The following is a 115,343-nucleotide window of genomic DNA, read 5'->3' on the forward strand; positions in this document are numbered from 1 at the left end:
ATGATCGCTTTCTCCTGGTTTGCGAGGTCTGCGTCATCGTAGGAAAACGAACGCAGTGTGGCGCGCAGGAAAGGATGGCGTTGCGCAGAAACGGATGATTGAATACGTCCGCCATTGCACGCTGCGCGAGCGTTGCCGTAATCCAGTAAACTGGCCGCGAACATCGCACGATTTCCCGCACGGCTTGAGCGTCGAAGAGGAATGTCATGAGCGCAGTGACTGCAGATTCGAACCAGCACGCGGGAGCCAGCATCAGCCTGCGTTCGAGCGTTGGGTTGGGCTGGCATGGCGGCGGTGCCGAACTGCTGCGTGTGAGTGCGGGGCAGCATCGCCTTCCCGCGATGACGTATCACCGCGTCGGCATCCATATCGGCACGCCGGTGCGTGCGAGATGCGCGTGCGACGGCCGCCGGCAGTCGCGTCTCCAGGCGCACGGCGACGCCGATGTGGTCCCGGCCGGGGTTGAAGGCGAATGGACGGACGATGGCGATTGCACGATTCTGCGCGTATGGTTCGACGACCGTTTCGTGAGATCGATTGCGCAGCAGATGGAGAACCCGTGGGGTGAGCGCGGGATTCGCCCGCATCTCCAGTTGCGCGATCCACGTATCAATGCGCTGGCGGGAGCGCTGCTGGCCGAGATCGAAGCGGGCACCGCTTGCGACCCGCTGTTCGCCGAGAGCATTTCCACCGCAATGGTCGTACGGCTGCTCAGTGGCGCGGATGCACCTCAAGGCCGGGCCGCCGTGCTGGCGGCACATAAAGCGGCGCGCGTGACCGATTACATCGAGAGCCATCTCGATCAGCGCCTCACGCTCGGCGAACTTGCCGCGCTAGTCGACTTGAGCGTGCCGCATTTCAAGGCGCTGTTTCGCGAGACGCTGGGCATGCCGGTGCATCAATATGTCGTGCGGCGGCGCGTGGAGCGGGCGAGGGCGCTCCTTGTCGAAGGCAAACTCAGCCTGAGCCAGGTGGCGCTCGAAGCGGGGTTTGCGCATCAAAGTCATATGGCGCACTGGATGACGCGGCTACTCGGGGTCACGCCGCGCGCGTTCGCGAAAGGGGCGTGACTGGTTGGTTCGCAAAAGCGGCGCAATCATGAAGCGTTGAATCGCCGCTGCTGCGCCTGTTAGCGCTTGACGTCGACTACGAGCCGCCCGCGCACACGCCCGGCGAGCAGTTCGCTTGCGGCCGGAATGGCTTCGGCCAGGCCGATTTCATGAGTAATCGTATCGAGCTGTTTGAGGTCGAGCGTTTCTCCCAGCGCATGCCACGCTTGCTGCCGCTCCGCGAACGGACGCGTCACGCTATTGATGCCGAGCAGGCTCACGCCGCGCAGAATGAATGGCGCGACCGTGGCCGGAAAATCCATGCCTTGTGCAAGGCCGCAAGCGGCCACTGCGCCGTCTGCGCGCAAGCTCGCGCACACGTTCGCCAGCGTGTGGCCGCCCACCGAATCGATCGCGGCAGCCCAGCGTTCTTTTTGCAGCGGGCGGCCCGGCTCCGATAGCGAGGCACGGTCGATGATTTCGACGGCGCCAAGCTGTTTCAAATACTCCGCCTCTTGCGGCCTGCCGGTCGAGGCCGCCACGCGATAGCCTCGGCGCGTGAGCATCGCAATGGCAAAGCTGCCTACGCCGCCGCTCGCGCCGGTGACGAGCACCTCACCATGCGAGGGTGTGATGCCGTGCCGTTCGAGCGCGAGAATACACAGCATGGCCGTGTATCCGGCCGTGCCGACTGCCATCGTTTGGCGCGGCGTGAACCCCGGCGGAAGCGGAATGAGCCAATCGCCCTTAACGCGCGCCTTTTGCGCGAGCCCGCCCCAGTGCTGTTCGCCAACGCCCCAGCCGTTGAGCACGACCGCGTCGCCCACCGCATAGGCAGGGTTGGCGCTGTGCGCGACCGTGCCGGCGAAATCGATGCCCGGAACCATGGGAAAGCTGCGCACGACCGGGCCTTTGCCGGTGATCGCGAGGCCATCCTTGTAGTTCAGTGTGCTGTAGCCGACATCGACGAGCACGTCGCCTTCCGGCAAACGTGCGTCGTCTAGCTCGGCGATGCGTGCCTCATACGATCCGGATTCCTTATCAATGAGAATGGCCTTGAACATGATGCATCCTGCTCCTGAAACGGTGAATGGTTGGCGTTGTCTCGGCTCACGCGCGAGGCAAGCCGGCGATGAAGCCTTTGAAGAAGGTGTCGAGGGGAGCCGCGCTGCGCACGAGTCGCGCTCTCAGCACGGCGCCTTCCCAGCCAATCCAGAAGAAAGCGGCGAGGGAAGTCAGGTCGATTCGCTTCGCGAGCACCCCTTCGCGCTGGGCCTCGCGCAGGCACGCCACGATACGCGCCTGCCAGCCCTGCAGAATGCGTTCGAGCGTTTCGCGAAAGTCGTCGGGCAGGATGTCCACCTCCACGCCGAGATTGCCGACGAGGCAGCCGCGCGTGTAGTGGTGGCGGGCCATGCCTTTGCTGGCGTCTTCGACAAAGGCGCCAAGGCGCTCCAAAGCGGGGCGCGTGTCGTCCTGCAGCCAGCGGTCGAGCTTCGCGCAGAAGTACGTATCGTACGCGCTCATCAACTCGCGCCCGAACGCTTCCTTGCTCTCGAAGTAATGGTAGAACGAGCCCTTGGGAATGTTCACGCGCTTGAGTACGGCGTCCAGCCCCGTGGCCGCGAAGCTCTGTTCGGTCAGCATTTCCATGCCCGCGCGAATGAGCGTTGCGCGTGTGTCGGCATGCGCGCGCGGGTCTTTCGGCGGCCTGCCGCGGCGCGGTTTGTCGATGGTCGGTTCCATGCCGACGATATTAGACCGATCGTCTATAAAATTCAAGCGCGGTCGTGCTGGCTCGCTAGTGGGCCAGTGCTTCGAGTTCTCCGCGCAGCACGCCCCACAACGTGCGGACGGCCAACAGGAGCAGCAGCGGCGTGACCGTTGCGAGCAAGAAGATCGCGATGCCATGCGTGACGGGACCCGGCGCATGGTCGGCGTAGCGTTCGGCGCAACTCACCGAGCCCGCAAGCGGAAAACTCACGGCCCACCACGAGAGCCGGAAAGGGCAGGTTATCGCGATGTAACGCAAGCGGCCCACGAGCACGGTGAGCAGGAACAGCGTGAGCATGTAGAGCGCGTCGGCAAAGCGATCGACTTCGCCCGTCACGGTGACATAGGCCGAGAAGCCCACGGCGAACGGCGCGAGCAGAATGAGGAGCGTCGGCTGCAGATTGTGGGGCATCGGCTCTTCGAACATCAGGCGCGAAAAGATGAGCGTGAAGAGCGGCACAGCGAAAAAGAGGCCTACCGCGAGCGCGAGCAGCAGGACGCCATTCACCCCCGTGATCTGAATGGCCGGCGTGGCGAGTGGAATGTCGATGAGCCCGACGACCGGCACGATCCACGCGGGCGTGGCGTGCGACGGCTGCTGACGCTGACTGAGCCAGCGCGTGATGACGAACCACGCAAATACGATCATGCCGATTGTGCCGGCGATCCACACCGCGCGCGCGAACGGCACGCTCAAGTCGGCAAGCGGGATGGGTAGCAGAAGCAGGCTGATGAACACGGTCCCAAAGAGATTGCCGGCAATGGGGTGGTTGAATTCGGCTTTTACGGCATGGGGGCCGGTGAGCCATTTGACGGCGTAGCCAAAGCCGATCAACAAGAACGCCAGCATCGCAAGCACGCCGAAGGCTTGGGCGACCCACAGCGGCATGCCATACACGCGGTGCGCGAGCCGCCATGCGGAAGAGAGCCCGGCGAGCCCCATGACCGAACCGAACAGCGCAACGGGCAGGTAGCCGAGTCGTCCGGTTTGCGTGCTTGCCTGCGGACTGCCAAACGAGGTCTGCGTTTCGATGCTATCGCTCATGCGTGGCTCCTGGCCGTTCCAAAAACGCACCGCGGGATGTTTCTAAATGTTTGGCATGCGAAGTATTTGTGGCTATTCCACGCCACACGCGATCATAGCGGCCTGATGTAAATGCAAGCGCCAACTGGGCGCCACTCAAAGCCGCTCGATCAGCCGCTTTTCGCTGTGCGCGCAATAGTCGTGACACGCCGCACGCGCGGCGTTCGCCGCGCCGTGCACGAATAGCGGCGCGTCGGTGCGCCGCGACATCGAGACGACGATCGAAGGCGGCGATGGCTGCAGCGGGAGTTCGACCACCTCTCCGCGCGCGATGAGATCGTCGACGAAGAGGCGCGGAATGGCGGCCACGCCGAAGCCGTCGCGCACGAGCTGCACGATCACGGAGATCGAGGGCGACCCGGTAATGCGCGTGTCGGAGATGTTCACCCCGTTCGCAAGCGCGAGCTTGCTCACGATGTCTTCGAGTGCGCGATGCGGCGCCGTTCCGCGGCCGAAGGTCAGGATTGGATGCTGCAGCACGCGCCGCGCGAGCGAGCTGCGCGAGGGAGGAAAGAGGCCCGCGCGTGCGATCCAGTGCACCGGGTAGTTGGCGAGCGCGTCGCACACCACCGAGGCCTCGTCGCTGCCTTCCACGCGAATGATGAGGTCGAGCTCGCCCGCCATGAGACGCCGCTGCAACACGACGCTCACATCCACAGCAAGCTCCACTTCGAGTTGCGGATAGTCCTGGCTAAGCCGGCGCATGTAATCGGCGAGCCAGCTATGCACCACCGTTTCGATCACGCCGAGGCGCAGCTTGCCGCGCATGGTGCCTTCGGTGGACGCTGCGGCCTGCAACTGGCGCGTCGCCTCCACCACGGCCTTCGCGTAGCCGAGCAGATGTTCGCCATTAGGCGTGAGGCGGAATTCGCGGCTCTCGCGATCGACGAGCACGGTGTGCAGTTCGTCTTCGAGCGCCTTGAGACGCTGCGAAATGGCGGCGGGCGTGGCGTGCAGCGCCGTGGCCGTGGTGCGAAAGCTGCGCAGCTTCGCGAGCGTGACGAAGGTTTCGAGGAATCGCGTATTCATGGCGCGCGTGGGCGAGAGTAACGATGAAACCTCGGGAAAACCCGCGATTCCGTTAAGAAATTCTATTCGTCCGACTGAAGAAAAACTAGTTGGCGTCAATATTTTGTCTTTTCTATGCTTCGGCCTAATCCAGTCACGCCAGTCACGCCCCGAAGCCATGACCCCCTACGAATTCCGGCTTGCTGTACGCACACGCGACTTTCGCGGCCCCACGGCCGGACATTGCGGCGAGTACGCGCAGGCCAATCTTGCGATCCTGCCCGAGCCCTACGCGCACGACTTTCTGCGCTTTTGTCATGCGAATCCGAAGGCGTGCCCGTTGCTTGGCGTGGGCGCGCCCGGCGATTTCCGTGTGCCGGTGCTCGGCCGCGATATCGATATCCGCACCGACGTGCCGGCGTACAACGTGTATCGCCATGGCGAACTGAGCGAACGCGTGGATTCGCTCGAAGCGCTCTGGCAGGACGATTTCGTCGTGTTCGCCATTGGCTGCTCGTTCTCGTTCGAGCACATGCTCGCGCTCGAAGGCATTCCTTTGCGTCACGTGGAAGAGGGCTGCAATGTGCCGATGTACCGCACGCGCCGCGCAAACCAGCGCGCGGGCGTGTTCGGCGGCGATCTCGTCGTCTCGATGCGTCCCATGCGTGGCGCCGACGCCATACGCGCGGTGCAGATCACGAGCCGCTTTCCCGGCGTGCATGGCGCGCCGGTGCATATCGGCGATGCGGCGGAGCTGGGCATTGCGGACCTCGCGCGGCCCGAGTTCGGCGACGCGGTCACGATCCGCGCGGGCGAACTGCCGGTGTACTGGGCCTGCGGCGTGACGCCGCAAACGGCGTTGATGGACGCGAAGCTGCCGCTCGCGATTGCGCACGCGCCGGGCCACATGCTCATGACCGACATCACCAACGCATCGCTAGCGGTGTTCTGAGCGAGCCGCGCCCGGAATTCATCAGCACGTCTATCAAAAGGAGCAACAGATGGACAGCAAGACACTCGCGTCGCCTGCCGCTGACTCGGCGCTATCTTCGGCGCAGGAGCGTTCCTGGTACGCGCACGCTTCGCCGCAGGCGCGTCAGGCGTTCTGGAGCTGCAAGGTCGGCTACATGCTCGACGGCATGGATACGCAAATGCTCTCGTTCGTGATTCCCACGCTGGTCGCGAGTTGGGGCATCAGCCTTGGCAATGCGGGCTTCATCGGCACGCTCACGCTGCTTTCGTCGGCGCTTGGCGGCTGGCTCGCGGGCATCCTCTCCGACCGCATTGGCCGCGTGCGCACGCTGCAACTCACGGTGCTATGGTTCGCGGTCTTCACGGGCCTGTGCGGGCTTGCGCAGAACTACGGGCAGTTGCTGGCCGCGCGTGCGTTGATGGGCTTCGGTTTTGGCGGCGAATGGACCGCGGGCGCCGTGCTGATCGGCGAGGTGATCCGCGCGAAGGATCGCGGCAAGGCCGTGGGCCTCGTGCAAGCGGGCTGGGCGCTCGGCTGGGGGCTCGCCGCGCTGCTCTACGCGGTCCTGTTCTCGGTTTTGCCGGCCGAACTGGCGTGGCGCTCGCTGTTCCTCGTGGGTCTCGTTCCGGCGCTGCTCGTGCTTGTGATTCGCCGGTATGTGAAGGAACCCGAAGTATTCCGGAGCGCCAAGGCGGCACAGGCCGAAGCGGGCGACGCGCCGCGCTTCACGGAAATCTTCGCACCGAAGCTGCGCTGGACCACCTTGCGCGCGGCACTGCTCGCAACGGGGGCGCAAGGCGGCTATTACGCCATCACCACCTGGCTGCCCACGTTTCTCAAGACCGAGCGCCATCTCACGGTGATGGGCACGGGCGGCTATCTCGCGATGATCATCGCAGGGTCATACGTGGGGTATCTTTCGAGCGCGTGGCTCACCGACCGGATCGGCCGCAAGCCGAACTTCATCCTCTTTGCGGCGGGTTCGATGGTCATTGCGTTCGCCTACACCTCGCTGCCGCTCACGAATGCCTCGATGCTCTGGCTCGGCTTTCCGCTCGGCTTCTTCGCGTCGGGCATTTTCTCGGGCATGGGCGCGTTTCTCACCGAACTCTTTCCCACGCGCGTGCGGGGCTCGGGGCAGGGCTTCTGTTACAACGTGGGCCGTGCAATCGGCGCGCTGTTTCCGTTTCTGATCGGCGCCCTTGCCAAGCAGTTCGGTCTTGGGCCGAGCATCGGCATCTTCGCGATCGCGGCCTATGGCGTGCTGATCGTGGCCGCGCTCACGCTGCCTGAAACGCGTGGGCGCGAGCTCGAATCGGCTTGACGACGCTTGCGCGCTTACGCGAGTTCGCGCGCCTTGATCGTGTCGCTCGCGCGCACGAAATTGCCGGCGCCCAGATGGTGGATCGTGTGCAGGTCCGCGTTGCTGCTGTCGAGTTCCCAGTGGCCATTGCGGAAGGCGCGCGGATCGGCTGCGGCTGAAACCACTTCGGCGAAGCACGTGTCGTAGGCGTCTTCCGTGTGCCGCTCGGGAATCAGGCGGCATTCCATCCACGCGGAGCAGCCCGTTTCGAGCAAAGGCAAGCCGAGCTTCGGGCCGGTAATGGCGGCGATCTTGAAGCGCTCGAACTTGTCGGTCTCGCGGCCGCTCACACTGCCCACGGCATAGGTCAGGTCGATGGCGGCGGCGCCCGGAATGATCACGCCGAACGTGCCGCTCGCATGGATCAGTTCGCGAGTGAACGTGCGCTTGTCGATCACGATGGCAATACGCGGCGGCGTGAATTCCACGGGCATCGACCACGCGGCGGCCATGACGTTGTGGCGCTTGCCGTCGCTGCTGGTGACGAGCACCGTGGGGCCGTGGTTGATGAGGCGGCTCGCGTGTTCGAGCGCTACCGGCGTGAAAGTGGAGTGGTTTTCCATCGTCGTTGGATTCGCTGTAAGTCGGAACCCGAGCGACTTTACCTCAGAAAGCCGAAGCTTGCGGCGCGAGGCCGTCACCGCTTTGCGCTTGAATCGCGTATTACGCCGTTGCTGGCGGTAAATTCGCCTGCAGATAAATCGACATCGGCGTTTGCAGCGGCAAGCTCGCGGCGGCGCCGCGGTTGTAGTGGGCGAGAATCACCTCGACGGCGCGTACGGCCTCGACGAACGGGCTTTGATCGAGCACGGCGTCCATCACGCCTTCGGCGAGCAGCGCACGGCTGATAGTCGTGAGTTCGTGGCCGATCAGGGTCGTTGCGTGCTCGCGCTTGAGCGCCTTGAGCGCACGCGCAATCCCTTCGTCGCCAACCGAAAGATTGTAGATGCCGCGTAATGCCGGATATTTCTTGAAGGCGTCGCGTGTGAGGCGTTCGGTCGAGGCGGCGTCTTCACGGCTTTCTACTGTGGCGACGACTTCGCAGGCCGGAAAGCGGCTGCGCAGCACCGAGCGGAAGGCGCCGTCGCGCTCCTCGTGGCCTAGATACGTGCGCAGGCCCGCGATCACCAGGACCTGGCCGCCCGTCTCGCCGAGAAAGCGGCCCATCAATTCGCCCGCCGTGCGCCCCGCGCAGCGGTTGTCGATGCCCACGTAAGCAAGGCGCCCCGTGTCGGGCAGATCGCTCGCAATGGTGACGAGCGGCATCTTGTGCGCCACACGCGAGAGCGCATCCACCACTACCGGATGCTCATAAGCCACGACGATCATCGCGTCGGCCTTCTGCGCGGCGCGCTCGATCACGCGCGCGAGCGACTTCGGTTCGAGGTCGTCGAAGAACGTGAGCTGACACATCACGCGGTAGGTTTCGAACGACTTCTGCGCAAGCTCGAAGCCGTGCCGCAAGGCGACGTAGTAGGGCGAATCGGGTTTCTGCGTGACGATGGCAACGCGCAGCCAGCGCACGGACACTTCGTCCAGCGCGCGATCCATCTTGAGCTTGCGCGCCCATTCGAGCACGCGCGCTTCCTTGTCGCGCGCCACGCCGCCGCGCCCGTTCAACACGCGCTCGACCGTGGAATAGCTCACGCCCGAGGCCGTCGCGACGTCTTCCATCGTGGGTTTGCGTCTCGTGTTCATGCGCGCTTTCCGTGCTTTCCAGTAGACGAGTGATTCTGAGGAATTATCCTCAAGAATCCGTTTGAGAGCGGAAATTCATTCAACTACATTTTAACCATCCAAACGGGCCGTCCGCGCGGACATCGACACGACACAAACTGGAGACACCCCATGAACATGACGAGATTTCGCGTGGGCCGCATGTGCGCGGCCGCGCTCGCGGCAATGGCGCTCTGTAGCGGATTCGCGGCGAATGCGGCGCATGCCGACGAGCGCTTCGTGATGGTGAGTCACGGCTCGGATTCGAATGTGTGGTGGAACACCGTGAAAAACGGCATGCGCGACGCGAGTGAAGACTTCGGCGTGCCGGTCGATTACCGCAATCCGCCCACGGGCGACACCGGCGACATGGTCCGCATTCTCGAACAGGCCTCGGCGCGCAACTACGCGGGCGTCATCACCACGGTGCCGAATCAGGAGATGATCCAGAAAGGCCTCGCGGGTGTGAAGGCGAAGCATATTCCGGTCATCACGATCAACGGCGGCCCGGAAGCGGGCATGAAGCTCGGTGCGATCCTGCACATCGGCCAGCCCGAATACGAAGCGGGCAAAGCCGCGGGCGAGCGCGCGAAAGCTGCCGGCATTCACGACTTTCTCTGTGTGAATCACGGTGCGGACATCCAGGCGCTGTGGGACCGCTGCAAGGGTTTTGCCGACGCCATCGGTGCCGACTACAAGAAGTCCACGATGGATAGCGGCGAAGACCCGACCGTCATCGAAAGCAAGGTGGCCGCGTATCTGCGCTCGCATCCGAACACTCAGGCGATTCTCGCGCTCGGTCCCGATCAGGCAATGGGCGTGCTGCGCGGCGTGACCGACGCGGGCAAGGCCGGCAAGCTCTATGTCGCAACGTTCGATCTTTCGCCGGATATCCTCAAGGCCGTTCAGGCAGGGCAGATCCAGTTCGCAATCGATCAGCAGCCCTATCTTCAGGGTTATCTCTCGGTGGCGGCGATGGCGATCGCGGTGCGCGACAAGACCACTGACCCGGCCCATATCGTCGCCGCGCTCAAGGACGACAAGAAGGTGGCGGCGCGTCTCGCGAAGTACGACCTCAAGCCGGTTTATACCGGTTCGACGGTGAGTTCCGGTCCGAGCTTCGTCACGCGCGACAACCTTGCGCCCGTGCAGAAGTACGCGGGTTCGTACCGGTGAAGGCAGGCATGAAAGAGACAACCTCTCGCGCGGAGCACGGCAAATGAACATCGACATGAATGCGTGGTACCGGGTGGAAATCGACCGCAAGCGCCTCAAGGCATTTTCCACGCGCACTGACGCGCGGGGGCTGATGCAGGTGGGCGGCTTCCTCGCGCTCGTCGTGGCGACTGGCGTGCTCGCGTGGTATTCGCTTGGCACGGCCTGGGCAATTCCCGCTTTCTTCCTGTACGGCACGGTGTTCGCGTTCAGCGAGGCCGCCGCGCACGAGCTGGGGCACGGGACCGCGTTCAAGACGCGCTGGATGAACGAGACCGCCTACTGGATCATCTGCTTCATGTCGTGGCGCGAACAGGTGTACAGCCGCTGGCTGCATGCGCGGCACCACACCTTCACGCATCTGACTGCCGAACCTTATCAGGACCCCGAACTGGCGTTCAAGCGGCCGCTCAGCTACGTGAAGCTCGTGACGGATTTCTTGCGCATTTCGCATGGCATCCAGTTTCTCGGCGCGATCGTGCTGCACAGCTTCGGCATCGTGACGAAGGGCGCGAAGGACGTTGTGCCGCCAACCGAGTACCGCAAGATGTGCGCGAATTCACGCGTGCTGCTCGCGTGCTACGTGGCCGTGTTCGCCTGGGCGCTGCTCGCGCACAGCTGGCTGCCGATCCTGTTCCTGTTCGTTTCGCGTGCCTATGGCACCTGGCTGCACGAACTGTGCGCGCTCACGCAGCACACGGGGCTCAAGGAGAATGTGCTCGATCACCGCGTGTCGAGCCGCACGGTGATGCTCAATCCCGCGGTGCGTTTTCTCTACTGGAACATGAACTATCACATCGAGCATCACATGTTTCCGAGCGTGCCGTTTCATGCGCTGCCCGGTTTTTATGCTGCGGTGGCTTCGCAAATGCCGAAGCCCTATGCGGGGCTGTGGCCCGCGTGGCGCGAGATTCTTGGGATCTTTGCGCGCCAGCAGCGCGATCCCGAGTACGTGGTCGTGCGCGAACTGCCGATGGGCAAGCGCGGCGACGCGGTGGCGTAGCGAACGACTTCCGCTCAGGAAGCCTGCGCGCCGCGCGCGTTGGCGGCACGGCGGCCGAACGCCTGGCGGACCCAGCTTTGCGCGTTCACCACCAGCAGACCCACCAGCACGAGCGCCGAGCCAAAGAGGAACGCGGGTTCCACGCGCTCGTGCAGCAGCACGACGCCGAACGCCACGCCGAACAGCGGCGTCATGAACGAGAGAATGCCGAGGCGAGCCGCCAGATAACGGCGCAGCAGCCAGAACCACACGAGATAGCTCACGAACGAGACGAGCAGCGTCTGGAAGGCGAGGGAGGCCAGGGCGAGCGGCGTGCCCCGAAAATGCGCCTGGCCGGTCAGAAACGCGAACGGCATCAGCACGACGAAAGCGCCCGCCAGTTGATAGAAGAGCGTTTGCGTGGCGGGGGCCTCGCTCAGGCGGCTCGTGCGCACGACAACGGTGGTGAGCCCCCACGCCGCACCCGCGCACAGGCCCATGAAGTCGCCGAGCAGCCACAACGGCGAGCCCGGTGTGCCGTCGCCCAGCAGCGCGGGCCCGAGGAACGTGATGGCGATGCCCGCGAAGGCGATCGCAATGCCGACCCATTGCAGCCGCGCGAGGCGTTCGTCGGGCAGGCGCAGATGCAGGCCGATGGCCGCGAACATCGGCGCGGTATAGAGAAACACGGCCATGTGCGAGGCATTGGTCCAGCGCAGGCCCATGGCCACGAACACGAATTCGATCGCGAACAGGCCACCCGTGACGAGCCCGGCGCCGCGCGCCACGCCCGGCAGCCAGCGCTCGCGCGAAACGAGCCGGTTGAAGAGCCAGACGAGCGCCGCCGCCACGCCCGAGCGCAGCCCGATCTGCAGCATGGGCGGGATGTCCCCGGCCACCGCCTTGATCGCGGCCTGTTGCAGACCCCATGCGAGGCATAGCGCCACCATGATGGCCACGGCCGTTGCGTCGACTTGCTTTCTCATTGCGGACTCGCTGACTTGAAGGATTCGGCTGAAGTTTGTTGGCAGTGGGCGTAGTATTGATGCGTCGGGATGCGCGCATATAGCGCAAAACTGACAATCGATAGCCTCAGACCGCCATGCCCAACCTGCCTAAAGCGCCTGACCGTGCGCGCCCGGCGCGCCATCTGCGCCTGCCGCCCTTCACCGACGTGCTGCCCACGCCCGTGTTCTTCCGCATGGAGCACATGCCTTCGCACGCCACTTATCCGCAGATGTGCCACCCGTGGGGCGAGTTCGTCTACGCGTTCAGCGGCACGACCGAGGTGAAGGCGGGCGACGAGCACTACATCACGCCGCCGCATCTCGGGCTCTGGATCGCGCCGGGCACGGAACACGTGGGCTTCAACGAGCAGGAGACGGTGCATTGCTCGGTGTACATCAGCCGCGACCTGTGTACGCGCATGCCGGCAACGAGTTGCGCGGTGATGGTGTCGCCGCTCGTGCGCGCGATCCTCGAACATCTGCGCGTGACGCCGGTGGAAGAAGAGGGGGAAGCGCCGCGCGCGCGTCTGTTGCGCGTGCTCGTGGATCAGCTGTCGACCTGCGCGACCACGGGCAGCTTCGTGCCGCATACCGACGACGCCGATCTCAACGCGATCCTCCAGGTGCTGCGCCAGAATCCCGCCGACAACCGCTCGCTCGCCGAGCTGGCCGATGCGTTTCACATGAGCGAGCGCACGCTCATGCGCCGCGCGCAACACGAGCTGGGCATGTCGTTGACGGAGTGGCGCCAGCGCATCCGGCTCGTGAACGCGCTGCCCATGTTGCACGCGGGGCGCAGCGTCGAGGCCGTGGCGCTGGATTTGGGGTACGCCACGTCGTCGGCTTTCATTGCAATGTTCCGACGATTGACGGGCACGAGTCCCGGGCAGTTCGTGGCGCGTACGCGTTAAGCATAGGAGCGCGCGCAACCATTACCAGACCTCACGAAACCCCACAAAACCCTAAAGATTCCCCGCGCGTGCGCCGTTAGAGCATGCATGAAAACCCTACTCACCCAGACCGACGCACGCTTCATCCTGTCGATCGCCCTCGAACTGGCCGAAAGCCAGGCCGCCGCGGCCGGGGTTCAGTTCGAATCGGCGGCGGGATCGGCAATTTGCGACGATGTGATCGCCGCCACGCTTTCGCAGTTCGCGCCTACCGTGACGATCGACGAGTTCTACGGCCTGCTGGACCGGCCCGAGGTGCTGCACTGAACGGCAGCGCAGCTGAAAAAAGCGGGCGCTCACGCCATGAGCGCCCGCAGTTTCGTTGCATCGGCAACGAAGTCGAAGTTTGCTTAGAACTTCTGACGCAAGCCCACGCTCACGATGGCTTGCGACTGCGTGGCCGACGAGTGACCGTTGCCCTTGTCGGACACTGAAGCCGTCGCCGCGACCGGATTGCCGGCGGCGTCGAGCGTCATGCCCGATGCATGCTGGTAGCCCGCGAGCAGATACACCGTCGAGCGCGTCGAGAGATCGTAAGTCGCGCCAACCGAAACGTTGTGATACTGCGCGTCCTCGTCCACGCCTTCCACGGCGCTGCCACGCGTATAGCTGTAGCCCACGAATAAATGGGTGCGCGGCTGCACGTTCCACTGCGTGAAAATACCCGCGATATTGAAGATCGCGTTGCCCGAGAACAGCGAATTCGCGCCTGAGCGGTACTGCACGTTGCTGTAGTTCACGCCGACCACGGCCGGGCCGAAGTCCCACGTCGCGCCTGCCGCCACGACCTGCTGCGATTGCGCGCTCGCATAGCCTTCGTTGATCGACGAGTTGAAGGTGCCGTCGTACGTGCCCTGCCACTTGCCGTAGGTGGGGTCGTCGAGGCCGGTCTTGCTGTTGTCCGAGCGCTCATAGCCCACGCCCATGCGCAGCGGTCCGTTCGCATAGCCCGCGCCCACGCTCCACGTGTTCTTGCGCTTCATGCTGCCAGGCTGGCCGCCAAATCCGTACAGCGCGCCGAACGTGAAGCCCGCATAATTTGCGCTCGTGTACTTGATCGAGTTGTCCACGCGCGTGGTCTGGTCGAGGTCGTCGATGTCGCCCGGATGCGCGCCGAATCCGCCGATGAAGTTCACGGGCGCGACCGGCCCGACGAAGTCGTCGAGCGAGGTGTACTGGCGGCCCATGGTGAGCGAGCCGTAACGCTGGTCCGCGAGCCCCACGAAGGCCTGGCGGCCGAACAGGCGCCCGCTCTGGCCCGAGGTGCCGTTCGTGATGTCGAAGCCGTCTTCGAGCAGGAAGATGGCCGCGAGCCCGTTGCCCAGATCCTCCTTGCCCTTGATGCCCCAGCGGCTGCCCGAGAGATTGCCGGTGGAGAGCGCCACGTTCGAATGGCCCGTGTACGCGCCCGTGGTGCCCGTACGCTCGTTGCTGCGATACGTGATGCCGGCGTCGGCAATGCCATAGAGCGTGACCGAACCTTGCGCCAGCGCGACGCCGGCCAGCGAGAACAAGACTGGTGCGGCGAGCAGGTGTTTTCTCATCATTTGTTGTTTCAACGTCTATAGATCGCCTCGTGAGCGATTTTCTGGTTTTGCGCGCACGCGCTCGCGGCCTCGTAGACGAGACCGCAAGCGCGAAACGCGGGGGAGGAAAAGGGGCGGCGCTAAGTGCGTTAGCGCTTGAGCGTTGCGCCGGGCGGTGATTCCGGCGTGCTCACGGTGACGGTCTTGCGGACCTTCGCGACGTCTTCGGCGCTCACTGGCGCGCCGGCGTTGCCCCAGCTCGTGCGCACGAAGGTGGACACGTCGGCCACTTCCTGGTCGGACAGACGCCAGCCGAACGGCGGCATCGTGAACGACGAGGGCGCGGATTTCGTGCCTTCGAGCGCGCTGCCTGCGAGCAGCACGTGAATCAGCGAAGTGGGGTCCTTACCCTGCACGACCGGGTTGCCGCCGAGTGCCGGGAACACGCGCGTGTAGCCGCGTCCGTCGCTGCGGTGGCAGGCCATGCAGTTGTCGCGATAGACCGCCGCGCCGCGTGCGCTCGCATCGCCGTTTTGCAGCTTGTTCGCGGCGGCGGGATCGTAGGCGTACGACGTCTCCTTCGGGTCGCTCGGGGGCAGCGTCTTCAGGTAGCGCGCGATGGCGAGCAGGTCCGCGTCGTTCATGTGCTGCATGCTGTGCTGAACCACGTCGGTCATGCCGCCGAACGCGGCCGTATGCAGATTGCGCCCGGACTTGAGGAACTGCACGATGTCGTCCTCGCTCCAGCTGCCTAAGCCCGTGCGCGGGTTGCCGCGCAGGCTCGAAGGCACCCAGCCGTCGATCGGGCCGCCGCCGGCGAGGAAGTCTTCGCCTTCGAGGTCGGTGAGCGCGAGTTCCTGCATCGTGCTTGCGCGCGGCGTATGGCACGCGCCGCAGTGGCCGAGGCCCTGCACGAGATACGCGCCGCGCGCGACGATCGCATCGTTATAGTGCGCGCCGTCGAACGCCTGCACCTTCGGCGCGAACAGCATGCGCCAGGCGCCGAGCGGCCAGCGCATCGAGAGCGGCCAGGGAATGTCCACGGCTCGGTTCTGCGCCTGCACGGGCCCGACGCCATACATGAAGTACGCGTAAAGCGCCTTCATGTCGTCATCGCTCAGGCGTGCGTACGAGGGGTAGGGCATCGCGGGGTAAAGCGTCTCGCCGTTCGGCCGCACGCCTTCGCGCACGGCTTTGGCGAAGTCGTCGTAGCGCCACTTGCCGATGCCGGTGTTCGCGTCGGGCGTGATGTTGGTCGAGTAGATCGCCCCGATGGGCGTGTCGAACTTCAGGCCGCCCGCGAACGGCTTGCCGCCCTGTGCGGTGTGGCAGGCAATGCAGTCGCCAGCGCGCGCAAGGTATTCGCCATGCGCGACGAGCGCAGCGTTCGGCAGTTCGGCCGCGTGCGCTGCGAATGATGTGAACGCCGCGACAGCCGCACCCGATACCGTTGCGCGTGCAACGTTCGCGCACGCGGAGAAAAGGTTCTTCTTCATGCGGCTCTTCACACGCTCACCAGCGGACCGGGGTTCTTCAGATACTGGTTGCGAATGGCTTTCGCGCTCCAGTAGGCGAGGGCGGCGACGAGGCCGGTCGGGTTGTAGCCGATCCCCTGCGGGAACGCGGAGGCGCCCATCACGAACACGTTGTGCACGTCCCAGCTCTGCAGATAGCGGTTGATGACGCTGGTGTTCGGGTCGTTGCCCATCACGGCCCCGCCCACGAGGTGGGTGGTCTGGTAGCGGCGCGAGTCGAAGTGCGCGCCGAATTCGCGCGTGTACACGTTGATGGCCTTCGGGCCCATCGCCTCGGCGATCTTTTGCATCTGGCCCGTCACGTACTGTGCCATCTTGATGTCGTTGTCCTTCCAGTCGAAGGTCATGCGCAACAGCGGCTGGCCGTACGCGTCGCGGTAGGTCGGATCGAGGTCGAGGTACACGTCGCGATACGACATGTTGGAGCCGTGCGCGTCCATCGAAATGGTGTGCGCGTAGTGGTCCTTGACGGCCTTCTTCCACCCGGCGCCCCAGTTCGGCGTGCCCGCGGGCGTGGCGATACCGCTGATCGGCTTCACGCCCGCCTGGTTCACCCACAGCGGCGAGCCGCCCACGAAACCGAGCGGCCCGTGGTCGAAGTTGTCGGCGTTGAAGTCGTCCACGGCCACGCCGTTGCCGCCCGCGCCGATGAACGGATTTGTCCACGTGTCCTTGTCGAAGAACGCCGTGATGGTCGAGAGGTTCTGGTACGCGAAGTTGCGGCCCACCACCCCCTCGCCCGTGACCGGGTCATAGGGCTTGCCGATGCCGGAGAGCAGCAGCAGGTGCACGTTGTGATACTGGAACGCCGAGACGATCACGAGGTCGGCTGGCTGGAACACTTCCTGGCCCGCTGGATCGATATAGGTCACGCCCGTGGCGCGCTTTTTCGTGTCGTCGAGTTCGACGCGCAGCACGTGACACTTCGAGCGCAACTCGAAGTGTTTTTCCTGCTTGAGCGCGGGCAGGATGTTGAGGTTCGGCGAAGCCTTCGAGTACATGTAGCACGCGTAACCGCTGCAATAGCCGCAGAAGTTGCACGGGCCCATCTGCACGCCGTACGGGTTCGTGTACGGCCCCGACGTGTTGGCCGAAGGCAGCCGGTACGGATGCAGACCGAGTGACTTCGACGCATCGAAGAAGCGCTGCGCCGAATAGGTATTCAGTTGCGCGGGCAACGGAAAGTTGTCGCTGCGCGCGGCTTCGAACACGTTGCCGTCGCCGACCACATTGCCTTTGACCTTGTACGCCTGGCCCGAGGTGCCGAACACCTTCTCAGCGAAGTCGAAGTGCGGCTCCAGTTCGTCGTAGCTCACGCCGTAGTCCTGGATCGTCATGCCTTCGGGGATGAACTTCTTCCCGTAGCGCTCCTCGTAGTGGCTCTTCAGGCGCAGCTCTTCGGGCGTGATACGGAAATGCACGCCGGACCAGTGCAGGCCCGCGCCACCCACGCCTTCGCCAGGCAGGAACGCGGCGAGCTGGCGGTAGGGCAGCGCCGTGTCGTTCACACCGTGGCGGATCGAGACGGTGGTCTTCGAAAGGTCGAGGAACAGCTTCTTGCGGATGTTGTACGTGAGCTCGTCGATGGTGTTGGGGTACGCGCCGTCGGGGTAGGTGTCGCGATACTCGCCGCGTTCGAGCGCAACCACGGTGAGGCCCGCTTCGGTCAGTTCCTTCGAGAGGATCGCGCCGGTCCAGCCGAAGCCGACAACCACGGCATCGACGTGAGGTTTCTTGATCGCCATTTACGTACGCTCTCCGTTGATCGAGACCGGGCCGTACGGGTAAGGCTTGCCGTTCTGGTTGACGAAATCCATGAAATCGGCGCGCGCGCCGGGGAAGCCGATCATCTTCCACGCGGCCATGTCGCGGTTGCCGCCGTGGATCGGGTCGCAGAAGTAGCCTTCGCGCGTGTTCTGCAGCAACTGGCCGAAGAACACGGAAGCCGGCACGCCGTCCAGTTCGACCTTGCCCGCTTCGAGCGCGCTGAGCACGCTGTCGCGCGTGCTGGCGTCGAGCGCGTCGAAGTCCTTGCCGTACGCCTTCGTGCAGTAAGCGTTCACGGCCTGGATGCCGAGCCGGTAGATGTCGCGCGGCACGAGCTTCAACTGGTAGCCGAGTTCGGGCACGCCTTGCTGGAACGGCCCCTGCATGTACCAGAGCGCGCCGTGCGCGTAGGGCGTCTCCATCTGCCGGTCGATGAATTCGGGCACGCCCGCCTCCAGCGCGCCGGGACCTTCGGAATCGGCGGGAATCAGGCGGTCGGCGGCGGCTTCGACGAAAGCCCACTCGCGCGCGTCGAAAAAGCGCGGCTTGTAAGCGGCGGCTTGCCCGGCTTGAGGCGTGGCGCTCGGCGCAGAGGCGGCGCTACCCGCCGTGGCGGTTTCGCTCGACGGCTGCTTGCCGCCCTCGCAGCCCGCCAGGGCGCTGGCCGGCACGAGCACCGCTGCCGTGCGTAGGAAGCCGCGGCGTGTCGTGAGAGGAGATTCAGACATTGTGGGATTCTGTATGAGTTCGGCGCGGCGTGATTCGATCGTGTCCGCGTAGCGATCTTGCCCGCTGCGCGTGACATGCCACCGCGACGGCCAAGGAACGCAGATGTTAAATGGAACCGGTTCCACGATTGGAGGGCGATTCTACAATATTCCTTTACGGGGCCTGTCCCCGCCGCGCAGGGGCGGGGCGGGCCCTGCAGCGGGGCCCTCCGAACAAACCCTAACAAATGCAACAAGTTGTTTGACAACTAAGGCGAGCCGATGCTACTGTGCACGGTATTGACAACCCTCCATCCCAGCACGAGGCCTCATGAACGTGTCCCCGATTGTCGAGAGCGAATTCGCCTCGACTGTGATGGCAGTGCCGCCGCTCGCACGCCGCCCCGACTTCTCCCTCGACGTTGAACAGAACGGCAAGCTGATCCGCCATATGGAAGCGGGCGGCATTCGCACGCTGCTGTACGGCGGCAATGCGAATCTGTACCACGTCGCCGTGAGCGAATTCCGTGAGTTGCTTGACATGCTCGCCGACCTCACCGCGCCCGAAACGCGCGTGATTCCGGCCATCGGTCCTGACTACGGCAAGATGCTCGACCAGGCGCGCATCCTCGCGCAAACGTCGTACAAGACGGGCATGGTGCTGCCGCTGTCCGGCTTCACCACGCCCGCAGGCGTGGAAGCGGGCCTCACGCGCATTGCCGACACCGCAGGCATTCCGCTCACGCTCTATATCAAGAGCGAAGACTATGTCGACGTGGACACGCTCGTGCGCCTGATCGACCGTGGCACCCTCATCGCCGTCAAGTACGCCATCGTGCGCAAGGACCCGGCGAACGACCCGTATCTGCGCCGCCTGCTGCAAAGCGTGCCGGCTTCGAAGGTCGTCTCGGGCATGGGCGAGCGCCCGGCGCTCGTTCACGTGCGCGACTTCGGTCTGGCCGCCTGGACCACGGGCTCGGGCTGTATCGCTTCGAACACCATCATGGCGCTCTTGAAGGCCGCTAAGGAAGGTCGTGCGGAAGAAGCGCAACGCCTCTACGATGCCTTCATGCCGCTCGAAACGCTGCGCGACGACATCTCGCTGATCCGCGTGCTGCACGACGCCGTGACGCTCTCGGGCATCGCCGACATGGGCCCGATCCTGCCGCTGCTCTCGCAGTCGCCCGCTGAGGCGCTGCCGGCGATCGGCGAGGCCGCCAAGGCGCTGCTCGCATTCGAGCAGAAGCTGGCCGCTTCGGCCCAGACGGCCAACGCGTAAGCGGCGGCGAAAAGCAATTGAACGGAGCGAACATGCAGATTACTGGAGCAATGCTGCTGGGCGCGCAAGCGGTGCGCGGCGAGGCGGGCGAGATGCGCGCCTTCGCGCCCGCGCTCGGTCAGGAGATCGAGCCGTCGTTCGGCCTCGGCGGCAAGACCGAAGTCGCGCGCGCTTGTGAACTCGCGGCGCAGGCGTTCGACGCCTTCCGCGCGGCCCCGCACGAAACGCGTGCGCGCCTGCTCGAAGCGATCGCCGAACGCATTCTCGGCATCGGCGACGCGCTGATCGAGCGCGCGCATCTCGAATCGGCGCTGCCCAAGGCGCGCCTGGAAGGCGAGCGTGGCCGCACGGTCGGCCAACTGCGTCTTTTCGCGTCGCTTGTGCGCGACGGCCGCTGGTGCGGCGCCGTGCTCGACTCGGCGCTGCCTGAGCGCAAGCCGCTGCCGCGCTCGGACCTGCGCGCGCATCGCATTCCGGTCGGCCCCGTGGCCGTGTTCGGTGCGAGCAACTTCCCGCTGGCGTTCTCGGTGGCGGGCGGCGATACGGCTTCGGCGCTGGCCGCCGGCTGCCCGGTCGTCGTGAAGGCGCATCTGGCGCACCCCGGCACCTCGGAACTCGTGGGCCGCGCGATCCAGCAGGCCGTGGCTGACGTCGGCCTGCCCGAAGGCGTGTTTTCGCTCGTCTTCGGCGGCGGCAATGAAGCGGGCGAAACGCTCGTGGCGCATCCGGCCATCAAGGCCGTGGGCTTCACGGGTTCGCGCCGCGGCGGTCTCGCGCTCTCGCACATCGCGGCCGCGCGTCCCGAGCCGATTCCGGTCTACGCCGAAATGAGCAGCATCAACCCGATGTTCGTGTTGCCCGCGGCGCTGGCCGCGCGCGGCGAAGCGCTCGCGCAAGGCTTCGTCGATTCGCTCACGATGGGCGTGGGCCAGTTCTGCACGAACCCGGGCCTCGTGCTCGCGATCGACTCGCCGGAACTCGACCGCTTCGTGAAGGCGGCAAGCGCCGCGCTCACGCAGAAGCCCTCGCAAAGCATGCTGACGGCGGGCATCGCCTCGACGTATGGCGAAGCGGTTGCCGCGCGCAAGCAGTTGCCGGGCATCGAGAACCTGGCCGAAGGCGCGAAGACGGACGCGCATTGCGCCGCGCTGCCGGTGCTCTTCAAGGCGAGCGCCGAGCAGTTCCTCGCGCAGCACGCGTTGTCGGACGAAATCTTCGGGCCGACCTCGGTGGTCGTGGCGTGCCGCGACGAAGCCGAACTCGCGCGCGTGTCGGAGCACCTCGAAGGCCAGCTCACGGCGACGCTGCACATCGACCGCGACGACTACGCGATGGCTGCACGCCTGATGCCGATTCTCGAGCGCAAGGCCGGCCGTATTCTCGCGAACGGCTTCCCGACGGGTGTCGAAGTCTCGTATGCGATGGTTCACGGCGGCCCGTTCCCGGCCACCTCGGACGCGCGCACGACGTCGGTCGGTGCGATGGCGATCGAGCGTTTCCTGCGTCCGGTCTGCTATCAGGACCTGCCGGCTGAACTTCTGCCGGTCACACTGCAGAACGACAATCCGCTCGCGCTGTGGCGTTTGCGCGACGGCGAGCTGGTGAAGCAGTAATCCCGCGAAGGCTGTCGGGAAAGCGCCTGCAGAAGCCTTGCAGGCGCTTTCTCCAAACGGATTCCGACAAGAGGCTCACAGTAGTCTCACAAAGAGCCTGACGTTGCTTGACAACTTGGTGCGTGGTTCGGCATCCTGTGTCCGGCTTGGGCAATACAAAAATGGCCGCGTTAGAACAAATTCCATAACAAATGTGAGGAGATGCGATGTTCGATGGACGCTTGAAGGCCAGCGTGCTGGCCGTGTGTGTGGCGGCCGCCACGGCGCTCGGCATGAGCGCGGCCAAGGCCGATCCCGTTTCCCTGAACATTGTCGACGTGGCCGGTAACCTGCAGCTCACGCAGAAGGCCTTCGAAGCGTTCAAGGCGAAGAACCCGAATCTCGTCTCCAATATCACTTACACGAACGCGCCCGCGCCGCAGTTGCCTGGCAAGATCAAGGCAATGCAGGCCGCCGGGCGCGCCGACATCGATCTCGTGCTGACGGGCACCGACGCGCTCGCCGCCGGCATCGAACAGAATTTGTGGATGAAGCTGCTGCCGGATCAGCAGGCAGCGCTGCCGGGCGTGCTCGACAAGTACGCGCCGGGCCCGCGCAAGATGCAGGATCTCGCGCAGGGCTATGGCCTCGAAGTGTCGTACATGCCGGCCGGTCCGCTGATCGAATACAACCCGGCCAAGGTCGCCAAGCCGCCTCAAACGCCGCAGGAACTGCTGGCGTGGTGCAAGGCGAACCCCGGCAAGCTGATCTATGCGCGTCCGGCCAACTCGGGCCCGGGCCGCACGTTCCTGATGGGCCTGCCGTATCTGCTCGGCGACAAGAACCCGCAAGACCCGATCAACGGATGGGACAAGACCTGGGCGTTCCTGAAGGAATTGAACTCGTGCGTGCCGTACTACCCGGGCGGCACCTCGGCGGTGATGAAGGAACTGGGCGAGGGCACACGCGACATGACGGTGACCGTGACGGGCTGGGACATCAACCCGCGCGCGCTCGGCATCGTGCCGGCTGACTTCAAGGTGCAGGCGTTCAACAACATGACGTGGGTGAACGACGCCCACTTCATGGTCGTGCCGAAGGGCGTGTCGAAGGAGAAGCTCGCGGTGCTGCTCAAGCTCATGAACTTCATGCTCGAGCCGCAGCAGCAGGCCATGACGTATGACGACGGCTACTTCTACCCGGGCCCCGCGGTGAAGGACGTCACGCTGCAAATGGCGCCGAAGGAAAGCCAGGACGTGATCGCGAAGTACGGCCGCCCCGAATACGCGAAGTGGCTCACGGCTTATCCGCATGTCCAGCCGCTTTCGGCCCAGGCCATGGTCGCCGCGTTCCAGAAATGGGACCGCGAAGTCGGCTCGCAGAAGTCGCAGTAACGAGAGAAAGGAAAAGGAAGACTCAGCAATGGACGGACGGTGCTTGTGTGGCTTCGCCTGGCGAGTGCCGTCCTCGATCCCTGCTCACGCAGGTTGATCTTATGGTCTTGTTGGTCAGGAACGTGTCATGAAGCATTCTTTCGATCGTCTGCGCCTCGACTCGGTATGCCGTAGCTTCACCAACGCCGAGGGGACGCAGCTCGCCGCGCTGCGCGATCTCGACCTCGACATTCGCCGCGGCGAATTCATCGCGCTGCTCGGCCCTTCGGGCTGCGGAAAATCCACGGCGCTCAATTGCATTGCCGGTCTGCAACCGCTCACGAGCGGCAGCATCTGGCTGGACGACCTGCGTATCGACGTGCTGCCGCCCGAGAAGCGCGGCTTCGGCATGGTGTTCCAGAACTACGCGCTGTTCCCGCACATGACGGTGCTGGAAAACGTCGGTTTCGGCCTGAAGATGCAGGGCGTGCCGCGCGAAGAGGCAAAGCGCCGCGCGCGCGAGGCACTGCAGCTCGTGCAGCTCGTCGGTCATGAAAACAAGCTGCCCGGCCAGCTTTCGGGCGGCCAGCAGCAGCGCGTGGCGATTGCCCGCGCCATCGTTATCGAGCCGCCGCTCGTGCTCATGGACGAACCGCTCTCGAACCTCGACACCAAGCTGCGTATTGAAATGCGCGCGGAAATCCGCCGCATTCACGGCCAGCTCGAACGCGCCACCATTTACGTGACGCACGATCAGGACGAAGCGCTTTCGATGGCGGACCGCATCGTCGTGATGAAAGAGGGCGCCGTGCAGCAGGTGGCGACGCCGAAGGAAGTCTATAGCCGGCCGTCGAATCTGCATGTCGCGCGCTTCATGGGCTTTCGCAACGTGCTGCCGTTTGCGATTACGGGCGAGCAGGGCGACCATATCGCGATGTCGTCGTCGGGCATCACGCTCACTGGCGTGCCGATGGGCGAATTGAACGGCGGCGAGATTTCGGTCGCCATGCGTCCCGAAGATTTCGAGCGCGCCAACGCAGGCGACGCCAACGCGTTCGACGTGGAAGTGGAAATGGTCGAGTACGGCGGCCGCGATTCGCTGCTGCTCGCCAACGCGCCGTTCGGCAAGCTGTGGGCGCGCGTGGAAGGCGAATTCGCAGCGGGCGAGCGCGCCACGCTGCGCGTCGCGCCTTCGCACGTGCTGGCCTATGCGGAGCGTGCGTCGTGAGCACGCTCATTGCGTCGTTGACCCGGGCGCCGCGCGATTCGCGCGGCTGGCTCATCACGCCTGCGCTCGGCTTCATCATCGCGATGTTCCTCTATCCGTTCGCTTACGGTCTCGTGCTGTCGTTCAAGCCGATGAACGGCGGCGGCATGTTCGCGAACTACCTGCAGTTCGTTCACGACCTCGCGCTGTGGCCCACGGTTTTCGTCACGCTCAAGCTGGCGGTGCCCGCGACCCTCATCAATGTCGGGCTTTCGCTGCCGGTCGCCTTTGCGCTGCGCCGCAAGTCGCCGTACCAGAAGCTCGTGACCACGCTGCTCGTGATTCCCGTCACGCTCGGCACGGTGCTGATCGCCGACGGCATGCTCAGCTACTTCGGCCCGAACGGCTGGTTCCCGCAGGCGCTGCACGCGCTGCATCTGTACACGAGCGAAGAGATCCGCCTCACGCACAACTACTGGGGCGTGCTGATCTCGCTGATCGTTTCGGGTTTCCCGTTCGCGTTTCTGCTCACGCTCTCCTACGTCACCGGCATCGACCCGACGCTCGCGCGCGCGGCGGCGACGCTCGGCGCAGGCCCGTGGCAGCAGTTCCGCCAGATCTATTTGCCGCTGCTCGCGCCCGGCCTCACGATGGCCGCGTGCCTTTCCTTCGTACAGGCGTATTCGGTGTTCCCTTCGGCGGTGCTGCTCGGCGCGCCCGCTGGCCCCACGCGCGTGATCTCCATCGCGGCTTCGGAAGCCGCGTTCGAGAGCTATGACTACTCGCTCGCCTCGACCATCGCCATCGTGATGGGCTTTGTGCAGCTGGTCGTCGTGGCCGCGATGTTGAGCGCGAAGCGCTTCTTCTACTCGGGCCCGGTGAGCGGAGGGAAAGGCTGATGACCGCACATCAACGTAACGCGGCCGGCCTCGGCACAGGTGCGCAGGCGAGCGAAGAACGTTCCACACCGGCCGCCAATGCTGCGCAGCCAAAGCCCGCTTCGCGCCTGCCCGACGTGCTCTGGAAAGTGTTCGTCTGGGGCGGCGTGGTGTTCTTCCTGCTCAACGTGCTGCTGCTGATCGCCACGGTGGGCGTGAACTCCATCGCCACCCGCTGGTTCGGCACGCCGCTGCCGCAAGGCTTCACGCTGCACTGGTATGCGCAGGCGTGGCGCGACTTCCAGCTTTCGAGCGTGTTGTGGGTGACGTTCGAAGTGGTGGGCTCGGTCGTGCTGCTCTCCATCGCGCTGGGCGTGCCCGCCGCCTATGCGCTGGCGCGCGCGCAGTTTCCCGGCAAGCGCATTGCCATGCTCGTGTTCCTGCTGCCGCTCATGGTGCCGCCCGTCACGTACGGCATTCCGATGGCGACCGCGATGTACCAGGTCGGTCTCGCGGGCACGTTGACCGGCGTGATCCTCGCGAACCTGGTGCCCGCGCTGCCGTTCGTGATTCTCGTGATGACGCCGTTCATCGAGCAGATCGATCCGAATCTGGAATCGGCCGCACGCATTTTCGGCGCGAACACGCTGCGCTATTTCCGTTATGTATTGCTGCCGCTTCTCGTGCCCGGGATGCTGGCGGCGGGGCTGCTCGTGCTCGTACGCACGATCGGCATGTTTGAACTCACTTTCTTTACCGCCGGACCCGACACGCAAACGCTGGTGGTTGCGCTGTACTACGCCGTCTTCTCGACGGGCGTGCGTGCGCCGCAATCCATCGACGCCATGGCGATGATCTATATGGCCATCACGCTTGCGTGGGTGCTGGTCGCCCTGCAGTTCGTCAGCCCGACACAGCTCGTGTCGCGCGTGAAAGAGCAGCGCTAGGCCAGCGCCGGCGGCTTTACTGGAAACACCTGGAGCAACGCAAGATGAGCAAGAAGCGAAAGACCCCCGAAGAACTGCGCAGCCACCGCTGGTATGGCGTGAACGACCTGCGGTCGTTCGGCCACCGCTCGCGCACCGCGCAGATGGGCTACAGCCGCGAAGAGTACGCGGGCAAACCGGTGATCGCGATCCTCAATACGTGGAGCGAGATCAACCCTTGCCATACGCACTTCAAGCAGCGCGTGGAAGAGGTCAAGCGCGGCATCTGGCAAGCGGGCGGTTTCCCGATCGAGCTGCCGGTGCAAACGCTCTCCGAGCCGTTCCAGAAGCCCACCACGATGCTCTACCGCAACTTCCTCGCCATGGAAGCGGAAGAGACGATCCGCTCGTACCCGGCCGACGGCGTCGTGCTGATGGGCGGCTGCGACAAGACCACGCCCGCACTGCTGATGGGCGCGATCTCGATGGACCTGCCCACGATCTTCCTGCCCGCGGGCCCGATGCTCAACGGCAACTGGAACGGCGTGACGCTCGGCTCGGGCTCGGACACCTGGAAGTACTGGGCCGACCTGCGCGCGGGCAAGATCACGGAAGAAGACTGGAAGGGCGTGGAAGGCGGCATCGCACGCTCGCCGGGCCACTGCATGACGATGGGCACGGCGTCGACGATGACGAGCGCCGCGGAAGCACTGGGCTTCACGCTGCCGGGCTTCGCCTCGATCCCCGCGCCGGACTCGCGCCACGCGCAGATGTCGGCGAAGACGGGCATGCGCATTGTCGAGATGGTGTGGGAAGACCTGAAGCCTTCGGACATCATTACGCGCAAGTCGGTCGATAACGCCGTGACCACGTGCCTCGCGCTCTCGGGCTCGACCAACGCGATCGTGCACATGATCGCGCTCGCGCGCCGCGCCGGCGTCGATCTCACGCTCGCTCAGTACGACGAAATCGCGCGCCACACGCCGGTGCTCGCGAACATCCGCCCGACCGGCAAGTACCTCATGGAGGACTTCTACTACGCTGGCGGCCTGCGCGCGATGCTCAAGGAACTGGGCGACCTGATCGACGGCACGCAGATGACCGTGAACGGCAAGACGCTCGGCGAGAACATTGCCGACGCCGAAATCTACAGCGAAGAGGTGATCTATCGCCGTGCGAAGCCGCTCATGCCGGATACGGGCCTCGCCGTGCTGCGTGGCAATCTCGCGCCGGACGGCGCCGTGATCAAGCCGGGCGCAGCGGAGAAGCACCTGCACGTGCATACCGGCAAGGCCGTTGTGTTCAAGGACTACAACGACATGGCCGCGCGCATCGACAGCGAAGATCTCGACTGCGACGAGAACAGTGTGATCGTGCTCCAGCACGCGGGTCCGGTGGGTGCGCCGGGCATGCCCGAATGGGGCCAGTTGCCGATTCCGCAAAAGATTCTGCAGAAGGGCGTGCGCGACATGTTGCGTATTTCCGACGCCCGCATGAGCGGCACGAGCTACGGCGCGTGCGTGCTGCACGTGGCGCCGGAATCGTTTATCGGCGGTCCGCTGGCACTCGTGCAGGACGGCGACCTGATCGAGCTGAACGTGCCGGAGCGCCGCCTGAACGTGCTGATCTCCGACGAAGAGATGGCGCGCCGCAAGGCCGCGTGGGTGGCACCGGAACCGCGCTTCAAGCGCGGCTATGGCGCGATGTACCAGATGCACGTGATGCAGGCCAACAACGGCTGCGAATTCGACTTCATGCAGCGTGACGGCGTGGGCGGCGCGTGCGCCAGCGCGGGCGGCGAACCCGAGATTCACTAAGGAGACACCTTCGGCAAGGAGCGCTTCAGGGGTGTTGCGCTCCATGCCGGACAGGAGGCAATGTAGCAACCAGGGTTTTAACGAGTATCAAACCACAACGACTAAAGATAGGACTACCGATGAAAAAAACTATCCTCGCTTCCGCGCTTGGACTCGCGGCGCTGGGCGCACACGCGCAAAGCAGCGTCACGCTGTACGGTATCGTCGATACCGGTATTGGTTATCAGAGCAGTTCGGCGAAGCTCGGCAGCAATGCCGGCGGCGCTTCCGTTGTCAAGATGGTGCAGGGCGTGTGGGCCGGCTCGCGTTTCGGCTTCAAGGGTAGCGAAGATCTGGGCGGCGGCACGCGCGCGATCTTCCAGCTCGAAGAAGGCTACAACTCGGCAACCGGTGCGCAATCGACCTCGGGCCTGATGTTCAGCCGCGCGTCGTGGATCGGTGTCGCGAACGCGAACTACGGCACGCTAACGGCTGGCCGCCAGTACGCGCCGTATTACACGCTGCTCTCGCCGTATAGCCCGACCACGTGGCTGACCGGCGCATACGGCGCGCACCCGGGCGATATCGACTCGATGGACACGATCTATCGCATCAACAACTCGCTGGTCTATACGTCGCCGAACATCGCGGGCCTGACCGTGAGCGGCATGTACGCGCTGGGCGGTGTGGCGGGCGCGACCGGTGCAGGCCAGTCGTGGAGCCTGGCCGCGCAGTATCTGCATGGTCCGGCAGGCATCGCAGTGGGCTTCGAGCGCCTGAGCAACGCGGCGAACGGCGGCGGCCCGTGGGATGCGAACTCGACGGCGAACAGCGCCGGCGAGCCGGGCGTTTCGGCGCTCACCAACGGCTTCCAGTGGGCGCAGACGCAACAACGCCTCGCCGTGACGGCCGGCTACCAGTTCAGCTCGCAGTGGGACATTTCGGTGGCCTACTCGAACGTTCAGTACATCCCGGGCGTGAATTCGCACTTCGGCGACACGCAGATCTGGAACACGGGCGGCGTCGTGCTGCACTACAAGCCGATCACCGTGCTCGACCTCGCGGCCGGTTTCGCGTACACGCGCGCGACCAAGGCCAACGGCATCCAGAGCGCCGCTTCGTACGCACAGTACAACATGTCGCAGTACTACACGCTCTCGAAGCGCACGGGTATCTACTTCGTCGAAGCGTACCAGCGCGCGGGCGGCCAGACGCTGGGCACGCCTAGCGCGACCGGCGCAAGCAGCATCATCAACGCGACGGCCGACATCGGCGACGGCCAGAACAGCGCGCCGTCCTCGTCGCGCAGCCAGGTTGCGGGCGCGATCGGTATCGTTCACCGCTTCTAAGTCTTTTCACGCTCCGAAAGCAGTATTTTCGGCGGTGCCGGGTTTGCCCCGGCGCCGCCGTTTTTTTTGTGGGGTGGGAATCGCTGCACAGCCACGCCGCTCATTGACGCTGCTGGCCGCCCGCTGCGTCAAAAGTCAAGACGAGATATGCTGGAGCCACATGAAACTTCGCTATTGGCTAACCGTCTTCGTCGCGATCAGAGGGATTCAGCGCACACTGGTCACCCGTATCTCCGGCGCCTTAGAATCGGCACGACATTCATGACTTCCTCACTTCATCTCTCCAACGTTCGCCTGGCCGATGGCCAGCGCGTTTGCGTCGCGGTCACCAACGGCCGCATCGAGGCAATCGGACCGCATGTCGCCGCACAACCGGGCGTGCCGGTCGTGGACGGCGGCGCGGCCTTGCTCTTGCCGGGTTTCGTCGAAGGTCACACGCACCTCGACAAGAGCAACTGGGGCCGCCCGTGGTATCGCAACGAGGTCGGGCCACTGCTCACCGATCGCATCTCCAACGAGCGCGAATGGCGCAAGACGTCGGGCCACGATGCCGCTGCGCAGTCGCTCGCGCTGTCGCGCGCATTCGTGCAGGCGGGCACGACGCGCATGCGCACACACGTCGATATCGACACCGACGCGCGTTTGCGTTATCTCGAAGGCGTGCTCGCCACGCGGCACACCATGCGCGATGTCCTCGACATGCAGATCGTCGCGTTTCCGCAGTCGGGCATGCTGATCCGGCCGGGTACGGTCGAATTGCTCGACAGCGCACTGGCGGCCGGCGCCGACGTGCTCGGCGCGCTCGACCCGGCGCTGATCGACCGCGGCCCGGTGGCCTCGTTGAATGCCACGTTCGAACTGGCGGAGCGCCATCGCAAGCCGATCGATATTCATCTTCATGAGCCCGGCGAGGTTGGGGCGTTCACGCTTAAATTGCTGCTCGATCGCGTGCAGGCGCTCGGCATGCAAGGCCAGGTCGTCGTGAGTCACGCGTTTTGCCTGGGTGCGTTGCCGGAGCGCGAGCGCGACGCATTGATCGAGCGCATCGCGCAACTGCGCGTGGCCTTGCTCACGAGCGCTCCGCCTTCGTGCCCGGTTCCGCCGCTCAAACTGTGCCGCGAGAAGGGTGTGACGGTGTTTGGCGGCAACGACGGCATTCGCGACACGTGGTCGCCGTATGGCGTGCCCGACATGCTCGAGCGCGCCATGTTGATCGGCCTGCGCTACGACTTGCGGCGCGACGACGATATCGCGATCGCATTCGATTGCGTGAGCGATGCCGCCGCGCGTGGCTGCGCTTTCTCCGACTATGGCCTGCGCGCGGGCGCGCGTGCGGACCTCGTGGTCGTGGAGGCGGAGAGCGTTGCGCATGCTGTCGTCGCGCGGCCAAAGCGCAAGCTCGTCGTCGCGAATGGACGCGTCGTCGTGCATGACGGCGAGTTGACCATATGAACAAGCGGCAGGACGTTCAGTATGTCGATGGGCCGATCGAGCACGGTTGCGTGATCGACGATGGCGCGCAGAACCATCAAATGTCGCGCCACTCCATCTCAACTATCTGGCGGCCATCCAGGTCGTTGATCCGAAATCTGTCCAAAGATTGAAAGCCGTTTCGCTGATAGAACGATAGCGGCGGTCCTGTATGGCACCAGAGACGGATTCTCGCAGCATGCGAATCTGCTCTTGCCCATGTGACGACCTGTTGCACCAGCAAGCTGCCCAATCCTTTTCGTCGGTGAACCGGATCGACCCAAAGGCCCCCGACGCTATATGCGTCATCGTCCTTTTTAATGCCGAAAACGAAAGCGGCAACGCTTTCAGGATGCTCGACGAGGAACATTCGGGACCCCGCCGGCGTCGTGACTATGCCGGCGCAGGTATCCCAGTACGCGTCGTCGCGAGCGCTGGCGTCTTCCACACTCTCCCAGTAAGACTGAGGGTCGCAAGCAAGCGCCCTCAAACGAAGCGCCTTCAATAAACGCCATTCGTCTCGCTGTAGGCATCTGATTGTGAACTCAGAGGGGGGCACGGCAAGACCTCGCGCGGGCGTGCTTTTGGGGTCGGTCACGACGTCGGCGTATTCCACCGGCAACGTTGGAATAGTAAAACTCACAATACCAGGCTCATCAACGAAAATTCGCGAAAGTTGCGCCAAGCCTGCAAATCAATCACCGATACGACAGTGCTAGCCTGATGCGCACTTTCCGTTGACGGGCCGAGTCGTCCACGCGCGCATGCCGTGGACGAATACGTCCGGAAGTCGCCAAACCGCTTATCGAGAACGGAACCCGGCCTGGCCAACGATTCGCTACTTGGCTGCGGCCGCTGGCGTGAGGAGGCGAATTTCGCTGTTGCTGTAGTCGCTGACGTAGAGATTGCCGTTCGCATCGACGGCCACGCCGGTCGGGCCAGCAAACGAGGCAGCGGTTCCAATGCCGTTAGCTGAGCCGCGCGATCCCGAACCTGCGATCGTCGCGACGTCGCCGCTGGGCGTAATGCGGCGAATCGCATAGTTCATGGTGTCGCCAACGTACAGGTTGCCGCTCGCATCGAACGTCACCTTGTACGGCAGGTGGAATGACGCAGCGGTGCCGTTACCGTCTGCCGCGCCGGCAGTCGTGCTTCCGGCAAACGTTGTGACGACGCCTGATGCCGTGACTTTGCGGATCTCGTTGTTCGAGGAATCCGCGACATAGATGTTGCCGCTTTTATCGACCGCCAACCCAAACGGCGTGTTGAACGATGCAGCGGCGCCCGCGCCGTCTGCCGAACCTGCAGTTGGCGATCCCGCGATGGTCGTGACGACGCCAGCGGAAGTGACTTTGCGGATCTCGTTATTGACGGTGTCCGCGACAAAGACGTTGCCGCCCGTATCCACCGCTACCCCAAACGGGGAGTTGAACGAAGCGGCCGTGCTCGTGCCGTCGGCCGAACCCGCAGTTGTAGACCCCGCGAGGGTGGTGACGACACCCGCAGGCGTGATCTTGCGGATCTCATGGTTGAACGTATCGGCGACATACACGTTGCCCCCCGCATCAACCGCGAGGCCGTTAGGACCATTGAACGAAGCCGCTGCACCCGTGCCGTCGGTCGCGCCTGCGGCGCCAGACCCGGCAAGCGTGGTGACGTTCCCTTCGGGCGTGATCTTGCGGATCAGATTGTTTCCTGTGTCCGCCACATAGACGTTGCCCGCGGTGTCCACCGCGACGTCGTCAGGTAAATCAAACGAAGCAGCGGCGCCTATGCCGTTGGCCGAGCCGCGCGCGCCGGAACCCGCGAATGTTGCGACATCGGCTAGAGCCGTCGCGCACACGATGTCCACGTTGGACACATTGGCTGTCGCGGTTCCGCTGCCGTTGCTCACCGCGCAATATTGCCAGAGAGGCTGCGTGCCAACAGTCACGGCGTAGGCAGCGTTCAAGGCGACCGGCGCGGCGAAGGTGAAGGCGCCGGAAGCGGCCAGCATCAGCAGATCGGTTCCGTTGTCCAGCAGAGTCAGCTTTGCGTTCGAGGACAGGCCGCTAACGGAACCGCCGATGGTATAGGAGGCAGTCACAGGGGCTGCCGCCGAGGAACCTGTTTTTGAGGCAGTCGAACCGCCCCCGCCGCAGGCGGCAAGCAGCAGGCACAAGACAGAAGAGGCGGCCGTTGCGCGCGACGTTGAAGTTGCAGGGTTGATCACAGGGTTGGATGCGTTGTTATTTGTTGGGTGTACCCGATAAGGTCGCCAAGGGCGTGCGCTGTCGACGAGCGTTCGCTGTTTCCAGTCATGTGTCGACGCAGTTCCCGTGACGCTGCCAATCGCGGCGTGATTCTCTGACTAACGGCGCAGCAGCGCAATTTCTTGAGTCGGAATCGTTCCCGTTGACGCGATCTCCCCGAAAATCCGCGAAGAACCAAAAAAAAGCGCCCGCATGGGGCGCCAAAACGCAAACACCGGAGAAGCGGCGTTTCACGAATGTTTGCCGCGCTTGTCCACCGGCGTGAAATCGAAGCTGGCGAAACTGCCGCCTTGATAGCGCTGCGCCGTGGCGTCGAGCGGATTCTTTTGCGCGAGAATTTCAGCGGCCCAGTCTTCCGAGTTCTGCTTCGGCTCATAGCCGAGGCGCTTCGCGTCGTCGTTTGCGCCTTCCTGAATCCAGTAGCTGCGCGTGTTGTTCGACACGCCCCACACCACGGCAAAGCCGATCTCATCCACATTGATCACGCGATCGACGAGATGGAACAGGTCCTCGTGGCCAAACCACGTGCTCAATTGACGGAACTCCGTGGGCTTCGGCAGGCAGCTGCCAATGCGCACGTTCACGGTCTCGATGCCGTGCTTGTCCCAGTACAGGCGCGCGAGCGATTCGCCCCATGCCTTGGAAAGACCGTAGAAGCCGTCCGGGCGGAACGCGCAGTCGAGCGTGAGCTTTTCTTCCACGGGGTACATGCCGATCGCGTGATTCGAGCTCGCGAACAAAATGCGTTTCGTGCCGTGGCGGCGCATGCCTTCGTAGACTTCGACGAGGCCGCGCAGGTTGTTTTCGATGATCTCGGGCAGCGGGCGCTCGACGCTCGTGCCGGCCATGTGGATCAGCACGTCCACGCCGTCGAGCAGGCGGTCGACCACGGCGGGGTCGCGCAGGTCGCCATGCATCACGTCTTCGCCCGCGACGAGCGGTTCAAGCGGCTTCGAGCCGGCCGCGCAACGCAGGTTCACGCCGCGTTCGAGCAGGCCCTTGCGCAACACGGTGCCGAGCTGGCCGGCTGCGCCGGTCAATGCAACTTTCTTCACTGTGATTGTCCTCACGTAGAAATGCCGAAAGCCGGCACCCTCGCAGGCGCCGGCCGGTGAACAGGGCGATCAGGCCTTCACTTTATGCGAGGACTGAAGCGCCGGGTTGGCCGCGTTGTCGTTCTGCTCGTTCGAGATCAGTCGCCATGCCACGCAGGCGCCGATGATGTCGAACAGCATGAGGCACACGAACAACGGGTTATAACCGATGGTACTGGCCACGATGCCGACGATGAGCGAGAACACCGTCGCGCCGAGGTAGCCGAACATGCCCGAGAGACCCGTGGCCGTGGCGACTTCGTGCTGGCCGAACACGTCCGAAGCCAGCGTGAACAGCGCGCCCGAAATGGTCTGGTGTGCGAACGTGCCGACGCAGAAGAGGGCGATGGCAGCGTACGGGCTCGCAACGAGGCCCACGCAGGCCGGTCCGATCATGAGCAGCGCGCCGGTCGTGATGACGAGCTTGCGCGAGGTGATGAGCGAGCAGCCGAACCAGCGGATGAACAGCGGTGCGAGGTAACCGCCCACCAGGCAGCCGAGGTCGGCGGCGAGGAACGGGATCCACGCGAACAGCGCGATTTCCTTCAGGTTCATGTGGCGCACAGTGACCATGTACAGCGGAATCCACGCGCCGAAGGTCTGCCATGCCGGTTCCGCGAGCATGCGCGGAATGCCGATGCCCCAGAAGCGGCGCGTCTTGAGCACTTCCTTGAACGAGGCGCGGCGGCCTTTGGTCGACTTCTGCGCTTCGGTCTGGCCTTCGCGGATGTAGTCGGCTTCTTCCTGCGAGAGCCGCGGGTGTTCGGCGGGCATCTTGAAGAACACGAGCCAGAGCGCCACCCAGATGAGCGCGACGCCGCCGGTCAGCACGAACGCGAACTGCCAGTTGAACTTGAGAATGCACCACACGACGAGCGGCGGAGCGAGCATCGCGCCAATCGAGGTGCCGGTATTGAGCCAGCCGGTCGCGACCGAGCGCTCCTTGGCCGGGAACCATGCGCTGATGGACTTCATGCCGGCCGGGAAGATCGCGGCTTCGGTCATGCCGAGCATGCCGCGGAAGACTGCGAGTGCGGGCCAGCTGCCGGCGAGGCCGTGCAGCATATTGGCAATGGCCCACCCGAACGCGAAGATCGCGAAGCCGATCTTGACGCCCACGGAGTCGAGCACGAAACCGGCGACCGGCTGCGCCAGGGCATAGCAGGCCTGGAAGGCCGTGACCACGTACGAGTACTGCTGCGTGGTCATGTGAAGCGTTTCAGTCAGCGTGGGGGCGGCCACCGCGAGCGAGCTGCGCGCGAGGTAGTTGAAGATGGTGCCGATCATGATGAGGCCGATGATCCACCACCGCACCCCCTTGATTGTCTTGCGTTGCACTGCTCGTCTCCTGCTGTTGGCGGGCTCTGGCGTGAAGCTGTGCCGGAAGGTGAGCCCGAATGGCTGTGTTTCTGTGCGTGGCGTCCGTTGGTAGCCTGGTAGCCGCGTTGCTGGTCTCCCGCTGGCCGGGATGAAGGGCGGTGCCGGTGCGCATCGGGCCCTTCATGTAAGACATCATTCTATTTGGAGCAAAGTTGTAAAGCAAATATTGATGTGCTGGGGGTTTCCCTAGTGTGAAGTCGGGGTCGGACGCCCGCGGAGGCTTCTGGGCGCGGGTTTCTTGACCTGGATCGTGTTGTCTCCTGTCGCGCGCGCCGAATTTTACGATGTATTTCGCGCCTGTCCGAAGGCTGGTCGTCATACATCCTCGTGCGGGCCGCAGGGCAATGGCGGGTTGACAATTTCCGTGTTGTATTACAACAATGCGACCCATCCGCTCGACAGTTTTTTCGAGCCGCCGCCCGCGCCACGCGCCCCACGACACACGACAACGGACGAGACACGATGAATTCCCCCGCCATCCCCGTGAGCGACGCCGCGCTCGAACAACTGCGCCACGTTTCCAACGCCACGCTCACCACGCAGCTCTTCAAGCGCGGCCTGCGCAATGTCTTCCTGCAGGGCGTGAAGCCGCTCGCCGCACCGGCGCCCGGCGCGCCGAACCTGGTCGGCCCGGCCTTCACGATGCGCAATATCCCGGCACGCGAGGACCTCGACCAGTTGAGCGCGTTCCAGAACCCCGAGCATCCGCAGCGCAAGGGCGTCGAGACCGTGCCCGCGGGCGCGGTGCTCGTGCAGGACTGCCGCGGCGTGACCGACGCCGCCTCGATGGGCTCGATCCTCGCCACGCGCATGAAGGTGCGCGGCGTGGCCGGCATGGTCTCGGACGGCCCGGTGCGCGACAGCGCGACCATCGCGGCGCTCGGCATTCCGGTGTTCTGCGCGGGCGCCTCGGCGCCGCTCAATCTGTGCAAGCACCACACGGTCGATCTGAACGTGCCGATCGGCTGCGGCGGCGTGGCCGTGTTTCCGGGCGACATCATCGTCGGCGACGCGGACGGCGTGGTCGTGATTCCGCGCCATCTGGCCGAGGAAGTCGCGCGCGACGCCACGGAGCAGGAAACGCTCGAACGCTTCATTACCGAGCGCATCGAGGCGGGCGCGGCGCTGCCGGGCACCTATCCGCCGAACGAGGCCACGCTTGCCGCCTACGAAGCCTGGAAGAAGGAGCAGCGTTGAGCACGCAGCAGGAAGTGACGGTAGACGCTGTGTCTACGCCGCCGGTGCGTGCGCTCGAAGCGAGCGATGCGCGCCGCTCGTCGGTAGGCGAGTGTCCCGTGTGGCGCGCCGAGGAAAGCGCGCTTTACTGGGTCGATATTCCCGCGCAAACGCTCGTGCGTTACGCGGTCGATACTGCGCGCCGCACGGAGTGGGCGCTGCCGGAGCGCATTGGGTGCTTTGCGTTTGCGCGCGATGGCGGCGTGCTTGCGGCGCTGGAAACGGGACTTTTCGCGGTGACGCTGCACGAACCGCTCGCGACTGCGCGGGCAGGCGAGGTGAGCGTGCGGCCGCTCGCGAGCGTGGCGCACGAGGCCGCGCGCATGCGTTTCAACGACGGCCGCTGCGACCGCCAGGGCCGTTTCTGGTCCGGCACGATGGTGCAGGACGCGGCGGAGCCGAACCCGGCGGGCAAGCTCTATCGCTACACGGCGCAAGAAGGCTTGTCGGCGCCGGTGGTCGAAGGCCTGTGCACGCAGAACGGCCTCGCATGGTCGCCGGACGGCCGCACGATGTATCTCTCCGATTCGCATGCGTCGAGCCGCCTGATCTGGGCGTTCGACTACGACATCGACAACGGCGTGCCCACCAATCGCCGCGTGTTCGCCGATCTGCACGACTACACGGGGCGCCCCGATGGCGCGGCCGTGGACGCCGACGGCTGCTACTGGATCTGCGCGAACGACGCGGGCCGGTTGCTGCGTTTCACGCCCGAAGGGCGGCTCGATCGCAGCGTGGCCGTGCCGGTTGCGAAGCCTTCGATGTGCGCGTTCGGCGGTGCGAATCTCGACGTGCTCTACGTCACGACGATCTGCCCGCCGCAAACCGGCGAGCAGGACGGCCTCGTATTCGCTATCGACGCCGGTGTGCGCGGCTTGCCCGAGCCCGACTTCGCGGGTTCACTGCGCGCGGTTGCCTGACCCTTGCCCCAGACTTTTGCTGATTAAGCGACACGATATGCCGCAGTTTCAGAACCAGGACGTCGTCGAACTCGAGCGCGGCGCTTCGCGGCTGCTGCTCGCGCCGCAGGCCGGCGGGCGTCTGCTTTCGTGGACGATCGGCGGCGCGCCCATCATCCATTGGCCCGACGCGCCGGACTGGAGCAAACCGGGGCTGATCCGCGGCGGCAATCCGCTACTGTTTCCGTTTATCGCGCGGCAGTGGGTGGATGGCCAGGTGGGCCGGTGGCGCGACGCGCAGGGCGTCGTGCGGGAGATTCCGCTGCACGGCTTCGCGCGCGATTTGCCGTTCATGGCGCAGATCGAGCCGCAAGGCGACGGCGTGCGCATGACGCTTGGCGACAGTGCGGCGACGCGCGTGATGTACCCGTTCGGTTTTCGCTTCGAGGCCGCCTACCGCCTTGCCGACGAAACGACGCTCGACGTGGAACTGACCACGACGAACACGGGCGACGCCCGCATGCCGTTCTGCGCGGGCCATCACTTCTATTTCGCGCTGCCGCACGCGCAGCGCGGTGAGACGACGATCACGCTGCCGCGCAACGTGCATCGGCGTCAATTGCCGGACGGCACGACGACCGCGGCCGCGCCGGGTGCGACGCAATACCGCTTCGACGACGCGCAGATCATCGACCGCTTTCATTGTCTCGACGGCGAGCCGGAGGTGCCGGTGCGTATCGAAATGCCGTCGCAGCAGCGCGCGATCGAAATCGATCTGCGGCGGCCCGGATCGGCGTCGTGGTATGCGGTGACGACCTGGACGCTCGCGCCCGATTCGGACTTCTACTGCGTCGAGCCGTGGCTCGGCCTGCCCGACGCGATTCATACCGGGCTCGGCCTGCGCTGGCTGGAGCCGGGACAGACACAGAAAGCGGAGTTGCGCATCCGTGTGAGCGCGCTGCGACAGGGCTAAGCAGTGCAAAAGCGGGACCGGCCGTAAATTGGCCACAAAGTGGTAAAGCGGGCCGCAACGGGCCCGAGCGGGCTGAAACAGCCGCAAAACGGGGCTTGCCGGGGGCGCAAGAGCGCTATCGGCCCGCCATATGACTTACAATTGACGACACTCCTGACAACCCAAAGTGCACCGTCCGATCATGTCTGAGCAGAAAGCGCCGAATATGCCGGCGCGGATTTACAGCGACATCCTCAATCGCATCATCGAAGGCGAGTACAAGGAAGGGGAGCGCCTGCCGACCGAGCACATGCTCGCGGAGCGCTTCGCGACCTCGCGCCCCACGGTGCGCGAGGCGCTCGCCCAGCTGCGCGCGGACGGTATCATCGCCACGCGCCACGGTTCGGGCACGACGGTCATGCGGCGCCCCGATCCGGACGTGCGCCGCTTCGCGCCGCTCGAAACGCTGTCGGATATTCGCCGCTGCTACGAATACCGCGTGGTGGTCGAAGCCGGGGCGGCCTCGCTCGCCGCGCAAAAGGCGGAAGACGAAGACATCGCCGCGATCCAGCGCGAGTGGGACAACCTGCAGACCATCATCGAGACCTCGGGCATTGGCGCGAAGGACGACTTCGCGTTCCACATGGCCGTCGCGCGCGCCTCGAAGAACCAGTTCTTCATCACGGCGCTTTCGGGCATCCAGGAACAGATGGTGTTCAGCATGAACCTGTCGCGCAACCTCTCGCTCGTGAAGTCGATCGAGCGGCAGCGCCTCGTGCAGCAGGAACACCTCGAAGTGCTCGAAGCCATTCAGGCGCGCGACGCCGAGCGCGCAGCGACCGCCATGCGCGCGCATCTCGAGCGCGCCGTGAACCGGATGTTCGGCTCCTGAGCTTTCTTGCCGGCTTGTCAGGGCGGCGCGCGTGCCGCCCGTACGCGCTCGCTTGCTTCTCCTCTCGCGCGCTTCCCTTTGGCTGAGATTCGCGGCGAGTGCCTTTATGCATTCAAACGTTGTGCGGCGACTGGCAGTGGCGCTCGTGGCGAGCGTGCTCGCCGTTGCATCGGCATTCGCGCAGGCGCGTCCCGTGCGCCCCGTCAGCGTGATCGCCGACGCGCGCATGCCCGTCGATACCCCGCAAGGCCACGCGCAATTTCCGCTGTATGTGAGCGCCGACTGGAACACGCCGCAGCCTGCCGTGCTGCGCGCGGTGATCATCGTCCATGGGCGGCTGCGTAACGCCGATACCTACTTTCGCACCGCACAGCATGCGCGCGAGCGAGCAGGCGTCGATCCCACTAGCACGCTGCTCGTTGCGCCGCAGTTTCTCGCCACCGACGATGTGAGCGCGCACCACGCGCCCAGCGATCTCCTGAGCTGGCGCGGCAACGCGTGGATGGCCGGATCGAACGCCAGGAGCGGGGCGCCGGTGAGTTCATACGCCGTGCTCGACGACATTGCGCGGCATCTCGCCGACCGGCGTCTCTTTCCCAATCTGAAAACGATCGTGTTTGCGGGGCATTCGGGCGGCGCCCAGGTGTTGCAGCGCTACGCGATCGCCTCTCGCGCGGACGCGCTTGCCGCCAAGGGGATCGACGTGCGTTTCGTGGTGGCGAGTCCGTCGTCGTACGCGTATTTCGATGCGCAGCGGCCCGACGCGAACGGCGTGCCAGCGGCATTCGACGCCTCGCGCTGCGCGGCCTTCGACCACTGGAAATACGGTATGGAGAACCGGCCCGCGTTCATCGCCGACCGCACGCCCGCGCAGCTCGAAGCGGATTACGTGAAGCGGCGCATCGTTTATCTCGTGGGCGGCGATGACGACGACCCGGCCTCGGTTTCACTCGACAAGCGTTGCGCTGCGCAGGCGCAGGGCGCGCAACGCGTGGCGCGCGCGCAGGGGTTCTATCGCTACCTGCAATCCCGTCACACGGACGGCTTGAACCAGACATTTCACGTCGTCCCTGGCGTGGGGCACGACGGCGCGCGCATGCTCACGTCGAGTTGCGCACTGGCGACGATGTTCGATACGGCAGGCTGCGCGCCTTGACGGCTCACGCGGCGTCGCGCCGAGCCGAAAAAACAAACGGGCGTGAACCTCGCATTGCACGAGGTTCACGCCCGTTTTCAGTCCAGCCGGCGGCGGGTGTTGCCGCCGCCAGCGGAAAGCGAAGCGTAACGCTTAAGCAGCTTGCTTGGTAGCGCGTGCCGACGCTTGAGCGACGGCCTTCGTTGCGGCCTTGCCGGCGGCGTCGAAGTTGCTTTCCGCGAATTCCACAGCCTGCTTCGCAGCCTTGTTCACCGACGAGTACGCGTTGTTGGCGGCGCTCAGTGCCGACTTGATCGCGGCGACAGCGGCTTCCGAGCCGGCCGGCGCATTCTTCGCGGCGTTGTCCACGAGCGTTTCGAGCGCGCGCTGCTGCGTTTCGTACTGCGACTGGGCGGCGGTAGCGAATTCGGCTTGCGCGGCCGAGACGATGCCGTAGACGCTGCGGCCATAGGCGAGCGCCTTTTCAGCGGCGGGCTGGGCAAAGCCGGCCTGCACGGCGAAGAAGCCTTGCGGGTCCTTGGCCGAAAGCGCGCGCTGGGCGTGTTCCTGACCTTCGGCGAACGCCGAGCGGGCCGTTTCGATGTTGAGTTCGGCGAGCTTGATCGCGCCTTCGAATGCCTTGCTCGTCAGGCCGAAGAGGGCCTCGAGACCGGCTTTCTGGTTGGCGGCGAATTGTTCGGGGGTCGGCAGGTTCATGTCTCTTTCCTTTAGATGGACGCTACGCGTCGGTTTCGGTTACGAAATAAACTTTCGGTTCGATCACCGGTTCGCGCAGAGAAGGTTTTGTGCGATGCAGCAATCGACTTCATGGTAACCCATCCATAAATCGTGTCAAGAAGTTTTTTGTGCGTCGCAACAATTATGTAAACGCCTGATTTTGGGTGGGAATTTCCAACAGGGCGGCTCGCAACGTCTGCAACGACAAGCAGCGCGCCTGAATGGCGTGGGCAGGCCTGTGCGCGAGCGCGTGTTTGGCCACTGGAAGACGATCGACACCGAAGTGGGGGCGGCCAGATCGAAGCTCGGGCTGCGAACGACCCGGAACCGTCTTCACGACCGATCCGGCTTCTCCTGTGCGCCACGTCATTTCACCGGCGCTACATGACGGTCGACCACCGCCAAACTGGCAGAACCGCCATCTAGCGGATTCTGCAGCGTCAGGGACGAGGGGGCATAATGCGCGGGTCGCTGTGTGGGCAGCATTGCGCAACCCCGCCGGCGTGCCACGCGCGGCCGGAATAAATGTGCCGCGCCGTGCGTTATCCGTACTGATCCGCAACGGCCAAGCCCACGTGAAAACCTCCCTTTCCGCCGAATCCCCGTTTGTCGATGCCGCCGCCGGCGCGCAGAAGTACACGCGCGTTGCCGTGCTATTGCACTGGTTGATCGCGCTACTGATTCTCACGAACGTCGCGCTGGGCCTGACCGCCGCGCTGCTGCCCGACGGCGCGTTATCGGATACAGCCATCCGCTTCGTCATCGACACGCACAAGTCGATCGGCATTACCGTGCTCGGGCTGGCGATCCTGCGTGTGCTGTGGCGTTTCACCCATCGCCCGCCGCCGCTGCCCGCCGAGTTTCCAGGCTGGGAGCGCGCGTCGGCCCACGCCGCGCACGTCGCGCTCTACGTGCTGATCTTCGCGATGCCGCTCTCTGGCTGGCTGCACGACTCCGCCTGGGTCGCCGCCGCATCGCATCCCATGTATCTCTTCGGCCTCGTGCAATGGCCGCGCATCGGCTTCATCATGAATCTCGATGCGGCCACGAAGGAACAGTTGCACAGCCAGTTCGGCGCGCTGCACACGGCGTGCAGCTACGCGCTTTATGGCGTGCTCGCGCTGCATGTGGCGGGCGCGCTCAAGCATCAATGGATCGATCGTCATTCGGTGCTGCGCCGGATGATGCCGTGAGCAACACGAGAAGGGTACGACTTGAAAAACACGCTTGAAGAGGCGCTCGCCCGCACGTCGCCGCGCCTCGTGCCACCTCGCACGCCGTTCGCGAGCATTGCGATTCATCTGGGCGTCATGGCGCTCTGGTTCGTGCTGTTCGCGCGCGCGTTCTTCCTGCAAGGCGTGGTGGCGTGGTCCACCGGCATTGCCTATGTCGTCTACGACACGGTGTTGCTGCTGTTCGTCGCCTGGAAAGCGCGCGTGCTGCTTGCGCCTGCGGTGACGCCCGCCGCCGCAGGCGAGGCGAAGCTGCCGACGCTCGGCGTGATCGTCGCCGCGCACAACGAAGCGGCCGTGCTGCCGATCACGCTCGACGCGCTGTTCGCGCAAACGCGCGCCCCGCAGCAGATCGTGATTGCCGACGACGGCTCGAGCGACGGCACGGCTGCCTTGCTCGCGCAGCGCTATGGCCTGGCCGATCCAGGCGTTGGACAGATGAGCGCACCTTCACCGCAGTATCCGAACCTGCGCTGGCTGAAGCTCGCGCACGGCGGCAAGGCGCGAGCGCTCAACGCGGCGTTGCTTGCAATCGCAACGGAAACGGTCATGACCGTGGACGCCGACACGCTGCTCGAACCCGACGCCTGCGCGGCGATGGCGAGCGCATTTGGCCGCGAGCCGGCGCTGGTCGCAGCGGCGGGCCTGCTCACGCCGGTTTGCGACCATACGCTCAGCGGGCGCTTTTTCCAGTGGTTCCAGACCTACGAGTACATCCGCAATTTCATCTCGCGCTTCGCGTGGATGCGCGCCGACAGCTTGTTGCTGATCTCGGGCGCGTTTGCCGGCTTTCGCCGCGATGCCGTGATGGCCGTGGGCGGCTTCGATGCGGATTGCCTCGTGGAGGACTACGAACTGATTCACCGCTTGCGCCGTTACTCGGCGCGCAAAGGCCTCGGCTGGGACGTGCGCGTGCTCGGCACGGCCCGCGCGCGCACTGACGCGCCCGGCACGCTCACGACCTTCCTGCGTCAGCGCCGCCGCTGGTTCGCGGGCTTCCTGCAGACGCAGTACTGGTATCGCGACATGACCGGCAATCGCCTGTATGGCAAGCTCGGTCTCATGATGCTGCCCGTGAAGGCGTTCGACACCGTACAGCCCATCTATGGACTGACCGCGTTCGCGCTGTTGATCGGCTTCTTGTTCGACGGCCGCTTTACGATCGTGCTGCCGGTGCTCGGCGTGATCGTCGGCAAGATCGCGATCGACCTCGCGTTTCATATGTACTCGGTCCATCTTTACCGGCGCTGGAGCGGCGACCGCACGCACTCGAGCTTCGGCATGGCGTTCCTTGCCGCCATCTTCGAGCCGTTCTCGTTCCAGTTGATGCGCCACAGCGGCGCGGCGCTCGGCTGGCTGCATTTCCTGCTCGGGCGGCGCAAGTGGGGCGTGCAAAACCGCACGGGCCTCGCGGCGGCGCGCAGCCGCGAGAGCGCGGCGTCGCAATGAACCGATTTCCGCGGCGTTCGGATTGCTGCTACGCAAGTTCCCACGTTAACCGGCTGCGCCAGGCGTGCGGCGCCGGTTTTTTGCTGGCTTGCGGCAGCGTTGGGCCTGCCGCATCCATTTCCAACGAAGCGAGCAAATAGCGCTGGACGCTGGCAAGTTCGGCGTCGTGCACGCGCACATCCACGACGTTCTGCACGCCGACGGCGACTTCCGCTGGCGCACGCAGTACGGTCATCAGCACGGTGGCCTCGCTCGGCATGAGCGCAGCGATCATCGTGAGCGGATCGGGGCGTCTCGCCACCGCGTACTGCTGTTCCCCAAAGCCGAAGCACAGGACCGTGGCGCCGTCGAGGCCGCACGGCAGCAATGTACGCGCGCGCTGGGCCATCATCGGCTACAGGGTCGATCGCGGCGGACAAGGGGCCGCCCACGTTCGTGCATGCGCCGAGCATGAGCACGAGCACGCCAAACGCTTGCCACACAGTGAATTTCGTAGGACGCTCGTTCAAGCAGGTCGCTTCGGTCATGGGGGACCAGGGCGCGTTCAGTCGCCCGTCGTTCCTGCATATACCGTGCCGCGTAAGCGCGCTGCACCAGCGTGAAGCGCAAATGTGACACAGCATTGACATGCCCTGTTTCGATACTGCCGATCATGCCCGAGTTGCACCAATCGAGCGCATGAAACAAGGCCCGATCGCGATGGCATACGCCTTGCTTTTTAGCCTGTACCGCAGCGCGCAATGCCTCTCGCGTCAATCATGAGACGAAACGAGGCAGCGCCGCTGACGCAGTTGCACTCACGCGCGAGAACGAACCGATGCAAGTCCATGACGAAATGCGCGACGAGGGCGCGGTGCGCCCGCACTACGAACGCTTCCAGCAATGGCTGGAGAGGCAGACTGGCGAGACGATGGCGCGCAAGCGCGCCGAGGCGGACCTGTTGTTCAGGCGGGTCGGTATTACGTTCGCGGTGAATGGCGATCTCTCCGGCACCGAGCGTCTGATTCCTTTCGACCTGATTCCACGCATCATTCCTGCAGACGAATGGGCTTTGCTCGAGCGCGGATTGCGCCAGCGCGTGCAGGCGCTGAACCTGTTCCTGCACGATGTCTATCACGAGCGCAATATCGTGCGCGCCGGTGTGATTCCGGCGGAGCAGGTCTACACCAATGCGCAGTACCGGCCGGAGATGCAGGGCATCGACTTGCCGCTGGGCGTGTATGCGCATATCGCGGGCATCGACATCGTGCGCGATGGGCGCGATGGCGCGTTCTACGTGCTCGAAGACAATTTGCGCGTGCCCTCCGGCGTCTCGTACATGCTCGAAAACCGCAAGATGATGATGCGGCTCTTTCCCGAGTTGTTCGTCCAGCACAAGGTGGCGCCGGTTGCGCACTATCCTGATCTGCTGCTCGATACGCTGCGCTCGGTGGCGCCCGAAGGCGTGGACGATCCGACCGTGGTGCTGCTCACGCCCGGCATGTACAACTCCGCGTATTTCGAGCATACGTTCCTCGCGCAGCAAATGGGCGTCGAGCTGGTGGAGGGCAAGGATCTCTTCGTAGAGGATAACTACGTATTCATGCGCACGACGCAGGGACCGCGCCGCGTGGACGTGATCTATCGGCGCGTGGACGACGATTTTCTCGATCCGCTGGCGTTTCGTCCCGACTCCGCGCTCGGCGTGCCGGGGCTGCTCACGGCGTATCGCGCGGGCCGCGTCGTCCTCGCGAATGCCATGGGCACGGGCGTGGCCGACGACAAATCGATCTACCCGTATGTGCCCGACATGATCGAGTTCTATCTCGGCGAAAAGCCGATCCTGAAGAACGTGCCGACGTGGCAATGCCGCCGGCCTGACGATCTCGCATGGACGCTCGAACATCTGCCGGACCTCGTCGTGAAGGAGGTGCACGGTGCAGGCGGCTACGGCATGCTCGTCGGGCCCGCTTCCACGCGCGACGAAATCGAGGCGTTTCGCGCGCGGTTGCTCGCGCGGCCAGGCAACTACATCGCGCAACCCACGCTGTCGCTTTCCGCTTGCCCGACTTTCGTCGAGGCGGGCATCGCCCCACGTCACATCGATCTGCGGCCCTTCGTGCTCTCCGGCAAGACGATCCAGATGGCGGCCGGCGGCCTCACGCGCGTGGCGCTCAAGGAAGGTTCGCTCGTCGTCAACTCGTCGCAGGGCGGCGGGACCAAGGACACCTGGGTGCTCGAATGATTTCCATTGCCATGATGCACGTACAAGAAGAGGTTCGATCATGCTGAGCCGCACCGCCGATCATCTGTTCTGGATGGCCCGCTACATGGAGCGCGCGGAGAATACCGCGCGCATGCTGGACATCAACCTGAAGGCGCTCCTGCTGCCTGGCAGCGCGGACGCGGAGGCGCGCACGCATCGCGCGATGCTGCGCATCTCCGAGCTCGAGCCCGCCTTCGACGCCCGCCACGAGGAAACGACCAGCAGCAATGTGCTCAAATTTCTCGTTGCGGACCCAACGAATCCGTCGAGCATTTACTCGTGCCTGCAGGCGACCCGCGAGAACGCGCGCGCGGTGCGCGGCACGCTCACGACGGAATGGTGGGAAACGATCAACGACACGTGGCTGCAGTTCGTCGAACTGTTGCGCGGGAGCGAACTGGAGTCCCGTCCCGATGCGCTGTTCGAGTGGGTGAAATTCCGCTCGCATCTTTCGCGCGGCGTGCGCCTCGGCACGGCGTTGCAGGACGACGCGCTGTTCTTCACGCAGCTCGGCACGTTCCTCGAACGCGCGGACAACACGGCGCGCATTCTCGATGTGCGTTTCGTCGACGTGGAGAACGCCGACTCGCGCTCGGCCGCGCGTCAGCTCGAGGACTTCTATTACTGGACCTCGATTCTCAGCTCGGTTTCCGCGCTCGAAATCTATCGCAAGGTGTACCGCGACGTGGTGACGCCCGCGCGCGTGGTGGAACTGCTCATACTCAACCAGCAAATGCCGCGCTCGCTGCTGGCGTCGCTGGACGGTGTCTGCACGAATCTCGCGATGCTGCGCACGGATAGCTCGCGCGAAGTCGAGCGCTCCGCGGGCAAGTTGCGCGCCGAGCTGCTTTACGCGGACCTGCGGCAGATTTTCTCGATGGGCGTGCATACGTTTCTCACGCAGTTTCTCGCGCGCGTGTACGAGCTGGGCAACCAGGTTGCGCGCACCTATTTGATGTTGCCGGTTGGTTAGCGCGATTGCGCGCTCATCGATATCCAGAACGTCTCGATGGAGGATTCACCTCATGCAGCTCGCAATCCGGCACGACACGGTGTACCGCTACGAAGCGCCCGTACACTATTCGATCCAGCAGTTGCGGCTTTCGCCGCTTACCACGCCCACGCAGATCGTCAAGCAGTGGCATGTCGAGGCGCCGGGTAAGGTCGACGCGGGCCGCGACGCCTATGGCAATGCACTGATGACGCTCGTGCTCACGCGACCCCATCGGGAGATTCGCCTGAGCGTGCGCGGCGAAGTCGAGACGGTGGCGCTGCCCGATGGCCGCTTGCCCGAAGGCGAGGGCACGGTGCCGATGCACCATTTCACGTCGCCCACGCGTCTTACCGAGGCCGACGCGGCCCTCACGGAATTCGCGTTCAGCCTGCCGCCGCTGGACGACACAGCGGCGATTCTCCACGCGGCTTCGCGCATTACGGAACGCGTGCGCTACGAGTCCGGTGTCACGGATGTGACGCACAGTGCGGCGGACGCGCTGGCGCTAGGGCGTGGCGTGTGTCAGGATCATGCCCATGTGATGCTCGCGGTCTGCCGCGCGCGCGGCGTGCCGGCGCGTTATGTGAGCGGCTATATCGACCCAGGCGACGTGCCCGAGATGGCGAGCCACGCGTGGGTAGACGTGTGGCTAGACAATGGTTGGGTGACGGTGGACGTCACGCACGCGTGTTTCGCCAGCGAAAAATATTGCCGGATCGCGGTGGGGCGCGACTACGACGCGGCCGCGCCGGTTCGCGGCCGTCGCGTTGGCGGTGCGGGGGAAACGCTCGATGTCAGCGTGCAAGTGAGCGCGCAGCAGTCGCAGCAGTAGTTTTCCCGCTATAACAAATACAGCGGCGAAGACAGGGACGGGCAAGGAGGCGCATGACGTACTGTGTGGCAATGGCGGTGGAAGAGGGGCTCGTGTTTCTTTCGGACACGCGCACGAATGCGGGTGTCGATCACATCAGCACGTCGCGCAAGATGGCCGTGTTCGAAGAACCCGGCGAGCGCGTGCTGGTGTTGCTCGTCGCGGGCAATCTGGCCATTACTCAGGCTACGCTCCAGGTGTTGACCGAGCCACAGGAAGCGGGGCGCGCCACGCTCTGGAACGCGCCAACCATGGTCGAGGCGGCGCGCGTGGTGGGCGAAGCCGTGCGCGAAGTGCACCGGCGCGACGCGGAGGCGCTCAAGACGTTCAACGTCGACTTCAACTGCAGTTTCATCCTCGGCGGCCAGATCGGCGGCCATGCCATGCGGCTGTTCCAGATCTACGCGGCCGGCAATTTCATCGAGACGTCGAGCGTCAATCCGTATTTCCAGATCGGCGAGTCGAAGTACGGCAAGCCGATCATCGACCGCGTGCTGACGCCGTACACGCCGCTCGACGAGGCTGCAAAGTGTGCGCTCATCTCCATGGACTCGACGCTGCGCTCGAACCTTTCGGTCGGCCTGCCGCTCGACCTGCTCGTGTACGAGCGCGACGCGCTGCGTGTCACGCGATATGCGTCGATCGACCAGTCGAATGCGTATTTCCAGATGATTCATTCGACGTGGGGCGAGCGGCTGCGCCAGGTGTTCGGCGAGATTCCCGATCCGCTGTGGACCGACGAAGGCAACGTGCCGCGCCACGAGCGCACGACGCTGCCGAGCGCGCCGCGCCCCGCGCATGACGGGCACGTGAACGAACCGCGGCCCGCGCAAACGCTCGCGCAAGCCCAGCCGCAAGGTGCTTCGACCACGCCGCGCATGCCGCGCGACGGTTAAAAGGACGGCTTCCGTTCCCTTTTGCCGCGCTCACTGCCGAACCGGTATCCTCCTGCGTAATATTCGCGGTATGCCGCGCGTCATGCGCGTCCCCTCGACCATGGAGGCAGGCTGATGAAGCAGAACGACGACCCAAAGAACGGGCGCCCCGAAGAACCTTCCATTCCCGCTGGTCCGGACGACCCCGCGCGCCGCCGTGTGCTCGGCGGGCTGGCGGCGGTTGGCGTGGGCCTCGCGCTCGGCGGCTGCGAGACGCCGGTGCAGAGCGCGGCGAGCGCGCCGCGCAGCGCCGCCGACGCGCGTGTCGATGCGGCGCTGCGCGACCAGGTGCGCCAGATCGTGGTGATCTACGCGGAGAATCGCAGCTTCGTCAATCTGTACGGCAACTATCCCGGCGTGCAAACGCCGCTGGCGGGCGTGAGCGCCGAGCGCTACGCGCAGCTCGATCGCGACGGCAAGACACCGCTGCCGCAACTGCCGAAGATCTGGGGCGGCCTCGTGCCCCAGGCGCAGGAGCTGGATGGCAAGCGCTACATGATTGCGGAGCATCAGATCACGGGCCTCTCGAACGGTCCGTTTCTGATCGTGGATACGCACGGCAATCCGTTGCCGAACGGCATCATCACGCGCGATCTGGTTCATCGCTTCTATCAGAACCAGATGCAGATCAACGCGGGGCGCAACAACCAGTTCGCCGCGTGGGGCGATTCGGGCGGCCTTGTCATGGGCTACTACGAGAATTCCGCGCAGACGCTGCGACTCTGGAATATTGCGCAGCAATACACGCTCTGCGACAACTTCTTCATGGCCGCGTTTGGCGGCTCGTGGCTCAACCACATCTTCCTGATCTCGGCGCAGGTGCCGCAATACGCCGATATCCAGACGAGCGCCGCCAAGCATCTCGCCTCGGTCGTGGAGGGCGACGATCCCACCGGCACGCGCCTGAAGGTCGCGGCGAACTCGCCGGCGTCGGCGCTCGACGGCCCGCCGAAGTTCGTGAACGATGGTCTTTTCACGCCCGACGGCTACGCCGTCAATACGATGGCGCCGCCGTATCAGCCGAGCAACGTGCGCCCGGCGGAAGGCGGCAACCCCGCGCTCGCCGACCCGTCCAATCCGCGCGTGCTGCGCCCGCAGACCTACGCGACGATCGGCGACAGGCTCTCGGCGAAGGGCGTCGACTGGGCCTGGTACAGCGGGGCCTGGCAGTACGCGCTGGATCATCAGGACACGGGCGCGGTGCCCGACTTCCAGTATCACCATCAGCCGTTCAACTACTTCGCCAACTTCGCGCCCGGCACGGCCGCGCGCTCGCGCCACCTGCGCGATGCGGGCGTGGGCGACGATCCGTCGACCAACCGCCTGATTGCGGACATCGACGCAGGGCGGCTGCCTGCCGTCACGTTCTACAAGCCGCAGGGCAACCTGAACATGCACGCGGGCTATGCGGACGTCGAATCGGGCGACCGCCACATCACGGCCGTGATCGAGCACATTCAGCGCGGGCCGCAATGGGCGAACACACTGATCGTGGTGACGCACGACGAGAACGGCGGCTGGTGGGACCCGGTCGCGCCGCCCGTGGGCGACCGCTGGGGCCCGGGCTCGCGCATTCCGGCGCTCGTGATCGCGCCGTTCGCGAAGAAGGGCTATGTCGATCACACGTTCTACGACACGGTCTCGGTCCTGCGCTTCATCAGCCGCGTGCATGGGCTCGCGCCGCTCGACGGCGTGGCGGCGCGCGATCAGGCGTTCGTCTCGCGAGGGCAGACGCCGCCTGGCGATCTGACGGCGGCGCTCGATCTGGCCTGAGTGCTGCGCGTATCGATGGCGAAGGGGCGGTGGCGGCCGCGAAACGTTTGCGCCGCCGCCCCCGGTTGCCCATCGGAAACGCAAATTGATGCAAGCGCGACACAAGCGACGAACTTTCCATCCGATCAATGAGTTGGCGCGCTCTCCAGGCGGTTATCAACAGGTTTGTCACCAAAAACTGTGGACAACTTTGCTGCGCAAAAAACATGCATTTTCTGTGTCGTTTGCGAGCTTTCCGTTTCTAATCAGTGGGTTGGTGCGGATGTCCAGAAGTTGCCCACAGGGCTGTCAACGAAATCTGTGGACAACGCCCCAGCGCGTTTTTTCGCGCTGCGCCGTCAGTGCCGCAATCGGCAACATTGCGGACAAACCGAATCGCGTCAAGCACTTGGCGTAGTCGTCCAAAGGTTACGCACAAGGCTGTCAACGGAAGTTGTGGAGAAGTTTGGGCCGCGGCGTGTGGACTGTACAAACTTCTGTTCGGTTTCGATTCAACTATTTAGATGTTCGCCTGTTGGTCGAGTCCGGGCGGCTGTACTTGTTCGTCTTCGTTGGGCGGCTCCATGCAGGGAAACGCGCGAGCGTCTGCCGATGTCCAATCTGGTCGGCCAACACTGTTCAGTGCCCGCACACCCCCATTTCCCCCTGTCTCGAGCGGGTCGATCCGGAACCGGAGCCGGATGCCATGTCCCACAAACGTATTTTCTCGACCGAATACCCCAGGGAAGAGCTGGCCGATGAGATCGTGAAGCTGTCTTCCCTGGAGGACGGTTTCTTCGACATGATCCGCTGTCTCCACCTGCTCACGGAGCAGGCGCGTCAGGTGGACGATGCGCGTGCGTGCGCCCTATGCGGCAAGCGACTGCGCGAGATGCTTGCGCGTATCACCACTGTCGGAACGATCTGCACTCCTGCTGACGAATCGGGCATGTAACCCTGCCGCGCGGCAAGTTACTTGATGCGCATTGGGCAATCAGGATTACTGATGATATTGATCAACCACTGTACCCGCTGTTTTCGGACTATTCCTGTATTGCATGGACGGAACTTCCGGCCAGCATGTCATTGCATCACCTTTCCCAACGGAGGTATCGCAGATGAAGGACGCAGTAACGGGGCGCGAGGTTGCACGCCTGGGCGACACGACCGACCACGGCGGCAGGGTCATTGAAGCCGCGCATAACCTCACGCACAAGGGCATCCGCGTGGCGCTCGACCGTCACGGTGTGGAATGTCCGAAGTGCGGCGGCGTGTTCCCTGTCATCGCGACCGGCAGCCGCACGCATGGTGGTGTGAAGGTGGCCTTCCTCGGCGACAGGACGGCGTGTGGTGCGACGCTGGTCAAGGCGTGAGGTGGGCGTGAGAAACGACTTTTCAGGGAGTTACCGCAAGCCCGAACACACGCTGATGATAAGCGGGCCAAACCTGCCAACGTGGGGGCTGGAACGCTATGACGCACTCGGGCGTCGTGAACAGGTGGAAAGGCCTCTGGTGGTCCCCATCAGCGTGGAGGGCGAGGACGGCGTCGGCATGCTGTTCCGCTATGTCGTGCTGTGCCGCACGAGCGTCGAGTCGCTGGAACTGGGTTCACGCATGCCCACGTTCGACCACAACAAGCTCGTGGGCCAGGACGTGACACTGCACATTGATATACCGGGCAAGGGAGAATTTATTCCGGGAATGCCTGGCGACACGGGCCGTGGCAATCGCGGGCACTACGTGCGAGAGATCAACGGGCGCGTCAGCCAGGCCGAATTCGTGCGCGAGGATGAGCGTTCCAGGGTCTACCGTCTCATCATCGAGCCGCCATTCGCCCAGGCAAGACTTGGGCAGGACTACCGCTTCTTCAAGGAATGCACCGTTGAGGATGTGCTGACGGAAATCATGGGCCGCTACACGCGGTACGAGCTGCGGCTTCATGGGCCGCTCATCCTTGGGCACTACCCGAGGCGTGACCTGATCCGCCAGCACTTCGAATCGGATTTCGCCTTCTTTCATCGCCTGTGCGAGTACTACGGCATCTTTTACTGGTTCGAGCACAGGGACGGCGACTGTGTGATGGTCCTGGCGGACAACCTGGGCGCGTTCCATCCGCACGGCGAAGCCTACGAGACGCTGCTCTACTCGACGGACAACCGCATTGACGAGGAACACATCGACTGCCTGGACGTTGCAAGCAGGGTGACAGAGGGCAAGGTGACGGGCGTCGATCACGACCCCCAGCGACCACGTCTCGGAAACAACGTCGTCCCGATGCGGGAGGAAGAGGAAAACCCTCGCGACACGGGCGACGCTCACCAGGAGTTCTATGGACACACGGGCGCAAGCCAGCCGCTCCAGGGGGCGATGGGCCTGAGCGCCACGCCGAACGACATCGAGGCGGAGGTGCGGGAGGCGGCGCTGGTGCGCATGCAGGCGTTGCGCTGCGTCGGGCTGCGGGCCAGGGGTCACGGCAACATGCGCGGCTTGCTGCCTGGATTCACATTCGATCTGACTGGGTATCCGCTCGAAGAGGTAAATGCGGAGTATCTGGTGCTGCGCACGAAGCTGACGCTTGTTGAGGTCGGCCAGGTGAGCGGCGCGGGACAGGTGTTCCGGTGTGAGACGGAATTCGAAATCCAGCCGGCCAACGAGTATTACCGCATGCCGCTGGATACGCCCCTGCCGGTGGTGGTGGCCGAGCGAGCCATCGTCACTGGCCCTGACGGGAACATCATCTGGACCGATGCACAGGGCCGTATCCGCTGCCAGCCGGTGCCCGACCGCGAGGGCACATTTGACGAGAACTCGTTCATCTGGGTCACGCCCCTGCAACCCTGGCAGAACGGGCAAGTTGGCACGCTCGTTGTGCCCCGCATCGGGTCCGAAGTCATCCTGGGGTATATCAACGGCAATCCCGACATGCCGGTGATGCTGGGCAGCATCGTGAATGCGCACAACCTGCCTGGGTGGGAGCTGCCGCATAACCAGTGGCTTTCGGGCATGCGCAGCCGCATGGACGGCGGCCTGTCATCGAACCATCTGGCGCTGGACGACACGAAGAACCAGCAGCAGGCGCAGCTCGCGAGCGATCACGGCAAGTCGAGCCTGAGTCTCGGTTATAACACCCGCATCGATGGCAACAAGGGGCGGCAGGATGCGAGAGGGGAGGGTTGGGAGCTGCGCACCGATCTGTGGGGCGCGCTGCGCGCGGCGCTTGGCCTGTACCTGAGCACGCATGGCCGCAAGAACGCGGCAGGCAAGGCCAAGGACATGGGCGAGACACTTTCGCGCCTGACCGAGGCGCGCGGCATCCATGAGGAACTGGCACAGACCGCGCAGCGGCACGGCGCGCAGGAGGCGACGGACAACCAGGGCGACGTGGAGAAGGCCATCAAGGACGCCAACGCGGGACTACGCGGCAAGGGCGATGGCGAGTTCCCCGAGTTTGACAACCCTGACATTGCCATCTCCAGTGCCGCCAACGTTCACACCACGGCGGAAGGCAGCACGCACATCGTGAGCCGCGAGCATACGGCGCTGACTGCTGGCGGGAACGTGGCCATTGCGGCGCTCAAGTCACTTTATGCGTCCGTGCAGGGATCGATTGCGCTCTATGCGCACAAGGCGATACGCCTCATCACGCCGGGTCCCGTCCGAATTCAATCGCAGGGCGACAACGTGGACCTGATCGCCAGGCGGGTCCTGAACCTGCTGGCCGAGCAGGACGAAATCCGGCTGACGGCGAAGCGCATCGTGATGAACGGCGGTGGCACGCAACTGACGTTGGGTGCTGACGGAATTCTCGGGCACACGAACGGTGCTTTTCTTGTTCATGCAGGGTCCCATGCGACGGACGATCCACAGGACGTCCCGATCATGGCACCGATAACGGACATCTCCGAAGCGAAGGTGGTCGATCATTTCGTGCTGCCGGACAACGGCTCGGGCCTGACGTTGGCGCAGCAGCGTTACCGCATCAAGCTGCACGACGGGCAACTCATCGAGGGTACATCCAATGAACACGGTGAAACGTCGCTGGTTATGAGCCAGAGCATGCAGATTGCCGAAATAAGGTTGCTGCGGAAGGACGGTTCAGTTATGGCGATTTATCAGCCAATGCTCACACGGACTACTGATACAGCGTTCAAATCACAAGGGAGCAGCGACGTATGAGCAGTGAACAAGGCGATAACGATAGCGTTCAAAATGTCGGGCCGTACCTGCTAAAAAAAGTTAAGCCGGGACGTACGACCGCCGGAATCAATCCAACCTATGCGCTGTGCACGCCTGACAGGTGGGGCATGCGCTGGTCGGATGAACACCCGGACCAGCAAGGTCAACTCATCTATCCGGTTGCGCGCGACTACGCAAAGGCAATGCAGAAGGTCATGCTTGAGCAGATACAGTGGGGTGACATGTATTACGGGCCTGCGGGCACAACGCCAGCACTGAAATTGCAGTGGCCGTTTAATGAGGCTCAAATCAAGGGCTTTTTTGCTTTGGTCCAGCCAGTCTTGGCCGCTGCCTTAACCAATCCTGCCGGGGGATTCGGCATCCCCGATAAAACAGTGCCCCCGATCAAGTCCTATACGCCTACGCTTGATGGTGAAAAAGGCGCATTCAACATGACCTACTGGACCATGTACATCAACATGGTGTCCCTGAAGCCCATGTTTCCGACCGGTGAGCGCGTCGAAATATTTCGCCGAAAATCGCGTTCTGAACAGGTTATGCCGCTTCAGGAGATGGCCGACACGCTTTACCATGAGTCACGCCATTGCCAGCAGTTCTTCTGGTTGTACGCGCTGGTACATCAGCATCCGGATAACTTCGAGGCCATCCCCAATATTGCCAAGTGGCCCGAGGCGGCTAGTGACGTGAAAACAGCCAGTCATTTGCCCTCGGTTCTCGGTTTGACGAAAAGCCAGCCGCTTTCTGACGATACGGCGGCGCTCATCAGCCTGAAGCGTATGGCGGTGGGGGCTTATTTCTGGGATCTGCACGACTGGCAACTTGGTACATACCGCCCCGGCTACCTGACGGACCCCGGGGCATTTGAGGCCGAATACCGGCGCGCGCGAGCGGCGGCCATTGATCTTTTGCAGCATGTAGGAATAGGAGGAACAGCAATTGATGTCGATGAAATGGTACAGGACCCTGGAAAATGTTATTGGGGCTATTCGGAACGCCCTTGGGAAAATGACGCGTTCTGTTGCGGCGAGATGGCTGCGGCTTACTGGTGGGCCGATATGGACGTTCACAACGCCCTCAAGACGTATCCGGCGGACCAGTGCAGCGCGGCTTATGAGACTGGTAATCGTCTGCGCAAGTACGCTAGTCTTGCAGATCAATCCGCAGGTAAGTCGAGCGGAGGTCAGTGATATGGCAGTGCCGCAAAAAAAGATGTCGGAAGCGCAACAGAGAGCGCTGCTTCGGTATGTCGATATCGGGCTGAACTGGATCAAGGGGGGAATATCGTTCGATGATGTAGTCAGGACTCTCGGCAAGCCAGAATTTAAGTCAGATCAGCTTGGGAAAATCGAATACGACTGGTTTCCGGAAAATATAATGACTGTCAGTTTTACGTTTGACAGGGAAAACTCGGCAGACGACAAACCCACTATCTCTACGTTTAGAATCAGCGTAGCTGATAGCGTGCATACCAACATTCCCTACGAGCAGTTCGACAGCCTGGGCATGCAGCGTGTCGCACGCGGCGAGCGGTTGGACAATATACGAACTGAAAAGGACGAGTTTTTTAGCCCAAATGGCATGATCGACACTTCGGGTAGCCTCCCGAAGAATTACGTGCGTTTTGCCTGGCGTCAGCCCCTTCCCGAGGATTCGCCTTACGATATTTACGCAAGTTTTGGGTATCTTGGTGAATGGATTAACCCACACATAGTAGGTGGGCTCAGCAATTTCCGTAACGCAGTGGATTTGCGCGATATCACAATCTCCCGCTTCTATCTCTTGCCCGAGGAACTCCAGCAGCGCAACGAAGCGAAGCGCCAGAAGTACGGTTACATGAATCTGCGCACGGGCTCTGTCTGCCCCGAGACGGGCCTGTGGGAAGGCTGGACCGAGACAGGTGCCACGGACGTGCTGCAAGTCGAGAAGGGGCGCAAGTTTGACGTGGTGCGCACGGTGCCCGCCTGGGAGGGCGGCAGTTGCCCGATGATCGATGGCCGCTGGTACTGGCTGTGTTCGCCGGATCAGGTTGCGGGGTTCACCTGGCATGGCGTGAACCTGCGAGGCCGAACGTAAAACTGCAAAACCATGTTTTGAGTTTTTTATCAATGCATCTATTCAGACGATATTCAACGTTCGCAATTGTGCTTGCTTCGGTAGCGTTGTTCACTGCGTGCAGCCATGAACGCCCGAGTGCCGAGAGCAACATACCTCCGCATATCGAGCCTTACGAATGCTTTTTGCGACCGATCGACATTACATTTCCGGAGCGTTCTGTCGTGCCTGACAATCGCTCTCTTTCGTCGCTTGACGAATTGCTCGATGGTCCCGCACCATGCCGCACCGCTGACGGCGCGCGATGGTCATTGATACTCGAAGCAAACACAACTGTTATGGAAACGGACGATATTTCCGTACTAAAACACCTTGACGCTGAACGCATGCGATACGTGGAAGCCTACATTAGTGATCGCAAGAAGCCGAATGGTTGGGTCAAAAGCATCTACACCTGGAAGAAGACCGACTACGAACGCGTCTACCGGGAGCGAATCGGGCCGCCGAACTACAACACCATCGAAGTAACACCTGCATTCTGAAGTTGATTAGGTTCAGCAACGCGTCGCGCCAGCAATAGATGCGCGGCCATGCGCCGCTTCGACGGCGCTATCCACTATCATCATCCTTCGGAGTCCATATCGTGAACCTTTTCGATAGCGGCGTACTGCCACAGATCCATCAACTGTTAGCTTTCATGCAACCCGGCAAGCCATATGGTGCGACCGCGCTGGCTGAATTGACCGGATTGAAAATGACACACCTGCAAGTCGTGCTCAAGCAGGCAGTCGCGCGACGCCAGCTTCAAAGCTCAGGCGTGAGCAAGCGGCTCATCTACGTTCGACCGGATGCACCCGCTCCCGTTATGACGGTGTGCCCTTCAGCGCCGCGAGGCGAATTGCAGGGTTACGAGCGGCAGTGGGGGCAGTTCCGCGCGCTGTGCGAGACCGCTCGCCGCCAGGAGAAAATCACAGGGTGTGATTTCCATGAAAACGAACAGGAAGACTCCAGTCACGTGGCAGAGGGTCGCGGCTGCCATCGAGGACTATGTGCAACAGCATGGGCGCAAGCCTGCCGTACTCATCCTGCATCCCAACCTGCTGGAGGTGCTTGACCTGGGTGTGGCGTGCAGATACGAACCTGTCCGCTGTTCCCCGAGCCGGTGCTGGCTGACGGGAACGGCAAGCCCTATGACGTTTAGCCCTATCATCCGATGCGACAGCAGATGAATCATGACCCGTGGCTGTGGGGGGGGGGAATCATCAGGCTGAAATTTCCCGACCAGGTACAGCTTGCGCAGGCGACGTGGCGCTACCTGGAACGCCGCATTCGCCGGTTCGGCAGAGGGCGCGCTCATCACAGACGCCCCGCGATGCTGCTCGTCCCCCCGACGCTGCTGCCCGAGTTGCTGATGGCGCTCGATGCGCCCGACGCGGACCTTCGCCTGCTGGAGAACATCACGGTCCAGATTGACGAACGACGCAGCAGGCCTTGCCTGGTCGGTCGGCACGGGCGGATCGACGTGCTGTAGGGGCGCTGTGGGGGAAAGTTGCTGGCGTTCCCCACACCGTGTGCAGCGCAGCATGCACAAGCAACCCGTCAGGATTTTGTTCAACAAGTGACTTGTAAAAGTCGCTCATCGTCTGTCGTTAGGTTGCATCTCTTACAAGACACATGTTTAATATGTAGACCGTCCCCGCCATGGGGAACGGCGAGTTTCCCCGCACCGCAGCGTGAGGGGAAACGTGGGGGAACGATGTTTGTGGAGCCGTGGGGAATGCCTTTTTTCCCCTCACGTGGCCCGCAAAGCCTTGTGCCAAGGGATTCAGCGCTGTGGGGGAAAGGTTACCCCCAGCTTTGCCAGCAAAATCTGTGGACAAAGCCCCAGCCCATTTTCCCGCGAAGTGCCGCCACTGCCACAATCAGCAACTTCCCGCACAACCCCAATCGCATCAAGCACTTGGCCCAATCGTCCCAGGGTTACACACAACCCTGTCCACGAAACCTGTGGATAGCGCACCCAAATGTTGATCGTTGCCCAATCAACCTTGCACAGTGTGGGAGTTCGCCCCGATAATCTTCGTCGATATGGCCGTCGCGTGACCGCGCGTGCACGGGCAACTTTCTCCTCGCCACTACCCGCCGCGCCGTGCTCAAAAACTCGCGCTTTGCCGGTCTTCTGCATATTCCTGGTTTCCTGCCGCTCGCCGGCGCCACCCTGATGCTGGGCGTGGCGATGTCCTTCACCGCGCCTTATCTCTCGCTATTCGGCGTCGAGCGCGTCGGTATGACGCCGTTCCGCCTCGGCGTGTTCATGACCGCCATCGCCACGAGCGGCGTCATCGCGAGCACCGTCGCGGGCCGTTGGAGCGACGCCACCGGCAAGCATCGAACGCTGCTGCTCGTCTCGCTGTGCGCCGCCACGCTCGGCTATCTCTGCCTGTGCGTCGTGCGCGATTACCGGCTTCTGCTCCTTGTGGGCGTTGCGTTCATCGGCGCGGGCGGTTGCGCGCTCTCACTCGTGTTCTCGTTCAGCCGCGCGGCGCTGCCCGCAAAAGACGACGCTGAGCGGACCTTCGCGAGCGCGACGCTGCGCACGATTCTCTCCGCTGCCTGGGTCTTCGGGCCCGCGGTTGGCGCGCTCGTGCTCGCGGCCACCAACTTCTACGGGCTTTTCCTGTTTGCGGCGGCGAGCTTCGCGGCGTGCGGCACGATCGTCTGGCGCATGCGTGAGCCGCGCCACGACGAACACGCCACGCAGCATTTGATGGCGCGTCCCACCGCCACCGAAGTCGCGCAGGAGATGAGCGCCGAAGGCGCTGCGCAGTACGAGGGCCAGCCGCTGACCCAGGCCGAAGTGCAGCCGGGTGCGCCACGTGACTCTGCAACGCTTGCAACAGCGACGGGCACGCCAAAAGCGAAGGCCAAGGCCGCGCCCGCCGCGGAGGGCTCGCAGAAAGACATCATGCGCGCGATCGTTGCGCTCACACTCATCGGCCTCGCGGCCAATGCGACGATGATCGTGCTGCCGCTCTACATCGTGCATGGCCTGCACGGCACGCGCATTGACGTGTCGATCATGCTCGGCCTCGGTGCGTTCATGGAGATCCCGATGATGCTCGCGCTCGGCGCGCGCGCCTCGGTGCTGAACAAGACATGGTGGCTGGCCGCTTGCGCCGTGGTGCACGCCGTCTACTTCGTCGCGATGTCGCTGGCGCCCGGCGTGCAAGCGCTGATCCCGATGCAGATCCTCAACGCCTTCGTGGTGGCCGTCACGTCATGCTTGGGTATGACCTTCGTGCAGGATCTGATGCCCTCGTCGCCGGGGCGGGCGACGGCGCTCTTCTTCAATGCGTCGCGGCTCGGCTCGATTCTTTCGGGCGTGCTTTCCGGCCTGCTCGTGCAGGCGTTCGGTTATCGCGGCACATTTGTTTTTTGCAGCCTGCTCGCGCTGTGTGCGCTCGTGTTGTTCGCCGTGCCCGGCGAGCAGTATCCGAAAATGGCGCGCGCGGTGCGGCGTTATCTGCGCGAGCGGTCGAGCAAGCGGGACTAGTGCCTGGCAAGTGCCGCTCGGCCAAACAAAAAGGGCGGTGCTCCACATGCACCGCCCTTTATCCACCTTCACTGCACCGTTTCTACGTCCCGCCCGGCTAGCGCGTGCGCGGGCGTTGCGGCCTCGAAGTCTTCCGAATCGACGTCATAGCCCGAAGGCTCCCAGCGAATCGACAGCAGCGCCGCGAGTCCCGCAAGCGGCGCGACCGCGATGATCCAGAACACGCGCGTGCCGAGCGCGGCGGCGAGCACCGGGAACAGGAATAGCGAGACCGTGGAGCTGGCGCGCATGAGCGTCTGGTTGAAGCCGACGCCCACGCCGCGCAGCGAGGTCGGGTAGCCGAGCGAGGCGAACGTCATGCTGTGCGATCCGGGGCCGACGCCCTGGCCGAACAGGAAGGCGGCGAGCAGGGCGACTGCGCTGACGACTTCGGGCGTCGTCGCCGGCTTGCCGACGATTGCGAGGCCGACGAGCGCCGCGAACTGGATCGCATAGCCCCAGACGGTAAGCTTCCACGCGCCGAAGCGCGGCACGATCCGCACGGCGATCAGCCCGCCCACGAAGGCGAAGCCGAGATTGAGCACGAGCGAGGCGAGGATTGTCGTGAGCATGGACTGCGCGAGGAAGCTCGAGATGATCACGGGCAGGCCGAACGCAACCGCGTTGTACGCGAACGAAGAGGCCACGCCGATGACCGTGGCGAGCACCGTGCGCCGCATATAGACGCCGCGCAGCAGCGCACCGTAGTTCTTCCACGTCGCCACGCGCGCGGGTCTCGCCGAGGCGTTCGCGGCGGCTTCGGGCGCGACCTGCGCATCGATGCCGTAGGAGCGCTTGAGGATGCGCGCCGCACCCGCGAGGTCGCCCTGGTTCGCGGCCCATACCGGCGACTCGCTGATATAGCGGCTGCGGATCGCGATGATGACGAGCGCCGGCACGGCGCCGAAGCCGAGCGTGAGACGCCAGAGCAGGTGCGAGTGCGAGGCGGGCAAGCCTGCATAGAACGCGAGCACGAGCAGATACGACACGCTGATCGCGGCGTACCAGACGGGGCACCACATCGCCACGCGCGCGGCCTTGTTGCCGCGACCCTTGAGCCGCGAGAACTCGGCGAGAAAGGCCATGGCCACGGGCAGGTCGATGCCGACGCCCAGTCCCATCACGAAGCGCGCGCCGCCGAGCACCCAGGCGTTGGGCGCGAGCGCGCAGGCAATCGCGGCCACGACGAAGAAGAACATGTCGGCCATGAACACGCGATAGCGCCCGATGCGATCGGTGAGGAAGCCGCCGAGAAACGCGCCGACGATGGCGCCGAACGTGATGGCCGAAGCGACGAAGCCGGTGCCCGCCGGCGTGAGCGAGAACTCGCGCGCCACGTCCTTGAGGCCGAAAGCGAGGGCGCCGAGATCGTAGGCATCGAGGAACACACCGCCCAGCGCGATGGCCACGACGATGCGCGCGTTGCTGCCGGTGGCGGCCCCCGCGTTGACGAGCTGTGAGACGTCGGCTGCGCTGCGGATCACCGGGCGGCCGGAAGGGCTGAACGAAGCGGGGGAAGCTGAGGCAGACATGCGAGGCGGCGCGAGCGGGCGCGCGATTAGCGGCAAAGCGCGTGATGCTAACCCCCGCGCGGTTCGCGCCCAAATCGTTTTTGGTTATGAGCTCATGCCGTGCCGCGGGTGTCCTGCAACCTTGTGCAAGCTTCCATGCACGCAAATGTCCAGCTAGTGCATGTACGTGACGCGGCGCGAGCGGTCGCTCAACTGCAGTCCCGCGTCGAGCAGCGCGATGGCGAACCAGCGCGCGGTCTTGAGCATGCCGCTTACGCTTTGCATCGGCAGCCAGTCGTTGAGGAGCTGAACGGCGGCCTCGCTGCGCGTGGACTGCAAAAGCGCGATTACCTGCAGCAGCGAGCCTTCGTCCTTCGCCAGTTCGGAGGCGCAGCGGCAGCGTGTGTCCAACGGGCGGCACGAGGCGCGGCACAGCGTGCCCATCAACAGATCGAAATAGCCGAAGCCTTCTGCGCCGAGCCCGGCGTCGGCGAGCACGCCGCGCCAGCTTTCGGCCTTGGCGTAGGCGTCGCAATGCGGGCGCAGCCAGGTGCGCACCGCGCGCAGGACGGTTTGCTCGGCGGTGTCGGGGTGATGGACGAAGGTGTCGTCGATCAGCGTGTCATTTCTTGCGAAAGGGGCGGTGTAGTTCATGGAGCCTCCGGTCCCGCACAAATCATTCGGGTGGCGCCGGGTCGTCCGGCTTGGGCTCTATTCTGGGACAAATTTCCCGTAAATGCAAATGATTCTCATTTGTGAAAAGAGATCGAGTGCGGCGAAAACACGACCTGCCAGAACCGGGAAGGGACTGTTCCAGCCGGCGCCCTTAATGACAGGGACACAAGCCGCTAAAGTGCCGGCCATGCGTGTTCCAGTGTTCTGGCGCAACGTGAGAGTTGGCCCCGGCCCCATGAAGGCCGGGGCTTTTTTTTGCACCGCGCAAGGGCACGCGGGGCGGACCTGGCACGCGTCCTGGAGGCCGAAGGGGGCCACACCCCGATGCATAAGTCATTGAACCGAAAGAAACAAGTAAGGTATTATTCGGGCCGCGCAGCGCGACAGCCTGCCGCGCGTCACCGCGCCCCGGAGGTCGAAAGCGTTGTTTTCGCGATCAAAAATGGGCTGTAACGGCCTGTTTGTTGTTTTTTCTCTTAGTACGTTTCTGAATAAAAACAATGACTTGCGTCAATCATCGATCCGGCCCGTGTTGTTGCGCTGCAAAACTTCCGTATTCCGTTTACCCTCGTTAACCCTTGAACGTGTGTTGCATTTCGCCTCGTCGCTGACAAATACATTACAGCCAGCCTGGTTCGATTTTCACCCCGCGTCAATCTTTCAAGTTGCTTGCGCACCTGAACGTGCGCCGTGGAAGCTATTTGCTCCGCATTTTTGAGGTCCTGTTGAAATGCAATCCGTTCCATTCCTGAGTCTGGCGATCTGGATTCCCATCCTGTTCGGCGTGGCCGTGCTGCGCGCCGGGTCGGATCGTCATCCGCAGCGCGCCCGCTGGCTGGCGCTCGTTGGCGCCGTCGTCGGCCTGCTGCTGACCCTCCCGCTCATTACCGGCTTCGACAACCACGCGGCCGGCATGCAGTTCGTCGAATTCCGCGAATGGCTGCCTGAGTTCGGCGTGGCGTGGCGTCTCGGGATCGATGGTATTTCGATGTGGCTCGTGGTGCTCACCGCGTTCACGACGCTCGTGATCGTGATCGCCTCGTGGGAATCGATCACGGTGCGCGTCGCCCAATACTTCGGCGCGTTCCTGATTCTCTCGGGCCTGATGGTCGGCACCTTCGCGGCGACCGACGGCATGCTGTTCTTCGTGTTCTTCGAAGCCACGCTGATCCCGCTGTATCTGCTGATCGGCTCGTGGGGCAATGCGCGCCGCACCTACGCCGCGGTCAAGTTCTTCTTCTTCTCGTTCGGCGGCTCGCTGATGATGCTGGTGTCGATGCTGTACCTGTACAGCCAGTCGCACACCTTCGACATGTCCGTGTGGCACAACCTCACGCTCGGCTTCATCCCGCAGATCCTCGTGTTCATCGGCTTCTTCGCGGCGTTCGCGGTGAAGGTCCCGATGTGGCCGTTCCACACCTGGCTGCCCGACGTCCACCTCGAAGCGCCGACCGGCGCGACGGTGATGCTGGCCATGCTGAAGCTGGGCGGCTACGGTTTCCTGCGCTTCACGCTGCCGATCACGCCTGACGCCGCGCACTTCTTCGCGCCGGCCATCATCACGCTCTCGCTCGTGGCCGTGGTGTACTCGAGCCTGCTCGCGCTCGCGCAGACCGACATGACCAAGCTGCTCGCGTACTCGACGGTCGCCCACATGGGTCTCGTCACGCTGGGCCTGTTCCTCTTCAACCAGATCGGCACCGAAGGCGCGATCGTGCAGATGATCTCGTACGGCTTCGTCTCGGGCGCGATGCTGCTCTCGATCGGCGTGCTGTTCGACCGCACCAAGACGCGCACGATCTCGGCTTACGGCGGCGTCGTCAACGTGATGCCGCGCTACGCGGCTTTCATGATGCTGTTCTGCATGGCCAACCTCGGCCTGCCGGGCACGTCCGGCTTCGTGGGCGAGTTCATGGTCATCATGGGCGCGATCCGCGTGAACTTCTGGGTCGGCGCGATCGCCGCGACGACCGTCATTCTGAGCGCTGCGTACACCCTGTGGATGTACAAGCGCGTGATCTTTGGCGCTGTGGCGAACAAGGGCGTTGCGAAGCTGGCCGACATCGGCCGCCGCGAAACGCTGATCTTCGCTTCGCTCGCAGCGTTCGTGCTCGCGATCGGCCTCTACCCGAAGCCGATGACCGACGCGATCGAGCTCTCGGCGGCGAACCTCGTCACCCAGGCCGGTCGCAGCAAGCAACCTGTCGACGAAGCAGCGCCTGCCGACGCAGTGCGCGCGGGCACGGACGTTCGTGCTCAGCACTCGCCGACGTGATCGCTAAAGATTGACGGCGCAACCAACGCGCCGCACCGCCTTTCGGGCGGCGCGGCGCGTTTGTGCGTCCAGGAGTTTTCGAATTTTGAGATTCGAAAAATAGCCGCGGCGGACTGCTGTCAAGGGTCGAGAAGGGCGCGATGTGCGTGTGTTTCCGAGGCGCGACAAACCTCGCGAACACATGCGACAAAGTGTCTCAATCTTCTTTTGACAAAGGTCATTTTCCACATTCATTGATTGCGAAATATCAAAGCGGCTGTATGATGCGGGCGCGCTTCCTTTGTCGGATGTCAGGGGACGCGTCCGGAACTATTCAATGAATGAAATTCAGGCAAACGTGATGAAAAGAACGACCTTTCAAAGGTTACTGCTTCCCGTAAGCGCCGGATTGGCCTTGTGTCTTTCCGGATGCAACATGGAGCTCCTCGACCCCAAGGGCAGTGTGGGCGTGGCGGAAAAGCAGCTGATCGCAACCTCCACATGGGCCATGCTGATTGTTGTGATCCCTGTGATCGTCCTGACGCTCTGGTTCGCGTACCGCTATCGCGCGTCGAACCGTAGCGCCACCTATGCGCCGAAGTGGTCGCACTCGACGGCGATCGAAGTCGTCGTCTGGACCATCCCGACGCTGATCATTCTGTTCCTCGGCGTGCTCACGTGGAACACCACGCACGAGCTCGACCCGTACAAGCCGCTCGAATCCAACGTCAAGCCGATCAACGTCGAAGTTGTGGCGCTCGACTGGAAGTGGCTGTTCATCTATCCGGATCTCGGCATCGCGACGGTGAACCAGCTGGCCGTGCCCGTTGGCACGCCGGTGAACTTCAGCATCACGTCGGACTCGGTGATGAACTCGTTCTTCATCCCGCAGCTTGGCACCCAGGTTTATGCGATGGCTGGCATGCAGACGCGTCTGCACCTGATCGCCGACCACGCTGGCGACTACGCCGGCCTCTCGGCGAACTTCAGCGGCGCGGGCTTCTCGGACATGAAGTTCCGCACGCTCGCCACGAGCCAGCAAGACTTCGACGCGTGGGTCCAGAAGGTGAAGGCGTCGCAGACGCAGCTTTCGATGGATCAATACGCGACGGTCGCAAAGCCGAGCGAAAAGGCTCCGGTTGAGTACTTCTCGACGGTCGACCCGAAGCTCTTCAACAACATCATCGCGAAGTACAACAACGGCCACGTCACGAATTTCAGTGACCCGTCGTGCGTGACCAAGGGGTAAACCAGGCATGTTCGGAAAACTTACACTGGACGCCATTCCGTATCACGAGCCGATTATCGTCGGCACGATGATCGGCATGGCAGTCATCGGCGCATTGGTGCTCGGTGCCATCACTTACCTCGGTAAGTGGAAGTATCTGTGGACGGAGTGGCTGACGAGCGTCGACCACAAGCGTCTGGGCGTGATGTACATCGTCCTCGCCTTCGTCATGCTGCTGCGCGGCTTCGCCGACGCCATCATGATGCGTACCCAGCTTGCGCTCGCGTACAACGCGCCGGGCTTTCTGCCGCCGCACCACTACGACCAGATCTTCACGGCGCACGGCGTGATCATGATTTTCTTCATGGCCATGGCCTTCATGGTCGGCCTGATGAACATCATCGTGCCGCTGCAGATCGGCGCACGCGACGTCGCGTTCCCGTTCCTGAACTCGCTGTCGTTCTGGATGACCGCAGTCGGCGCCATCCTGCTGATGATCTCGCTCGTCGTGGGTGAATTCGCGATGACCGGCTGGCTCGCGTATCCGCCGCTTTCGGAGCTTGCGTACAGTCCCGGCGTAGGGGTGGATTACTACCTGTGGGCGCTGCAGATCTCCGGTGTCGGCACGCTGCTGACCGGCGTGAACTTCTTCGTCACGATCATCAAGATGCGTGCCCCCGGCATGACGATGATGAAGATGCCGGTGTTCACGTGGACGGCGCTGTGCACGAACGTGCTGATCATGGCCGCGTTCCCGATCCTGACCGTGACGCTCGCGCTGCTCGGCCTCGACCGCTACATCGGCACGCACTTCTTCACGAATGACGGCGGCGGCAACGCCATGCTGTACCTGAACCTGATCTGGGCCTGGGGTCACCCCGAGGTGTACATCCTGATCCTGCCGGCGTTCGGTATTTTCTCGGAAGTCGTCGCGACCTACGCGAAGAAGCCGCTGTTCGGCTACAAGACCATGGTCTACGCGACCTGCTCGATCATGGTGCTCTCGTTCCTCGTGTGGCTGCACCACTTCTTCACGATGGGTTCGGGCGCGAACGTCAACGCGTTCTTCGGCATCATGACGATGATCATCGCGATCCCGACGGGCGTGAAGATCTTCAACTGGCTGTTCACGATCTACCGCGGCCGCCTCGAGTTCACCTCGCCGGTGCTCTGGACGATCGGCTTCATGGTCACCTTCACCATCGGCGGCATGACCGGCGTGATGATGGCGATCCCGGGCGCGGACTTCGTACTGCACAACTCGCTGTTCCTGATTGCTCACTTCCACAACGTGATCATCGGCGGCGTGCTGTTCGGCTACCTCGCCGGCTTCAACTACTGGTTCCCGAAGGCGTTCGGCTTCAAGCTCAACGAAAAGCTCGGCAAGCGCGCGTTCTGGTTCTGGCTCTCGGGCTTCTATGTCGCCTTCACGCCGCTGTACGTGCTCGGCTTCATGGGCGCAACGCGCCGTCTGAACCACTACGACAATCCGGCATGGCATCCGTGGATGGTCATCGCGTGGGTTGGCGCCGTGCTCGTGGCAATCGGTATCGCGCACCAGCTGCTGCAGCTGTACGTGTCGATCCGCGACCGCAACCTGCCGGAAAACCGCGACCTGACGGGCGATCCGTGGGGTGGCCGTACGCTGGAGTGGGCGATGTCGTCGCCGCCGCCGTCGTATAACTTCGCGATCATTCCGCACGTGTCGGAACTCGATGAGTTCCAGCACCTGAAGGAAACCGGCCGCGAAACCGTGGACGTCGCGAACACGAAGTACACCGACATTCACATGCCCTCGAACACGAGCGCAGGTCTGTTTATCGGTTTCTTCAGCCTGGTGCTCGGCTTTGCTGGCATCTGGCACATCTGGTGGCTCATGATCGTTGGCTTCGTCGGCATTCTCGGCACGGCCATCGCTTACAGCTTCCAGAAGAACGAAGGCTATTACATCCCGGCCGCCAAGGTCCGGGCAGACGAAGAAGCGCGTAGCCGCGCACTGGTCAAGGCGTTCGCTGAACGCGGTGGCAAGGTTGAAGAAGCACTGGAGGCCAACTGATGTTGACGAAAACTAGTGCGGCCGCACTCGCGGAGCACGATCACCACGATCACCCGCCGTCACACTCGGTGTTCGGCTTCTGGCTGTACCTGATGACGGACTGTATTCTGTTCGGCTCGCTGTTCGCAGTGTTCGCCGTGATGCAGAACCAGTTTGCAGGCGGCCCGACGGGCAAGGACCTGTTCGACATTCAGGGCGTCGCGATGGAAACGGCAGTGCTGCTGCTGTCGTCCATTACGTACGGCTTCGCGATGATCGGCGCGCACAAGCAGCGCAAGGGTCAAGTGCTGGTCTGGCTGGCGATCACTTTCCTGCTGGGCGCAACGTTCCTGTACTTCGAACTGCATGAATTCGCGAACATGATCGCCGAGGGCAATGGCCCGAGCCGCAGCGCGTTCCTGTCGTCGTTCTTCACGCTGGTTGCCACCCACGGCATCCACGTGACGATGGGCATGATCTGGATGATCGTCCTGATGGTTCAGGCCGTGAAGGCCCCGACGCTGGGCGAGCGTGAAATCCGCCGCCTGACGTGCCTGAGCCTTTTCTGGCACTTTCTGGACATCGTCTGGATCTGCGTGTTCTCCTTTGTTTATCTTGCGAGCGTGATCTAAATGAGTGCTCATTCCATCCATGAAGAAGAAAGCCACGGCAGCGTAGGCAGCTACCTGGCCGGTTTCGTCCTGGCGGTGGTGCTCACGGCCGCTTCGTTCTGGCTCGTGCTGCACGGCGGCTTCCCGCGCGAAACCGCGCTGCTCGGCCTCGCCGTGCTGGCTGTGGTTCAGATCGTGGTCCACCTCGTGTTCTTCCTGCACATGAACACGTCGTCGGGCCAGCGCTGGAACGTGACGGCATTTGGCTTCACGGTGCTGACGGTCCTGATCGTGGTCGTCGGTACGCTGTGGGTCATGCACAACGTCAGCATGAACATGATGTCGCGTTAAGCGCTCATCGTTGCTGGACTTGCGCTTCGCTCGCTGCGAGTGAAGCGCAAACGAAAAACGCCGCCAGGCCTTCGGGCCGGCGGCGTTTTTCTTTTCGGCGGCTTTGTGCGCGCTTAGGCGTTAAAGCGCTGGCGTACGACTTCGGCGACGGCCTTGCCGAGGCGATGGTGCTGAGAGGCTTCGTAGTGAATGCCGTCTGTCGTGCTGACCGTGGCGAACTCGCCGGCGTCGAGAAACGCCGAGCCGTACTTCACGGCCACGCGCTCGTAGAGCGGCGCAAGCAGGCGCGACTTGGCCGCGCCGCCCGTGAAGATATCGCCGAGGAAGCCGATCTCTTCGATCGGCACCGGCGACACGAGCAGCACGTGTGGCGTGGCGCCGCCCGGACCCGCGCGGCACGCCACCAGCGTTTCGAGCAGCACGTCCACCGAGTTCGCGATGTCGGTGGGCGTGACGGAAAAGCGCGCCTTGAGGTCGTTGGTGCCGAGCATCAGTGCGACCACGTCCACTGGCAACTGGCTTTCGAGGCATGGGCGCAGATAAGCGTGCCCGTTCTTGTGCCGGCCTTCGATGGGGTCGTCGTGAACCGTGGTGCGCGCGGGCAGGCCTTCCTCGATGATCGTCCAGCCCGGGCCCAGTGCCTCGCTCAGCACGCCGGGCCAGCGGTCGGCGGGGCCGAATCGCTCGGACACGCCGGGCACGGTCAGCGGCTTCGTGCCGTGCGTATTGGAGTCGCCGTAACAGAGCAGGGTGCGTGACGTCATGGATTGCCTCTCTGGGTTGATGTGACCGGTTGCGATGCGATGCCCGCTGTAATGCCATTACTCGTCATGGGAGATTACTAGACGACTGGTCTAATCGCTCTGTAAGATCTCATCTCATGAATGCAGCGGCAGCCGTTGAAGTGCGGCAACACATCCTCGATACCGCCATGCCCATCCTGCTGGGCAAGGGGTTTTCCGCGGTCGGTCTCAATGAGATCCTCGCGGCCGCTGGCGTGCCCAAAGGGTCGTTCTATCACTATTTCGGCTCGAAGGAAGCGTTCGGCGAAGCGTTGCTCACGTCGTATTTTGCCGATTATGCAGAGCGTCTCGACGACATGCTCCTGCGCGCGCCGGGCACGGCGGCCGCGAAGCTGATGCGCTACTGGGACGACTGGCGCCTGATCCAGTGCGCCGACGACCCCGTAGGCAAGTGTCTCGCGGTCAAGCTGGGCGCGGAGGTGAGCGACCTTTCCGAGGCCATGCGCGAGGCGCTGCGTCTTGGCACCGATGCGACGATCTCGCGCATTGCCGCGTGTATCGAGGCAGGGCGCGCGGACGGCTCGCTCGCGGGGGTGAACGACGCCGCGACGATGGCAGTGACGCTCTACGAACTGTGGCTCGGCGCGACGCTGCTCGAAAAGATCCACCGCGACCGCAAGCCGCTCGATGCGGCCATGGCGACGACGCGAATTCTGCTGAACCTGCCTCCGGGCGGTTAATCGAACGCAAAGCGACGGTAGTGCGCAGCGCGTGAATTGCGCGCGATTGTCGCGTATTGTGCGGAAGTGCTAGACGACCGGTCTAATAGCGTATGAAGAGGCCGGTATCCGAAGGGTGCGCGAGCGCCCGAACCTCACCGATAAAGGAACGCCGATGAAGGTACTGATCGTTTTGACCTCGCATGAGGACCTCGGCAACACGGGCAAGAAAACGGGCTTCTGGCTCGAAGAATTCGCCGCGCCGTACTACGCGCTGCGCGACGCCGGCGCCGAACTCGTGCTCGCATCGCCCAAGGGCGGCCAGCCGCCGCTCGATCCGAAGAGCAGCGATCCTTCCGCGCAAACCGATGCGACGCGGCGTTTCGCAACCGATACCGAAGCGCAAGCGGCGCTTGCCAATACGAAACGCCTCGCCGATATCGACGCGAGCGCATTCGACGCCGTGTTCTACCCGGGCGGCCATGGCCCGCTTTGGGATCTGGCCGAAGATCCGGTTTCGATCGCGCTGATCGAAAAGACCATCGCCGCAGGCAAGCCTGTCGCCGCCGTCTGCCATGCGCCGGGCGTGCTGCGCCACGTGAAGGGTGCGGATGGCAAGCCGCTCGTGGCCGGCAAGTCGGTCACCGGGTTTTCGAATGACGAAGAAGCGGCGGTGCAATTGACCGATGTCGTGCCGTTCCTCGTCGAGGACATGTTGAAGGCCAGCGGCGGCCAGTATTCGAAGGCCGCCGACTGGCAGCCGCACGTCGCAATCGACGGCCTGCTGATCACGGGCCAGAACCCGGCTTCGTCCGAGCCGGTTGCCGAGGCTTTGCTCGCGGCGCTGCGCCGCGGTTGATGCCGCGCGAACGCGGTCGCTTGTCTGCGAGCGCGTTCGCTTCCCTCTATTTCCTTTCGGCAACGCTGCGAGCCGTGCTCGCAGCGCGTGTCCGCCTGCGCGTTGCCGCAAGGAAATGCCCATTTTGCCAACCGGCGCAGGCGCCGCGCGACGCGCGACCTGCGCCAAGAAAGGAGTTGTAGATGTCCGCATTGTTTGAACCGTTCAAGCTCAAGGGCGTGACCCTGCGCAACCGCATCGCCGTGCCGCCGATGTGCCAGTACATGGCCGTCGATGGCATGATCAACGACTGGCACCACGTTCACTATGCGCAGATTGCGCGCGGCGGCGCGGGCCTCGTGATCGTCGAGGCGACGGCGGTTTCGCCTGAAGGCCGTATCACGCCGGCTTGCACGGGCCTGTGGAACGACGCGCAGATGGAGGCGTTCAAGCCGACCGTCGCCGCAATCAAGGCGGCGGGCGCCGTGCCCGGCATCCAGATTGCGCACGCGGGCCGCAAGGCAAGCGCGAACCGCCCGTGGGAAGGCGACGACCACATTGCCGAAGGCGACGCGCGCGGCTGGCACACCATCGCGCCTTCCGCGACTGCGTTTGGCGCGCATCTCCCGAAAGTGCCGAAGGCGATGACGCTCGACGACATCGCGCGCGTGCGCGAGGACTTCGTGGCCGCGGCGAAACGCGCGCTCGAAGCCGGCTTCGAATGGCTCGAACTGCACTTTGCGCACGGCTATCTCGGCCAGAGCTTTTTCTCGACACACTCGAACCATCGCGACGACGCGTATGGCGGCAGCCTCGAAAACCGCAGCCGTTTCCTGCTGGAAACGCTGGCCGCGGTGCGCAAGGTCTGGCCGGAGCATCTGCCGCTGACGGCGCGCTTTGGCGTGATCGAGTACGACGGCCGCGACGAGGAAACGCTCGCCGAATCGATCGAACTGGCGAAGGGTTTCAAGCGCGAAGGCCTCGACATGCTGGGCGTGAGCGTCGGTTTCTCGACGCCCGCCGCGCAGATTCCGTGGGCGCCCGCATTCCTCGCGCCGATCGCGCAGAAGGTGCGTCGCGCAACCGGCCTGCCGGTGTCTTCGGCGTGGGGTATCGGCACGCCGGAACTGGCCGAGCGGTCGGTCGCGAAGGAGCAACTCGACGTCGTGATGGTCGGGCGCGCGCATCTCGCCAACCCGCACTGGCCGTACTACGCTGCGCAGGAACTGGGCGTCGAGCGCGCCGCGTGGACCTTGCCCGCGCCGTACGCACACTGGCTCGAGCGCTACAAGGTCGGCTGAAAATTACCTGACGGCAAAGCCGTCGAAGATGAGGGAGTTCCGATGACTATCTATCTGATCGCAAGCATCACACCCAAGCCCGAGCATGTCGCCGAAGTGGAAGCGTTCACGCGCGACATGGTCGCGCAGACGCGCAAGGAGCCGGGCAATCTGCGCTACGACCTGCTGCGCCGCGCGGACGGCGCGCCGGGCTTTTACCTCTACGAAGCCTATGTCGATGAAGCCGCGGTGCAGGCGCATCGCGACAGCGCCCACTATGCGGCGTACCGCGCGAAGATCGGTGCGTTGGTGGCGCTGCCGCCCGAGGTGAAGACATTGACGGGCGTGGACGTCGCGGACTGACGCCGCATTCGTCTTCGTGACCGGCCAGCGCCGGACAGCGCTACGTAGCGGTGTCCGGCGCTTTTTTCATTGGGCCGCCGTGCGCGGCCTAGCCCGCCATATCGAGCACGACGCGGCCTTCGATCGCGCCGCGCTCCATGCGCGCGAACACGTCATTGATGTTCTCCAGCTTGTCGGTGGAGACGGTCGCCTTGACCTTGCCTTCCTGCGCGAACATCAGCGACTCTTCGAGGTCGAGACGTGTGCCGACGATCGAACCGCGCACCGTCACGCCGCTCAACACCATGTCGAAGATCGGCAGCGGGAAGTCGCCGGGCGGCAGCCCGTTCAGCGACACCGTGCCGCCCCGGCGCACCATGCCGAGCGCCTGCGAAAACGCGATGGGCGAGACCGCGGTGACGAGCACGCCGTGCGCCCCGCCAATTTCCTTCTTCAGATACGCAGCCGGATCGGTGGTTTTCGCGTTGACCGTCACGGTCGCGCCAAGACGTTTCGCCAGTTCGAGTTTCGTATCGTCGACGTCGACGGCGGCGACGTTGAGCCCCATTGCGCGTGCGTATTGCACGGCCATGTGACCGAGGCCGCCTACGCCGGAAATCACGACCCAGTTGCCCGGGCGCGTGTCCGTCACCTTCAGGCCCTTGTAGACCGTGACGCCGGCGCAAAGCACGGGCGCAATTTCGATGAAATCGATATCTTTCGGCAGCAGCCCCACGTAATTCGCGTCGGCTTTCGCGTATTGAGCGAAGCCGCCATTGACCGAATAGCCGGTGTTTTGCTGCTGCTCGCACAGCGTTTCCCAACCGCCGAGGCAATGTTCGCAATGGCCGCATGCCGAGTAGAGCCACGGAATGCCTACGCGATCGCCTTCCTTCACGTGCGTGACGCCCGCGCCCACGCCCACGACATAACCCACGCCCTCGTGACCGGGAATGAACGGCGGTTGCGGCTTCACGGGCCAGTCGCCGTGTGCGGCGTGCAGGTCCGTGTGGCACACACCGCACGCTTCGATTTTCACGAGCAGCTCGCCGGGTCCCGGGGTGGGAACGGCCACTTCCTCCAGCACCAGGGGTTTGCCAAATGCGCGGACTACTGCGGCTTGCATCGTCTTGCTCATCGTCGGGCTCCTGTCGAAGCGAAATGGCGGCGCGCGGCCGGATGCGTTGCGCATCGCGGTGCCGCCGCACGTCCGCCTGCCTTTCAAGTTTGAAGGAAAGGGTTTTCGCGTGCGATGAACCTGCTCAATGGTTGGAAATAAAAATGGGCAGAAGTTTTCGAAAGAAACTGCCGTTAACATTGGGTAAGGTTTGGTAACGACACCGTTGCACGAATTCAGTGAGCCCGATGCACAACGAGTCCCTCTACGAGCGCGCCAGCGAGAGCCATTTCGCAGGCGACCTGCTGCGTGCGCGTCAGTTGTACGTGCAACTGCTTGCCGTCGATGCAACGCACGCGAGTGCGATGTTTCGTCTCGGCGTGATCGGCTTGCAAGAAGGCGCACCGGCCGATGCGATTGGTTGGCTGCAGCGTGCGCTCGACGCAAACCCCGGCGAGCGGCGCTACCGCGAAGCGTTGGGGCAGGCCTATGCCATGGCCGCGCGTCATGCCGAAGCGGCGCAGACCTATCGCGGCCTGTTGACGGAAGACGCTTCGTCCGCCGATCTCTGGTGCGGGCTCGGCTCGGCGTTGCAGGCGCTGGGTGCGCACGCGGAGGCGGTGAAGGCGTGGCGAGGGGCGCTTGAGCGAGAAGTGAACCGGGCCGACATCTGGAACAACTTCGGTAATTGCCTGCGTTTGCTGGGCGACTCCGGCGAGGCTCAGGCGGCTTATCGTCGCGCGCTCGACTTGCAGCCGGGTGATGTCAACGCGTTGACGAACCTCGGCACGCTGCTGCAGGAAGAGGGGCGGGACGACGAGGCGCTCGAACGTTTGCGCGCGGCGCTTGCTGCCGCACCGGACAGCGCAGTCGCGATGATCAACCTCGGCGTGCTGCTGACCCGCCTGGCGCGTCTGGACGAAGCCGTGCCCTTGCTCGAACGTGCGGTGGCCATCGAACCGCAAATCGCGCATGCGGCCTACAACTACGGCGTCGCGCTTCAGGCATGCGGCCGTTTGCGCGAGGCCGAAGCGCAATATCGCCGCGCGCTCGCGCTCGACCCCGCGCACGCGGAAGCGGCCAATAACCTCGGAAATGTTTGCCGCGATCTCGGCGAACACCGGGCCGCGCAGGCGGCGTACACAACGGCCATGCGCGCGCGGCCCGATTTCGTCGACGCGTTCAATAACGCGGCCAACCTGATGCGCACGCTCGGCGGCCTCGACGAAGCGCAAGCGCTATTGCGCCAGGCCCTCGACCTCGATCCATCGCGCTCGGCCACGCTCAACAATCTCGGCAACGTGCTCAAGGACAGCGGGGGGCTGGACGAAGGCATCGAATGTTTTCGCCGGGCCGTGGCGAGCGAGCCCGGCAACCTCATCGCGCACAGCAACCTGCTCTATGCGTTGTCGTTTCAGGCTACAGATCCGCAGGTGATTCTCGATGAGGCGAGACGCTGGTCTGCGCATCACGAAGTGCCGCTCAGCGCGGAACGCATGCACGCGCGCGTCGAACCTGCGGCGGGAAGGCGCTTGCGTATCGGCTACGTATCAGGCGATTTTCGTGAGCATTGCCAGGCATTGTTCATGACGCCGCTCTTGACACATCACGACGCTGAGCGCTTCGAGATTCACGCGTATTCGAGCGTAGTGCGCCCCGATTCGACGACCGCACGCCTCGCCGCGCACGTCGAAAAGTGGCGCGACGTACGCACGTTGAGCGATACGGCGCTGGCGGACCAGATCCGCGCGGATGGCATCGATATCCTCGTCGATCTCACGATGCACATGTCCGATGGCCGGCCGCTGCTGTTCGCGCGCAAGCCGGCGCCGGTGCAGGTCGCCTGGCTCGCGTATCCCGGCACGACCGGAGTCCGCGCGATGGACTGGCGGCTCACCGATCCCTGGCTCGATCCGCCCGCGCACGACGGCTACTACAGCGAAAAGTCGTGGCGCTTGCCGCACACGTTCTGGTGTTATGACGCGCTTGCATCGGAGCCCGAAGTGAATGCACTGCCGGCATCGAGCGCGGGACACGTCACGTTCGGCAGCCTGAACAACCCGTGCAAGCTAACGGATACGACGCTGAATGTGTGGTCTCGTGTATTCGCCCGCTTGCCAGATGCGCGCCTCGTGCTCATGGCCGCTGAGGGTGAAGCGCGGCGCCGCCTCGGGCAACGGCTCGCTCAGGCAGGCATCGACGCGGCGCGCGTGCGCTTCCTGCCGTTCAGGCCGCGCGCGGATTATCTGCGCAGCTATCACGAGATCGATATCGGCCTCGACACCTTGCCGTACAACGGCCATACCACGTCGCTCGACTCGCTGTGGATGGGCGTGCCCGTCGTCACGCGCATCGGGCCGACGGTGGCGGGACGCGCGGGCTTGAGCCAGCTGGCGAACCTAGGCCTGACCGAACTGGCCGCCGATTCCGACGACGCGTTCGTGGAGACGGCGATGAGTCTCGCGAACGACCTGCCGCGCCTCGCGAATCTGCGCGCGACGCTGCGCGAGCGCATGGCGGCCTCGCCGCTGATGGACGGCGAGCGTTTCGCGCGCGGTATCGAAGCGGCGTACGAAGGCATGTGGTGCGCCGCGGCAAAGTAGGGCGATCTGGCCCGTAGATACGGGGCCTCTGGCGTCCTGTCCTCGGCCAGATGGCCATCCAGCGTCCTGTATAAATATACAGTAGAATCCTAGCCTGACAGCCAGGGCCGCGCGCCGATTTTCCGCGCGCGCCGCGCTGCAAGTTTCCGGGCCGCGCCGTGCATTTGCCCCAATCCGCGCGCCGCCCGGCCCAACGCGTGTGATCCCAGCCGGAATGCCAGCGCAAGTGAGCGAAAACCGATCTATCCGAATCCGTGGTGCCCGCCAGCACAACCTCAAGAACCTCGACCTTGACCTGCACACCGGCGAAATGACGGTCGTCACCGGGCCTTCGGGCTCGGGCAAGTCGAGCCTCGTCTTCGACACGCTTTACGCGGAAGGCCAGCGCCGCTACGTTGAAACGTTCAGCGCCTATGCGCGCCAGTTCCTCGACCGCATGGACCGGCCGCAGGTCGACCGCGTGGACGGCGTGCCGCCCGCCATCGCCATCGACCAGACCAACCCGGTACGGAGTTCGCGCTCCACGGTCGGGACGATGACCGAGCTGAACGACCACCTGAAGCTGCTCTACGCGCGCGCCGCGAATCTGTTCGACCGCGTCACGGCGCAGCCCGTGCGGCACGACACGCCTGAGACGATCTACGCCGAACTGATGGCGCGCACGGCCGCGGGCGACCCGCGACTCGTCGTCACATTCCCGGTCGAACTGCCCGACACGACCACCGAGGAAGAAGTCGCGCAGTGGCTTTCCGCGAGCGGCTATACGCGCGTGCAGGCGCAGCGCGAGGTGAAGACCGCCGAAGGCACACGCAAGCTGCTCGACGTGGTGGCCGACCGTTTCCGCATGCAGAACGTGGAGAAGAGCCGCGCGATCGAGGCGATCGAAGCCTCGCTCAAGCGCGGCAGCGGGCGCGTCAACATCTACGTGCTGGAAAGCGGCGACGCCGAAACGGCGGCCGAGCCGCAGATCTGGCGCTTCTCGACCGGCCTGCATTGCCCGGACAGCGATTTGCGCTACGCCGATCCGCAGCCCGCGCTGTTCTCGTTCAACTCGGCCTACGGCGCCTGCGACGCGTGCCGCGGCTTCGGCCGCGTGATCGGCGTGGACTGGGGCCTCGTGATCCCCGACGAGCGCAAGACGTTGCGCGGCGGCGCGATCAAGCCGCTGCAAACGCCGGCGTGGAAGGAATGCCAGGACGACCTGATGCGCTATGCCGCAAAGGCGGGCATTCCGCGCGATACCGCGTGGTCCGAGCTTACTCAGGCGCAGCGCGACTGGGTCATCAACGGCGCGCCGGACTGGAAGGGAAGCTGGCAAACGCAGTGGTACGGCGTGAAACGCTTCTTCCAGTATCTGGAGTCGAAGGCCTACAAGATGCACATTCGCGTGCTGCTGTCGAAGTACCGCAGCTACACGCCGTGCGAAACCTGCGGCGGCGCGCGCCTGAAAACCGAGGCCTTGCAGTGGCGTCTCGGCACGCAGCAGAACGCCGACGAAGTCCTGGCGCCGTCGGGGCGCTTCCTGCCGCACGGCGTGGACTGGACGCGCGCGCAGCTCGAAGCGCTGCCGGGCCTCACCGTGCACGACGTGATGCTGCTGCCGATCGAGCGCATTCGCCGCTTCTTCGACAATCTTTCGCTTTCCTCAGCATTGCTCGACGACGCGCTCAAGCTGCTGCTAGAGGAAGTGCGCACGCGTCTGAAGTATCTCTGCGACGTGGGCCTTGGCTATCTCACGCTCGACCGCCAGAGCCGCACGCTGTCGGGCGGCGAAGTGCAGCGTATCAACCTGACCACGGCGCTCGGCACGTCGCTCACAAAAACGCTGTTCGTGCTCGACGAGCCGAGCATCGGCCTGCATCCGCGCGACCTCAACCGCATTGTCGAGGCGATGCAGCGTCTGCGCGACGCGGGCAATACGCTCGTGGTGGTCGAGCACGATCCTTCCGTGATGCTCGCGGCCGACCGTCTCATCGACATGGGCCCCGGTCCCGGCGAGCGCGGCGGCACGATCGTCTACGACGGTACGCCGAACGATATCCGCTCCTCGGGCACCCTGACGGGTGAGTACTTGGGCGGCCACCGCGCCGTCGCCGACGCTTCGCACTGGGAGCGCCGCCCGGTCGACGCGTCCACGCCGCATCTTCTGCTCGAAGGCGCGAGCGAGCACAACCTGCGCGACGTGACCGTGGAGATCCCGTTGCAGCGGCTCGTTTGCGTGACGGGTGTCTCGGGCTCGGGCAAATCGACGCTCGTGCAGGACGTGCTGTATCCCGCGCTCGCGCGGCATCTGGGCAAGGCGACGGAAGCGCCGGGCACGTTCCGCAAGCTGGGCGGCGCGGAGCAGATCAGTGACGCCGTGTTCGTCGACCAGTCGCCGATCGGCAAGACGGCGCGCTCGAATCCGGCCAGCTACGTGGGCGCGTTCGACGAGATCCGCAAGCTGTTCGCCAAGGCGACGCTCGCGAAGCAGCGCGGTTATACGGCGGGCATGTTCAGCTTCAACTCGGGCGAAGGCCGTTGCCCGACTTGCGGCGGCTCGGGCTTCGAGCACATCGAAATGCAGTTCCTGAGCGACGTGTATCTGCGTTGTCCCGATTGCGACGGCAGCCGCTATCGCCCGGAAGTGCTCGAAGTGAAGATCGAGCGCGCGGGCCGCTCGCTTTCGGTGGCGGACGTACTCGACCTTACAGTGAGCGAAGCGGTGCAATGCTTCGCTGAGGATGCCGAAGTATTGCGCGTGCTCCAGCCTATCGTGGACGTGGGCCTTGAATACGTGAAGCTCGGCCAGCCGGTGCCGACACTGTCAGGCGGCGAGGCGCAACGTCTCAAGCTCGCGGGCTATCTCGCGGAAACCGCGCAGTCGCGCGGCAAGGAAGCGGGCGGGCGTCTCTTCATGTTCGACGAGCCGACCACGGGCCTGCACTTCGACGATATCGCCAAGCTGATGCGCGCCTTCGGCAAGCTGCTCGCGGGCGGCCACTCGCTGCTCGTGATCGAGCATAACCTCGACGTGATCCGCGCCGCCGACTGGCTGATCGATCTCGGCCCAGAAGGCGGTGACGCGGGCGGCGAAGTGGTGTGCGTCGGTACGCCCGCGGATGTGATCGCGTGCCCGCGCTCGCATACGGGCGCGGCGCTCGAACGCTACGAAGCGGCGCTTGGCAGCGGCGCTGAACTGCTCGCCGAAGAAGAGGGTGTGGCGCTGCAAACCGCGTTGCGCGCCGCGCAGGCGCGCCGTGAAGTGCAGGGCGAGGATGTGGTGCGCATCGTGAACGCGCGCGAGCACAACCTCAAGGCGCTCGACGTCGATATTCCGCATGGGCGCTTCAACGTCATCACGGGCGTGTCGGGGTCGGGCAAGTCCACGCTCGCATTCGACATCCTCTTTCACGAAGGCCAGCGGCGCTACCTCGAATCGCTCAATGCCTACGCGCGTTCGATCGTGCAGCCCGCGGGCCGACCCGAAGTCGATGCCGTGTACGGCATTCCGCCGACCGTTGCGATCGAGCAGCGCCTGTCGCGCGGCGGACGCAAGAGTACCGTCGCCACGACCTCCGAGGTGTGGCACTTCCTGCGTCTGCTTTATGTGAAGCTCGGTGTGCAGCACTGCGTGCACGACGGCACGCCCGTTACATCGCAGAGCGTCGATGCGATCGTCGCGCAACTGCTGCGCGAGCATCGCGGCCAGCATGTCGGTTTGCTCGCGCCGCTCGTCGTCAATCGCAAGGGCGTCTACACCGATCTCGCGAAGTGGGCGAAGGCGCGCGGCAATACGCATCTGCGCGTGGACGGCGAATTCGTTCCGGTTGCGCCGTGGCCCAAGCTCGACCGCTTCCGTGAACATACGATCGAGCTGCCCGTGGGCGACCTCGTGATCGAGCCTGAAAACGAGGCGCAATTGCGCGCCATGCTCGGCGCGACGCTCGAAGCGGGCAAGGGCATCGTGCACTTGCTCGCGCCGCTCGACGGTCTCGATCATGTGATTGGTAATGGTGGTTCGACGGCGGGCATCGGCGAGGTGAAGGTGCTGTCCACGCGGCGCGCGTGCCCGGTGTGCGGCACGAGCTATCCCGAACTCGATCCGCGCATGTTCTCGTACAACAGTAAGCACGGCTGGTGCACGACCTGTGTGGGCACGGGCCTCGCGCTCACGCGCGAGCAGCGCGCCGCCTACGACGACACGATCGTTGCCGAAGACGGCCGTGGCCGCGAACAAACCTTGCCTTCGGAGGAGCAGGAGCCCGAAGGCGTGGTCGACGAGCCGTGCCACGATTGCGGCGGCACGCGCCTGAATCCCGTGGCGCGCGCCGTGACGTTCGACGCGCATCCTATCGTCGACGTCGCGCAGTGGACCGTGGCGGACACGCGCCGCTGGATCGATACGCTGAAGCTTAACGGCCGCGATGCGCAAATCGCCCGTGACGTGGTGAGCGAAATCCGCAGCCGTCTGCAGTTCCTTGAGGAAGTGGGGCTCGGCTATCTGAGCCTCGATCGCGCCGCGCCGAGCCTTTCGGGTGGCGAGGCGCAGCGTATTCGCCTCGCGGCGCAGCTGGGCAGCAATTTGCAGGGCGTGTGCTACGTGCTCGACGAGCCGACCATCGGCCTGCATCCGCGCGACAACAAGATCTTGCTGGACGCGTTGCGCAGCCTCGGCGAGAAGGGCAACACGCTCGTCGTAGTCGAGCACGACGAGGACACGATCCGGCGCGCCGACCACATCATCGACATCGGCCCGAGCGCGGGCAAGCGCGGCGGCCGCGTGGTGGCGCAAGGCAGCGTCGCCGATCTCGCGGCGCAGGCCGATTCGCTGACCGGGCGCTATCTCGCTCAGCCGATCCAGCATCCGCTGCAACCGCGCCGCGAAGTGCGCCCTGCGCGCGCCGGGCGTGAAGCGGTGCCGGGACAATGGCTCACCGTCCACGGCGGCAAGTTGCACAACCTGCGCAACGTGACCGCGCAGATTCCGCTTGGCCGCCTCGTGGCGATTACGGGCGTGAGCGGCTCGGGCAAGTCCACGCTCGCGCGCGACGTGCTGCTTTCCAATCTGCTCGACGCCGTGGGGCGTTCGGTGCTGTCCTCGCCCGCCGAGCGCCGCGCGCGCAAGGCGGTGAAGGAGAAGGCGCCGAGCGCGGCGGAGCGCCGTTCGAGCGTACTCGCGCGCACGAGCGCCAAGCCGAAGCTCGAGGTTGCGCATACGTGGCAGGGCTGCGATTCGATTAGCGGATGGGAAAGCATCGACCGCGTGCTCGAAGTGGACCAGACGCCGATCGGAAAAACGCCGCGCTCGTGTCCCGCGACCTATATCGGCGTGTGGGACGCGATTCGCCGCCTGTTCGCCGATACGCTCGAGGCGCGCGCACGTGGCTACAGCGCGTCGCGTTTCTCGTTCAACACCGGCGACGGACGCTGCCCCGCGTGCGAAGGCCAGGGTGTGCGCACCATCGGCATGAGCTTCCTGCCCGACGTGAAGGTGCCGTGCGACGTGTGCCACGGCCAGCGCTTCAATCCGGAAACGCTGGCTGTGACGTGGCGCGGCCGGAACATCGGCGAAGTGCTGACGATGGAAATCGACGAGGCCGTGGAATTCTTCGGGTCGATCACGAGTATTTCGCACCCGCTGCAACTGATGAAGGACGTGGGTCTCGGCTATCTCACGCTCGGCCAGCCTTCGCCCACGCTCTCGGGCGGCGAGGCGCAGCGCATCAAGCTCGTGACCGAGCTTTCCAAGGTGCGCGACGACATCACGCGTCGCGGGCAGAAGGCGCCGCACACGCTCTACGTGCTCGACGAGCCCACCGTGGGCTTGCATATGGCCGACGTGGCGCGCCTCATCAGCGTGCTGCACCGGCTCGCGGACGCGGGGCATAGCGTCGTCGTGATCGAGCACGACCTCGACGTGATCGCCGAGGCCGACTGGATCATCGACCTCGGCCCGGAAGGCGGTGTGGGCGGCGGCACCATCGTCGCCGCTGCCGATCCTGAAGCGCTCGCGAAGGTGCGCTCGAGCCATACCGGCGCGGCGCTTGCGCCCGTGCTGGCGCGTGGCCAGGGCGACGCGAACGGTGCCGAAATGAAACCTGCACCAGAGCGGCGCGCAAGGGATACAGCGGGTTCGCGATAGGAAAACGGAGCGGGCCGCAGAGGCCCGCTCCGCCTTGAAACCGCTTGATCTGTGCCGCGAGCGCAAGGTATCATGGGTTCCGCTTGCAGCAAACGTTCGCTCACCTGTAGCGGCGTCACCTGAGAGCGGAGCAGCGGACTGCAGATCCCCTCCGAACCGGTCGCGGGCTCCACACTCAGACCAACTCATCAGTGCAGCAAGGCTTCGCAGTCTGTTCGCGAAGCCTTTGTCTTTTCAGGGAAGACGATTCTTTGCCGATTGTTGAATCGGTGCCTTGCCCCAGATGAAGCGAGAGGAATTAATCGATGTTCGACCTCGATGGAGAGGCGCGCGAACGGCTCATCGTGTGGATTCGACGCCGCATGGAAGAGTACGGCATTACGTTCGAAGAGCTTGAAGCGTCTATTGCCGAAAGCGAAAAACTACCCAAGTACCGCGACGCATACGGGAATACATGGAATGGCGAGGGCGATATGCCGGCCTGGCTGTTGCGTTATAAGCACGCGGGACAGGATATCGAGCATTTTCGCTGCTAGCCGTGACGGTGCGCGAATGCGCGCCGGTGTTGCCGTTCGACCGCCAGACCGTACGCGGCGCATGCCGCAAAGCCCGCGCATTGGCGCGGCGCCCAGTATTATTCAGCATAGTTTTAAACTGCCTTTCGGTGCGAGCCGGGGATTAATTGCGCCCGCTAATGTGCAGCGCCGGTTTAGGCATTGTTTTTGTTGGCATTTGCACGCGCGTAATTAGTCAGTTTTTTTGAAAACTCGGGTTGGCCACGCGATCAACCTGCGCGACAATCTCGCCCATTCCGTTCTTGCTGCGGCAGGGAGGTTGTCATGGCGATACTCGTGCTGGGCCTCGTGATTTTCATTGGCGTCCATTCGATCCGCATCATGGCGGCGCCTTGGCGCGCCGCGCAGATCGAGCATTTCGGTCCGCGTGCCTGGCGAGGCGCGTTCGCGCTGCTCTCCATTCTGGGTTTCGTGCTGATCGTGTATGGCTACGGGCTGTCACGCCGCTACCCCGTGCCGATCTGGCTGCCGCCGTTCTGGATGGCCCACGTTGCGGCGCTTCTCACCGCCATTGCCTTCATCATGATCGTCGCGGCCTATGTGCCGGGCAATCACTTCAAGCGCGCGCTCGGCCAGCCCTTCGTGAGCGGTGTTGCACTTTGGGCGTTCGCGCATCTGCTCGCCAACGGCACGCTCAACGCCATCATTCTCTTCGCGGTTTTTCTCGTCTGGGCGCTGTTCGAGCTTAGAGGAGAGAATCGCCGCGATCGCGAGGCCGGTGTCGTCTATCCCGAGGGGCAGGCGTCGCGCGATGTGATCGTCGTCGTGGTCGGGCTCGTGGCCTGGGCCGTGTTCGCCTTCTGGCTGCATGGCGTGCTGATTGGCGTGCGGCCGCTCGGCTGAGCGCGCCGCAGACCGCACACGCGCTGCAAAAAAAGAAGCCTGCGCATGGCAGGCTTCGCAAGGTACAGCTCGGAGTTCCGCGATCAGATCGCAGCGGCACGATCATAGGGCCAGTTCGTGAAAGCCCCGTGAAAGTCCGCGCGATTCGGCGCGTCTATCCGTCAATGCATTACAGATCGAAGAACACCGTTTCCTGTTCGCCCTGCATGCGGATGTCGAACGTGTAGACGATGCTGCCGGCCTGCTCGCTGCGGCGCGCGATGAGCGTGTCGCGGCGCGCCGCCGGTACGGCTGAGAGCACCGGGTCCGTGGCGTTGGCGGCGGCTTCGTCTTCGAAGTAGATGCGCGTGAAGGTGTGCGTGAGCATCCCGCGCATCATCACGATCACATTCAGATGCGGCGCTTCGCCAGCGTTCTCGACGCCCGGTTTCACGGTGTGCACGACGAAGCGGCGGTGCGCATCCGTGCCGGTGCCCACGCGCGCAAAACCGCGGAAGCCGTCTTTCGCGATTTCCTCGCGCGAAGCCGGATAGCGGCCGTTTGCGTCGACCTGCGAAAACTCGAGCATCGCGTCGAACACGGCGTTGCCGTCGCCGTCGATCACGCGGCCCATCAGCGTGATGTGCTCGCCCGGCGTTTCAGGCCCTACGACGTCGGCGGTGAAGAGGCTCTTCAGATCGAAATCGTATTGCTGCGGACACAGGCCGTAGGCGAAGTACGGGCCGACGGTTTGCGAAGGCGTTTCCTTGAGTGCCATGGTTCAACGCTCCGTAGGGGTTTGGTTCGGGCCGCGCAGCACGATGTCGAATTCGTAGCCGAGTGCGAAGCCTTCTTCGGTGGTGTCGAGCGAGAAGCGCGAAATCATGCGTTCGCGTGCGTCCTCGGGCGTGCCCTGATAGATCGGGTCGAACGCGAGCAGCGGGTCGCCGGGGAAATACATCTGCGTGACAAGACGCGAGCCGAAGTAGTCGCCGAACAGCGAGAAGTGGATGTGATTCGGTCGCCACGCGTTCGGGTGATTGCCCCAGGGATACGCGCCCGGCTTGATCGTCAGGAAGCGATAGCGGCCGTCGTTATCGGTGATCGCACGGCCTGCGCCGAGGAAGTTGGGGTCGAGCGGTGCGTCGTGCTGGTCCTGCTTGTGCACATAGCGGCCGGCAGCGTTGGCCTGCCAGATTTCCACGAGCGTGTTGCGCACCGGCTTGCCGCCTTCGTCGAGCACGCGGCCCGTCACGATAATGCGCTCGCCGAGCGGCGCACCGTTTTTCGCGGCATTGCGCGTGAGATCGTGATCGAGCGCGCCGAGGTCGTCGGTGCCGTACACGGGCGCATGCTGGTTGCGCAGCTTTTCCTTCAGGGGAATGAGCGGGAGCGTGGGGCCGCGTTTGACCGACGAACGATACGGCGGATAAACATACACGGGATGCGAGTCGAAGTCGCGCGGCGACAGGATGGACTCGTCCATGGGGTGTCTCCTGGAGTGGATTATTGGGGGAAGGGCTCGCCGCCGGCAGCGGTTGGCGTGGCGAGCCGATGCATGCACTTTATCCAAAGCGAAAAGTTATGCAAAATGATGTTTTTTCGCATCTCGTATAACGAACCGTTATGCAAAACCGGCTCGCGGACGGACGCGTCAAATTCCGCCATCTACAGTGTTTCCTTGCCGTGGCCCAGATGGGCAGCGTGCAGCAGGCCGCCGAGAGTCTTTCGGTCACGCAGCCTGCCGTGTCGAAGACGATCGCCGAGCTGGAGCTGGTGCTGGGCGTGAAGCTGTTCGAGCGCGGCCGCCACGGCGCGGTGCCCACGCGCGAGGGGCAGCTTTTCATGCCGCACGCGAGCGCCTGCGTGAGCGCGCTGCGCCAGGGCGTGGCTTTGCTTGCGCGCGACGAGGGCGCGGTGACCGCGACGCTCGATATCGGCGTGCTGCCGACGGTGGCGACGGCGCTGCTGCCCGGCGCGTTGCGACATTTCGGCGAGGAATGGCCACGCGTGAGCGTGCGGCTCGTGACGGGAGCCAACACCGAACTGCTCGAGCGATTGAAAACCGGGGCGATCAGCTTTGCGGTGGGGCGGCTTGCCGACCCCGAACGTATGGTGGGCCTGAGCTTCGAGCAGTTGTACAACGAGCCGCTCGCCGTGGTGGTGCGCGCGGGGCACCCGCTTGCGCAGGGGGCGGGCCTGCCGGCGCAACTCGCATCGTTTCCGCTCGTGATGCCGCCGTTCGGCACGTTGATCCGCCAGGCGGCGGATAGCCTGCTCGCGGCGTGGGGCGCGCCGCCGCTGTCCGCGTTCGTCGAGTTGCTTTCGGTTTCGGTGGGGCGCGCGCTTGCGCTCCAGAACGACGCGGTGTGGTTCGTGCCCGCCGGCGCCGTCGAATACGACCTGCGGCGCGGCACGCTGGTGCAACTGCCGCTGCCTGCGGCTGGCGGCGAAGAGCCGGTGGGTGTGATTCAGCGGACCGATACGCAGCCTACGCCTGCCGGTCGCGCGCTGATTGAGGCCGTTCGGCGCGCGGCGCGCGAGCGTGAAGCGCGGCCGGATGGCTCCGCCGCGCCGCGCAAGCGGCGTGCGCGTGCCGCGAACGCTTCCGCTGACAAGGATTCACCCGGCGCGAAACGTTGAGGCTTCCTGTTCCTGCAGACGCGAAACCGCGCCAGATTCAGCCGGTAGAGAGCTTCGCCTTGGCGCGCGACTTCGACGTAGCCGATGCTTCCGGCGCGACACCGGGCAGGCGCGCGCTCGTGGCCATCCACAGCACTTCGGCGTCTTCCTCGCTCGTCGAAATGGCTGCGTGGCCGGTGCGGCTGTCGAAGTAGAGGCTGTCGCCGGTTTCGAGGTAGGTGGGTGCGTAAAGCTCCGAATACAGGCACACGCTGCCGCTGATCACATACAGGAACTCTTCGCCTTCGTGGCGGCCCCAGTCGTCGAATGCATCGAGCGAATGCGCGGTGATGCGGATGCGAAACGGCAGCATCGCCTTGTGTGCGAGGTCGGTGGCGAGCAATTCCATTTGATAGCCGCGATAGGCGTGGCGCTGGCCCGCGCCGTTGCGCGTGAGCGCGCGGCGGCCGCCCGCATTGAGCTTGGGCGGGGTGCCGAACAGCTCGGCCAGGTCGATCCTGAGCCCGCCGACGATCTTTTGCAGCACGTCGAAGGTGGGCGACATCAGCCCGTTTTCGACCTTCGACAAGGTCGAGCGCGAGACGCCGCACAGGCGGCTGGCCGAATCGAGCGTGAGGTCCTGGGCGACCCGCGCGGCACGCACGCGGCGGCCGAGGTCGGTGGTCGCCGTGCTGGCGGATGGGGTGAGCGTGGAGTCCATGGGCTGCGTTCGGAAACTGACGAAAAGCCCTGGTTGGGCCGCGCAATGTGTTACCGATCATATCAAACGCTTGCCCGCGTGAAAGCCATGTCTGCATGGCCCGGTCCGGCCGGAGCCTCGGCGCCGGTGGGCGGCAGACGCTAGCCCGTCGCCCATTAATGCCCTAATTAATTATTAATTAAAACGACTCGATTTAAAGATTTTTAAAACTTAATCCGCCGCTAATTTGACAAATTTTAAAGATTTATTGGGTTTGATATTAGAGTGGCACTTCAAAATGCGTCCATGCGTCGCGGCTCACACGGAAATTGATATTTATCATTGTAATCAGATGATGTAGATCAAGTGGAGAGAGCAAAATGCATGACGAACGACTCGAATTGTTGCTGGCAATCTCGCGAAGAACGCTTGGGATCGAAAGTTTCGAGCTGACCGGGAAGCCGACGGCCGACGTCCACCTCGTGAGCGTGGAGGACATTGGCCGCGCGCTGGAGTCGGCGTATGACGCCGGGCTGATCGTCGGCTACCGCATGGGCCGCGCGGAGTGCGAAGAGAACGCCTGAATACCGCGTGAAGCGATTTAGGGGGCGGCGTCCTTTAAACGGGGCGCCGTTTTTCATTTCCGCCGGTATTCGCTCGTTAATAAACCGGGTGCCGAATAGCACATCGGCGTGACTCAATCGCGAATGCGATTGTGCGTTCGCGGCGATTACCTGGGAAACCTGATCAATTAAACGAGCCGGCGCAACGGCGCGAACGACCAGTCGTGCGGTACGCCATGCACAGCGAAAAACCACGCGGCAATCCACGATGCGGCGACGACGATCAGGTCGCAACTTCCGCTGCGCCACCAGTTCAACGAGTGCCGCTGATAGATCCACGGCACACCGAGCGGATTGGGCCAGTCGGCGAACAGGTGGATCATGCCGCCGCAAGCGAAGCCGAACGCGGGCGCTGCGAGCGGCATGTGTCCGAGCTTGTGATACGACCATACGAGCAATGCAATCCAGCCAATGCCCCAGTGCGTGAGCGTGCGATGCGTGATCCAGAGGCGTCGCTTCTTGCGCCACCAGGCGACTTCCAGCCAGTCGGGAGCCGAACCGCCCGCGACACCCGCCGCGAATGCGAGCGCAGCGTAAAGATGCCAGGCGCTATCGGCGCCCTGATGCGTGACGATTGCGGCGGCGATGACGCCGGCGGCCCAACCCGTGGCGTGATGTGCGGTGCCTGATGCCATGAAGCGGTGTATTGCGAAGTCGAAGGGGGCGCAATCTTCGCAGATGTGTCGCCGTTATGACAGGGGTGAAACGCGGATGACATGCAGGCGACACGCGGTACGTCGTGCGGCGCGGGCGGTGCCCGCGCCTGCTACTTGCGCGTCAGGTCGTGCAGCGCGCTACGTCGAAGCGTAGTTCTTCTTCAGGCGGATCATTCGACGCGGAAGCGCCATGCGTTACGCGAATGACCGAACCGTGGCCGTTCGGCGTGAGCGTGACGAAGTACGATGCGTCCGAGCGCGAGCCCACGCTCAGTTCGGTTGTCGTGCCGTCTCGCGAAGCGTGAACGTGCGGCAAGCGGCCTTCGAGGCAACTCGCGATCGACGACGCCGAACGCGCCGACGAAGCATAGATCATTGGTTCGCCGTTGGAGGCCGTGCCGGACGGCGGTGTCGAACCGCAAGCGGCGATGAATGCGAGCGGGGTAGCGGCAAGAAGTCGTAGCGTGAGCGTTTTCATAAGCGGCATGACAGGATCGAAGCAGCGGATTATGCCAATGAGTATACGCACCCTGATCTGAATCAAGGCCCACGCAGACGTAAAAAGATGCAACAACAAACAAGAAAAAACGCACATGCGCTTGTGGCGCATGTGCGTTTCGCGAAGGAAGGGCAGCGCGGCGGGTCGCGCCGCGTTTGACCGAACCCGGGCGATCAGAAGCGGTGGCGCAGACCGACCGTCGCGGCCACCTGGTTGTTCGTCGAGGAGGGCGAGAGCGTATTGATCGCAGCCACGTTCGCGATGCCTGAGCCGTCGGCGTTGTAGCCGAGCGAGCCCGAAGCGTGCTGGTAGACGCCGGCGAGATAGACGTCCGTGCGCTTGCTCAACGAGTAGTCGGTGCCAAGCACGACGGTGTGCCACTTCGGGCTGTTGTTGTTGCCGTTGCCCGTGACGGTGCCGTCGGTGAACGTGTAGGAGCCGACGAACGCGAGCGCGGGCGTCAGATGGTAAGCGCCGTTGATCTCATAGTTGTCGACGTGCAGGTTCAGGCCGGAGAGGCCCGGCAGCGGCGCGCTGCCGCCACTCGAGAGACTCTGCATGCCGTCGATTTGCGAGTGTGTCCACACGAAGCCAACCTGTGCCGGGCCGTAGGTGTAGTTCACGCCCGCGCCGAACGAGCGCTGCAGCCGTGCCGAGATGTTCTGGTCAGCAGAAGCCGCGCTGTTCGCCGCGCCCAGGCCGCCCGAGTTGTTTTGCTGCGAATAGGCGGCTGCGAAGTTCAGCGGGCCGTTGCCGTACGACGCGCCGACGCTCCATGCGCGGCCATTCGCAAAGCCGTTTGCGTCGTTGCTGAAGCCGTACAGGCCGCCGAACTGGAAGCCCGCGTAATTGGCGCTGGCGTACTTGACCGAGTTCTTGATCGAATAGCTCTGCGCGAGGTTGTCGTTGTCGAACGGGTGGCCCGCGAGGTTGTTGCCGAAGGCCGCGCCGGCTTCCGAGAGCGGCGAGAGGTAATCGACCATCGAGTCGTATTGCCGCCCGAGCGTGAGCGTGCCGAACGGGTCGCTCTTCAGGCCGACGTAGGCCTGGCGGTTGAAACCGTTGTCGCCGTTCTTGTAGCCGCCGTTATTGAGATTGAAGCCGCTTTCCAGAGTGAAGATCGCCTTCAGGCCGCCGCCCAGATCTTCGGCGCCGCGAAAGCCGAAGTAGTTGTTGGAGAGAGCGCCGCTGCCCTGAGCCCACAGGCTGTGGCCGCCTGCGTTATTCGCGTAGACGATGCCGGCGTCGAGGGAGCCGTAAAGGGTGACGCTGCTTTGCGCATGGGCGCTGATGGCGAAGGCGCTGAGGACGCCTGCAACAATGAGTGCTTTTTTCATGTTTTTCTCCGGTCAGAACCTGGGAAATCAAAGGCCGAATATTCTGAAAATCGATTTCGTGCCCGGTTGATTCGCAACGAGGTGTAGGCCTGGTAATCGGAGGATTTGCGTGGATCGGCGCAACAATACATGCGCCTCATTTCGTTATTGGCATTAATCGTTGTAAGTTGCTGCATTTAAAGAGATTTGTAAAACTGTTACTTGGTGCGGCAAATTGATCCTCGGAAATAATCCGTTGCGCATTCGCGACGATGCGGCAAAGCCGCGCAGGAGCGGGCTTAGCGCGAATGCACTTCTTTTTCAAGCGTGATTCTCGTCGTTTGGTGAAAGGTACTGTTCCAGATCCTGGGCTGAACACATGCATCGCGCGGCGCTACAATTTCTTCAGCCCTCGACCAAGGGTGGTCTTTTTTCATCTGTTTTGCGCGGCTCTCGGGCCGCGTTTTTTTTGCCTGCGAAAATCATTTTCAATTAATGCACGCAACGGAATGGTGCGTTGCGGAAGATGGAATGATTAAAATCGCGGCAGATATTCTGCTTCGGTGGCGGGATAATCGGAACTTTGCACGGGGAGAAGACTTGGCGTTCGACGCGCGGCGCGATGCGGGTAGAATCCTGCCCTTGCCCCGCGACGGGCAAGTCCCGCGCAGAACCCGATGAAAGCCCCGCCATGACCGATTCCTCTCCCGCAGCCGATCCCGATTTCCCCGCCGATGACACCGCCGCCGAGGCCGAGGTGATCCAGGAAGCGCGCCTGTGGCGCAAGGACGGCTGGACCGCGCGCGTGATCAAGAATGAGGACGACGATGGCTGGGCCGTCGAAATGATCAAGGACGGCGAGCCGGAGCCTGCGCTAGTCGGGCCTTGGACCATGGGCCGTGACAAGAAGAATCCCAAGCCGCTCGACACGTCGGCGTTCAACACGCTCGTGAAGACCGCTTCCGAGGTATTGCGCCGGCACGAGCAGCAATTGCGCGCGCTGCTGCACAAGCGCGTGAGCGTGCAGACCGCTGATGGCGATGTGGACGTGACGCTCGATATCGTTCCCGACGAGTACGAGCCTTATGCGCTTGTCAGCGCGATCGACGCGTTTGGCGAGCAGCTCGCGCAGGCGCGCGTCGCGCCGAATTTCAAGCTGACGAAGGCGCGCGCCGAGGCCTGGGCCGAAGGCGGCTTCGGCCGTATCGAGTAACGATCGGCGACTATCGGAGCAAGCCCGCTCAGTCCTGCTGGCAGAAGATCGCGGTCAATAGCGGCCCGGCATGGTGAACGATAGCGGTATTGCCTGCCGCCGTGAGCGCCGCCTGCACCTTGGCCTGGGTGCCAACCACGACGGCCCCGTAGGCGGAAGGGGCGATGGGCTTGCCGTTGCCGGTCTTGAAGAGCGGGTCGTCTTTCTGGAAGCCCACCACAGCGAACACACTGAAACCGTAGGCGGTCATGTGCTGGCCGTGCGCGGGCCAGAACGCGTTGATCGAATTGCTTTCGACCTTCATGGGTTTCGGATCGATCAGGTTTTGCGTGATCAGTCCCGAGATAAAGTCGTGGGCGGACTCGCTGCAGGTCAGTGAATCGTCGATGACAGCGGCGCGGGCGGTGCCGTCGAGAAGCGTCAGCGCAGCGAGAAAAAGGGCGGCAAACGTAAAGCGTTTCATTGCATGGTTGGCGAAAGTGCGTGCGCGGGGCCGGATGCGGCAGGCGCACAACGCCCGGGCTGGCGCGAAAGGGTTGCACTCTACGCGTGTTCGGGAGATCTCGCTTGCGGCGCTGCGCGAGCCAACCTGGCCGGGCCGATCTGGCGCTTTGGCTTACAAAACGACAAGTTAATGTGGCGCGAACGTCGGATTACCTGCAAGTTTTCTGGAAGGCGTATATATTGCGCGGTTATGACCGAAAAAGATAAACCTGCAAAAACGGCTCCGCGAGCGGTGCCACTACCGCGCACGTGGGATGCTCGCGCGGCGCGTTGGCTCGTCACTCCGCTCGTACCCACGCGCGTTACCCCGAATCACCTGACCACGCTGCGACTGCTGATTGGTGTTGCCGGCGGGTTCTATCTGGCGCGCGGCGGCTTTCTGCACGCCAATATTGGCGCGTTTCTGATCGTGTTGTCGAATTTTGTTGATCATACCGACGGCGAACTGGCGCGTATCAGCGGCAAAACCAGCCGTATCGGACATTTCTACGATCTCGCAGCGGACGCGCTCGTCACCGTCCTGCTGTTCTTCGGCATGGGCTACGGTCTTGGCGCCGTGGCCGGCCACACGGGCGCCGAATGGCGTGTGCCGCCGGCCGTGCTCGGCGGCATCGCGGGCGTCGCGGTCGCCGTGATCTTTTTTCTGCGCATGCGCATCGAGGAAATGGCCGGCAAAGCGGGCACGCAGCAGGCGTTCGCCGGCGGTTTCGAGACTGAGGACGTGCTGTATCTGCTACCCCTTGTCACGCTGACGGGCGTGGTGTCGCCGTTCATTATCGCGGCTTCGATCGGGGCGCCGTTGTTCGCCATCTGGGTGGTGCTCGACTACGTGCGCGTGACGCGCCGCCAGCGCCCCGCCAAGGAAACCAGCCAGGTGTGGAGCAGCAGATGAGCTTGCAAGCAGAACAAGAACAGGTCGTAGCGCCTCCCGTACCCGTATCGGCCCGCGCCACACGCGCTGCGGCCGGCGAGCCGGACGGCGCGATCGGCCGCGCGCTGCAACCGTTGAACACCGCGCGCCTGCGCGCCGACTACGAGAGCCAGGGCTCGTTCCTATATCTCTCCGATTTCCTGCCCGCCGACGCCACGCAACAGTTGATCGACGCGGCCAACGCGCTGCTCCCCGAAGTCAACCGCAACTATCTGCCGGGCCACAAGGCGGGCGGCAGCGTGAGCCGTCACACGATCGACCGCCTCGCGCCGTACATCGCCGAGCTTTACCGCTCGCCGCAACTGATCGCGTGGCTCGAAAAGATCACGGGCGACCGCCTGCAGCTTTCACCCGAAGACGACCCGCACGCGTACGCACTGTATTACTACACGCGCGCCGGCGACCATATCGGCTGGCATTACGACACGTCGTATTACGACGGCCGCCGCTATACGGTGCTGCTCGGCGTGATCGACGAATCGTCCTGCAAGCTCGACTACGAGTTGCACACGAAAGACCCGAACAAGGCCGACGAACCGGGCTCGGTGCAGTACCCGCCGGGCGCGCTCATCGTGTTCGACGGCGACAAGCTTCGCCATCGCGTCACGCCGAGCCTCGAAGGCGAAGTGCGCGTGTCGCTCACGCTCGAATACGTGACGAACCCGAACATGCGGCCGTGGCGGCGTTTCATCTCGAACATGAAGGACGCCATTGCGTACTTCGGTTTCCGCCAGGTGTTCCGCAAGGCGTTTGGAGGCAAGGCGTGAGCCGTGCTGCCATCCTGCTGCTGTCGGTCGGCACGGCACTCTTCATTGCGCTGCTCGCCTGGCAGGGCCTCGGCTCGGTAACGGGCGCGCTCGCGGCCGCCGGCTGGGGGCTCGTGCTCGTTGCCGCATTCCACGTCGTGCCGCTCGCGCTCGACGCGGGCGCGATCGCCGTGCTCTTTGGCAAAGACGCGCGCGTCGATCAGCGTGATGCGCTGCTCGCGCGCTGGACCGGCGAATCGGTCAACAGCCTGTTGCCGGCCGGCCAGATCGGCGGCCCGGTGGCGATGGTGCGCCAGCTTGCCCAACGCGGCATGTCGATGCGCGACGCGGCGGCGGCCATCACCGTGAGCACGACGCTGCAGGCCGTGGCGCAGATTGTGTTTGCCGTATTCGGCATCGTGCTTTTTTCGGCCTATGCCGCGAACGGCGCGCCGCGTGATCTCGGCGTCGCGGCGCTGATCGCGACCGCCGTGCTTGGCGGCCTGATCGCGCTGTTCTATGTCGCGCAGCGCCGTGGTCTGTTCGGCCGCCTGCTGCGTCTTGCCTCGAAGGTATTCGGCAAGCGCGACTGGTCGGCGCTTGCCACGCGCGCCGACGCCGTCGACGAGGCCGTGAAGTCGCTTTACGCCGAGCGTGGCCGCGTGGCGGCCAGCTTCGCGCTGAGCCTCGCGGGCTGGCTCGTGGGCACGGTGGAAGTGTGGCTCGCGCTGCGCTTTCTCGGCCATCCCGTAGGCTGGATCGATGCGCTGCTGCTCGAGAGCATCGGCCAGGCCATTCGCGGTGCGGCTTTCGCCATTCCCGGTTCGCTGGGCGTGCAAGAGGGCGGTTACCTGCTGCTCGCGCCGCTCGTCGGCCTGCCGCCCGAGGCGGCGCTCGCGCTCTCGCTCGCCAAGCGCGCGCGCGAAATCCTGCTCGGCTTGCCGGGCCTGCTGTATCTGCATTTCAGCGAACGTAGCTGGCAACGCCGGCGCGCCTCGCGCGTCTGTGCTGTCGAAGTCGCCGATTGACCTTTTTTCTCCCAAGGAACGTTTGCGCATGCGCGCCATCATTCTCGCGGCAGGCCTTGGCCTGCGCCTTCAGCAACCGGCTGGAGATCAGTTTCCGAAATGTCTGCTGCAGTTCGAGGGCGTGACGCTGCTCGAACGCCATTTGCAATTCCTGGAAGAGGCGGGCGTCACGGAAGTCGTGCTCGCGCTCGGTTTCCAGCCCGAGCTGGTCGAGGCCGAACTCAAGCGCATCAGCTGGCCGCACAAGGTCGAGGTCGTGATGAATCCGCGCTTCGACCTGGGCAGCGTGCTCACGGTGCACCGCACGGCCGAGGCGCTCACGCGTGGCGGCGACGTGCTGCTCATGGACGCCGACGTGCTCTATGACGAGCGCGTGTTCGCGCCGCTCGTGGCAGGGGAGGCGCCGGCCAACCGTTTGCTGATCGACCGCGACTTCGAAGCCGGCGACGAGCCCGTGAAGCTGTGCCTGCGCAACGGCGTGCCCGTCGAACTGCGCAAGCAACTGGCGGTCGGTCTGCAATACGACACGATCGGCGAGTCGGTGGGTTTCTTCCGCCTGAACGAAGCAACGGCGCGCCGCTTTGCGCAGATCGTCGAAGGCTATGTCGATACGGGCCGCGCGAACCTGCCGCACGAAGAAGCGTTGCGCGACCTGCTGCTCGAACGCGGCAGCGAGTTCGAAACCGCGGACGTGACCGGCGCGCCGTGGATCGAAATCGACTTCCCCAACGACGTGACGCGCGCCGCGCAGCAGGTGCTGCCGCAACTGCGTCCGGTGGTGAGCCGTGTGAAGCAGACGGCTGTCTGAAGCGCATCGGCGCGGATTGCTCGACGCTTGATGTCTGATTAGGCCGCGAGATCTGTCGCCGCTTGAAAGCGGCGGCGGGCTTCGCGGCTTTCACTTTTGCGCGTGTGATTGCATCGCGCCGCATCGGCAAAAAGCGCGGCGCTTCATCTGTTGCAGGGTTCCCGTTTTCCGCAACAAGGGCCATAATGGCAGCTTTACGCCATCAGCCACGCTGATCGTCGTTCCTGCCCATGCCATTAGCCCTAGGCACATTCATCGTTCCGCTCATTGTCGCGTGCTCGATGTTCATGGAGAACGTGGACGGGACGGTCATCGTCACCTCGCTCCCCGCACTGGCCCGCGATCTCGGCCAGGACCCCATCACACTCAAGCTGGCCGTCACGAGCTACGTGATCGGTCTCGGCGTGTTCATCCCGATTTGCGGCTGGGTGGCCGATCGCTTCGGCTCGCGCAATGTGTTTCGCACGGCCATCGGCATCTTCATGGCGGGGTCGCTGTTGTGCGCGGCTTCGAGGTCGCTCGAGATGTTCGTGGCCGCCCGCTTCGTGCAGGGCATTGGCGGCGCGATGATGGTGCCGGTGGGCCGCATCATCATCTTCCGCTCGCTGCCCAAATCGGACTTCATTCGCGCGGTCAACTATCTCACTGTGCCCGCGTTGCTCGGGCCGGTCGTGGGGCCGCCGCTTGGCGGGTTCATCACCACGTATCTGCATTGGCGGCTGATCTTCTTCATCAACATTCCGATTGGCGTGCTCGGCATCTGGCTCGCGAACCGGCATATCGCGAACATGCACGAGGAGCACCCGGGCCGGCTCGACTGGGCGGGTTTCGTGCTCTCCGCGGGTGGGGCGTCGCTCTTCATGCTCGGCCTTTCGCTGGTGGGCGGCGAGCTCGTCGCCACCGGCACGGCAGTGACGATGTGTGTGATCGGCGCGTTGCTGCTGGGCGCCTATTGGTTGTATGCGCAACGTGTCGAGCGGCCCGTGCTCGATCTGAAATTTTTGCGCATCCCCACGTTCAACGCGAGCGTGGCGGGTGGATCGTTGTTTCGCATCGGGCTCGGCGCCGTGCCTTTTTTGTTACCGCTCACGCTGCAGGAAGGGCTCGGCATGACGGCGTTCGCTTCAGGCGCCATCACGTGTGCTTCGGCGTTCGGCTCGATCTTCATGAAGGCGATCGTTTCGCGCGTGCTCGGGCGCTTTGGCTTTCGCCGCACGCTCATGGTCAACGCGGTGCTCGCAGGAACGGCCATCGCGATATGCGGCTCGTTTTCGCCTGGCATGCCGGTGTGGCTCATCTGGGTCATCGTGCTCGCGGGCGGGATCTTTCCTTCGCTGCAATTTACCGGCCTTAATTCGCTCGCCTATGCCGATATTCCAACGCGCGACATCGGTCGCGCCACGAGCGTGGCAAGCGTGATCCAGCAGGTGTCGCTCGGCCTCGGCGTGACGATTGCGGGCCTCGTGCTGCAGATTTCGCATCGCGCGCAAGGCCATCCGACCATCGTCTGGTCAGACTTCTGGCCCGCGTTTCTCGTGGTCGGGCTCTTTTCTGTGGCGTCGATTCCGGTGACGATGCGCTTGCCTGCGAATGCGGGAGAGGAAATTGCGCGCGGCCGGCGTGGCAAGGCTTGATGCAGGCTGGGGCGTTCGCTTTGCACAACTGTGGAATCAGCGGATCGCCGGATCGCAAACGTTTTCCTGGCGTGCTATAAGGCCAAGGCAGGTATCCGGTAGGCCCTACAAACCGAATCATGGGGTGCACTCAATGAAGCTGGTTGAAAAAACGAAAATTTCCGCTGCCACTCTCGCACTGCTTTCGCTATCCGCCTTGTCCGCGGGCTTTCTCGAAGCCACGCCGGCCTTTGCGAAGGATACGGCGCAACGCCCTGCGGTCCTCAACGCATCGGCGGTGGCCGTTGCCGACAAGTACGCGGCCGACGCCGCCGAGCAGATCTTCAAGGAGGGCGGCAACGCCGTCGACGCGGCGGTCGCCATCGCCTTCTCGCTTGCGGTGACATACCCGGAAGCCGGCAACATCGGCGGCGGCGGGTTCATGACGCTCTACGTGAACGGCAAGCCTTACTTCCTCGACTATCGCGAGCGCGCGCCGCTCGCCGCCACGCGCACGATGTACCTCGACGACAAGGGCAACGTGATCGAGGGCAAGAGTCTGTATGGCTACGACGCCGTGGGCGTGCCGGGCACCGTGGAGGGCATGTGGGAAGCGCAGAAGCGCTTCGGCAGGTTGCCGTGGAAGCAGGTGCTCGCGCCCGCAATCAAGTACGCACGCGACGGTTTTGTCGTCGATGAGCAACTTGCCAAGCGCCGTGAAGCCGCTGATAAGGACTTCGCCGGCAAGACCAACTTCGACGAATACTTCGGCAACCTGAAAGAGGGCGTGACGTTCAAGCAGCCCGATCTCGCCAATGTGCTCACGCGCATTGCGAACCAGGGCGCGAAGGACTTCTACGACGGCAAGACCGCTGACCTGATCGCCGCCTCGATGAAGGGTCATGGCCTCATCACGAAGCGCGATCTGCAGGAGTACAAGGCCGTGTGGCGTCAGCCGGTCGAGGCGAAGTGGAACGGCTATGAAATCATCACCGCGCCGCCCCCGAGTTCGGGTGGCGTGGGCCTCGTGCAGCTGCTCAAGATGAAGGCGATGCTTGCGCCGCAGTTCAAGGACGTGCCGCTCAATTCGCCGCAGTACATCCACCTGATCTCGGAGATCGAGAAACGCGTGTTCGCGGATCGCGCGCAATATCTCGGCGACCCCGACTTCTACAAGGTGCCGGTCGCGCAGCTCACCGACGACGCGTACCTCGCGAAGCGCGCCGCCGAAGTCGATCCGGACAAGCCTTCCGACACCAAGAGCGTGCAGCCGGGCCTTGGCACCTCGATGCCGGAGAAGGCGGAAACGACGCACTTCTCGGTGGTCGACAAGTGGGGCAATGCTGTCTCGAACACGTACACGATCAACGGCTACTTCGGTTCAGGCGTGGTCGTGCCGGGCGCCGGCATCGTGCTCAACGACGAGATGGACGATTTCGCATCCAAGCCTGGCGTGCCGAACATGTTCGGCGTGGTGGGCAGCGACGCGAACGCGATCCAGCCGAAGAAGCGTCCGCTGTCGTCGATGACGCCGACCATTCTCACGAAGGACGGCAAGGTGGCGCTTGTGATCGGCACGCCAGGCGGTTCGCGCATCTTCACGTCGATCTTCCAGGTGATCAACAACAACTACGACTTCGACATGCCGTTGAAGGACGCGGTGGCGACGATGCGCTTCCACCACCAGTTGCTGCCGCCCAACACGATTTTCTGGGAGCCGTACCAGCCCATCGACGGTGAACTCGCCAAGCAGGTCGAGGCGAAGGGCTACGTGCTGAAGGGCCAGAGCTTCAATGGCGACATTCAGGCGATCCGTATCAACGGCGATACGCCCGACGCGGTTTCCGATCCGCGCGGCCGTGGCGTGTCGCGTTTGATCCAGTAAAACCGCGATGCCGATGCGAAACCATGCGCCGCGCATGAAAGCTAACCATTTCGCATCGGCAACCTGGCATGGGGTGGCAAAAGTTTGCATGACGTGAGCGTTTGTCCTCAAATTTGGGGATGCCGCGCGGTTATTCATCGCGTACTATGCAACCTCCGGCGGAAGACAGCCCTTTGCCGGCGTGTGTTTTTCTTGGGGCGGCGTTTGCCGCCCCATTTTCTTTTCGGCATTTCCGTTCCACAGCTTCACAGTCAGACCGCATATTGAATTCGTCAGGCGAGGTTCCTTTGGCTCTGACGTTTGCGCCGCCATGCAAGTGAGGCGCGCGCCCACTTCTCGTTGCACCTGAGCATGGACCTGACGAGCCGCGAACTCGCGTTGATCGCCGATGTCTTCAAGCTGCTGGCCGACCATATCCTGCCGGAGGGCGCGTTGCGCCTCGAGGTGGGGCGGCGTCTGCTCGAACTGCTGCGCGCCGATGGCCTGCATGCGGGCGCGGATCTGTTCGTCTGGTCGGGCGAAGAGAGTCTCGATCATCTGCGCGTTCGGCGCGGCAAGCGGAGCGAGCCTTTTTCCGATCGGGAACGGGTGCTGTTCGATCTGTTGCGCCCGGCCTTCATCGCTGCACTGGCGCGCTCGCGCGCGCAGGCGACGCAGGTTCAGCCGACGCAAGGCGATACATCCGCCGCAGATAACGAAGCGATCAGCCGCTTGACGCGGCGCGAGCGCGATGTGGTCGCGCTCGTGGTGGAAGGCCTGCTCGACAAGGAGATCGCCGAGCGGCTAGGCATTTCTTATACGACCGTGCGCACGCATCTCGATCGTTCGTTTCAGAAGCTCGGCGTCACCAACCGCTCGCGCCTCGCGCGCCTCGTGCAGTCGGCGCAGCGCTAAGGCGCGCTGCGTTTTCCGCTATTTCGGCGCGGCCGCCGAAACGTTCTCACCCGCCGCATCGATCAAGCCGACGCAGGTTTGCGCGTTGCCGATCCGCTCGATCGCGAGCAGCGCAAAGCGCGCGAGAAAGAGCAGGCCGTTGGCTTCGCCCAGATTGGTCATGGTCTTGCACAAGTGCGTGTAGACGGTGTCGAGTTCACTGTCGGTCATGGCTATCTCCATCTGTACTTGATTGCGTGGCGCTCAGGCGCACAGCGTATGGTCGAGGGCGGCGAGCGCTTGCGCGGCGACCGTACCGGCTTCGCCGTGCCAGCGGCCGAGCACGTGGCCGTCCGGGCGCACGAGGTAGAGCGTGCCGGGCTGCGCGCCGTACATCGGGAACAGGCGTCCTGTGTGGTCCCAGCCGCTGCGGCGTGGCGTATCGGCGCGCTGGCGCTGCGCGAGCGGCACCAGCGCGAACGGCAGCGCGCGTGCGGCCAGCGTCGTTTCGAGCGCCGCGATCGGGGCGGGCGTTGCGCCATCCTCGCTGAAGTAGAACGCCGTGAAGCACGGCGCGATCAAGTCGGTCACGTGGCCTGCGCGCGCGCCTGCCTGATCGACGATCGTGAGCGGGCATTCGGGCAGCACCGTGCCCGGCGCGGGGCCGCGTGCGAAGGCGTCGGAGGCCGCATTGAGCGGCGAGGCCGTGTAGGCGATGGCCGAAGTCTGGCGCGGATTGATCAGCGAGCGCACGGCGGCGTGCTCGCGCGCGAGGCTCAGCACGGCGGTGCGCATCAGATCGAAGGCGAACGACGGCGGCGCCATGAACTCCGTGCTCTTCGTGCCGTAGCTCAAGTTTTCGTGCGCGGCGTAGACGCGCTCGTCGGAGTAGCTGTCGAGCAACGCGTCGCTCGCGAGCCCCTTCACGACATAGGCGAGTTTCCACGCCAGATTGTCGGCGTCGTCGATGCCCGAGTTCGCGCCGCGCACGCCGAAGATCGGCACGAGGTGCGCCGCGTCGCCCGCGAACAGCACGCGGCCATGGCGATAGCGCTCGAGCGTGAGCGCGTTGGCTTTGTAGATCGTGATCCAGACCGGCGACCACGACGCCTTCTCGCCCATCATGTCGAGCAGGCTCTGCACGCGCGGCATGACGTTTTCGGGCTTGATCGCTTCGTCGGCGTCTTCGCCGTCGCGCAGTTGATAGTCGATGCGCCACACGTTGTCGGGCTGCTTGTGGACGAGCACGGTCGAGCCGGGATTCGAGGCCGGATCGAAATACGCGAGGCGCTCCGTAGGCCGCGCGCTGTCGAGCAGGATGTCGACGATCACATAGCGACCCTCGTAGCTCGTGCCCTGGAGCTTCAGGCCGAGCGCTTCGCGCACCGTGCTGCGGCCGCCGTCCGCGGCGATGAGCCAGTCGGTCTGCGCGGTGTAGTCGCCTGCGGGCGAGGAGAGCGAGAGCGTGGCGCCATGCGCGTCTTCTTGCAGGGCCGTGACTCTCGTTTGCCAGCGAATGTCGATCAGGTCGGTGTGCTGTTCGGCAGCGTCGAGCAGGAACTGCTCGATGTGGTACTGCGCGAGGTTGACCATCGGCGGCAGCTTCTGGTTTTCGTCCTGCGGCATCGTGAAGTGCAGCACTTCGTCGTTGCGATAGAAGCTGCGCCCACCCGTCCACGGCAGGCCTTTGGCGAGGAAACCGTCGAGCGCGCCAAGGCGTTCGATGATTTCGAGGCTGCGGCGCGAGATGCAGATCGCGCGGCTGCCGTAGCAGACCGACTCGTCGGCTTCGATAAGCACCGAGTGCACGCCGTGCTTCGCGAGACCGAGCGCGATGGCGAGGCCTACCGGGCCGCCGCCGACGATCGTCACGGCGTGGCGCTGGGCTTCACGGCCGCCTTCGAGTACGGGCAGGCGCGCGGCGTACTGCTTCGCCTCGAACGGATAAGGTTTGAATTCGGCGCTCATGGGGAATGCGTCTCCATACGTAAGTCTTGTGCTTGCCGGCTTGCCCCGAGCGGAGGCGCTGGCGATGAAGGCAGTATGGAGCGCGAGGCGCGGCCCGCTGTCCTCAATTTGGGTACAGGAGGCTTACGGCAGGAGACGAGGGTTTGCGGCGGTGAACTAGCTCTGATCCGTCGCCAGACAAAGCGCAAAGAGCTGGCGCTGGCTCGAAATCCCCAGCCGCTGGTACGCGCGTTTCTGATAAGTCACGACGCTGCTGGGCTTCACGCCCATGCATTCGGCGATTTCAACGGCGCTGCGTCCTTCGAGCACGCCGCGCAGGGCGTCGAGTTCGCGTTTGGACAGCGTGGGGCAGAGCCCGCGCAGGCGCGCAAGCATCATCTGAGGAATGCCGAGCTGGCTCTGGCCGCGAATCGTGTAGTGATGCCGCGCCGACTCGCCGATCAGCGGCGCGAGCGATTCGACCAGTTCGACTTCGGCCGGCTGAAAATTCCCGGCGTCGCTTTCGCGGTACAGGTTCACGGAAAGCCAGATATCGGCGGCCGGCTGCAGCAGCAGCGAGAGCCGGTCGGACACGTTGGGCGTGGCGTAGCACGCGGTGCGGTAACCGTCGTGCGCGATATCGGCGCTGCTTTGCCAGTGCAGCACGAGCGACGAGCCCGGCTTGTCGGCCGAACCGCCGTTGACGATCTGCTGATTGCCGTCGAGCGCGTAGAAGAGGCGCGCGTAGGTATCGGCGACATCGCGCAGGAAGCGCCCGCCGCGATGATCGGCCACGGAAACCGTGCGCGGCCGGTTGCCGAATTCGTACGCGAACACCGTGCATTGCGTGACCGACGTCGCCGGCCCGAGCATGTTCAGCACTTCGGCGGCGAGCGCGTTGGCGTCGTCGCGGCCGATGGCCGAAACGAGGCTGGTGACGCGCGAGAGGTCGAATTGACCTGCCTGCCTCGGTCGATCGAGATGCCAGTAACGCATGTTTCTTAACGGAAAACGGCTAAAAAGGCGATTTTTACGAGATTAGCATCGTTTCGCACCAGCGCGAAAGCGCCTGCAGCGGGGTCGGATCGGCCTGTGGGGCGCCCTCGTAAGCTTTGCGTCAACGTAAGCAAGGAACGGCACGTTGGGGTAATCTCCACCCTCGGCCGGCGCGGTATTCGCGTCATGTTTCCTTACCTGAACATCCCTGCGCGCAGGTTATCTCCAAATGTTGACGCTCCCCACCGCGATTCCACCCGATTTCGGCGCCGGAGCGGTCTTTCTCAGCGTACTCGTCACGCAACTGGGCGTGCCCGTGCCGGCCGCGCCGGTGCTGATTCTCGCGGGCACGATGGCGGCGGGCGGCGAGACATCCTACACAAGCCTGTTGCTGGCGGCCGTAATCGCGACGCTGCTGGCCGATTCGCTGTGGTTCGCCGCGGGCCGCAAGCGCGGGCGGCGTCTGCTCAATGGGCTCGTGCGCTTTTCGCTGTCGCTGGACACCACCATCCGCATCGCGCGCAATGTATTCGAGCGCTATGGCGCGCCCATTCTCGCGGTGGCGAAGTTCGTGCCCGGTCTTGGCCTGATTTCCGCGCCGCTGCTCGGCACGACAACGGTGGCCGTGCACGTCTTCCTGCTTTGGGACACGGTTGGCGCGGCGTTGTGGGCGGGCACCTGGTTGCTCGGCGGCGCGGCGCTGCATGCCGAAATCGTGCGTTTCGCGGCGTTCGTGCGCGCGAACGGCATGACGATCTTCGACGTGCTCGCCGTGGCGGGCGTGCTGTTCCTCGGCTGGCGCTGGCTGCGGCGCATGCAGTTCCGCCACTGGCTCGCCACGCATCGCATTTCGCCCGATCAGCTCGACGAGATGATGAAGTCGAGCGCGCCGCCCATCGTGCTCGACGCGCGCCCGCAAACCGTGCGCGAGAAAGAGGCCTACCGGATTCCCGGCGCGCGGCCGCTGAATCTCGAATCGAGCGAAGAGCTGTCGCCCGAGTTGCTCGGGCGTCCGATCGTCGTGTACTGCGTGTGCCCGAACGAAGCGACGGCCAAGCGCATCGTCGATCAGTTGCGCAACAAGCACATCTACCATGCGCGCGCGCTCAGGGGCGGCCTCGACGCCTGGGAGCGCCACGGTTATCCGGTCGAGCCGCTGTCCAACGAGTTCCACGCCGCGCATGAACATGCCGATGAACTCGAAGCGGGCGAGGAACCGGAATACACCGTGCGGGCAAGCCTTTCCAAATAACGGTCGTTCCGCCGCGCGCCGCCCGGCGCGCGGTGCTCCCTAGGCGCGCTGCCTGCGCGAGCCGCCGCCCACGTTCTGTCCCGCGTCGCGCGCCATCTGCGCATACCCCCACACCGAAATCAGCGTGAGCACGCCGGCGCCGAGAAAGGCGAGCCGGAAGTCGTCGAGCGTGAACACATGGCCGGTCGTTTCGCCGTTGACGTGCGCGGCCACCCGCAGCGCGAGCGCGCCGAATGCAATGCCAAGGCCAATGGTCATCTGCGCCGCCGCGCTCCAGAGCGTGCTGGCCGCGCTCATCTGCGGCTGCGCGACATCGGCGTAGGCGAGCGTTGCGAGGGTGGAAAACTGCATCGAGCGCGTCACGCCGTACACGAACACGACGATCAGCACGATGGCGAGCGGCGTGCCGGGCGTGAGCAGGCCGCACGCGATCAGCGAGACGCCCGCCACGCTCACGTCCACAACCGAAACGAGCCGGAAGCCCCAGCGTTCCAGAATGCGCGTGGTGAGCGCCTTCATGCCGAGATTGCCGAGCGCGCTCGCGAGCAGCAGCAGGCCGGACTTGAACGCGGAGAGACCGAAGCCGATCTGGAACATCAGCGGCATCAGATAAGGCGCCGCGCCGACGCCGATACGCGTGATCGAGCCGGTCACGATCGTGACGGAAAACGTCGGGACCTTCAGCGTGGAAACATCGACGAGCGGATGCGGATGACGCTTCGCATGCACGAACGCGACGACGCCGATCGCGACGCCCGCCGCAACGATCGCCACCGCGCGCCACGGATTCTGGCCAACCTGACTCGCGAGTTCCGCGCCGTAGAGAATGGCGGTCAGCGACGCCCCGCTCAGCACGAGGCCCGTGACGTCGAGCGGCCGGCGCTGCTCGCCGCGCAGATTCGGCACGATCGCGGCGATGGCCGCAAGCACGGCAATGCCGAACGGCACGTTCAGCAGAAAGATCCAGCGCCACGACGCGTAGGTCGTAATGAAGCCGCCGATCGGCGGTCCCACCACCGGTGCGGCGATGGCGGGCCAGGTGATCGTCGAGATCGCTTGCATGAGCTTGCTTTTCTCGGTGCTGCGCACGACGACCATGCGCCCGACCGGCACCATCATCGCGCCGCCAATGCCTTGCAGAATGCGCGCGGCCACGAACTCGTCGACGTTCTGCGAGATCCCGCACAGCACGGACGCGACCGTGAACGTGACCACGGCTCCGAAGAACACGGTGCGCGCGCCGCAGCGGTCCGCCACCCAGCCGCTGGCGGGGATGAAGATGGCGAGCGCGAGCATATAGGCGGTCACGCCGAGGCTCAGGCTATTCGGGCCGATGCCGAACGAGCGCGCCATCTGCGGCAGCGCCGTGGCGATGACGGTGGTGTCCAGATACTCCATGAAGAACGTGGCGGCGACGAGGTACGGCAGCCAGCCGACGCTGGAAGAACGTTGCGCGGGAGCGGTCATTGCGCCTCCGCGCGGGAGAGGGGAATCAACGTCATCGTGGTGCGGGTCCTGTGCGGTCTGCGGGCGAGTCTGGACGACTCGTGCCGATCGGAATCGTGCGGACCGGATAGTGAAGCCAAAAGCCCGCAGCGAAAGGCGACAGTTTCCAATACGCAAAAGCATCTGTACAGCCGCGCGGCGGGCGGCAGCGCTGTGAGACCTTCGCGGCAAGCCCAAATCGAAGCGCGTAGACTCGTGCGCTGTCGGCATCTCATCGTCAACTCCCTTGATCAATGGAGGATCGGAAATGGAATACCGTTTTCTGGGTGCGTCTGGAATGAAGGTGCCGGTGCTGAGTTTCGGCACCGGCACGTTCGGCGGCAAAGGCGAGTTCTTCGAGGCCTGGGGCGCAACCGATGTCGCCGAAGCCCGCAAGCTCATCGACATTTGCCTCGACGCCGGCGTGACGATGTTCGATACCGCGGACATCTATTCGAGCGGCGCGTCGGAGTCGGTGCTCGGCGAAGCGCTCAAGGGGCGCCGCGACAAGGCAATCATTTCGACCAAGGCGACCTTCCGCTTCGACGACGAACCCAATAACGTGGGCTCATCGCGCTTTCATCTGAAGCGCGCTGTGGACGCGGCGCTCAAGCGTTTGCAGACCGACCATATCGACCTGTTCCAGTTGCATGGTTTCGATGCGCGCACACCGGCCGAGGAAGTGCTGTCCACGCTCGATGAACTCGTGCGCGCGGGCAAGATTCTCTATACGGGCGTGTCGAACTTCTCGGGCTGGCACCTGATGAAATCGCTGGCGGTGGCCGATCGCTACGGCTATCCACGCTACGTCGCGAACCAGACGTACTACTCGCTGATCGGCCGCGACTACGAATGGGAGTTGATGCCGCTTGGACTCGATCAGGGCGTGGGCGCCGTGGTGTGGAGCCCTCTCGGCTGGGGGCGTTTGACCGGCAAGATCCGGCGCGGCCAGCCGCTGCCGGAGAAGAGCCGCCTGCACAAAACGGCGGAGCAGGGGCCGCCGGTGCCGGACGAATACCTCTTTCGCGTGCTCGACGCCATCGACGAGATCGCGAAGGAAACCGGCAAGACCGTGCCGCAGATCGCGTTGAACTGGCTGCTGCAGCGCCCGACGGTCGCGACGGTGCTGATCGGCGCGCGCGACGAGGCGCAGTTGCGCCAGAACCTCGGCGCGGTCGGCTGGAATCTCACGCCCGAACAGGTGGCGAAGCTCGACGCCGCGAGCGCCGTGCGCCCCGTCTACCCGTACTGGCATCAGGAGGGGTTCGCCGAGCGCAATCCGTCGCCGGTTTGAGGAGATTGTTCGCTTGGTGAGGTGCCCAACGCCTCAAGCCGCTTCGGCCTGGCGCAGGATCTGGGTCGCGCCCAGATGCAGCGCCAGGGCGATGAACTCGCGTTCCGCGAGATTGACGGTCTTCGCGGCGGCCAGCACGCGATAGTGATCTTCCGGGTGCAGGAACAGCTTGACTTCGACTTTCGACTGACGGTTCTGCGCGGACTCCATGGATGCTTCTCCTTCGGTAACCGGGCGCTTGGCCCGTGACGGGTGCGAAGCCCATTACCGGGCGTCCATGCGCGCAGAGGCGCGCGCCGTTTGCCGCGACGTAAGCAGCGGTATGAAACGGCGATGACGCGGAGTGGGCCTTGATGGTTCGCCTGCCGCAGCGCGTGCGCGACGGCAGGACACGCGCGCTGAACTAGCGAAGCGTGGGACGACGCAATGCGCCGGTAGTGCGATTGAAGCCGGGATGAGACAGGTGATGCGACGGTGGGGCAACGTGCTGCATAAGCGACCAACCTCCGGAATTCTTCTTCTTGTGCGGCAGGGCGCCGCATGTAGTACGGCCGCCAGTGTAGTCGCGTTTCGTCCTAGGGTAAACCCCTAATTCGAAAAGAATTATTGCGTAGATTGAGATAGTTGCCTGACAAGATCCGAAATGCTTGGTGGGCGCACTTCAGTTCATGCGGAATGAATCAGGGGATGAATGGGGCGGCGAGAACCGCCGCCCCGGCGCCAGCCTGAGAGCGGGCGTGAAGGCTTGGGCGCGTCAGCGCCCGGCCATTATTCCTCGACGCGCTTGCGCAGGCGCGAGCGCGCCTCGGCGAGCGACAGGAACTTGCCATGTGCTTCGTCCAGCACGGTGACCTTGCCGTGGCCGATGTCATAGACCCAGCCCTGCAGTTCGAGCTGGCCCTGGGCCACGCGCGCCGCCACCGCGGGGTGCGTGCGAAGGTGCGTGAGTTGCAGGCGGACGTTTTCTTCGACGAGCGCCTGGACGATGTGGTCGTCGTCGAGGCCGCGCGTCTTCACCACGCTGCGTGCGGCTTCCGCGTTGCGCAGCCATGCCTGCACCGTGGGCATGTTGGCCGTGGCCTCCGCGCCCGAGGCGAGGCCCTTCATCGCGCCGCAGTCGGTATGGCCGCACAGCACGATCTGCTTCACGTTGAGCGCGAGCACCGCGAATTCCACGACTGCCGACACGCCGCCGAGCATTTCGCCATAGGCCGGCACGATATTGCCGATGTTGCGGCAAACGAACAGATCACCGGGCTTGGCCTGCGTGATCATTTCCGGCGAAACGCGCGAGTCGGCGCACGTGATGAAGAGCGTGTGCGGCGCCTGGCTATGGGCGAGGCTGTGGAACAGCTCCTTGTTGCCCGGGAAAACGTGATGAGTGAATTCGTCCACGCCGTCGAGCAGGTGTAACAGATCGCAGCCGCACGAATCGGAGTGATCGTCGTGCGAGTGGGTGTTGTCTGGCATGGATGTTTCTCTCTTTATCATGAATCGACACTATCGAATGGCAACAGCGGGAGTTTACGCTGAGCCGACCCCTGGCGGATCGGAAAACTTCGCGTCACGCTGCGCGAGACAGCCGCCTTCCCGGTATCGCAATGTCGAACCGGCGGGATATGTCGATAAACCGGCCGAAAAGACAGCTAAGTGCGGGAAAGTGGGCTTGCCGAGTGGGCGCTTGCGCGGCGTGCGTTTCCGTTCGAAACGAGATTTTCTCACGCCGCGCGCAATTGGCCCATCCGGGCTGTCGCCGGGAGTGTCGGGATCAAGAAGAGAGAGGGAACGCGACCGACCAGTCGGTCGGCGCGCTCACCATGCCATGCGCCATTGACCTGAAGAATGGGCAGGGGCGTCGGCCAGCAACGTGTCGCCGGGCGGTGTCGTTCCATCGGAGAAGTCTGCGAGGATTTCGTCGCGCAGCCGCACGAAGCGCGGATCGGCGCGCTCGCGCGGGCGCGGCAATGTCACGTCGACGATGCGACGGATGCGGCCGGGGCGCGGCGCCATCGTCACCACGCGGTCACCGAGGTAGATCGCCTCGTCCACATCGTGAGTGACGAGGATCATCGTGATGCGTTCGCTTTCCCAGATGCGCAGCAATTCGTTTTGCAGGCGGCTGCGCGTGAGGGCGTCGAGCGCGCCGAATGGTTCGTCGAGCAGCAGCACGCGCGGACGATTGACCAGGCCGCGCGCGATCGCCACGCGCTGCGCCATGCCGCCCGAGAGTTGATGCGGATATGCGCGCTCGAAACCCTTGAGGCCCACGAGTTCGATGTGCTCAGCCACCGCTTCGTGCTTCTCGCGCGCCGAAAGCGGGGCATTGCGCAGCGCCGCCAGTATGTTTTGTTCGGCGGTGAGCCACGGAAACAGCCGATGATCCTGGAACACGATGCCGCGCTCGAGCGAGGTGTCGCCCACGCGTTCGCCGCGCATCATGATTGCGCCGCTATAGCCCGCGTCGAGGCCGGCGATGAGGCGCAGCAGCGTGGATTTGCCGCATCCGCTCGCGCCAAGCACGCTCACGAATTCACCGGGACGCACATGCAGCGTCACGTCGTCGAGCACGGCGAGCGCGGACTCGCCTGCGCCGTAACGCTTGCTCACGTGCAGAATGTCGAGTCCCTCGGGTTCAATGGTGCTCATCGGGTTTTCTCTCAGGTTCATTTGATTGGCAATGCGAATCATTGGGCGGTGATGTGCAACCGTGCCAGCACCGTTCGCTCCACGCGGCGTGCGAGTGCATTGAGCGCCCAGCCAATCGCACCCACGACGATGATGCCGAACAGCACGAGGTCCATGCGGAATTGTTCGCTGCCGTCGATCAGCAGATTGCCGATGCCGCTGCCGGCAACGAGCAGATACTCCGCGCCGAGTGTGGCGAGCCACGAATAGATGAGCGCAAGATAGAGGCCCGTGAAAATCGAGGGCAGTGCGGCCGGCAACAGGACGTGGCGAACCAGCTGCAAGCGCGAATAGCGCAGCGCCTGCGCGAGTTCGACGTATTGGCGCGGAACGGCGTGAATGCCGTCGCACGTGTGGGCAGCAACGGGGAGCAACGCCGCGAGCGAAAGAAAGACGACCTTGGCGGCGTCGCCGAGCCCGAACCACACGGAAATGAGCGGAATCCACGCGAATAGCGAGATCTGCTTGAACGTGTCGAAGCTCGGCCCCACGACGCGCGCGGCGATGCGCGAGAGCCCCAGCGCGCCGCCCAGCAGAAGTCCCGCCGTCGCGCCGATGGCGAAGCCGCAGGCTTCGCGTGCGAGCGATGCTGAAAGCGCGCGGGCCAACGCGCCGCTCTCGATCTGTTCGTGAGCGGTGCGAACCACATCGGCGGGACTCACGAGCAGGCCGCTCTTCACGAGATGCGAGGCGCTCACGGCCCACCACAGCGCAATGGCGACGAGGGGCAGGGCTGCTCCGCGTAGATCGAGAGTTCGTCGCGGTTTGGCCTCCGTGGTTGCCTCGCAGGCGCAAGCGGGGCGCGCGGATTTTCGTGCGAGCGATAATTTCATGGCGAACGTTCCTCTGGGGTGATTGGCTGCCATCAAGCGCGAAACGCCGACGGCGTGCCGCGCCGCAAACGCCGCTCGAGCGCATCGAGCAGCCGGTTGATGACGAGGCCGACCGCGCCCACCACAACCACGGAAGCCATCACGAGATCGAGCTGAAAGAGCTGCCGCCCATACACGATCAAATAGCCGAGCCCTTCTGACGACGCCACGAGCTCGACTACGACGAGCGCGAGCCACGCCTTGGTGAAGGCGAGGCGCACGCCGGTGGCGAGCGTGGGCACCGCCGCGGGCAGCACGAGCCTCACGATGCGTTGCCAGCGTGTGTAACCGAATACGCGTGCGACTTCGTCCAGTGCCGCAGGTGTCTGCCGAAAGCCCTGTATGGTGCTGAGCGTGACCGGCACGAGCGCCGCGTGAGCGATGAGCAGATACTTGAGCGGTTCGCCCACGCCGACGAGCAGCAACAAGAACGGCAGCCAGCCGAGCACCGGAATCTGCACGATCGCGTTGAAGCTCGGCAGCACCCAGGCTTCGAGTGTGCGGGAGAGCCCGAGCGCGCCGCCGATCAGCAAGCCAAGCACGGTCCCGCCGGCGAAGCCCAGCAGTACGCGTTGAAGGCTGATCAGCGTATTGCGTGCAAGCTCCCCGCTCTGGGCGAGTTCGACGAACGTTTCATAAACACGCTGCGGCGCAGGCAGGATTTGCGGCGCGATCCAGCCATGCGCGCTGCCCACGCTCCACAGCAGGAAGAGCAGCGCGGGCAGCAGCCAGGGCGCGAGATGCCACGCGCCCGCGCGCAGCGCGGCGCGCCAGCGTGTGTGGGTCGTTGCCGCGTCGATACGTGGTGCTGCACGCGGCGTATCGCTGGCAATTGTGATCGCGGTTTCCGTCATGGTGCGGCTCCTCTCGTGCGCTCAGCCAAGCGGCTTGCCGGCGGCGTCGTAGCGGGTCCAGTAGTGTTCGAGCTTTTGCGTGCGCAGCGCGTTGTCGAGATAGCGCGGCTCGAACCACGAATCGACGTCCACGGGCTGGCGAATCAGCTTCAGGCGCAGCGCGTCCTGCGCAACGGCCTTGTAGCGGGCCACGATGAACGGATCGATCAGCGGCGAATTGCGGTATTTCAGAGGCTGTTCGCCGAATTCGGCTTGCCAGGACGTGTAGCTCACGCCGCTCTTTGCCCACAGCTTGAAGAGCGCGTCGCGGTTTGCCTCGTCGGACGACCATTGCGCCGCTTGCACGAAGACGTTGACTACACGCTGCACGATATCGGGGTGCGCCTTCTCGAAGTTGTCGAGCACGAGCAAATGCGCCTGGCGCGTCAACTGCGGCCCGTCATGCTGCGATTCGTAGACGATGCGGGCAAGCCCCTGGTCGCGCAGCCGGTAAAGCGTGTAGTCGCTCACCGAGGCATCGATGCCTTTCGATGCGAGCGCCGCGAGCGAGCTTGCGGTATCCAGGTTGATCACGTGCAGCGCGTGTTCGTCGAGCTGGTTCTCGGCGAGTGCGTTGTCGGCCACGAGTTGCAGGTTCGTGCCGCGAAAAATGGCGACCCGCCGGTCCTTGAGGTCCTTGATCGATTTGATATCCGAATCGGCCGGCACGCCCACCTTCACGCCGGAGCGCACGCCCGATTCCAGCAGGATGCGGGTCTTGAGACCGTTGGCGCGCGCGAGGACCGAGGGCAAGTCGCCTTGATACGCGAAGTCGAGTGCATTGTTGGCAATGGCCTCATTCACAGCCGGGCCCGCGCCCTTGAAGAAGAGCCATTCGACCTTGATGCCGTCGGCGGCGAACTCCTTTTCGAGCAACTGCTGGCTGCGCACCGTGGCCGCGGTCGAACCGCCGAAGGTAGGCGGATCGCCCGAGCCTTGCTGTGCGACGCCGATACGGATCACGGTGGGCTTTTCGGCTGCGGCATGCAGGGAGACGAACGAGAGCGCTGCGCAAAGCAGGTACTGCAGAACACGATATGAACGCATGGGCAGGTCGGATCTGGGTGACGAAACGGGGTGCGCAGACTGGCGAGCTTGCGTCGCCGTCGTTGCCGTTGGGTCATTCTTTTCCGTGCGTGCCGATCAGGACAACCAATGAATCGAGATTTGCATTTCTCGACAAGCGCGCTGCGTATGATGGGAAAAGCGAACGGCAGGGCGCCTTCATGATAGTGGTGCGCCGCCCGTGCCGAAGGAAGAAATCGTGCTATCGATGTGAGCAGAAACGCAAAGCCGCTCGGCGCGCAGAGCGTGATGCGGCTTTGTGCGAAAGCGCGCCCTATTGCGTTTCGACTGCGTGGCGCGGTGCGGCGGCGCGCCGCGACGGCATGAAGTACCACACGGCGCAGAGCACTTGCAACACGACGAGGACCGCCCACACGGTCTGATGCGCGACCGCCGGGTAGTGGCCGTCGAGTGCCGGCCAATGCGCGAGCGCCGCGCCGATCGCGATCTGCAGAAAGAAGATGCCGATAAAGATGACGAGCGTGAAAGTGGTGTTCACGCGGCCAATCAGGCGCGGCGGGAAATATTCGGCGAGCACCGCGTAAGTGAGGATGCCGGTGCCGCCGAACGCGCCGTAGGCGGCCCAAAGCAGGGATGCGGGCAGCGGCACACGCGCTGCGAGCAAGGCTTGCACGAGCACGAAAGCGAGCATCGTGACGCCGGAAAAGAGCTGAACGCTCACGCCGCGCCGCTCGAAGCTGCGTGCGAGCGCGCCAAAGCCGATGTTGCCGACAATGAATGCGCCGCCCAGCACGGAAACGAGCGAAGCCGCGCGCGCACCGGCATCGGCGGTGCCGGCCGGCACGACGTCGCGCAAGAACGCGCCGACCCACAGCGACTGCATGGCGTAGAACACGGCCTGGGTCAGCGACGAGAACGTCGCCGTCTTCCAGAACGCATGGCTGCGCAGGATGTGTGCGGTGCCCTTGAACTGTTCGAGCACGCTTGCCTGATGGTGGGTGTCGCGCGTGCGCGGCCCGCCCATCCAGATGATGGCGGCCACGAGCACCGTAAGCGCTGCGAGCCCGAGGCTCACGGCGCGCCAGGGCGCGATAGAGAGCAGCCACGAGAGCGGGGCGCCCACGGCCACGCCGCCAAGTCCCCCCACGGCCATGACGAGGCCGTTCACGAGCGTGAGCTGTGCGACGGGAAAGTGCTGCGCCGTGGCCTTGAACGCGCCGCCGAGGCACACCGACACGCCCACGCCGATCAGCAGCCGGCCCACCATCATCGCGGCCATGTTGTGCGAGACGCCGAAGATCAGCGCGCCCGCCGCGGCCACGAGCATGACGCACGCGGTCACGCGGCGCGGGCCGTAGTGGTCGAGGAGCACGCCGCCGGGAATCTGCGCGCCGGCGAAGCCGAGGAAATAGAGGCTCGTGAGCGTGCCGAGATCGGTCGCCGTGAAGCCCATCTCACGCGAAAGAAACGGCGCGAAGCCGAGATTCACGCCGCGAAACAGGTATGAAATGAAATAGCCGAGCGCGAATACGGCAAATACGCGCAGTCTGAGTGAGGTCATGTTTGGGGCGAAAGCGGATTGAATGCCTGGCTGTCGATTATTGGCGATTGACGTACGCGAGGCCAGCGAGAGATTTCAGACGGCATTGTGAGTAGAATTTGACGTCATGGCCCGATCTCTCCCACCATTGCAGGCGCTGCGCGCCCTTGAAGCCGCTGCGCGGCGGCGCAGTTTCAGCCGCGCAGCGGAAGAATTGCATTTGACGCACAGCGCAGTGAGCCACCATCTGCGCGCGCTCGAAACGGAACTCGGCGTCGAGCTGTTCCGCCGCGCGGGCAGCCGCATGATCCCGACGGCTGCGGGCGCACAGCTGGCCGAGCGCGTGCGCCGCAGTCTCGACGACCTGCGCGACGCGCTCGACGCCACGCGCCCCGGCGTGAGCGGCGTGACGCGGCTCGAGTTGAGCGTAATGTCCGACTTCGCCTCCGTCTGGCTGATTCCGCGCCTGGGCGACTTTTACGACCGCCATCCCATGGTCGACCTCTCGCTGCGCATGCATGCCGACGTTACGCCGCCTGACCCGTATCCCTTCGACGTCGGCATCTGGCATCGGCGGGTGGACGAACCCGGTTTCCAGATCCGCAAGCTGCTGGACGACCAGGTCGTTGCGGTATGCAGCCCGGCCTTGCTCGCGCGCCACCCCGGCTTTCGCATCGAAGATCTCGCGAGCATGCCGCTCCTGCGTTTTTCGCGCCGCTCGTGGCGCGACTTCTTCGAGGCCGCGGGCGTGGCCGGCGACGAACCGGAGCGCGGACCGGTCTTCGACGACGCCGGCCTGCTGCTGCAGGCCACCGTGGCCGGGCAAGGGGCGGCCACGGCGCGCCTGCAACTCGCGCGTGGCTTTATCGAGCGCGGCGAACTGGTGCAGTTGGGACAGGTTCGCATTCCAGCCTCACTCGACTATTACTTCACGTGGCGTGAAGGGCATCCGCGCGAGGCGGCGATCCAGCAGTTCTATCGATGGATAAAGGCGCAATTGGCCAATTGATGTCGGCCCCTCGTATTGCGCAATGGGTATTCGGGTTAACCGCTGTCCGGATTGTCAACGCCGCTTGTGTGATGTGC

At 64.1% G+C, this 115,343-nt stretch carries 103 protein-coding genes (1 of these 103 running past the window's edge); 63 read left to right on the forward strand and 40 right to left on the reverse strand.

What is annotated here, in order from left to right; all coding sequences use genetic code 11:
- A protein-coding gene (locus tag U5A58_RS10700; RefSeq protein ID WP_321961429.1) for an NAD(P)H-binding protein crosses the window boundary here: on the reverse strand, positions 1-2 show a 2-nt sliver of it. 886 nt of this gene lie to the left of the window's left edge; a 2-nt sliver of its 888-nt coding sequence is all that appears in the window; the start codon is cut by the window's left edge — 2 of its three bases fall inside, at positions 1-2; the stop codon falls past the left edge of the window.
- Between the two features lie 204 nt (positions 3-206).
- Between U5A58_RS10700 and U5A58_RS10705 the strand changes: the two genes are divergently transcribed.
- The gene (locus U5A58_RS10705; protein ID WP_321961430.1) at positions 207-1,070 is read left to right on the forward strand and encodes an AraC family transcriptional regulator; all 864 of its coding nucleotides are present in this window, start codon (positions 207-209) and stop codon (positions 1,068-1,070) included.
- Between the two features lie 59 nt (positions 1,071-1,129).
- On the opposite strand, the gene U5A58_RS10710 is transcribed toward U5A58_RS10705, so the two are convergent.
- The 4 genes from U5A58_RS10710 to U5A58_RS10725 form a co-directional block, all read right to left on the reverse strand.
- Positions 1,130-2,113 (reverse strand): MDR family oxidoreductase, encoded by a 984-nt coding sequence (locus U5A58_RS10710; RefSeq protein WP_321910706.1) that lies wholly within the window; start codon positions 2,111-2,113, stop codon positions 1,130-1,132.
- Between the two features lie 46 nt (positions 2,114-2,159).
- A complete protein-coding gene (locus U5A58_RS10715; protein ID WP_321910708.1) occupies positions 2,160-2,795 on the reverse strand; it encodes a TetR/AcrR family transcriptional regulator in 636 nt (211 codons plus the stop codon).
- A gap of 55 nt (positions 2,796-2,850) precedes the next feature.
- Entirely contained in the window at positions 2,851-3,867 is a 1,017-nt protein-coding gene (locus U5A58_RS10720) for an SLAC1 anion channel family protein (protein WP_321961431.1), read from the reverse strand.
- A 135-nt stretch (positions 3,868-4,002) separates the two neighbouring features.
- Positions 4,003-4,935: a LysR family transcriptional regulator gene (locus U5A58_RS10725; protein WP_321910714.1), complete on the reverse strand. Its 933-nt coding sequence runs from the start codon at positions 4,933-4,935 to the stop codon at positions 4,003-4,005.
- 127 nt (positions 4,936-5,062) lie between these two features.
- Between U5A58_RS10725 and U5A58_RS10730 the strand changes: the two genes are divergently transcribed.
- Both U5A58_RS10730 and U5A58_RS10735 read left to right on the forward strand, forming a co-directional pair.
- Positions 5,063-5,866 carry a putative hydro-lyase gene (locus tag U5A58_RS10730; protein ID WP_321961527.1) on the forward strand — a complete coding sequence of 268 codons (804 nt, stop codon included), beginning with the start codon at positions 5,063-5,065 and terminating at the stop codon, positions 5,864-5,866.
- Between the two features lie 49 nt (positions 5,867-5,915).
- A complete protein-coding gene (locus U5A58_RS10735) occupies positions 5,916-7,211 on the forward strand; it encodes an MFS transporter (RefSeq protein ID WP_321910719.1) in 1,296 nt (431 codons plus the stop codon).
- Positions 7,212-7,225: 14 nt separating this feature from the next.
- Here the strand turns inward: U5A58_RS10735 and U5A58_RS10740 are convergent, their stop codons facing one another.
- Both U5A58_RS10740 and U5A58_RS10745 read right to left on the reverse strand, forming a co-directional pair.
- Positions 7,226-7,813 (reverse strand): flavin reductase family protein, encoded by a 588-nt coding sequence (locus U5A58_RS10740; protein ID WP_321910721.1) that lies wholly within the window; start codon positions 7,811-7,813, stop codon positions 7,226-7,228.
- Between the two features lie 100 nt (positions 7,814-7,913).
- Positions 7,914-8,948, reverse strand: coding sequence for a LacI family DNA-binding transcriptional regulator (locus U5A58_RS10745; protein WP_321961432.1), 1,035 nt, complete (start codon positions 8,946-8,948; stop codon positions 7,914-7,916).
- Positions 8,949-9,098: 150 nt separating this feature from the next.
- Between U5A58_RS10745 and U5A58_RS10750 the strand changes: the two genes are divergently transcribed.
- Both U5A58_RS10750 and U5A58_RS10755 read left to right on the forward strand, forming a co-directional pair.
- On the forward strand, positions 9,099-10,142 hold the full coding sequence (locus U5A58_RS10750; protein WP_321910724.1) for a sugar ABC transporter substrate-binding protein: 1,044 nt from the start codon (positions 9,099-9,101) through the stop codon (positions 10,140-10,142).
- 43 nt (positions 10,143-10,185) lie between these two features.
- On the forward strand, positions 10,186-11,184 hold the full coding sequence (locus U5A58_RS10755) for a fatty acid desaturase (RefSeq protein WP_321961433.1): 999 nt from the start codon (positions 10,186-10,188) through the stop codon (positions 11,182-11,184).
- A 14-nt stretch (positions 11,185-11,198) separates the two neighbouring features.
- On the opposite strand, the gene U5A58_RS10760 is transcribed toward U5A58_RS10755, so the two are convergent.
- The gene (locus U5A58_RS10760; RefSeq protein WP_321961434.1) at positions 11,199-12,149 is read right to left on the reverse strand and encodes a DMT family transporter; all 951 of its coding nucleotides are present in this window, start codon (positions 12,147-12,149) and stop codon (positions 11,199-11,201) included.
- Positions 12,150-12,265: 116 nt separating this feature from the next.
- Here U5A58_RS10760 and U5A58_RS10765 point away from each other — a divergent pair, with 116 nt between their 5' ends.
- A complete protein-coding gene (locus tag U5A58_RS10765) occupies positions 12,266-13,081 on the forward strand; it encodes a helix-turn-helix transcriptional regulator (RefSeq protein ID WP_321961435.1) in 816 nt (271 codons plus the stop codon).
- A gap of 87 nt (positions 13,082-13,168) precedes the next feature.
- Positions 13,169-13,387 carry a hypothetical protein gene (locus U5A58_RS10770; protein ID WP_321910728.1) on the forward strand — a complete coding sequence of 73 codons (219 nt, stop codon included), beginning with the start codon at positions 13,169-13,171 and terminating at the stop codon, positions 13,385-13,387.
- An 83-nt stretch (positions 13,388-13,470) separates the two neighbouring features.
- On the opposite strand, the gene U5A58_RS10775 is transcribed toward U5A58_RS10770, so the two are convergent.
- The 4 genes from U5A58_RS10775 to U5A58_RS10790 all read right to left on the reverse strand — a co-directional run bounded on the left by U5A58_RS10775 (position 13,471) and on the right by U5A58_RS10790 (position 18,676).
- Complete coding sequence (locus tag U5A58_RS10775; protein WP_321961528.1) at positions 13,471-14,664, reverse strand: porin; 1,194 nt, start codon at positions 14,662-14,664, stop codon at positions 13,471-13,473.
- Between the two features lie 131 nt (positions 14,665-14,795).
- On the reverse strand, positions 14,796-16,142 hold the full coding sequence (locus tag U5A58_RS10780; RefSeq protein ID WP_321961436.1) for a cytochrome c: 1,347 nt from the start codon (positions 16,140-16,142) through the stop codon (positions 14,796-14,798).
- A gap of 8 nt (positions 16,143-16,150) precedes the next feature.
- Positions 16,151-17,926: a GMC family oxidoreductase gene (locus U5A58_RS10785; protein ID WP_321961437.1), complete on the reverse strand. Its 1,776-nt coding sequence runs from the start codon at positions 17,924-17,926 to the stop codon at positions 16,151-16,153.
- Positions 17,927-18,676 (reverse strand): gluconate 2-dehydrogenase subunit 3 family protein, encoded by a 750-nt coding sequence (locus tag U5A58_RS10790; RefSeq protein ID WP_321961438.1) that lies wholly within the window; start codon positions 18,674-18,676, stop codon positions 17,927-17,929. It lies immediately after the preceding gene.
- A gap of 310 nt (positions 18,677-18,986) precedes the next feature.
- Here U5A58_RS10790 and U5A58_RS10795 point away from each other — a divergent pair, with 310 nt between their 5' ends.
- From U5A58_RS10795 to U5A58_RS10835, 9 genes are all read left to right on the forward strand, one after another.
- The gene (locus U5A58_RS10795; protein ID WP_321961439.1) at positions 18,987-19,934 is read left to right on the forward strand and encodes a dihydrodipicolinate synthase family protein; all 948 of its coding nucleotides are present in this window, start codon (positions 18,987-18,989) and stop codon (positions 19,932-19,934) included.
- Positions 19,935-19,966: 32 nt separating this feature from the next.
- On the forward strand, positions 19,967-21,547 hold the full coding sequence (locus U5A58_RS10800; protein WP_321961440.1) for an aldehyde dehydrogenase (NADP(+)): 1,581 nt from the start codon (positions 19,967-19,969) through the stop codon (positions 21,545-21,547).
- Between the two features lie 272 nt (positions 21,548-21,819).
- Positions 21,820-22,920 (forward strand): ABC transporter substrate-binding protein, encoded by a 1,101-nt coding sequence (locus U5A58_RS10805; protein WP_233886549.1) that lies wholly within the window; start codon positions 21,820-21,822, stop codon positions 22,918-22,920.
- A gap of 127 nt (positions 22,921-23,047) precedes the next feature.
- A complete protein-coding gene (locus U5A58_RS10810) occupies positions 23,048-24,127 on the forward strand; it encodes an ABC transporter ATP-binding protein (protein ID WP_321910735.1) in 1,080 nt (359 codons plus the stop codon).
- Positions 24,124-25,005, forward strand: a complete 882-nt coding sequence (locus U5A58_RS10815; protein ID WP_321961441.1) for a sugar ABC transporter permease — start codon at positions 24,124-24,126, stop codon at positions 25,003-25,005. Before U5A58_RS10810 ends, U5A58_RS10815 begins: the two co-directional genes overlap by 4 nt.
- Entirely contained in the window at positions 25,005-25,931 is a 927-nt protein-coding gene (locus tag U5A58_RS10820; RefSeq protein ID WP_321961442.1) for an ABC transporter permease, read from the forward strand. Before U5A58_RS10815 ends, U5A58_RS10820 begins: the two co-directional genes overlap by 1 nt.
- Positions 25,932-25,975: 44 nt before the next feature.
- The gene (gene araD / locus U5A58_RS10825; RefSeq protein WP_158759603.1) at positions 25,976-27,727 is read left to right on the forward strand and encodes an L-arabinonate dehydratase; all 1,752 of its coding nucleotides are present in this window, start codon (positions 25,976-25,978) and stop codon (positions 27,725-27,727) included.
- 119 nt (positions 27,728-27,846) lie between these two features.
- On the forward strand, positions 27,847-29,055 hold the full coding sequence (locus U5A58_RS10830; protein ID WP_321910740.1) for a porin: 1,209 nt from the start codon (positions 27,847-27,849) through the stop codon (positions 29,053-29,055).
- 261 nt (positions 29,056-29,316) lie between these two features.
- Positions 29,317-30,507: an amidohydrolase family protein gene (locus U5A58_RS10835; protein ID WP_321961443.1), complete on the forward strand. Its 1,191-nt coding sequence runs from the start codon at positions 29,317-29,319 to the stop codon at positions 30,505-30,507.
- 76 nt (positions 30,508-30,583) lie between these two features.
- On the opposite strand, the gene U5A58_RS10840 is transcribed toward U5A58_RS10835, so the two are convergent.
- From U5A58_RS10840 to U5A58_RS10855, 4 genes are all read right to left on the reverse strand, one after another.
- A complete protein-coding gene (locus U5A58_RS10840) occupies positions 30,584-31,210 on the reverse strand; it encodes a GNAT family N-acetyltransferase (RefSeq protein ID WP_321961444.1) in 627 nt (208 codons plus the stop codon).
- Positions 31,211-31,363: 153 nt separating this feature from the next.
- Positions 31,364-32,737, reverse strand: a complete 1,374-nt coding sequence (locus U5A58_RS10845; protein ID WP_321961445.1) for an NHL repeat-containing protein — start codon at positions 32,735-32,737, stop codon at positions 31,364-31,366.
- A gap of 270 nt (positions 32,738-33,007) precedes the next feature.
- Positions 33,008-33,832, reverse strand: a complete 825-nt coding sequence (locus U5A58_RS10850; protein ID WP_321935662.1) for an NAD(P)-dependent oxidoreductase — start codon at positions 33,830-33,832, stop codon at positions 33,008-33,010.
- A 69-nt stretch (positions 33,833-33,901) separates the two neighbouring features.
- Positions 33,902-35,158 (reverse strand): MFS transporter, encoded by a 1,257-nt coding sequence (locus tag U5A58_RS10855; RefSeq protein ID WP_321910877.1) that lies wholly within the window; start codon positions 35,156-35,158, stop codon positions 33,902-33,904.
- 555 nt (positions 35,159-35,713) lie between these two features.
- Here U5A58_RS10855 and U5A58_RS10860 point away from each other — a divergent pair.
- The 5 genes from U5A58_RS10860 (at position 35,714) to U5A58_RS10880 (ending at position 40,386) form a co-directional block, all read left to right on the forward strand.
- Complete coding sequence (locus U5A58_RS10860) at positions 35,714-36,448, forward strand: ribonuclease activity regulator RraA (protein ID WP_158759609.1); 735 nt, start codon at positions 35,714-35,716, stop codon at positions 36,446-36,448.
- Complete coding sequence (locus tag U5A58_RS10865; RefSeq protein ID WP_415774205.1) at positions 36,445-37,407, forward strand: SMP-30/gluconolactonase/LRE family protein; 963 nt, start codon at positions 36,445-36,447, stop codon at positions 37,405-37,407. Before U5A58_RS10860 ends, U5A58_RS10865 begins: the two co-directional genes overlap by 4 nt.
- Positions 37,408-37,444: 37 nt before the next feature.
- Positions 37,445-38,359, forward strand: a complete 915-nt coding sequence (locus U5A58_RS10870; RefSeq protein ID WP_321961446.1) for an aldose epimerase — start codon at positions 37,445-37,447, stop codon at positions 38,357-38,359.
- A gap of 181 nt (positions 38,360-38,540) precedes the next feature.
- Complete coding sequence (locus tag U5A58_RS10875; protein WP_254340484.1) at positions 38,541-39,230, forward strand: FadR/GntR family transcriptional regulator; 690 nt, start codon at positions 38,541-38,543, stop codon at positions 39,228-39,230.
- Positions 39,231-39,336: 106 nt separating this feature from the next.
- A complete protein-coding gene (locus tag U5A58_RS10880; protein WP_321961447.1) occupies positions 39,337-40,386 on the forward strand; it encodes an alpha/beta hydrolase in 1,050 nt (349 codons plus the stop codon).
- A gap of 132 nt (positions 40,387-40,518) precedes the next feature.
- On the opposite strand, the gene U5A58_RS10885 is transcribed toward U5A58_RS10880, so the two are convergent.
- Positions 40,519-41,082 carry a phasin family protein gene (locus tag U5A58_RS10885; protein WP_321910752.1) on the reverse strand — a complete coding sequence of 188 codons (564 nt, stop codon included), beginning with the start codon at positions 41,080-41,082 and terminating at the stop codon, positions 40,519-40,521.
- Between the two features lie 596 nt (positions 41,083-41,678).
- Between U5A58_RS10885 and U5A58_RS10890 the strand changes: the two genes are divergently transcribed.
- Both U5A58_RS10890 and U5A58_RS10895 read left to right on the forward strand, forming a co-directional pair.
- Entirely contained in the window at positions 41,679-42,296 is a 618-nt protein-coding gene (locus tag U5A58_RS10890) for a cytochrome b (protein WP_321961448.1), read from the forward strand.
- A 21-nt stretch (positions 42,297-42,317) separates the two neighbouring features.
- Entirely contained in the window at positions 42,318-43,784 is a 1,467-nt protein-coding gene (locus tag U5A58_RS10895; RefSeq protein ID WP_321961449.1) for a glycosyltransferase, read from the forward strand.
- Positions 43,785-43,812: 28 nt separating this feature from the next.
- Here U5A58_RS10895 and U5A58_RS10900 read toward each other — a convergent pair whose 3' ends face one another.
- On the reverse strand, positions 43,813-44,175 hold the full coding sequence (locus tag U5A58_RS10900) for a hypothetical protein (protein ID WP_321961450.1): 363 nt from the start codon (positions 44,173-44,175) through the stop codon (positions 43,813-43,815).
- A gap of 426 nt (positions 44,176-44,601) precedes the next feature.
- Here U5A58_RS10900 and U5A58_RS10905 point away from each other — a divergent pair, with 426 nt between their 5' ends.
- The 14 genes from U5A58_RS10905 to U5A58_RS10970 all read left to right on the forward strand — a co-directional run bounded on the left by U5A58_RS10905 (position 44,602) and on the right by U5A58_RS10970 (position 60,383).
- On the forward strand, positions 44,602-46,008 hold the full coding sequence (locus U5A58_RS10905; RefSeq protein WP_321961451.1) for a circularly permuted type 2 ATP-grasp protein: 1,407 nt from the start codon (positions 44,602-44,604) through the stop codon (positions 46,006-46,008).
- 40 nt (positions 46,009-46,048) lie between these two features.
- Positions 46,049-47,002, forward strand: a complete 954-nt coding sequence (locus U5A58_RS10910) for an alpha-E domain-containing protein (protein ID WP_321961452.1) — start codon at positions 46,049-46,051, stop codon at positions 47,000-47,002.
- A 52-nt stretch (positions 47,003-47,054) separates the two neighbouring features.
- Entirely contained in the window at positions 47,055-47,855 is an 801-nt protein-coding gene (locus U5A58_RS10915; protein WP_321910763.1) for a transglutaminase family protein, read from the forward strand.
- Between the two features lie 53 nt (positions 47,856-47,908).
- Positions 47,909-48,790, forward strand: a complete 882-nt coding sequence (locus U5A58_RS10920) for a proteasome-type protease (RefSeq protein ID WP_321910765.1) — start codon at positions 47,909-47,911, stop codon at positions 48,788-48,790.
- A 114-nt stretch (positions 48,791-48,904) separates the two neighbouring features.
- Positions 48,905-50,602: an acid phosphatase gene (locus tag U5A58_RS10925; protein WP_321961454.1), complete on the forward strand. Its 1,698-nt coding sequence runs from the start codon at positions 48,905-48,907 to the stop codon at positions 50,600-50,602.
- Between the two features lie 685 nt (positions 50,603-51,287).
- Positions 51,288-51,536, forward strand: coding sequence for a hypothetical protein (locus tag U5A58_RS10930; protein WP_321961455.1), 249 nt, complete (start codon positions 51,288-51,290; stop codon positions 51,534-51,536).
- A gap of 163 nt (positions 51,537-51,699) precedes the next feature.
- Positions 51,700-51,954 carry a PAAR domain-containing protein gene (locus tag U5A58_RS10935; protein WP_321961456.1) on the forward strand — a complete coding sequence of 85 codons (255 nt, stop codon included), beginning with the start codon at positions 51,700-51,702 and terminating at the stop codon, positions 51,952-51,954.
- Between the two features lie 7 nt (positions 51,955-51,961).
- Entirely contained in the window at positions 51,962-54,757 is a 2,796-nt protein-coding gene (locus tag U5A58_RS10940) for a type VI secretion system Vgr family protein (protein ID WP_321961457.1), read from the forward strand.
- Positions 54,754-55,965, forward strand: coding sequence for a hypothetical protein (locus tag U5A58_RS10945; protein ID WP_321961458.1), 1,212 nt, complete (start codon positions 54,754-54,756; stop codon positions 55,963-55,965). Before U5A58_RS10940 ends, U5A58_RS10945 begins: the two co-directional genes overlap by 4 nt.
- A 1-nt stretch (position 55,966) precedes the next feature.
- Positions 55,967-56,851, forward strand: coding sequence for a hypothetical protein (locus U5A58_RS10950; protein ID WP_321961459.1), 885 nt, complete (start codon positions 55,967-55,969; stop codon positions 56,849-56,851).
- Between the two features lie 203 nt (positions 56,852-57,054).
- A complete protein-coding gene (locus tag U5A58_RS10955) occupies positions 57,055-57,372 on the forward strand; it encodes a hypothetical protein (RefSeq protein WP_321961460.1) in 318 nt (105 codons plus the stop codon).
- A gap of 101 nt (positions 57,373-57,473) precedes the next feature.
- Entirely contained in the window at positions 57,474-57,944 is a 471-nt protein-coding gene (locus U5A58_RS10960) for a hypothetical protein (protein ID WP_321961461.1), read from the forward strand.
- A gap of 111 nt (positions 57,945-58,055) precedes the next feature.
- A complete protein-coding gene (locus U5A58_RS10965) occupies positions 58,056-58,361 on the forward strand; it encodes a hypothetical protein (protein ID WP_321961462.1) in 306 nt (101 codons plus the stop codon).
- Positions 58,362-58,979: 618 nt separating this feature from the next.
- Positions 58,980-60,383 carry a sugar efflux transporter gene (locus U5A58_RS10970; protein ID WP_321961463.1) on the forward strand — a complete coding sequence of 468 codons (1,404 nt, stop codon included), beginning with the start codon at positions 58,980-58,982 and terminating at the stop codon, positions 60,381-60,383.
- Positions 60,384-60,451: 68 nt separating this feature from the next.
- On the opposite strand, the gene U5A58_RS10975 is transcribed toward U5A58_RS10970, so the two are convergent.
- Positions 60,452-61,954: an MFS transporter gene (locus U5A58_RS10975; protein ID WP_321961464.1), complete on the reverse strand. Its 1,503-nt coding sequence runs from the start codon at positions 61,952-61,954 to the stop codon at positions 60,452-60,454.
- 153 nt (positions 61,955-62,107) lie between these two features.
- Positions 62,108-62,587: a hypothetical protein gene (locus U5A58_RS10980; protein WP_321910773.1), complete on the reverse strand. Its 480-nt coding sequence runs from the start codon at positions 62,585-62,587 to the stop codon at positions 62,108-62,110.
- A gap of 751 nt (positions 62,588-63,338) precedes the next feature.
- Here U5A58_RS10980 and U5A58_RS10985 point away from each other — a divergent pair.
- The 5 genes from U5A58_RS10985 (at position 63,339) to cyoD (ending at position 69,087) form a co-directional block, all read left to right on the forward strand.
- On the forward strand, positions 63,339-64,883 hold the full coding sequence (locus U5A58_RS10985) for an NADH-quinone oxidoreductase subunit M (protein WP_321961465.1): 1,545 nt from the start codon (positions 63,339-63,341) through the stop codon (positions 64,881-64,883).
- 340 nt (positions 64,884-65,223) lie between these two features.
- Positions 65,224-66,111 (forward strand): ubiquinol oxidase subunit II, encoded by an 888-nt coding sequence (gene cyoA, locus U5A58_RS10990; RefSeq protein ID WP_321910777.1) that lies wholly within the window; start codon positions 65,224-65,226, stop codon positions 66,109-66,111.
- A gap of 7 nt (positions 66,112-66,118) precedes the next feature.
- The gene (cyoB, locus tag U5A58_RS10995) at positions 66,119-68,146 is read left to right on the forward strand and encodes a cytochrome o ubiquinol oxidase subunit I (RefSeq protein ID WP_321910779.1); all 2,028 of its coding nucleotides are present in this window, start codon (positions 66,119-66,121) and stop codon (positions 68,144-68,146) included.
- Positions 68,146-68,757, forward strand: a complete 612-nt coding sequence (cyoC, locus tag U5A58_RS11000; protein ID WP_158759629.1) for a cytochrome o ubiquinol oxidase subunit III — start codon at positions 68,146-68,148, stop codon at positions 68,755-68,757. The genes cyoB and cyoC overlap by 1 nt, the downstream gene beginning before the upstream one ends.
- Positions 68,758-69,087, forward strand: coding sequence for a cytochrome o ubiquinol oxidase subunit IV (cyoD, locus tag U5A58_RS11005; RefSeq protein WP_158759630.1), 330 nt, complete (start codon positions 68,758-68,760; stop codon positions 69,085-69,087).
- A 113-nt stretch (positions 69,088-69,200) separates the two neighbouring features.
- On the opposite strand, the gene U5A58_RS11010 is transcribed toward cyoD, so the two are convergent.
- Positions 69,201-69,851, reverse strand: a complete 651-nt coding sequence (locus U5A58_RS11010) for an SGNH/GDSL hydrolase family protein (RefSeq protein WP_321961466.1) — start codon at positions 69,849-69,851, stop codon at positions 69,201-69,203.
- Between the two features lie 116 nt (positions 69,852-69,967).
- On the opposite strand from U5A58_RS11010, the gene U5A58_RS11015 reads away from it, so the two are divergent.
- The 4 genes from U5A58_RS11015 (at position 69,968) to U5A58_RS11030 (ending at position 73,030) form a co-directional block, all read left to right on the forward strand.
- Entirely contained in the window at positions 69,968-70,570 is a 603-nt protein-coding gene (locus U5A58_RS11015) for a TetR/AcrR family transcriptional regulator (protein WP_321961467.1), read from the forward strand.
- Positions 70,571-70,724: 154 nt separating this feature from the next.
- The gene (locus U5A58_RS11020) at positions 70,725-71,408 is read left to right on the forward strand and encodes a type 1 glutamine amidotransferase domain-containing protein (protein ID WP_321961468.1); all 684 of its coding nucleotides are present in this window, start codon (positions 70,725-70,727) and stop codon (positions 71,406-71,408) included.
- A gap of 182 nt (positions 71,409-71,590) precedes the next feature.
- Entirely contained in the window at positions 71,591-72,688 is a 1,098-nt protein-coding gene (locus U5A58_RS11025) for an NADH:flavin oxidoreductase/NADH oxidase (protein WP_321961469.1), read from the forward strand.
- Between the two features lie 42 nt (positions 72,689-72,730).
- Complete coding sequence (locus U5A58_RS11030; protein ID WP_321961470.1) at positions 72,731-73,030, forward strand: putative quinol monooxygenase; 300 nt, start codon at positions 72,731-72,733, stop codon at positions 73,028-73,030.
- An 88-nt stretch (positions 73,031-73,118) separates the two neighbouring features.
- Here the strand turns inward: U5A58_RS11030 and adhP are convergent, their stop codons facing one another.
- Positions 73,119-74,147: an alcohol dehydrogenase AdhP gene (gene adhP / locus U5A58_RS11035; RefSeq protein WP_321910791.1), complete on the reverse strand. Its 1,029-nt coding sequence runs from the start codon at positions 74,145-74,147 to the stop codon at positions 73,119-73,121.
- Positions 74,148-74,374: 227 nt separating this feature from the next.
- On the opposite strand from adhP, the gene U5A58_RS11040 reads away from it, so the two are divergent.
- From U5A58_RS11040 to U5A58_RS11055, 4 genes are all read left to right on the forward strand, one after another.
- Positions 74,375-76,729: a tetratricopeptide repeat protein gene (locus tag U5A58_RS11040; protein ID WP_321961471.1), complete on the forward strand. Its 2,355-nt coding sequence runs from the start codon at positions 74,375-74,377 to the stop codon at positions 76,727-76,729.
- Positions 76,730-76,943: 214 nt separating this feature from the next.
- The gene (uvrA, locus tag U5A58_RS11045; protein ID WP_415774206.1) at positions 76,944-82,853 is read left to right on the forward strand and encodes an excinuclease ABC subunit UvrA; all 5,910 of its coding nucleotides are present in this window, start codon (positions 76,944-76,946) and stop codon (positions 82,851-82,853) included.
- Positions 82,854-83,158: 305 nt separating this feature from the next.
- Entirely contained in the window at positions 83,159-83,389 is a 231-nt protein-coding gene (locus U5A58_RS11050; RefSeq protein ID WP_069267441.1) for an H-NS histone family protein, read from the forward strand.
- Positions 83,390-83,692: 303 nt separating this feature from the next.
- Positions 83,693-84,271: an NnrU family protein gene (locus U5A58_RS11055; RefSeq protein WP_321935649.1), complete on the forward strand. Its 579-nt coding sequence runs from the start codon at positions 83,693-83,695 to the stop codon at positions 84,269-84,271.
- Positions 84,272-84,440: 169 nt separating this feature from the next.
- On the opposite strand, the gene pcaG is transcribed toward U5A58_RS11055, so the two are convergent.
- Both pcaG and pcaH read right to left on the reverse strand, forming a co-directional pair.
- Positions 84,441-85,028 carry a protocatechuate 3,4-dioxygenase subunit alpha gene (gene pcaG, locus U5A58_RS11060; RefSeq protein WP_321935648.1) on the reverse strand — a complete coding sequence of 196 codons (588 nt, stop codon included), beginning with the start codon at positions 85,026-85,028 and terminating at the stop codon, positions 84,441-84,443.
- Between the two features lie 3 nt (positions 85,029-85,031).
- Positions 85,032-85,736, reverse strand: a complete 705-nt coding sequence (gene pcaH, locus U5A58_RS11065; RefSeq protein ID WP_321961473.1) for a protocatechuate 3,4-dioxygenase subunit beta — start codon at positions 85,734-85,736, stop codon at positions 85,032-85,034.
- 140 nt (positions 85,737-85,876) lie between these two features.
- On the opposite strand from pcaH, the gene pcaQ reads away from it, so the two are divergent.
- Positions 85,877-86,893 (forward strand): pca operon transcription factor PcaQ, encoded by a 1,017-nt coding sequence (gene pcaQ, locus U5A58_RS11070; protein ID WP_321910804.1) that lies wholly within the window; start codon positions 85,877-85,879, stop codon positions 86,891-86,893.
- 37 nt (positions 86,894-86,930) lie between these two features.
- Here the strand turns inward: pcaQ and U5A58_RS11075 are convergent, their stop codons facing one another.
- Complete coding sequence (locus tag U5A58_RS11075) at positions 86,931-87,593, reverse strand: XRE family transcriptional regulator (protein WP_321961474.1); 663 nt, start codon at positions 87,591-87,593, stop codon at positions 86,931-86,933.
- Positions 87,594-87,952: 359 nt separating this feature from the next.
- On the opposite strand from U5A58_RS11075, the gene U5A58_RS11080 reads away from it, so the two are divergent.
- Positions 87,953-88,156, forward strand: a complete 204-nt coding sequence (locus tag U5A58_RS11080; protein WP_321910806.1) for a DUF6900 domain-containing protein — start codon at positions 87,953-87,955, stop codon at positions 88,154-88,156.
- A gap of 167 nt (positions 88,157-88,323) precedes the next feature.
- Here the strand turns inward: U5A58_RS11080 and U5A58_RS11085 are convergent, their stop codons facing one another.
- From U5A58_RS11085 to U5A58_RS11095, 3 genes are all read right to left on the reverse strand, one after another.
- Positions 88,324-88,830 carry a metal-dependent hydrolase gene (locus U5A58_RS11085; protein ID WP_321961475.1) on the reverse strand — a complete coding sequence of 169 codons (507 nt, stop codon included), beginning with the start codon at positions 88,828-88,830 and terminating at the stop codon, positions 88,324-88,326.
- Between the two features lie 142 nt (positions 88,831-88,972).
- On the reverse strand, positions 88,973-89,338 hold the full coding sequence (locus U5A58_RS11090; RefSeq protein WP_321910808.1) for a sugar ABC transporter ATPase: 366 nt from the start codon (positions 89,336-89,338) through the stop codon (positions 88,973-88,975).
- 185 nt (positions 89,339-89,523) lie between these two features.
- The gene (locus U5A58_RS11095; RefSeq protein WP_321961476.1) at positions 89,524-90,687 is read right to left on the reverse strand and encodes a porin; all 1,164 of its coding nucleotides are present in this window, start codon (positions 90,685-90,687) and stop codon (positions 89,524-89,526) included.
- 670 nt (positions 90,688-91,357) lie between these two features.
- On the opposite strand from U5A58_RS11095, the gene U5A58_RS11100 reads away from it, so the two are divergent.
- A complete protein-coding gene (locus tag U5A58_RS11100; protein WP_321961477.1) occupies positions 91,358-91,879 on the forward strand; it encodes a hypothetical protein in 522 nt (173 codons plus the stop codon).
- A 28-nt stretch (positions 91,880-91,907) separates the two neighbouring features.
- Here U5A58_RS11100 and U5A58_RS11105 read toward each other — a convergent pair whose 3' ends face one another.
- Positions 91,908-92,342 carry a hypothetical protein gene (locus tag U5A58_RS11105; protein WP_321961478.1) on the reverse strand — a complete coding sequence of 145 codons (435 nt, stop codon included), beginning with the start codon at positions 92,340-92,342 and terminating at the stop codon, positions 91,908-91,910.
- A 231-nt stretch (positions 92,343-92,573) separates the two neighbouring features.
- Between U5A58_RS11105 and U5A58_RS11110 the strand changes: the two genes are divergently transcribed.
- The 7 genes from U5A58_RS11110 to U5A58_RS11140 all read left to right on the forward strand — a co-directional run bounded on the left by U5A58_RS11110 (position 92,574) and on the right by U5A58_RS11140 (position 100,288).
- Positions 92,574-93,275: a CDP-alcohol phosphatidyltransferase family protein gene (locus U5A58_RS11110; protein WP_321961479.1), complete on the forward strand. Its 702-nt coding sequence runs from the start codon at positions 92,574-92,576 to the stop codon at positions 93,273-93,275.
- Positions 93,272-94,081 carry a 2OG-Fe(II) oxygenase gene (locus U5A58_RS11115; protein WP_321961480.1) on the forward strand — a complete coding sequence of 270 codons (810 nt, stop codon included), beginning with the start codon at positions 93,272-93,274 and terminating at the stop codon, positions 94,079-94,081. The genes U5A58_RS11110 and U5A58_RS11115 overlap by 4 nt, the downstream gene beginning before the upstream one ends.
- The gene (locus U5A58_RS11120) at positions 94,078-95,088 is read left to right on the forward strand and encodes a flippase-like domain-containing protein (RefSeq protein WP_321910816.1); all 1,011 of its coding nucleotides are present in this window, start codon (positions 94,078-94,080) and stop codon (positions 95,086-95,088) included. Before U5A58_RS11115 ends, U5A58_RS11120 begins: the two co-directional genes overlap by 4 nt.
- Before the next feature lie 28 nt (positions 95,089-95,116).
- The gene (locus tag U5A58_RS11125) at positions 95,117-95,896 is read left to right on the forward strand and encodes a phosphocholine cytidylyltransferase family protein (protein ID WP_321961481.1); all 780 of its coding nucleotides are present in this window, start codon (positions 95,117-95,119) and stop codon (positions 95,894-95,896) included.
- A 230-nt stretch (positions 95,897-96,126) separates the two neighbouring features.
- Positions 96,127-97,530, forward strand: a complete 1,404-nt coding sequence (locus U5A58_RS11130; protein ID WP_321961482.1) for an MFS transporter — start codon at positions 96,127-96,129, stop codon at positions 97,528-97,530.
- 133 nt (positions 97,531-97,663) lie between these two features.
- Positions 97,664-99,394, forward strand: coding sequence for a gamma-glutamyltransferase (gene ggt / locus U5A58_RS11135; protein ID WP_321961483.1), 1,731 nt, complete (start codon positions 97,664-97,666; stop codon positions 99,392-99,394).
- A 351-nt stretch (positions 99,395-99,745) separates the two neighbouring features.
- Entirely contained in the window at positions 99,746-100,288 is a 543-nt protein-coding gene (locus tag U5A58_RS11140; protein WP_321961484.1) for a helix-turn-helix transcriptional regulator, read from the forward strand.
- Between the two features lie 18 nt (positions 100,289-100,306).
- Here U5A58_RS11140 and U5A58_RS11145 read toward each other — a convergent pair whose 3' ends face one another.
- The 3 genes from U5A58_RS11145 to U5A58_RS11155 form a co-directional block, all read right to left on the reverse strand.
- Entirely contained in the window at positions 100,307-100,498 is a 192-nt protein-coding gene (locus tag U5A58_RS11145) for a hypothetical protein (RefSeq protein WP_321961485.1), read from the reverse strand.
- A 33-nt stretch (positions 100,499-100,531) separates the two neighbouring features.
- Positions 100,532-102,235, reverse strand: a complete 1,704-nt coding sequence (locus U5A58_RS11150) for an FAD-dependent oxidoreductase (RefSeq protein WP_321961486.1) — start codon at positions 102,233-102,235, stop codon at positions 100,532-100,534.
- Positions 102,236-102,391: 156 nt separating this feature from the next.
- Complete coding sequence (locus U5A58_RS11155) at positions 102,392-103,210, reverse strand: helix-turn-helix transcriptional regulator (protein WP_321910829.1); 819 nt, start codon at positions 103,208-103,210, stop codon at positions 102,392-102,394.
- 229 nt (positions 103,211-103,439) lie between these two features.
- Between U5A58_RS11155 and U5A58_RS11160 the strand changes: the two genes are divergently transcribed.
- Complete coding sequence (locus tag U5A58_RS11160) at positions 103,440-104,462, forward strand: VTT domain-containing protein (RefSeq protein WP_321910830.1); 1,023 nt, start codon at positions 103,440-103,442, stop codon at positions 104,460-104,462.
- 39 nt (positions 104,463-104,501) lie between these two features.
- Here the strand turns inward: U5A58_RS11160 and U5A58_RS11165 are convergent, their stop codons facing one another.
- Entirely contained in the window at positions 104,502-105,929 is a 1,428-nt protein-coding gene (locus tag U5A58_RS11165) for an MFS transporter (protein ID WP_321961487.1), read from the reverse strand.
- A 286-nt stretch (positions 105,930-106,215) separates the two neighbouring features.
- On the opposite strand from U5A58_RS11165, the gene U5A58_RS11170 reads away from it, so the two are divergent.
- A complete protein-coding gene (locus tag U5A58_RS11170; RefSeq protein WP_321910833.1) occupies positions 106,216-107,241 on the forward strand; it encodes an aldo/keto reductase in 1,026 nt (341 codons plus the stop codon).
- 33 nt (positions 107,242-107,274) lie between these two features.
- Here U5A58_RS11170 and U5A58_RS11175 read toward each other — a convergent pair whose 3' ends face one another.
- The 7 genes from U5A58_RS11175 to U5A58_RS11205 form a co-directional block, all read right to left on the reverse strand.
- A complete protein-coding gene (locus tag U5A58_RS11175; protein WP_321961488.1) occupies positions 107,275-107,451 on the reverse strand; it encodes a hypothetical protein in 177 nt (58 codons plus the stop codon).
- 558 nt (positions 107,452-108,009) lie between these two features.
- Entirely contained in the window at positions 108,010-108,711 is a 702-nt protein-coding gene (locus tag U5A58_RS11180) for a carbonic anhydrase (RefSeq protein ID WP_321910835.1), read from the reverse strand.
- A 342-nt stretch (positions 108,712-109,053) separates the two neighbouring features.
- On the reverse strand, positions 109,054-109,887 hold the full coding sequence (locus U5A58_RS11185) for an ABC transporter ATP-binding protein (RefSeq protein WP_321961489.1): 834 nt from the start codon (positions 109,885-109,887) through the stop codon (positions 109,054-109,056).
- 38 nt (positions 109,888-109,925) lie between these two features.
- Positions 109,926-110,759, reverse strand: a complete 834-nt coding sequence (locus U5A58_RS11190; RefSeq protein ID WP_321961490.1) for an ABC transporter permease — start codon at positions 110,757-110,759, stop codon at positions 109,926-109,928.
- Positions 110,760-110,791: 32 nt separating this feature from the next.
- Positions 110,792-111,652, reverse strand: coding sequence for an ABC transporter permease (locus tag U5A58_RS11195; protein ID WP_321961491.1), 861 nt, complete (start codon positions 111,650-111,652; stop codon positions 110,792-110,794).
- Between the two features lie 21 nt (positions 111,653-111,673).
- Complete coding sequence (locus U5A58_RS11200; protein ID WP_321910838.1) at positions 111,674-112,738, reverse strand: ABC transporter substrate-binding protein; 1,065 nt, start codon at positions 112,736-112,738, stop codon at positions 111,674-111,676.
- A 292-nt stretch (positions 112,739-113,030) separates the two neighbouring features.
- Positions 113,031-114,278 (reverse strand): MFS transporter, encoded by a 1,248-nt coding sequence (locus tag U5A58_RS11205; RefSeq protein WP_321961492.1) that lies wholly within the window; start codon positions 114,276-114,278, stop codon positions 113,031-113,033.
- A gap of 106 nt (positions 114,279-114,384) precedes the next feature.
- Here U5A58_RS11205 and U5A58_RS11210 point away from each other — a divergent pair, with 106 nt between their 5' ends.
- Positions 114,385-115,266 carry a LysR substrate-binding domain-containing protein gene (locus U5A58_RS11210; protein WP_321961493.1) on the forward strand — a complete coding sequence of 294 codons (882 nt, stop codon included), beginning with the start codon at positions 114,385-114,387 and terminating at the stop codon, positions 115,264-115,266.
- Positions 115,267-115,343: the final 77 nt, after the last annotated feature.

It is taken from the genome of Paraburkholderia sp. J7, assembly GCF_905220155.1.
Classification (GTDB): domain Bacteria; phylum Pseudomonadota; class Gammaproteobacteria; order Burkholderiales; family Burkholderiaceae; genus Paraburkholderia.

Coding starts and splice junctions, on each gene's coding strand:
- U5A58_RS10705 (WP_321961430.1), top strand. CDS start 207: ATGAGCGCAGTGACTGCAGATTCGAACCAGCACGCGGGAGCCAGCATC.
- U5A58_RS10710 (WP_321910706.1), bottom strand. CDS start 2,113: ATGTTCAAGGCCATTCTCATTGATAAGGAATCCGGATCGTATGAGGCA.
- U5A58_RS10715 (WP_321910708.1), bottom strand. CDS start 2,795: ATGGAACCGACCATCGACAAACCGCGCCGCGGCAGGCCGCCGAAAGAC.
- U5A58_RS10720 (WP_321961431.1), bottom strand. CDS start 3,867: ATGAGCGATAGCATCGAAACGCAGACCTCGTTTGGCAGTCCGCAGGCA.
- U5A58_RS10725 (WP_321910714.1), bottom strand. CDS start 4,935: ATGAATACGCGATTCCTCGAAACCTTCGTCACGCTCGCGAAGCTGCGC.
- U5A58_RS10735 (WP_321910719.1), top strand. CDS start 5,916: ATGGACAGCAAGACACTCGCGTCGCCTGCCGCTGACTCGGCGCTATCT.
- U5A58_RS10740 (WP_321910721.1), bottom strand. CDS start 7,813: ATGGAAAACCACTCCACTTTCACGCCGGTAGCGCTCGAACACGCGAGC.
- U5A58_RS10745 (WP_321961432.1), bottom strand. CDS start 8,948: ATGAACACGAGACGCAAACCCACGATGGAAGACGTCGCGACGGCCTCG.
- U5A58_RS10750 (WP_321910724.1), top strand. CDS start 9,099: ATGAACATGACGAGATTTCGCGTGGGCCGCATGTGCGCGGCCGCGCTC.
- U5A58_RS10755 (WP_321961433.1), top strand. CDS start 10,186: ATGAACATCGACATGAATGCGTGGTACCGGGTGGAAATCGACCGCAAG.
- U5A58_RS10760 (WP_321961434.1), bottom strand. CDS start 12,149: ATGAGAAAGCAAGTCGACGCAACGGCCGTGGCCATCATGGTGGCGCTA.
- U5A58_RS10765 (WP_321961435.1), top strand. CDS start 12,266: ATGCCCAACCTGCCTAAAGCGCCTGACCGTGCGCGCCCGGCGCGCCAT.
- U5A58_RS10770 (WP_321910728.1), top strand. CDS start 13,169: ATGAAAACCCTACTCACCCAGACCGACGCACGCTTCATCCTGTCGATC.
- U5A58_RS10775 (WP_321961528.1), bottom strand. CDS start 14,664: ATGAGAAAACACCTGCTCGCCGCACCAGTCTTGTTCTCGCTGGCCGGC.
- U5A58_RS10780 (WP_321961436.1), bottom strand. CDS start 16,142: ATGAAGAAGAACCTTTTCTCCGCGTGCGCGAACGTTGCACGCGCAACG.
- U5A58_RS10785 (WP_321961437.1), bottom strand. CDS start 17,926: ATGGCGATCAAGAAACCTCACGTCGATGCCGTGGTTGTCGGCTTCGGC.
- U5A58_RS10790 (WP_321961438.1), bottom strand. CDS start 18,676: ATGTCTGAATCTCCTCTCACGACACGCCGCGGCTTCCTACGCACGGCA.
- U5A58_RS10795 (WP_321961439.1), top strand. CDS start 18,987: ATGAACGTGTCCCCGATTGTCGAGAGCGAATTCGCCTCGACTGTGATG.
- U5A58_RS10800 (WP_321961440.1), top strand. CDS start 19,967: ATGCAGATTACTGGAGCAATGCTGCTGGGCGCGCAAGCGGTGCGCGGC.
- U5A58_RS10805 (WP_233886549.1), top strand. CDS start 21,820: ATGAGCGCGGCCAAGGCCGATCCCGTTTCCCTGAACATTGTCGACGTG.
- U5A58_RS10810 (WP_321910735.1), top strand. CDS start 23,048: ATGAAGCATTCTTTCGATCGTCTGCGCCTCGACTCGGTATGCCGTAGC.
- U5A58_RS10820 (WP_321961442.1), top strand. CDS start 25,005: ATGACCGCACATCAACGTAACGCGGCCGGCCTCGGCACAGGTGCGCAG.
- araD (WP_158759603.1), top strand. CDS start 25,976: ATGAGCAAGAAGCGAAAGACCCCCGAAGAACTGCGCAGCCACCGCTGG.
- U5A58_RS10830 (WP_321910740.1), top strand. CDS start 27,847: ATGAAAAAAACTATCCTCGCTTCCGCGCTTGGACTCGCGGCGCTGGGC.
- U5A58_RS10835 (WP_321961443.1), top strand. CDS start 29,317: ATGACTTCCTCACTTCATCTCTCCAACGTTCGCCTGGCCGATGGCCAG.
- U5A58_RS10855 (WP_321910877.1), bottom strand. CDS start 35,158: ATGATCGGCACCATCTTCAACTACCTCGCGCGCAGCTCGCTCGCGGTG.
- U5A58_RS10860 (WP_158759609.1), top strand. CDS start 35,714: ATGAATTCCCCCGCCATCCCCGTGAGCGACGCCGCGCTCGAACAACTG.
- U5A58_RS10870 (WP_321961446.1), top strand. CDS start 37,445: ATGCCGCAGTTTCAGAACCAGGACGTCGTCGAACTCGAGCGCGGCGCT.
- U5A58_RS10875 (WP_254340484.1), top strand. CDS start 38,541: ATGTCTGAGCAGAAAGCGCCGAATATGCCGGCGCGGATTTACAGCGAC.
- U5A58_RS10880 (WP_321961447.1), top strand. CDS start 39,337: ATGCATTCAAACGTTGTGCGGCGACTGGCAGTGGCGCTCGTGGCGAGC.
- U5A58_RS10885 (WP_321910752.1), bottom strand. CDS start 41,082: ATGAACCTGCCGACCCCCGAACAATTCGCCGCCAACCAGAAAGCCGGT.
- U5A58_RS10900 (WP_321961450.1), bottom strand. CDS start 44,175: ATGATGGCCCAGCGCGCGCGTACATTGCTGCCGTGCGGCCTCGACGGC.
- U5A58_RS10905 (WP_321961451.1), top strand. CDS start 44,602: ATGCAAGTCCATGACGAAATGCGCGACGAGGGCGCGGTGCGCCCGCAC.
- U5A58_RS10910 (WP_321961452.1), top strand. CDS start 46,049: ATGCTGAGCCGCACCGCCGATCATCTGTTCTGGATGGCCCGCTACATG.
- U5A58_RS10915 (WP_321910763.1), top strand. CDS start 47,055: ATGCAGCTCGCAATCCGGCACGACACGGTGTACCGCTACGAAGCGCCC.
- U5A58_RS10920 (WP_321910765.1), top strand. CDS start 47,909: ATGACGTACTGTGTGGCAATGGCGGTGGAAGAGGGGCTCGTGTTTCTT.
- U5A58_RS10925 (WP_321961454.1), top strand. CDS start 48,905: ATGAAGCAGAACGACGACCCAAAGAACGGGCGCCCCGAAGAACCTTCC.
- U5A58_RS10930 (WP_321961455.1), top strand. CDS start 51,288: ATGTCCCACAAACGTATTTTCTCGACCGAATACCCCAGGGAAGAGCTG.
- U5A58_RS10935 (WP_321961456.1), top strand. CDS start 51,700: ATGAAGGACGCAGTAACGGGGCGCGAGGTTGCACGCCTGGGCGACACG.
- U5A58_RS10945 (WP_321961458.1), top strand. CDS start 54,754: ATGAGCAGTGAACAAGGCGATAACGATAGCGTTCAAAATGTCGGGCCG.
- U5A58_RS10950 (WP_321961459.1), top strand. CDS start 55,967: ATGGCAGTGCCGCAAAAAAAGATGTCGGAAGCGCAACAGAGAGCGCTG.
- U5A58_RS10965 (WP_321961462.1), top strand. CDS start 58,056: ATGAATCATGACCCGTGGCTGTGGGGGGGGGGAATCATCAGGCTGAAA.
- U5A58_RS10975 (WP_321961464.1), bottom strand. CDS start 61,954: ATGTCTGCCTCAGCTTCCCCCGCTTCGTTCAGCCCTTCCGGCCGCCCG.
- U5A58_RS10980 (WP_321910773.1), bottom strand. CDS start 62,587: ATGAACTACACCGCCCCTTTCGCAAGAAATGACACGCTGATCGACGAC.
- U5A58_RS10985 (WP_321961465.1), top strand. CDS start 63,339: ATGCAATCCGTTCCATTCCTGAGTCTGGCGATCTGGATTCCCATCCTG.
- cyoA (WP_321910777.1), top strand. CDS start 65,224: ATGAAAAGAACGACCTTTCAAAGGTTACTGCTTCCCGTAAGCGCCGGA.
- cyoB (WP_321910779.1), top strand. CDS start 66,119: ATGTTCGGAAAACTTACACTGGACGCCATTCCGTATCACGAGCCGATT.
- cyoC (WP_158759629.1), top strand. CDS start 68,146: ATGTTGACGAAAACTAGTGCGGCCGCACTCGCGGAGCACGATCACCAC.
- cyoD (WP_158759630.1), top strand. CDS start 68,758: ATGAGTGCTCATTCCATCCATGAAGAAGAAAGCCACGGCAGCGTAGGC.
- U5A58_RS11010 (WP_321961466.1), bottom strand. CDS start 69,851: ATGACGTCACGCACCCTGCTCTGTTACGGCGACTCCAATACGCACGGC.
- U5A58_RS11015 (WP_321961467.1), top strand. CDS start 69,968: ATGAATGCAGCGGCAGCCGTTGAAGTGCGGCAACACATCCTCGATACC.
- U5A58_RS11020 (WP_321961468.1), top strand. CDS start 70,725: ATGAAGGTACTGATCGTTTTGACCTCGCATGAGGACCTCGGCAACACG.
- U5A58_RS11025 (WP_321961469.1), top strand. CDS start 71,591: ATGTCCGCATTGTTTGAACCGTTCAAGCTCAAGGGCGTGACCCTGCGC.
- U5A58_RS11030 (WP_321961470.1), top strand. CDS start 72,731: ATGACTATCTATCTGATCGCAAGCATCACACCCAAGCCCGAGCATGTC.
- adhP (WP_321910791.1), bottom strand. CDS start 74,147: ATGAGCAAGACGATGCAAGCCGCAGTAGTCCGCGCATTTGGCAAACCC.
- U5A58_RS11040 (WP_321961471.1), top strand. CDS start 74,375: ATGCACAACGAGTCCCTCTACGAGCGCGCCAGCGAGAGCCATTTCGCA.
- uvrA (WP_415774206.1), top strand. CDS start 76,944: ATGCCAGCGCAAGTGAGCGAAAACCGATCTATCCGAATCCGTGGTGCC.
- U5A58_RS11050 (WP_069267441.1), top strand. CDS start 83,159: ATGTTCGACCTCGATGGAGAGGCGCGCGAACGGCTCATCGTGTGGATT.
- U5A58_RS11055 (WP_321935649.1), top strand. CDS start 83,693: ATGGCGATACTCGTGCTGGGCCTCGTGATTTTCATTGGCGTCCATTCG.
- pcaG (WP_321935648.1), bottom strand. CDS start 85,028: ATGGCACTCAAGGAAACGCCTTCGCAAACCGTCGGCCCGTACTTCGCC.
- pcaH (WP_321961473.1), bottom strand. CDS start 85,736: ATGGACGAGTCCATCCTGTCGCCGCGCGACTTCGACTCGCATCCCGTG.
- pcaQ (WP_321910804.1), top strand. CDS start 85,877: ATGCAAAACCGGCTCGCGGACGGACGCGTCAAATTCCGCCATCTACAG.
- U5A58_RS11075 (WP_321961474.1), bottom strand. CDS start 87,593: ATGGACTCCACGCTCACCCCATCCGCCAGCACGGCGACCACCGACCTC.
- U5A58_RS11080 (WP_321910806.1), top strand. CDS start 87,953: ATGCATGACGAACGACTCGAATTGTTGCTGGCAATCTCGCGAAGAACG.
- U5A58_RS11085 (WP_321961475.1), bottom strand. CDS start 88,830: ATGGCATCAGGCACCGCACATCACGCCACGGGTTGGGCCGCCGGCGTC.
- U5A58_RS11090 (WP_321910808.1), bottom strand. CDS start 89,338: ATGCCGCTTATGAAAACGCTCACGCTACGACTTCTTGCCGCTACCCCG.
- U5A58_RS11095 (WP_321961476.1), bottom strand. CDS start 90,687: ATGAAAAAAGCACTCATTGTTGCAGGCGTCCTCAGCGCCTTCGCCATC.
- U5A58_RS11100 (WP_321961477.1), top strand. CDS start 91,358: ATGACCGATTCCTCTCCCGCAGCCGATCCCGATTTCCCCGCCGATGAC.
- U5A58_RS11105 (WP_321961478.1), bottom strand. CDS start 92,342: ATGAAACGCTTTACGTTTGCCGCCCTTTTTCTCGCTGCGCTGACGCTT.
- U5A58_RS11110 (WP_321961479.1), top strand. CDS start 92,574: ATGACCGAAAAAGATAAACCTGCAAAAACGGCTCCGCGAGCGGTGCCA.
- U5A58_RS11115 (WP_321961480.1), top strand. CDS start 93,272: ATGAGCTTGCAAGCAGAACAAGAACAGGTCGTAGCGCCTCCCGTACCC.
- U5A58_RS11125 (WP_321961481.1), top strand. CDS start 95,117: ATGCGCGCCATCATTCTCGCGGCAGGCCTTGGCCTGCGCCTTCAGCAA.
- U5A58_RS11130 (WP_321961482.1), top strand. CDS start 96,127: ATGCCATTAGCCCTAGGCACATTCATCGTTCCGCTCATTGTCGCGTGC.
- ggt (WP_321961483.1), top strand. CDS start 97,664: ATGAAGCTGGTTGAAAAAACGAAAATTTCCGCTGCCACTCTCGCACTG.
- U5A58_RS11140 (WP_321961484.1), top strand. CDS start 99,746: ATGGACCTGACGAGCCGCGAACTCGCGTTGATCGCCGATGTCTTCAAG.
- U5A58_RS11145 (WP_321961485.1), bottom strand. CDS start 100,498: ATGACCGACAGTGAACTCGACACCGTCTACACGCACTTGTGCAAGACC.
- U5A58_RS11150 (WP_321961486.1), bottom strand. CDS start 102,235: ATGAGCGCCGAATTCAAACCTTATCCGTTCGAGGCGAAGCAGTACGCC.
- U5A58_RS11155 (WP_321910829.1), bottom strand. CDS start 103,210: ATGCGTTACTGGCATCTCGATCGACCGAGGCAGGCAGGTCAATTCGAC.
- U5A58_RS11160 (WP_321910830.1), top strand. CDS start 103,440: ATGTTGACGCTCCCCACCGCGATTCCACCCGATTTCGGCGCCGGAGCG.
- U5A58_RS11165 (WP_321961487.1), bottom strand. CDS start 105,929: ATGACCGCTCCCGCGCAACGTTCTTCCAGCGTCGGCTGGCTGCCGTAC.
- U5A58_RS11170 (WP_321910833.1), top strand. CDS start 106,216: ATGGAATACCGTTTTCTGGGTGCGTCTGGAATGAAGGTGCCGGTGCTG.
- U5A58_RS11175 (WP_321961488.1), bottom strand. CDS start 107,451: ATGGAGTCCGCGCAGAACCGTCAGTCGAAAGTCGAAGTCAAGCTGTTC.
- U5A58_RS11180 (WP_321910835.1), bottom strand. CDS start 108,711: ATGCCAGACAACACCCACTCGCACGACGATCACTCCGATTCGTGCGGC.
- U5A58_RS11185 (WP_321961489.1), bottom strand. CDS start 109,887: ATGAGCACCATTGAACCCGAGGGACTCGACATTCTGCACGTGAGCAAG.
- U5A58_RS11190 (WP_321961490.1), bottom strand. CDS start 110,759: ATGAAATTATCGCTCGCACGAAAATCCGCGCGCCCCGCTTGCGCCTGC.
- U5A58_RS11195 (WP_321961491.1), bottom strand. CDS start 111,652: ATGACGGAAACCGCGATCACAATTGCCAGCGATACGCCGCGTGCAGCA.
- U5A58_RS11200 (WP_321910838.1), bottom strand. CDS start 112,738: ATGCGTTCATATCGTGTTCTGCAGTACCTGCTTTGCGCAGCGCTCTCG.
- U5A58_RS11205 (WP_321961492.1), bottom strand. CDS start 114,278: ATGACCTCACTCAGACTGCGCGTATTTGCCGTATTCGCGCTCGGCTAT.
- U5A58_RS11210 (WP_321961493.1), top strand. CDS start 114,385: ATGGCCCGATCTCTCCCACCATTGCAGGCGCTGCGCGCCCTTGAAGCC.